The organism is Dehalococcoidales bacterium, assembly GCA_028716225.1.
Classification (GTDB): domain Bacteria; phylum Chloroflexota; class Dehalococcoidia; order Dehalococcoidales; family UBA5760; genus UBA5760.
On record JAQUQE010000002.1, the window covers coordinates 1 to 115343 of the forward strand.

General features: G+C 54.6%; 105 protein-coding genes, 1 tRNA gene and 1 other RNA gene (1 of these 107 running past the window's edge). 50 read left to right on the forward strand and 57 right to left on the reverse strand.

Annotated elements, in window-relative coordinates:
• Positions 1-208: 208 nt before the first annotated feature.
• The 10 genes from PHI12_01525 to PHI12_01570 form a co-directional block, all read right to left on the reverse strand.
• On the reverse strand, positions 209-349 hold the full coding sequence (locus PHI12_01525; protein ID MDD5509481.1) for a DUF5679 domain-containing protein: 141 nt from the start codon (positions 347-349) through the stop codon (positions 209-211).
• Between the two features lie 136 nt (positions 350-485).
• Positions 486-968, reverse strand: a complete 483-nt coding sequence (locus PHI12_01530; GenBank protein ID MDD5509482.1) for a hypothetical protein — start codon at positions 966-968, stop codon at positions 486-488.
• A 34-nt stretch (positions 969-1002) separates the two neighbouring features.
• The gene (locus tag PHI12_01535) at positions 1003-1299 is read right to left on the reverse strand and encodes a hypothetical protein (protein ID MDD5509483.1); all 297 of its coding nucleotides are present in this window, start codon (positions 1297-1299) and stop codon (positions 1003-1005) included.
• 172 nt (positions 1300-1471) lie between these two features.
• Positions 1472-2743 (reverse strand): DNA polymerase III subunit beta, encoded by a 1272-nt coding sequence (locus PHI12_01540; protein MDD5509484.1) that lies wholly within the window; start codon positions 2741-2743, stop codon positions 1472-1474.
• Positions 2744-2846: 103 nt separating this feature from the next.
• Positions 2847-3620, reverse strand: a complete 774-nt coding sequence (locus PHI12_01545) for a hypothetical protein (GenBank protein ID MDD5509485.1) — start codon at positions 3618-3620, stop codon at positions 2847-2849.
• 302 nt (positions 3621-3922) lie between these two features.
• The gene (locus tag PHI12_01550) at positions 3923-4477 is read right to left on the reverse strand and encodes a hypothetical protein (protein MDD5509486.1); all 555 of its coding nucleotides are present in this window, start codon (positions 4475-4477) and stop codon (positions 3923-3925) included.
• A 3-nt stretch (positions 4478-4480) separates the two neighbouring features.
• The gene (locus PHI12_01555) at positions 4481-5179 is read right to left on the reverse strand and encodes a hypothetical protein (protein ID MDD5509487.1); all 699 of its coding nucleotides are present in this window, start codon (positions 5177-5179) and stop codon (positions 4481-4483) included.
• Between the two features lie 237 nt (positions 5180-5416).
• Positions 5417-5854 carry a hypothetical protein gene (locus PHI12_01560; GenBank protein MDD5509488.1) on the reverse strand — a complete coding sequence of 146 codons (438 nt, stop codon included), beginning with the start codon at positions 5852-5854 and terminating at the stop codon, positions 5417-5419.
• On the reverse strand, positions 5847-8150 hold the full coding sequence (locus PHI12_01565) for a hypothetical protein (GenBank protein MDD5509489.1): 2304 nt from the start codon (positions 8148-8150) through the stop codon (positions 5847-5849). The genes PHI12_01560 and PHI12_01565 overlap by 8 nt, the downstream gene beginning before the upstream one ends.
• On the reverse strand, positions 8150-8377 hold the full coding sequence (locus PHI12_01570; protein MDD5509490.1) for a helix-turn-helix domain-containing protein: 228 nt from the start codon (positions 8375-8377) through the stop codon (positions 8150-8152). Before PHI12_01570 ends, PHI12_01565 begins: the two co-directional genes overlap by 1 nt.
• Before the next feature lie 302 nt (positions 8378-8679).
• Here PHI12_01570 and PHI12_01575 point away from each other — a divergent pair, with 302 nt between their 5' ends.
• Positions 8680-9129 carry a hypothetical protein gene (locus PHI12_01575; GenBank protein ID MDD5509491.1) on the forward strand — a complete coding sequence of 150 codons (450 nt, stop codon included), beginning with the start codon at positions 8680-8682 and terminating at the stop codon, positions 9127-9129.
• Positions 9130-10354: 1225 nt separating this feature from the next.
• Here the strand turns inward: PHI12_01575 and PHI12_01580 are convergent.
• Positions 10355-10427, reverse strand: a tRNA-Lys gene (locus tag PHI12_01580).
• A 159-nt stretch (positions 10428-10586) separates the two neighbouring features.
• On the opposite strand from PHI12_01580, the gene corA reads away from it, so the two are divergent.
• The 8 genes from corA to PHI12_01620 all read left to right on the forward strand — a co-directional run bounded on the left by corA (position 10587) and on the right by PHI12_01620 (position 20586).
• Complete coding sequence (gene corA / locus PHI12_01585) at positions 10587-11534, forward strand: magnesium/cobalt transporter CorA (GenBank protein MDD5509492.1); 948 nt, start codon at positions 10587-10589, stop codon at positions 11532-11534.
• A gap of 10 nt (positions 11535-11544) precedes the next feature.
• Positions 11545-12312, forward strand: coding sequence for an MBL fold metallo-hydrolase (locus tag PHI12_01590; protein MDD5509493.1), 768 nt, complete (start codon positions 11545-11547; stop codon positions 12310-12312).
• 46 nt (positions 12313-12358) lie between these two features.
• Entirely contained in the window at positions 12359-12832 is a 474-nt protein-coding gene (locus PHI12_01595) for a Mut7-C RNAse domain-containing protein (GenBank protein ID MDD5509494.1), read from the forward strand.
• Between the two features lie 208 nt (positions 12833-13040).
• On the forward strand, positions 13041-14033 hold the full coding sequence (locus PHI12_01600) for a D-glycerate dehydrogenase (protein ID MDD5509495.1): 993 nt from the start codon (positions 13041-13043) through the stop codon (positions 14031-14033).
• 234 nt (positions 14034-14267) lie between these two features.
• Positions 14268-15818: an NAD(P)H-hydrate dehydratase gene (locus tag PHI12_01605; protein ID MDD5509496.1), complete on the forward strand. Its 1551-nt coding sequence runs from the start codon at positions 14268-14270 to the stop codon at positions 15816-15818.
• Between the two features lie 40 nt (positions 15819-15858).
• Entirely contained in the window at positions 15859-16626 is a 768-nt protein-coding gene (locus PHI12_01610) for a type III pantothenate kinase (GenBank protein MDD5509497.1), read from the forward strand.
• A 20-nt stretch (positions 16627-16646) separates the two neighbouring features.
• Entirely contained in the window at positions 16647-17828 is a 1182-nt protein-coding gene (gene coaBC, locus PHI12_01615) for a bifunctional phosphopantothenoylcysteine decarboxylase/phosphopantothenate--cysteine ligase CoaBC (GenBank protein ID MDD5509498.1), read from the forward strand.
• A gap of 67 nt (positions 17829-17895) precedes the next feature.
• Positions 17896-20586, forward strand: a complete 2691-nt coding sequence (locus PHI12_01620; protein ID MDD5509499.1) for a valine--tRNA ligase — start codon at positions 17896-17898, stop codon at positions 20584-20586.
• Between the two features lie 27 nt (positions 20587-20613).
• Here the strand turns inward: PHI12_01620 and PHI12_01625 are convergent, their stop codons facing one another.
• Both PHI12_01625 and PHI12_01630 read right to left on the reverse strand, forming a co-directional pair.
• The gene (locus PHI12_01625; protein ID MDD5509500.1) at positions 20614-22083 is read right to left on the reverse strand and encodes a PAS domain S-box protein; all 1470 of its coding nucleotides are present in this window, start codon (positions 22081-22083) and stop codon (positions 20614-20616) included.
• A 108-nt stretch (positions 22084-22191) separates the two neighbouring features.
• Positions 22192-22863 (reverse strand): response regulator transcription factor, encoded by a 672-nt coding sequence (locus PHI12_01630; protein ID MDD5509501.1) that lies wholly within the window; start codon positions 22861-22863, stop codon positions 22192-22194.
• Between the two features lie 411 nt (positions 22864-23274).
• Here PHI12_01630 and acs point away from each other — a divergent pair, with 411 nt between their 5' ends.
• Both acs and PHI12_01640 read left to right on the forward strand, forming a co-directional pair.
• A complete protein-coding gene (gene acs / locus PHI12_01635) occupies positions 23275-25242 on the forward strand; it encodes an acetate--CoA ligase (GenBank protein ID MDD5509502.1) in 1968 nt (655 codons plus the stop codon).
• 259 nt (positions 25243-25501) lie between these two features.
• Positions 25502-26773 (forward strand): OFA family MFS transporter, encoded by a 1272-nt coding sequence (locus tag PHI12_01640; protein MDD5509503.1) that lies wholly within the window; start codon positions 25502-25504, stop codon positions 26771-26773.
• Between the two features lie 172 nt (positions 26774-26945).
• Here the strand turns inward: PHI12_01640 and PHI12_01645 are convergent, their stop codons facing one another.
• The 7 genes from PHI12_01645 to PHI12_01675 form a co-directional block, all read right to left on the reverse strand.
• A complete protein-coding gene (locus PHI12_01645; GenBank protein MDD5509504.1) occupies positions 26946-27506 on the reverse strand; it encodes a carbonic anhydrase in 561 nt (186 codons plus the stop codon).
• 30 nt (positions 27507-27536) lie between these two features.
• Positions 27537-28259, reverse strand: coding sequence for a hypothetical protein (locus PHI12_01650; GenBank protein ID MDD5509505.1), 723 nt, complete (start codon positions 28257-28259; stop codon positions 27537-27539).
• A 181-nt stretch (positions 28260-28440) separates the two neighbouring features.
• The gene (locus tag PHI12_01655; protein ID MDD5509506.1) at positions 28441-28890 is read right to left on the reverse strand and encodes a helix-hairpin-helix domain-containing protein; all 450 of its coding nucleotides are present in this window, start codon (positions 28888-28890) and stop codon (positions 28441-28443) included.
• Positions 28891-28936: 46 nt separating this feature from the next.
• Positions 28937-31834 (reverse strand): preprotein translocase subunit SecA, encoded by a 2898-nt coding sequence (secA, locus tag PHI12_01660; GenBank protein ID MDD5509507.1) that lies wholly within the window; start codon positions 31832-31834, stop codon positions 28937-28939.
• Complete coding sequence (locus PHI12_01665) at positions 31827-32057, reverse strand: DUF2007 domain-containing protein (protein MDD5509508.1); 231 nt, start codon at positions 32055-32057, stop codon at positions 31827-31829. Before PHI12_01665 ends, secA begins: the two co-directional genes overlap by 8 nt.
• Positions 32044-32994, reverse strand: a complete 951-nt coding sequence (locus tag PHI12_01670) for a ribose-phosphate pyrophosphokinase (GenBank protein MDD5509509.1) — start codon at positions 32992-32994, stop codon at positions 32044-32046. The genes PHI12_01665 and PHI12_01670 overlap by 14 nt, the downstream gene beginning before the upstream one ends.
• 72 nt (positions 32995-33066) lie before the next feature.
• Complete coding sequence (locus tag PHI12_01675) at positions 33067-34311, reverse strand: serine hydroxymethyltransferase (GenBank protein ID MDD5509510.1); 1245 nt, start codon at positions 34309-34311, stop codon at positions 33067-33069.
• A gap of 183 nt (positions 34312-34494) precedes the next feature.
• On the opposite strand from PHI12_01675, the gene PHI12_01680 reads away from it, so the two are divergent.
• From PHI12_01680 to PHI12_01690, 3 genes are read left to right on the forward strand one after another with little or no spacing between them, the layout of a single operon-like run.
• On the forward strand, positions 34495-35112 hold the full coding sequence (locus PHI12_01680; protein ID MDD5509511.1) for a uracil-DNA glycosylase: 618 nt from the start codon (positions 34495-34497) through the stop codon (positions 35110-35112).
• Positions 35105-36763 carry a ribonuclease J gene (locus PHI12_01685; protein ID MDD5509512.1) on the forward strand — a complete coding sequence of 553 codons (1659 nt, stop codon included), beginning with the start codon at positions 35105-35107 and terminating at the stop codon, positions 36761-36763. The genes PHI12_01680 and PHI12_01685 overlap by 8 nt, the downstream gene beginning before the upstream one ends.
• 29 nt (positions 36764-36792) lie before the next feature.
• Positions 36793-39012 carry a DNA translocase FtsK gene (locus tag PHI12_01690; protein ID MDD5509513.1) on the forward strand — a complete coding sequence of 740 codons (2220 nt, stop codon included), beginning with the start codon at positions 36793-36795 and terminating at the stop codon, positions 39010-39012.
• Positions 39013-39043: 31 nt separating this feature from the next.
• Here the strand turns inward: PHI12_01690 and PHI12_01695 are convergent, their stop codons facing one another.
• Positions 39044-39196 (reverse strand): hypothetical protein, encoded by a 153-nt coding sequence (locus PHI12_01695; GenBank protein ID MDD5509514.1) that lies wholly within the window; start codon positions 39194-39196, stop codon positions 39044-39046.
• A 10-nt stretch (positions 39197-39206) separates the two neighbouring features.
• Complete coding sequence (gene uvrB, locus PHI12_01700; protein MDD5509515.1) at positions 39207-41168, reverse strand: excinuclease ABC subunit UvrB; 1962 nt, start codon at positions 41166-41168, stop codon at positions 39207-39209.
• A 252-nt stretch (positions 41169-41420) separates the two neighbouring features.
• Between uvrB and PHI12_01705 the strand changes: the two genes are divergently transcribed.
• The gene (locus PHI12_01705; GenBank protein ID MDD5509516.1) at positions 41421-42023 is read left to right on the forward strand and encodes a lysophospholipid acyltransferase family protein; all 603 of its coding nucleotides are present in this window, start codon (positions 41421-41423) and stop codon (positions 42021-42023) included.
• On the opposite strand, the gene PHI12_01710 is transcribed toward PHI12_01705, so the two are convergent.
• Positions 42020-42409 carry a hypothetical protein gene (locus PHI12_01710; GenBank protein MDD5509517.1) on the reverse strand — a complete coding sequence of 130 codons (390 nt, stop codon included), beginning with the start codon at positions 42407-42409 and terminating at the stop codon, positions 42020-42022. The two genes, PHI12_01705 and PHI12_01710, sit on opposite strands and share 4 nt — an antisense overlap.
• Before the next feature lie 86 nt (positions 42410-42495).
• Here PHI12_01710 and PHI12_01715 point away from each other — a divergent pair, with 86 nt between their 5' ends.
• A complete protein-coding gene (locus PHI12_01715) occupies positions 42496-42798 on the forward strand; it encodes a hypothetical protein (GenBank protein ID MDD5509518.1) in 303 nt (100 codons plus the stop codon).
• A gap of 55 nt (positions 42799-42853) precedes the next feature.
• Here PHI12_01715 and PHI12_01720 read toward each other — a convergent pair whose 3' ends face one another.
• The 6 genes from PHI12_01720 to acpS all read right to left on the reverse strand — a co-directional run bounded on the left by PHI12_01720 (position 42854) and on the right by acpS (position 46794).
• A complete protein-coding gene (locus PHI12_01720) occupies positions 42854-43303 on the reverse strand; it encodes a hypothetical protein (GenBank protein ID MDD5509519.1) in 450 nt (149 codons plus the stop codon).
• A 105-nt stretch (positions 43304-43408) separates the two neighbouring features.
• On the reverse strand, positions 43409-43993 hold the full coding sequence (gene ruvA, locus PHI12_01725; GenBank protein ID MDD5509520.1) for a Holliday junction branch migration protein RuvA: 585 nt from the start codon (positions 43991-43993) through the stop codon (positions 43409-43411).
• A 13-nt stretch (positions 43994-44006) separates the two neighbouring features.
• Positions 44007-44501, reverse strand: coding sequence for a crossover junction endodeoxyribonuclease RuvC (ruvC, locus tag PHI12_01730; protein ID MDD5509521.1), 495 nt, complete (start codon positions 44499-44501; stop codon positions 44007-44009).
• A gap of 41 nt (positions 44502-44542) precedes the next feature.
• Positions 44543-45292: a YebC/PmpR family DNA-binding transcriptional regulator gene (locus tag PHI12_01735; protein ID MDD5509522.1), complete on the reverse strand. Its 750-nt coding sequence runs from the start codon at positions 45290-45292 to the stop codon at positions 44543-44545.
• Positions 45293-45453: 161 nt separating this feature from the next.
• Positions 45454-46377 carry a hypothetical protein gene (locus tag PHI12_01740; GenBank protein MDD5509523.1) on the reverse strand — a complete coding sequence of 308 codons (924 nt, stop codon included), beginning with the start codon at positions 46375-46377 and terminating at the stop codon, positions 45454-45456.
• Between the two features lie 54 nt (positions 46378-46431).
• Positions 46432-46794 carry a holo-ACP synthase gene (gene acpS / locus PHI12_01745; protein MDD5509524.1) on the reverse strand — a complete coding sequence of 121 codons (363 nt, stop codon included), beginning with the start codon at positions 46792-46794 and terminating at the stop codon, positions 46432-46434.
• Between the two features lie 290 nt (positions 46795-47084).
• On the opposite strand from acpS, the gene PHI12_01750 reads away from it, so the two are divergent.
• Positions 47085-48023, forward strand: a complete 939-nt coding sequence (locus tag PHI12_01750) for an NEW3 domain-containing protein (GenBank protein MDD5509525.1) — start codon at positions 47085-47087, stop codon at positions 48021-48023.
• Between the two features lie 95 nt (positions 48024-48118).
• On the opposite strand, the gene PHI12_01755 is transcribed toward PHI12_01750, so the two are convergent.
• Together PHI12_01755 and PHI12_01760 are read right to left on the reverse strand one after the other, a co-directional pair.
• On the reverse strand, positions 48119-48985 hold the full coding sequence (locus PHI12_01755; protein MDD5509526.1) for a DegV family protein: 867 nt from the start codon (positions 48983-48985) through the stop codon (positions 48119-48121).
• A gap of 30 nt (positions 48986-49015) precedes the next feature.
• Positions 49016-49495, reverse strand: a complete 480-nt coding sequence (locus PHI12_01760; protein MDD5509527.1) for a flavodoxin family protein — start codon at positions 49493-49495, stop codon at positions 49016-49018.
• Between the two features lie 162 nt (positions 49496-49657).
• Between PHI12_01760 and PHI12_01765 the strand changes: the two genes are divergently transcribed.
• Together PHI12_01765 and PHI12_01770 are read left to right on the forward strand one after the other, a co-directional pair.
• On the forward strand, positions 49658-50494 hold the full coding sequence (locus PHI12_01765) for an MBL fold metallo-hydrolase (GenBank protein ID MDD5509528.1): 837 nt from the start codon (positions 49658-49660) through the stop codon (positions 50492-50494).
• Between the two features lie 4 nt (positions 50495-50498).
• Positions 50499-51425, forward strand: a complete 927-nt coding sequence (locus PHI12_01770) for a dihydroorotate dehydrogenase (protein ID MDD5509529.1) — start codon at positions 50499-50501, stop codon at positions 51423-51425.
• Positions 51426-51477: 52 nt separating this feature from the next.
• Here PHI12_01770 and PHI12_01775 read toward each other — a convergent pair whose 3' ends face one another.
• The 9 genes from PHI12_01775 to PHI12_01815 all read right to left on the reverse strand — a co-directional run bounded on the left by PHI12_01775 (position 51478) and on the right by PHI12_01815 (position 58638).
• On the reverse strand, positions 51478-53559 hold the full coding sequence (locus PHI12_01775) for a hypothetical protein (protein MDD5509530.1): 2082 nt from the start codon (positions 53557-53559) through the stop codon (positions 51478-51480).
• Entirely contained in the window at positions 53556-53780 is a 225-nt protein-coding gene (locus PHI12_01780) for a hypothetical protein (protein ID MDD5509531.1), read from the reverse strand. The genes PHI12_01775 and PHI12_01780 overlap by 4 nt, the downstream gene beginning before the upstream one ends.
• A gap of 14 nt (positions 53781-53794) precedes the next feature.
• Positions 53795-54421 carry a hypothetical protein gene (locus PHI12_01785; GenBank protein MDD5509532.1) on the reverse strand — a complete coding sequence of 209 codons (627 nt, stop codon included), beginning with the start codon at positions 54419-54421 and terminating at the stop codon, positions 53795-53797.
• Between the two features lie 13 nt (positions 54422-54434).
• Positions 54435-55040, reverse strand: a complete 606-nt coding sequence (locus tag PHI12_01790; GenBank protein ID MDD5509533.1) for a hypothetical protein — start codon at positions 55038-55040, stop codon at positions 54435-54437.
• A gap of 2 nt (positions 55041-55042) precedes the next feature.
• Positions 55043-55354: a hypothetical protein gene (locus PHI12_01795; protein MDD5509534.1), complete on the reverse strand. Its 312-nt coding sequence runs from the start codon at positions 55352-55354 to the stop codon at positions 55043-55045.
• 228 nt (positions 55355-55582) lie between these two features.
• Positions 55583-56503, reverse strand: coding sequence for a phage major capsid protein (locus PHI12_01800; GenBank protein MDD5509535.1), 921 nt, complete (start codon positions 56501-56503; stop codon positions 55583-55585).
• Complete coding sequence (locus PHI12_01805; protein ID MDD5509536.1) at positions 56500-56910, reverse strand: hypothetical protein; 411 nt, start codon at positions 56908-56910, stop codon at positions 56500-56502. Before PHI12_01805 ends, PHI12_01800 begins: the two co-directional genes overlap by 4 nt.
• 20 nt (positions 56911-56930) lie before the next feature.
• A complete protein-coding gene (locus tag PHI12_01810; GenBank protein ID MDD5509537.1) occupies positions 56931-58322 on the reverse strand; it encodes a phage portal protein in 1392 nt (463 codons plus the stop codon).
• Positions 58315-58638: a helix-turn-helix domain containing protein gene (locus tag PHI12_01815; GenBank protein MDD5509538.1), complete on the reverse strand. Its 324-nt coding sequence runs from the start codon at positions 58636-58638 to the stop codon at positions 58315-58317. Before PHI12_01815 ends, PHI12_01810 begins: the two co-directional genes overlap by 8 nt.
• Positions 58639-58795: 157 nt before the next feature.
• Here PHI12_01815 and PHI12_01820 point away from each other — a divergent pair, with 157 nt between their 5' ends.
• The 4 genes from PHI12_01820 to PHI12_01835 all read left to right on the forward strand — a co-directional run bounded on the left by PHI12_01820 (position 58796) and on the right by PHI12_01835 (position 64002).
• Positions 58796-58999, forward strand: coding sequence for a helix-turn-helix domain-containing protein (locus tag PHI12_01820; GenBank protein ID MDD5509539.1), 204 nt, complete (start codon positions 58796-58798; stop codon positions 58997-58999).
• Positions 59000-59035: 36 nt separating this feature from the next.
• Positions 59036-60577: an IPT/TIG domain-containing protein gene (locus tag PHI12_01825; protein ID MDD5509540.1), complete on the forward strand. Its 1542-nt coding sequence runs from the start codon at positions 59036-59038 to the stop codon at positions 60575-60577.
• A 157-nt stretch (positions 60578-60734) separates the two neighbouring features.
• Positions 60735-62411 (forward strand): hypothetical protein, encoded by a 1677-nt coding sequence (locus PHI12_01830; protein MDD5509541.1) that lies wholly within the window; start codon positions 60735-60737, stop codon positions 62409-62411.
• Positions 62412-62598: 187 nt separating this feature from the next.
• Positions 62599-64002 carry an IPT/TIG domain-containing protein gene (locus PHI12_01835; GenBank protein ID MDD5509542.1) on the forward strand — a complete coding sequence of 468 codons (1404 nt, stop codon included), beginning with the start codon at positions 62599-62601 and terminating at the stop codon, positions 64000-64002.
• Positions 64003-64175: 173 nt separating this feature from the next.
• Here PHI12_01835 and PHI12_01840 read toward each other — a convergent pair whose 3' ends face one another.
• From PHI12_01840 to PHI12_01855, 4 genes are all read right to left on the reverse strand, one after another.
• Positions 64176-64517 (reverse strand): toxin-antitoxin system HicB family antitoxin, encoded by a 342-nt coding sequence (locus PHI12_01840; GenBank protein MDD5509543.1) that lies wholly within the window; start codon positions 64515-64517, stop codon positions 64176-64178.
• A gap of 159 nt (positions 64518-64676) precedes the next feature.
• Positions 64677-65225, reverse strand: coding sequence for a response regulator (locus PHI12_01845; GenBank protein ID MDD5509544.1), 549 nt, complete (start codon positions 65223-65225; stop codon positions 64677-64679).
• 302 nt (positions 65226-65527) lie between these two features.
• Entirely contained in the window at positions 65528-66928 is a 1401-nt protein-coding gene (locus PHI12_01850) for a hypothetical protein (protein ID MDD5509545.1), read from the reverse strand.
• Between the two features lie 11 nt (positions 66929-66939).
• The gene (locus PHI12_01855) at positions 66940-67293 is read right to left on the reverse strand and encodes a hypothetical protein (GenBank protein MDD5509546.1); all 354 of its coding nucleotides are present in this window, start codon (positions 67291-67293) and stop codon (positions 66940-66942) included.
• Positions 67294-67553: 260 nt separating this feature from the next.
• Here PHI12_01855 and PHI12_01860 point away from each other — a divergent pair, with 260 nt between their 5' ends.
• The 11 genes from PHI12_01860 to PHI12_01910 all read left to right on the forward strand — a co-directional run bounded on the left by PHI12_01860 (position 67554) and on the right by PHI12_01910 (position 81565).
• Complete coding sequence (locus tag PHI12_01860; GenBank protein ID MDD5509547.1) at positions 67554-67835, forward strand: hypothetical protein; 282 nt, start codon at positions 67554-67556, stop codon at positions 67833-67835.
• Positions 67832-68164: a hypothetical protein gene (locus tag PHI12_01865; GenBank protein ID MDD5509548.1), complete on the forward strand. Its 333-nt coding sequence runs from the start codon at positions 67832-67834 to the stop codon at positions 68162-68164. Before PHI12_01860 ends, PHI12_01865 begins: the two co-directional genes overlap by 4 nt.
• A 170-nt stretch (positions 68165-68334) precedes the next feature.
• On the forward strand, positions 68335-68652 hold the full coding sequence (locus tag PHI12_01870) for an AbrB/MazE/SpoVT family DNA-binding domain-containing protein (GenBank protein MDD5509549.1): 318 nt from the start codon (positions 68335-68337) through the stop codon (positions 68650-68652).
• Positions 68652-68912 (forward strand): hypothetical protein, encoded by a 261-nt coding sequence (locus tag PHI12_01875; protein MDD5509550.1) that lies wholly within the window; start codon positions 68652-68654, stop codon positions 68910-68912. Before PHI12_01870 ends, PHI12_01875 begins: the two co-directional genes overlap by 1 nt.
• A gap of 103 nt (positions 68913-69015) precedes the next feature.
• Entirely contained in the window at positions 69016-69726 is a 711-nt protein-coding gene (locus PHI12_01880; protein ID MDD5509551.1) for a C4-type zinc ribbon domain-containing protein, read from the forward strand.
• Between the two features lie 392 nt (positions 69727-70118).
• The gene (locus tag PHI12_01885) at positions 70119-70514 is read left to right on the forward strand and encodes a ribonuclease HI family protein (protein MDD5509552.1); all 396 of its coding nucleotides are present in this window, start codon (positions 70119-70121) and stop codon (positions 70512-70514) included.
• 298 nt (positions 70515-70812) lie between these two features.
• On the forward strand, positions 70813-74706 hold the full coding sequence (locus tag PHI12_01890) for a hypothetical protein (protein MDD5509553.1): 3894 nt from the start codon (positions 70813-70815) through the stop codon (positions 74704-74706).
• Positions 74707-75470: 764 nt separating this feature from the next.
• Positions 75471-75965, forward strand: coding sequence for a hypothetical protein (locus PHI12_01895; protein ID MDD5509554.1), 495 nt, complete (start codon positions 75471-75473; stop codon positions 75963-75965).
• Positions 75966-76893: 928 nt separating this feature from the next.
• Positions 76894-80541 carry a hypothetical protein gene (locus PHI12_01900; GenBank protein MDD5509555.1) on the forward strand — a complete coding sequence of 1216 codons (3648 nt, stop codon included), beginning with the start codon at positions 76894-76896 and terminating at the stop codon, positions 80539-80541.
• A gap of 434 nt (positions 80542-80975) precedes the next feature.
• The gene (locus tag PHI12_01905) at positions 80976-81221 is read left to right on the forward strand and encodes a hypothetical protein (GenBank protein ID MDD5509556.1); all 246 of its coding nucleotides are present in this window, start codon (positions 80976-80978) and stop codon (positions 81219-81221) included.
• Positions 81222-81226: 5 nt separating this feature from the next.
• Positions 81227-81565, forward strand: coding sequence for a type II toxin-antitoxin system PemK/MazF family toxin (locus PHI12_01910; GenBank protein ID MDD5509557.1), 339 nt, complete (start codon positions 81227-81229; stop codon positions 81563-81565).
• Positions 81566-81689: 124 nt separating this feature from the next.
• Here the strand turns inward: PHI12_01910 and PHI12_01915 are convergent, their stop codons facing one another.
• On the reverse strand, positions 81690-82157 hold the full coding sequence (locus PHI12_01915; GenBank protein MDD5509558.1) for a hypothetical protein: 468 nt from the start codon (positions 82155-82157) through the stop codon (positions 81690-81692).
• Positions 82158-82380: 223 nt separating this feature from the next.
• On the opposite strand from PHI12_01915, the gene PHI12_01920 reads away from it, so the two are divergent.
• From PHI12_01920 to PHI12_01940, 5 genes are all read left to right on the forward strand, one after another.
• On the forward strand, positions 82381-84429 hold the full coding sequence (locus PHI12_01920; GenBank protein ID MDD5509559.1) for an Ig-like domain-containing protein: 2049 nt from the start codon (positions 82381-82383) through the stop codon (positions 84427-84429).
• A gap of 637 nt (positions 84430-85066) precedes the next feature.
• Entirely contained in the window at positions 85067-89044 is a 3978-nt protein-coding gene (locus PHI12_01925) for a hypothetical protein (GenBank protein ID MDD5509560.1), read from the forward strand.
• A 126-nt stretch (positions 89045-89170) separates the two neighbouring features.
• Positions 89171-89518: RNase P RNA component class A (gene rnpB / locus PHI12_01930), an RNA gene on the forward strand.
• Positions 89519-89580: 62 nt separating this feature from the next.
• Complete coding sequence (locus tag PHI12_01935; protein MDD5509561.1) at positions 89581-90711, forward strand: S41 family peptidase; 1131 nt, start codon at positions 89581-89583, stop codon at positions 90709-90711.
• Between the two features lie 30 nt (positions 90712-90741).
• Entirely contained in the window at positions 90742-91119 is a 378-nt protein-coding gene (locus PHI12_01940; protein MDD5509562.1) for a metallopeptidase family protein, read from the forward strand.
• Here PHI12_01940 and PHI12_01945 read toward each other — a convergent pair.
• A complete protein-coding gene (locus tag PHI12_01945) occupies positions 91019-92467 on the reverse strand; it encodes a tRNA uridine(34) 5-carboxymethylaminomethyl modification radical SAM/GNAT enzyme Elp3 (protein ID MDD5509563.1) in 1449 nt (482 codons plus the stop codon). The two genes, PHI12_01940 and PHI12_01945, sit on opposite strands and share 101 nt — an antisense overlap.
• 35 nt (positions 92468-92502) lie before the next feature.
• Between PHI12_01945 and PHI12_01950 the strand changes: the two genes are divergently transcribed.
• Both PHI12_01950 and PHI12_01955 read left to right on the forward strand, forming a co-directional pair.
• Positions 92503-93156, forward strand: coding sequence for a class I SAM-dependent methyltransferase (locus tag PHI12_01950; protein MDD5509564.1), 654 nt, complete (start codon positions 92503-92505; stop codon positions 93154-93156).
• A gap of 64 nt (positions 93157-93220) precedes the next feature.
• Positions 93221-93712 (forward strand): hypothetical protein, encoded by a 492-nt coding sequence (locus PHI12_01955; GenBank protein MDD5509565.1) that lies wholly within the window; start codon positions 93221-93223, stop codon positions 93710-93712.
• 72 nt (positions 93713-93784) lie between these two features.
• On the opposite strand, the gene fabG is transcribed toward PHI12_01955, so the two are convergent.
• From fabG to PHI12_01990, 7 genes are read right to left on the reverse strand one after another with little or no spacing between them, the layout of a single operon-like run.
• Positions 93785-94540 carry a 3-oxoacyl-[acyl-carrier-protein] reductase gene (gene fabG / locus PHI12_01960; GenBank protein MDD5509566.1) on the reverse strand — a complete coding sequence of 252 codons (756 nt, stop codon included), beginning with the start codon at positions 94538-94540 and terminating at the stop codon, positions 93785-93787.
• A gap of 2 nt (positions 94541-94542) precedes the next feature.
• Complete coding sequence (locus tag PHI12_01965) at positions 94543-95772, reverse strand: beta-ketoacyl-[acyl-carrier-protein] synthase family protein (protein MDD5509567.1); 1230 nt, start codon at positions 95770-95772, stop codon at positions 94543-94545.
• 2 nt (positions 95773-95774) lie between these two features.
• On the reverse strand, positions 95775-96560 hold the full coding sequence (locus tag PHI12_01970; GenBank protein ID MDD5509568.1) for an SDR family oxidoreductase: 786 nt from the start codon (positions 96558-96560) through the stop codon (positions 95775-95777).
• Positions 96561-96803 (reverse strand): acyl carrier protein, encoded by a 243-nt coding sequence (gene acpP / locus PHI12_01975; protein ID MDD5509569.1) that lies wholly within the window; start codon positions 96801-96803, stop codon positions 96561-96563.
• 26 nt (positions 96804-96829) lie between these two features.
• Positions 96830-97849 carry a phosphate acyltransferase PlsX gene (gene plsX / locus PHI12_01980; GenBank protein MDD5509570.1) on the reverse strand — a complete coding sequence of 340 codons (1020 nt, stop codon included), beginning with the start codon at positions 97847-97849 and terminating at the stop codon, positions 96830-96832.
• A 32-nt stretch (positions 97850-97881) separates the two neighbouring features.
• Positions 97882-98307: a MaoC family dehydratase gene (locus PHI12_01985; protein MDD5509571.1), complete on the reverse strand. Its 426-nt coding sequence runs from the start codon at positions 98305-98307 to the stop codon at positions 97882-97884.
• A 24-nt stretch (positions 98308-98331) separates the two neighbouring features.
• Entirely contained in the window at positions 98332-98748 is a 417-nt protein-coding gene (locus PHI12_01990) for a MaoC family dehydratase (protein MDD5509572.1), read from the reverse strand.
• A gap of 312 nt (positions 98749-99060) precedes the next feature.
• On the opposite strand from PHI12_01990, the gene PHI12_01995 reads away from it, so the two are divergent.
• The 3 genes from PHI12_01995 to ruvB all read left to right on the forward strand — a co-directional run bounded on the left by PHI12_01995 (position 99061) and on the right by ruvB (position 107916).
• A complete protein-coding gene (locus PHI12_01995) occupies positions 99061-102861 on the forward strand; it encodes a DNA-directed RNA polymerase subunit beta (protein ID MDD5509573.1) in 3801 nt (1266 codons plus the stop codon).
• A complete protein-coding gene (gene rpoC, locus PHI12_02000; GenBank protein MDD5509574.1) occupies positions 102854-106741 on the forward strand; it encodes a DNA-directed RNA polymerase subunit beta' in 3888 nt (1295 codons plus the stop codon). The genes PHI12_01995 and rpoC overlap by 8 nt, the downstream gene beginning before the upstream one ends.
• A gap of 152 nt (positions 106742-106893) precedes the next feature.
• A complete protein-coding gene (ruvB, locus tag PHI12_02005; protein ID MDD5509575.1) occupies positions 106894-107916 on the forward strand; it encodes a Holliday junction branch migration DNA helicase RuvB in 1023 nt (340 codons plus the stop codon).
• Between the two features lie 83 nt (positions 107917-107999).
• On the opposite strand, the gene PHI12_02010 is transcribed toward ruvB, so the two are convergent.
• The 3 genes from PHI12_02010 to PHI12_02020 all read right to left on the reverse strand — a co-directional run bounded on the left by PHI12_02010 (position 108000) and on the right by PHI12_02020 (position 110296).
• The gene (locus tag PHI12_02010) at positions 108000-108785 is read right to left on the reverse strand and encodes an SIMPL domain-containing protein (GenBank protein ID MDD5509576.1); all 786 of its coding nucleotides are present in this window, start codon (positions 108783-108785) and stop codon (positions 108000-108002) included.
• Between the two features lie 107 nt (positions 108786-108892).
• Positions 108893-109759, reverse strand: coding sequence for a DUF5667 domain-containing protein (locus PHI12_02015; GenBank protein MDD5509577.1), 867 nt, complete (start codon positions 109757-109759; stop codon positions 108893-108895).
• On the reverse strand, positions 109760-110296 hold the full coding sequence (locus PHI12_02020; protein MDD5509578.1) for a sigma-70 family RNA polymerase sigma factor: 537 nt from the start codon (positions 110294-110296) through the stop codon (positions 109760-109762).
• Positions 110297-110472: 176 nt separating this feature from the next.
• Between PHI12_02020 and rimI the strand changes: the two genes are divergently transcribed.
• Positions 110473-111027: a ribosomal protein S18-alanine N-acetyltransferase gene (gene rimI / locus PHI12_02025; GenBank protein ID MDD5509579.1), complete on the forward strand. Its 555-nt coding sequence runs from the start codon at positions 110473-110475 to the stop codon at positions 111025-111027.
• Between the two features lie 28 nt (positions 111028-111055).
• Here the strand turns inward: rimI and PHI12_02030 are convergent, their stop codons facing one another.
• On the reverse strand, positions 111056-112201 hold the full coding sequence (locus PHI12_02030) for a PD-(D/E)XK nuclease family protein (GenBank protein ID MDD5509580.1): 1146 nt from the start codon (positions 112199-112201) through the stop codon (positions 111056-111058).
• Between the two features lie 117 nt (positions 112202-112318).
• On the opposite strand from PHI12_02030, the gene PHI12_02035 reads away from it, so the two are divergent.
• The 5 genes from PHI12_02035 to nuoF form a co-directional block, all read left to right on the forward strand.
• On the forward strand, positions 112319-113011 hold the full coding sequence (locus PHI12_02035) for a cytochrome c biogenesis protein CcdA (protein ID MDD5509581.1): 693 nt from the start codon (positions 112319-112321) through the stop codon (positions 113009-113011).
• A 33-nt stretch (positions 113012-113044) separates the two neighbouring features.
• Entirely contained in the window at positions 113045-113575 is a 531-nt protein-coding gene (locus PHI12_02040) for a TlpA disulfide reductase family protein (GenBank protein ID MDD5509582.1), read from the forward strand.
• 55 nt (positions 113576-113630) lie between these two features.
• The gene (locus PHI12_02045) at positions 113631-113951 is read left to right on the forward strand and encodes a hypothetical protein (protein MDD5509583.1); all 321 of its coding nucleotides are present in this window, start codon (positions 113631-113633) and stop codon (positions 113949-113951) included.
• A gap of 337 nt (positions 113952-114288) precedes the next feature.
• Complete coding sequence (nuoE, locus tag PHI12_02050; GenBank protein ID MDD5509584.1) at positions 114289-114795, forward strand: NADH-quinone oxidoreductase subunit NuoE; 507 nt, start codon at positions 114289-114291, stop codon at positions 114793-114795.
• 42 nt (positions 114796-114837) lie between these two features.
• Positions 114838-115343, forward strand: partial view of an NADH-quinone oxidoreductase subunit NuoF gene (gene nuoF / locus PHI12_02055; protein MDD5509585.1) — the 5' portion only. The gene runs 1273 nt beyond the window's last position; 506 of the gene's 1779 nt are visible here — the first part of the coding sequence; the start codon lies at positions 114838-114840; its stop codon lies off the right edge, out of view.

The window sequence follows — 115343 nt, forward strand, 5'->3', positions numbered from 1 at the left end:
ATTCACATTATAAAATCTAAAAGGCTTTCATTGTGGTAACTATATCCTAACACCAAGACTTGCCATCTTGGCTTACAAGGAAACGGTTAGATTACTTACGGGCTCGCCATATACAATCAAAGCTTATATAGTGTAATGGACACAAATAGAGCTGGATATCCTACCCGATATCCAGCTCATATATTCTGATTATTGGATAACTTTATTATTAGCTCTTACCGATTCTAAACACCTTGGTGCCGCAAACAGGGCAGGTTCCTTGAGTAGCGGGTCTTCCATTCTTCATGGTTATCTGCCTGGGATCCTTGATTTCACGCTTGGTTTTGCATTTTACACAATAGGCCTGCACGGTTTCCCTCCTCTCCTAGTTTTCTCTGAGCTTAAACTAATCGTGAAACAAAGTCAATAGACACGGATGTAATGGCAAAGAAAAAGGCCTGGGGGAGAATCCTCCCCCCAGGCCCTACAGCTAATCAGATAACTTCCTAGAAGTCGAATAGCTCCGGCTGCTCGGATTTCCTTTGTTCCTCAGCTCCATCCCGTTCTATTCGTCTGTCCGCCCTCTCCCTTTCCTGTCTCACCTTGACCCGCTGACGGTATATCCAGTCCTTAAGCCTCTTAAGCTCAGCCATCTGGTAATCATCAAGGCTCTCTACCCGGATATCATCTGGCATCTGGCCACCCTTATGCCGGGTATAGGTTCTGGTAGAAACATAGAGATATATCCGGCTCCAGTCGTGGTCCATCGGTGCGCTTAGTCCGGCGGTATAGAGATAGGCGCAGGCCTCGGCATCGGTACCGGTTTCCTCCTCACCCTTTGAGGCCCTGATGCTCATCTCCAGCCTGTCCATCGTGATGGCTCCCTTAATCCAATCGGGTAAGGTACCCCCCCACCCCCCGGGGAACACCAGAATCGGGTCAGTGAATATCCCCACAATATCACTTACCATATCACCTGTTTTTGGCACAAAAACCCTCCTATATTATTTTGATTTTAATCTCCTAACCGACTAATACCGGCTGCCGGCCGTGGCTGGCTATCCGCCTCTCCGCTTCTACCGCTCCGTCTGGTAAATCATTCCTCACAGCCTTAATCGAGGACTTGATGTAGTCTATCCGCTCAATATCGCAAACAAGGTGCACCAGACGCTGGTCGAGATACTGGGGCAGGTTAGGTATGTTCCGGGCTTCGTTAGCCACAATCCTGGCCTGCGCAAGCGGTTCGGCGGCCTGGTTGACAAACTCCTCCACCATATCCATCGCCTCGCTTACCAGTAGCGCGCTCCATCTAATGGGCACAGTTTCACCTCCTCTCTTTAGATTTGCCCCTGGCCACGCATAAACAAAGAGGGGGCATTACTCCCACGCACTGGGGAGCAATACCCCCTTCTTCTTACAAAAAAAGAGCACAAAAAGGGTGCTTCACAACACCCTCTTTGTGCGTGTCCTTTTTGAGTTCAAGCGTTCAGTTTCAGGCTACAGCGACTGGCTCTCTTACCTTGCCCTTACGCTTCGCTTTCGGCTTTGTCTCAGCTTCAGTTTCTGGCTCGGCTATCTCTACCTCTACCTCTGGCTCTGGCTCTGGCTCGGCTTCCGTTGCCTCATCGGTTACCCCTTCGCTCTCGGCTTCGGCTTCTGGCTTGCCTTCGGCTTTCGGTGTGTGCTCACTGGTAAGCATCGGCATTACCACTAGCTTATAGCCGTTAGTGGTAAAGAGGACTGGCGACTTGCCGTCGGTGAGCTTTAGCTCTGGCATACCGCCACACGCTTTTAACGCCTCGGCAAGGTAACTGCCGTCTAGCCTTACCCTGTTAGCCTCACCCTCAATATCGGCTGGCATTGTGGCTTGTCCCTTATCATCGGGATTAGCCAGCACCATCACGCCGTTATCAAGGGTAATGTCTATCGGGTAAGACTTGTTGTCGGCAAGGGCTCTCAGTGTGCCGATTGCCTTGCCCGCCTCGACGGTGTCAAAGTGAGCGGTGGTCTTAGCCTCGGTCGGGATTAGCCTCTCCCAGTCGGGAAACTTGCCGTCGTCGCTAACCCACTGATAGCGGATTAGCTCGGTGTCAATGGTGAGCGTCTTGATGTCCTCACCCTCAAAGCTAACCCTTGCTCTCTTGGCGCTCCGCAAGGCGTTGGCTATTCCTGCCAAATCCTCACGGCTTATCAGGACTTCGCCCTCTCCGTCATAGTCAAGGCTTACTACCGCCAGTCTAAAGCCGTCGGCGCTTACCAGCGTGAGCTTACCCTCTTTAGCCGTAAAGAGGACACATTGTAATACTGGTCGAGTGTCCTCAGTAGCGGTAAAGGGTAGCACCCTCGATAGCGCTTCCGCTAGCTCCAGACTGCCGATGTTAGGCGTTACGGCGTTACGAGAGGTAACCCTCACCTCACAGAGCGTCATCGGCGTGTTATCACCAATCCACGCTCCGTCATCAAGCTGGCTGATATTAGCTCCACAAACCACCTTAAGCCGTTTACTAACAGCCTGCGTCTCGCTAGCACTGTCAGTAAACGGGGCAACTTTTACGATGTTGCTTCCGTTTAGCGACTTAAGGTAACCGAGTAAGCCCTTACGCCCAATGGTAAAGTCCATAAGCGTTACCCTGTCGGCGACCGCTCTGGATAAGGCGTTTACCAGCGTCGCTTTATGCGCCACAAAGCCTGAGCCTGAACGCTTGCCCTCGATATTCAGTTTTTCCAGTTTATTCACCCCTTTGGCTATCTGGCAGTCGGGCAAGTCCGCCAGCTTCGCCTCTTTAGTAAGCTACCGCATATCTGCGTCTCGCTAGCCTATGCGGTGCTTCCACTATATAAGTCGTCAAAATGACCTCAAAACGTTATCATTGTAGTAGTGTTTTTTGTTCTTGTTTACGATATCGGGTAAGGTAAACTCTATCATAGTTATTGAGAGCCTCACCCTTGTGTAGCTTATGGGCTATGGCTACCAGTCTTGGCTTATAACCTAACTCCCATATACTCTCACTAACCCACGCCCCAAGCTCAAGAGCCTTATCATCGGCTATCAGCTCCCCAAGCTCGGTGGTATTGCCTTCGCTGTCTATGACTGGCTTACTGAGGCTTTCCAGCTTGATAGCCTTCGGACACTCTCGGTATAAGTCATTCTCTTTACACTTTGCCCTTTGCGCCTTGCTACAGCTATGGCAATCTAGACCGCTGTTAGTCCTGTAATAAGCTCTCCAATAGTCGGCTACGCTATGACTGGCAATCCGATACATCACGGCTTCGGTAAACGGCTTGTGTCCGTTATTGCGCTCCACGTCGGCAAGGGTAAGCATTATATCGTGTAGCAAGTCCTCTCTATCCTCTGGCTTTGACTTACCGCTAAACCGAGAGGCTACCTTGTAATAGGTTAGCCAATTGCCCTCTAGCTGGTCATAGCCGTTACCGCTAGACCGAGCTTGCTTTTGCCGTCGCCGTCGGCTAGACTTGATACTGCGCAAGGCTTGTGTCCTGCTGTGCTGTTGGCTCGCTGGCTTTCCGCACCACGGACATACGCCTTGCCTTTTGTTTAGCACCCATACCTTACCGCACTGGCTACAGTGTCCGCCTTGCGATGCTGGCGGTGGTGCTGGTGCTGGTGTCGCTGTTATCATCGCTTGACCTCTCTTTTGTGCTTATTTGCCCTGTTTGAGGCAAGCGCTCAAGGCTTTAAGGCTTTGTTGCTATTCGGTTGTTAAGGTGCTTTTACATTTACAGCTTCATTATTGAACAAAAGAACTTTTGGTTTAACCAGAGGAAGCAATTACATCCTCATCCCCCCGGGGGGAGAGAAAAGGTCATCACAAACGCAAAAAACATATCGTAACAGAGGGAAAGGATCGGTTACCTGACATCAGCAGACGGCCTGTAGCCCAAAAATAGAGGCCGTGGTAGTAGGTTAGGGGGGAATTTTACCCTAGATGCGGATATAGCGCCTTGTCTTGGCGCTTCGCTGTTCGCGGGGATAGTGGTACAGGGCCTGGACGGGGTCTGATACCTGGTCGGGGGGAGCTTCCCGGCCCTTAGCGGTGAGCCGGTAATAAACCCGGGGCGGAGCCGGCGGGTAGTCATCCTGAATTGCCGAGCCTTCGGTATAGCCCGTTTCCTCAACCCAACCCAGTCTCTTGAGGTGGTCGAAGTACCGGGTGAAGCTGGAATAGCGTGCCCGGGTGAGCTTATAGGGGATCCGGCTTAAGTAGTGTTCCAGGAGAAGCTGGTATTCCTCCGCGGTAAAGGCCGGCTTACCGCGGGCGATGTGCTTTTCCTCCGCCCTTTCGGTGGCGTCCCTGGCGATGGCGCGGTGCAGAGCCAGCTTATACTCGCTGTGGACATCGGTCATCGGGGCTCCAGACGAAGGGTCTATCTTCTTTGAGTCCTCGGGGCCGCTGCCCTTGAGAAACTCGATGATGAACCAAGCGCAGCCGAATGGCCTCAGAAAACCACCGTTGGTGGGTCTAATCGGTATTGTCATGGTCTAACAACCTTCCTTCGGTAACAAGCTGCTGCTGGCTTTAGCCATCCTTTTCTCCACCGCAGACATGACTGCAGACGAGTACTCTGCCAGCAGAAATTCCCTGGTTTGTTTCCTGATTTTGGACGGGGAAGCTAGCAGGCGCTGGCAATCGGCAATCTGCCTTTCCAGTTCCTCGGCTCTACCTTCTGGCGTACTGGGCAGAATACGAACCCAGCTAAGACTGTTCTTTAGCTTGTCGATATACCTTTTGAGGCATGCTTTCAGCAGCTCACTCTTGATGATAGGTCTATCCTTTTGATCCTGCTCCCACTCCTGTAGATATTGAAGAAGCGCATCTTCGGGTAAACCCAGCTTGAAACTTACCTCCTCCACATTCCAGCCGCAGTCAAATAACCTCAAGGCTTGTATTTGCGTATCAAGCTCATCAATTCTACGCTTCCTCTCCTCGTTGAGGAACTCTTCCAGTCTCCATTGCTCTTCCTTAACTGAGACCCTGAGCTCAGTAAGCCTGGCTTCGAGGCCGTTAACTTCAGCAAGCTTAGCTTTCACCTGCTCGTCGGCTACCTGGGCACCCAGCTTCATAAGGTCCGCGTTAGAAAGATGAATCCTATCCTTAACCAGCTCAAGCTGCTCATAAACCTCCTGCGGCACTCGAAAAGTAACCACCTTGCTTCCGCATCTTTCCCTATTTCCTGTCATGTTATCCTCCTTAAACAGCTAGCATACCTGTTGCGTATACTGAAGCGTATACCATGGCTGTATACCAGCCCCGTATACCATACTCGGTCTTGCCCTCAGCATATACTTGGTAGAGGGGGTAACCCCCTCTGGGGAGATCCCAAAACTCCGGTATACAGTTCAACTTAATCAGGCACTAATCCTATTGCTTTAGTGGTATACATTAAGTAGTATGCCGCTCGACTTACTGGTCATTAGCTAGTCTGGGGAAATGGTACCCCATAACCCTTTAGACAGCTTATCTCCCAATACCCTCCTGGCGCCTTCGACACCTATTACGCGAGCTCCGGCCAGTTTCTTTGCCTCATGTATCAGGCGCAGGGAGTCATGGTTAGCTTTATCCCGGCCTAACATATCAAGCTCATACTCTATGTAGACCGGGTATCCCTTGGGGTAACCAGCGCTTACTTCATCCCGGCAGACCACGATGATATCGTCATCCAGGGCACTGCATTTCCACAAGCACCACCCCTGTTTATCCCAGAGCTCACCGGTACGCCGGGCAGCATCCTCAGCCTGAGCCAGTACCTCGAGCTGTGCCAACTCCTTCTCCCAGTAAGAGGTATCCATGCCCTTTTCTCCGGCAATCTTGATGGCTTTCCTGCCTCTTTCTATCCTGGATCTGATATCATCCACTTTGCTTGCTCTCCTCTTCATCCAAGAATTCATCCCAGGGATCTTTGTCTTTGACTGATTGGTTGGAATCAACAGAAATAAGGGCAGTATCACCAGCGGTAGATGGTGTTACTGCGTTACCGAGCCTGTTTTTCAAGCTAGAATCGGTAACATAGGGGATGTTACCGTCTGTTACCGTGTTACAGGCCAGGTCACTCAACACCGGCAGCCCCTCAACATCAGGCATCGGCTCGCCAATAGTAAAGTCCGCCGGGTATCCTTTCCTCAATTCCCTATTTATAAGCCAGCCTTCTTTGAGGGCCTTCTTTGCCCTGCGGTGGGCTGCCATCTTGCTGATGTTTAGGTAATCGGCAAGCATTGTGCCTGTTACTCGACTGCCCTCGGTTCTCGCAACTTCGAGTACCCGTACCGCTTCCACCAACTGCCGAATCGTGGTGGCAGTTCCGGAGACGGAATAAACATACATCTCGCTCACCAGTTCCCGAACCGTCTCGTAGTCCTCGGGTAAAGCTATCAGGTAACCTCCACCATCAACACTCCGCTTATTATGGCGGATAATGGTAACTGCCTTTATCATGGAAAGAAGTCGGGCAAAGTCCCTGAGGACCCTTGGCGCTGAGGCCGATTTCCCCAGCGCTGCCGCCAATTCCCGGGCAAAAGGTACCCTTACCCGCCAGGGCACCTTCAACTGTAGATATGCCTGAAACGCTATCAGTCCGCTGTTCAGGGAGCGCGGCCCTTCCGTCTCAAGCTCTGCCTGTACGTTAAGGGCAGCGCAAATCTGCTCTTTAGAATCACCCAGTTCCAGGGTGAAGAGCCGGGTCATCAATTGATGGCCCAATGGATTGGTGCTGGTGGTAATGAGGACGGTGGGTCCGGGTTTGCTTACCTTCTTAACCTTATAGTCACCGGTAACCTTATCACGCACGGTGACTTCATAGTGGAGGTGTTGGTCCTGCAGTAGATTACGGATGGCGCTGGCGGCGGGATTATCCTCACCAGCGGGAAGGCTGTCAGCCTCCCAGAATACCAGTAGTTTGTGCTCTAAATCGGCATCGTCGTAGATGATGGTTCTGGGTGAGCCAGCGTCAATAATATGTTGCGCTTCATAGGGAAGTAATTTCTTCGCCATGGACAGGGTGTGGTTTTTACCGCTTGAGCTGGGCCCGCTCAGTAACAGATGTACCGGCATGGCGCCGTCTCTCATCGCCAGCAGCCGTGATGTCGCTGCCAAATAAGTGATGATAGCCGGCTTCAAATCCCCTCCATAGCCTAGCCCCAAGATAGCACCCTTAATGACCTCGAGCGGATCCTCGGCCTCAATTACCGCTTTCGCCCCTTTGTATGCCTTATCTAACTGCTCGCTGTCTTTATACTCCTTTAGTATCCGACCTGGCTTCGCTTTTTCCTTTAGCTCATTTAGGAGAGCGAGGATATTACAACTCTGGATATGGGCTTCGCTGATATCTTTCATTCCCTCGGGAGCCTTTATGAACATGAGATCAGGGACACTTTTCAATACCCTCAATACGAAGTCCTCGGCCTCAGGCTCCTGCCAGAGGTATACCGCTAATCCATCCAGATACCCTCCCCATTCTGTTCGCCATACCCCTTTCCCGGGTATTCCTAAAGTCGGGATCCCATGAAACCAACCAGTCCAACAGTCTGATTCACCCTCTACTATCAACACCCAACCGGCTTTCCTAATCTGCTCTAACCGGTTTAACCCATAGGGTATGGGGTGGTCTCCCTTGCGCCACCTGAAGCGGCTATCACCGGTTAGGGCCAGGCGGAAGCGGATAGCGGCTTCATCGCCGTCTTCGGTGGAATAAGGTATTCTTAGGGCGGGCTGACCGCGGTATTTAAAATCACTGATACCTAAAAATCTCAAGAACTCTACTGGCAACTTTTTGGCTTCTGAGAGGCTGTTAATGGTAACACCGGTAACATCCGGTAACGTAGGGGGTGTTACCGGATGTTGGGTGGTATCCAAAGCTAAATCACCCCTTTGTAACGGGTCGGTAACGCGGTAACACCCCCTACCGAATGTAATATCTCCCCTCCCATTATCGGCATAACCAAGAGAGTCATAACCCAACGCACCGCAGATATCCCGATAGCTGTGCCGGCCCCCCTGGCAGGTTACCAGGGCCTTATCTCCAGCGTCCTTTAGAGTCAAATGCTCCTCTGGTGTCCTATGGCCCGGAGCTGGACAATTCGCTACCCAGATATCACCACGCTTACAGGCACCGGTAAGCCTGGAAAGGATATCATCGATACTACGTGGTTGGTTCATTACCTAACTCCATTGTTATCATCCGGGTTATACTGCCCTGCTTCCTCGAGCATTCGTTTCAGAGCCGCTAGAGGCACTACCATTCGGCGTGTACCACAGCGGATCACGGGCAATTGTCCCAACCGGGCCATTTCGTATGCCGTGGCTCGAGATATCCCTAACATACTACCGACGGCAGGGATATCGATACATAAAGGCTCGACTGGGTTATTGTCGTTTGTTCGCATCGCTAGCTTCCTTGTTCGTCATTACCGGAATTATTATCAGCCGGTCCCGCTTCACCCTTACCTCAACCTTGGAAGGTTTATTATGCCTCATAAGCCACTCCTTGGGCACAATAACTACATAGCTGTACTCCCCAACTTTATAAAGTCTCTTGATCAATCCCATATTTCCCCTTGACAATAACGACGTTATATGATAATCTATATTCGTATCTTACGATAACACGATATACGCTATTGTCATATATATCCGTTATCATACTTAGATTAGTTTGTCAAGTACTTTATAACGAAGGAGACGAAGAATGAGAAGATTTCCTATAGAAGTTAAGGTGTTTGTTATCGAAAAAAGGCGTGACGGTAAGGAGTGGAGCGAGATTAAACAGGCTATCCGGGAAACGTTTAACATGGAGCCTCCAACAGTACGTGCCATGCAGCGCTGGGATAAGGAACTGGACCGCGCCGCCCTCAGTAAGGCCCTCAAAGAAAGGGCTAAAAAGGATGCTCAGGTTGCCAAAGAGCAGACGGTGACCATGCTAGCACAGGATCTGCTCCCTACCCTCTGGAAGGCCGTTGATGCCGGCGAAGAGCTCGAATACACCGGCTGGAACTGGTTTTTCCGACTTGTAGAGACCAGCTTGGGAACTCAAAAGTTCAAGAGCTTCATGGGCCGCTACCTGAAAGAGCGCGAGGGGCAGCCTGAACTCATGCCTGCTCAAATAGATTGGGCTTCAGAAACCCGGACTCAAGAATAATCACAACAAGGAATAAAACGATGAGAGGGCATATTAGACAGCGAAGCAAAGGTGGATGGGAGATTACAATCGACATCGGCAGAGATCCGGCGACCGGCAAGCGCTTGAGACATTTTGAGAATGTGAGGGGTACTAAAAAAGATGCCCAAAGACGTTTGGCAGAGCTTACCATCACTGTTGAGCAAGGCACTTATATCAAGCCACAAAAACATATGACCCTGGCATTTTGGCTACGCCAGTGGATCGACGGATATGTATTAAGTAACCTTGCAGAAAAGACGAGAGAAAGCTATACCCATGAATTGATCAATTATGTAGTTCCTTCACTAGGAAACATCAAACTCAGCGAACTAAGGCCCAGCCACATTAATGGTTACATATCTAAAGCATTGACTCAAGGCCGTAAGTTAAGAAACGGCGGCCTAAGCAAGCGCACCGTTCAATATCATTACCGCATCCTGAGTAAATCACTCGATGATGCTGTCAGGGCAGGTTTATTATCGGTTAACCCTTGTAAAAGCATCAGCCCTCCACGTCATCAACAAACATCCATACCCTCCTTCGGACCTGATGAACTGGACAGATTGATTACTGCTCTTAAGCAAAGCAATTTCTACCTCTATTACTACACGCTCTTACTCACCGGTCTTCGTAGAAGCGAATTACTAGCCTTGAAATGGAATGAGGTGGATCTTGAATTAGCTTCTATATATGTGTCGCACAGCCTACACAGATTAGATGATGGTACCATCGTTATTAAGGAACCAAAAACCGCCCGCAGCCGGAGACCTGTCGATCTACCAATTTCCTTGGTAACCTTGTTAAGACAATACAAGAACTCCCAGGAAATGGAACGCCTAGTGCTTGGCGGAAAACTCTCTGAAAATGATTTTGTCTTTGCTCATGCCGACGGTAAACCGTTGAACCCAAGTACGGTAACGCATACCTTCGCTAAGATAATCAAACGTGCCGGATTATCTTCTATGCGCCTGCATGATCTTCGTCATATCCATGCGACTATGCTTCTAAAGGCAGGAGTGCATCCGAAAGTCGTCCAAGAACGCCTCGGCCACAGCAGTATCACCACAACCCTAGATATATATTCCCACACGGTACCAGGGCTGCAAAGAGCTGCCGCCGAACGCATTGACACCCTACTACCAAAACATATTGATGATGAAGAAAATGTCGGCAAAATGTCGGCAGATGGTAGTAAGATTACGAGTAGGCCGTACAGGGATCGAACCTGTGACACCCTGATTAAAAGTCAGGTGCTCTACCAACTGAGCTAACGGCCCACAGCTTCAAATGAAGTTTAGCAAATCTCAAGCTATAGCGCAAACTCGATAAGGCTGCGGCAATACCGGAAAGCACCTCGCTAATTCCGTCTTTTCAAGTGCTACCCAACAACAATTATGTATGATAGAATATACCCAGCATTTAAGGGGTGAACTACAATGACTGTTTCTCATCTCGAAAAAGAGGAGAACCTGAACCTACAGTCGCTCACCTGGGGGGAACTAACCTGGATCAACATCGAGAACCCCACAGAACAGGATATCGAGTACCTGGCGCAGCACTATCCCTTTCATCCCCTGGACCTGGACGACTGCCTCAGCCGGATACAGCGGCCCAAGATCGACAAGTACAACGACTACCTGTTCCTGGTCTTCCACTTTCCGGTATTCTACAAGGAGGCAAGGGTCACCAAGGCCGGGCAGCTATCGGTGTTTATCGGCCCCGACTACCTGATTACCATTCACAAGGGCGATCTCAAGCCTCTGGTCAAGCTCTTCAAAGAATGCGAAATCGACGAAGAATCGCGGCAGGAGAACTTCGGCGAGGGCTCCGGATACCTGCTCTACCGGATCGTCGACCGCCTGGTCGACTACTGTATCCCGATATCCAACAAGATGCTGGAGAATATCGAGGACGTGGAAGACGGGATTTTTGCCAGCACGCGGCACAGCCAGATCAAGGAAATCTCCGTTATCCGGCGCGATATCATCGCCTTCCGCCGCATCATCTGGCCGATGAGGGCGGTTATCGGCAGCCTAGAGCCCAACATCCGCCGCTTTACCCAAATGGACCTCTCGGTATACTTCGGCGATACGGTCGACCACCTGGACAGAATATGGGACGCCCTGGACGAATATAAGGAGCTGATCGAAGGTCTTAACGATACCCACGACTCGCTGATGACAAACCGCACCAATAAGGTCATACAGCTGCTGACCATCATTTCCACCATCCTGCTGCCGACTACTCTGATTGCCAGTATCTGGGGAATGAATATCAACCTGCCTTTCCAGAACTCCGGCCACCCGTTCCTGTATATTATCTTAATCATGGGCAGCATTATCGGCGGCATGCTCTTTTTCTTCCGCCGCAAGAAGTGGATTTAGTAATCCGACCATGAATATCAAAATCCTCGGCGCCCACAACTGCGAATCACAAAGCACGCGGCTCACCAGTCTGCTGGTAGACGACACCCTGGCGCTGGACGCCGGCGGGTTGACCTCCAGCCTGTCGCTTGCACAGCAGATGAAAATCAAGGCAGTGCTGCTCACCCACCAGCACTATGACCACATCAGGGACATTCCCGCTCTGGCAATGAATTTCTACCTCCATAAAACCGGCTTTGACATCTACTCTTCAGCGGCGGTATATCAGGCCCTGGCCGACTGCCTGATGAACGGCAGGCTCTACCCCAACTTCCTGAAAGAGCCCGAGCCGAATCCCACCATCAATTTCACTGCGGTGGAACCGCGGCAGAACTATCGAATCGAAAACTACAACGTCGTGACCACCGAATCGAATCACTCGGTAGTAACAATCGGCTACCAGGTCACCGCAGCGGACGGCAAGGCAATGTTCTATACCGGAGACACCGGACCGGGACTGGGATGCTGGCAGCAGGTATCTCCCGACCTGCTGGTTATCGAGGTTATCGCTCCCAACCGATACGAGGACTTTGCCCGGGAAAAAGGACACCTCACCCCCTCCCTCCTGAAGCAGGAGCTCGCCACCTTTCAGAAGCTTAAGGACTACCTGCCGCAGGTAGTCCTGGTACACCTTTATCCCGACCTGGAGGCAGAAATCAAGACCGAAATAGACGCGGTCGCCAGGTCCCTGGACCACCCCATCACCATCTCCTACGAAGGAATGGAAATCGACCTGTAAGGCTATCCGAAAGATAAGAGGGAGAATAATAGACATCCCGAAATTTATCGTCGATGCCAATACGGGCAAACTGGCCAGGTGGCTGCGGATGTCAGGATACGATACCCTGTTCTTTCAGGGCGAAGATGACGCCCAGATGATATCCATTGCCGGAGACGAGGGCAGGGTGATACTGACCAGGGACACCCAGATTATGAGAAGACGGGTGGTGACCGGCGGAAAAATTAAGGCCATCCTTATTCGTAGTGACGATTCCGAGCGCCAGATGCTTCAGGTAATAGATGAGCTGCACCTGAGCCCGTTCTTCAATCCGTTCACCATCTGCCTGGAATGCAACCAGCCCCTGACGGGACAAAGCAAATCCCAGGTCGAAGGACGGGTACCCCCCTATGTCTTTCAAACCCGGGACCAGTATATGGAGTGCCCCCACTGTCATCGACTCTACTGGAGAGGGACCCACTGGCAGGCAATGACAGAGAGGCTAAACAAATTCAGCCGACACTCCCGAGAAAGACTGTGATTCTTGACCCGCAGAATCAAAATATATTACACTTTTACTGGATGTTAGTCACCGTAAGTAACCTTCCCCGCAACCGGTAGAACGGCAAAATAGGGGGGTGCGCTCGTTAGCCTCTCGGCATGCCAAGGACAATACTCCTGTCCATCCCGTCGCAAGAGCGCCCCTTGTGAGATAAGACACAAAAATATTTATAGAACAAGGAGGAGCAATGAAACCCAAGGTTTTCGTGACCAGACGTGCGATCAATAAAATCGCCCCGGATGACTACAAGCAGATGGAGCAGGCATGCGAGCTTGAGGTATTTCCCCTCGACCGGATTATGGAAAAGAAAGAGCTGATGGCAGGGGTGAAAGATAAGGACGGCGTTCTCATCTCCGTCGGCGACCCCTACTTCGATAAAGACATCATCGCGGCAGGAAGCAAACTGAAGATAATCTCCACCATCGGCGTCGCCTTCAGCCATATCGACATCGAAGCGGCGGCGGCTAAGAAAATATCCGTGACCAACTCCCCCTCCCAGGACATAGCCAGCGCCGTAGCGGAAGCAACCTGGGCGCTGCTGCTGGCAGTGACCAAACGAATCGTCGAGGGCGACCGGGACGTCAGGGCAGGCAGATTCCTCGGCTGGGGACCGGCCGACTACATCGGGGCCGACATTCCGGAAGGAACCCTGGGCATCGTCGGCTTCGGCAGAATCGGCAGGAAGGTGGCCAAGATGGCGCAGGGATGGGACATGAGGATTCTATATGCCGATGAAATTCCAGCCGACCCGGCTACCGAGAAGGAACTGAATGTAACCAGAGTTCCCCTGGAGAAACTGCTTAAGGAGTCCGATTTCATTACCCTGCACTGTCCTCTCATCCCGGGGAAGACCTTCCACCTTATCGGTGAGAAGGAATTCGCCATGATGAAACCGAACTCCTATCTGGTCAATGTCGCCCGTGGTCCGGTCATCGACGAAAAGGCACTGGTGAAAGTACTCAAGGAAAAACGGATAGCCGGAGCCGCTCTCGACGTTTTCGAGAACGAACCCGATCTAACCGAGGGCATGGCCGAGCTGGACAACCTGGTGGTCACACCGCACCTGGCCAGCGCCACCTGGAGGGCCAGAAGGTCTTACGTCTCCCTGGCTATTCAGAACCTGTTAGCCGGACTGCGGGGAGAGGTCCCGCCCAACCTGATAAACGAACCTGCCAAGTAAGACGCTAAAGAAGCAGCGGACTTAAGAAGGGCCGGGGCCGAAAACAAGAGCCTGCTCCAGTCTGCCGTCCCCATGGCAAACCGCTACCTCCAGAGAGCAATATTACTAATACTATGTTCATCAGCCCACGGAGCGAATTGCCCGACACAGGAATTTGACCGCCGACCGGAATATTGCTACACTCAGATTGCTAGTAATACCTGAGGCGGGCTACTTTTTACGAGAGGAAGCACCGTGAAGATTCTCACTGCTAATCAGACACGCCAGGCAGACCTGGACTGTGCCAATATCGGCTTGCCGGCCGACAAGCTTATGGAAAACGCCGGAGCGGCAGTCGCCGAGGAAGCCGGGGAAATACTGGGCGGCGTTAGCGGGAAGACCATCCTGATCCTGGTCGGCCCGGGAAACAACGGCGGGGACGGGCTGGTTGCGGCCCGCCACCTTCACGACCGGGGAGCCGAGGTCAACATCTTCCTCTTCAGCGAAAGACCGCCGGATGATCCGAACCTGATACTGGTCCGGGAACGCAGCATAAACTGCGTCGACGCCACTAAGGAGACCGCCCTGGACCAACTGGCAGACCTGCTGCCAACAACCGGTGCCGTTATCGATGCCGTATTCGGAATCGGTAGAATTCGCCCGTTTCACGGCACCCTGAAGAAAGCCCTGGATATGATCAACCAGGCAAAGAGGCCCGGTATGCGCATCATTGCCGTAGACCTACCCTCGGGTCTGAACGCCGATACCGGAGCAGTCGACCCGTCCTGCCTCTATGCCGACAATACGATTACCCTTGCTTTTCCCAAAATCGGCCTGTTCAAATACCCCGGCGCAGAGAGAACCGGCCGGATAACCACGGCCGATATCGGCATCCCCGCCTACCTGGCCGAGCAGGCCACCGACGAGCTGATCACCGCCGACTGGGTCAGTTCGGCACTACCCAGGCGTCCGCTTAATGCCAATAAGGGGACCTTCGGCAAGGTCATCATCGTTGCCGGCTCGAGCAACTATATCGGCGCAGCCTACCTGGCCTGCAGCAGTGCCATGCGCGTCGGCACCGGACTGGTAACACTGGCAACAGCAGCCAGAATACAATCGATTATCGCCGGCAAGCTTACCGAGGCAACCTACCTGCCGCTACCCGAAGCGCACCCCGGTATCATCTCCCCGGGTGCCGCCAAGTTGATACGCCAGAATCTTAACGGCTATGATGCATTGCTTCTGGGCTGCGGGCTGGGACAAAGCCAGCCGGTAGCCAAATTCATCGAGGAACTGCTGCTAAGAGTAAAAACAACGCTGCCGCCACTCATTCTGGACGCCGACGCTCTCAACATCCTGGCCAGATTCCCTAACTGGTGGCAGCGGTTGACCGTTGACGCTATCCTTACTCCGCATCCCGGCGAAATGGCCAGACTGGCTGAGGTCACGGTAGATGAAGTGCAGTCAGCCCGAATCGAAATCACCAAAGAGATGGCCAGAAAGACGAATAAAACAATCGTCCTGAAAGGGGCCTGTACCGTTATCGCCACACCGGACGGCCGTACTCGAATCAGCGCAGCAGCCAATCCGGGACTGGCGTCGGCCGGAACCGGCGACGTCCTGAGCGGGATTATCTCCGGGCTGGCAGCGCAGGGGCTGTCACTCTTTGACGCCGCCGCCGCAGGTGTATTTCTCCACGGGGAAGCCGGTGAAATGGTCAGATCCCGGCTGGGTGATGCCGGTATGATTGCCAGCGACCTGCTTCCGGTACTGCCACTGGCGATCAAGCAACTAAAAGAGGAATAATCGCTAAGATTTACTTTAGGGACAGGACTGAACAGATAAGATGCTATTAGCTATCGATATCGGAAATACCGATACAAAACTGGGGGCCTTTGAAGACACCAAGCTCCGGGCCACCTGGCATATGGCGACCAATATTCACCGTACGGCGGATGAATATGCCGCCATTCTGCTCAACCTGATGCACCACCAGAAACTGGATACGACCGATATCACGGCGGCAGCCATATGCAGCGTCGTACCCCCGCTGATCACTACCTACGAGGACCTCTTTCAGCACTATTTCAAGCTTACGCCACTGGTGATAGGAGCCGGTGTCAAGACCGGGGTTTCGATACATATGGACAACCCCAGAGAGGTCGGCGCCGACCGTGTCGTCAATGCCGCCGCCGCCCACCACCTCTACGGAGGCCCGGTCATAGTTACCGACATGGGGACGGCAACCACTTTCGACGTCGTTTCAAAGGAAGGCTGCTATCAGGGAGGATCGATTGCCCCGGGGATAAACACCGCAGCCGAGACCCTGTTTATCAAGGCAGCCATGCTGCCGCGGGTAGAATTAATCCATCCCAAACATGCTATCGGCACCAGCACCGTCACCGCGATGCAGTCGGGGATTGTTCTTGGCTACGTATCGCTGATCGAAGGTATGATCACCCGCATCCAGCAAGAGCTGGGAGAAAAAGCCCGGGTGGTGGCTACCGGAGGCTGGTCCACTATCATCGCTAAAGAAACAAAGGTATTCGACGTGGTAAACCCCGATCTGACGCTGATCGGACTAAGGCTCATCTACCTGATGAACCGATCCTGAAGTAGCGGGCAAGGAGAAAAATGCTAACCGGGAAGACAGTAGTACTGGGAATAACAGGCAGTATCGCCGCCTACAAGGCCGCCGAGCTTGCCAGCAGGCTGACCCAGGCAGGAGCCATGGTCGAGGTAGTAATGAGCGAAGCGGCGACAAAATTCATAGCTCCGCTGACTTTTCGTAATATTACCGGCCGGCCGGTAGTAACCAGCATGTGGAATACCGGGTCCGAGTTCAGCATCGAGCACATCGCTCTAGCCGAGGCGGCCGACGTCGTGGTCATCGCCCCGGCTACCGCCGATATCATTGCCAGAATTGCGGTCGGTATCGCCGACGATATGATCAGCTGCACCGTGCTGGCGACTAAAGCACCGGTGATACTGGCACCGGCAATGAACGTCAACATGCTCCAGAGTCCGATTACCAAACACAATCTGGCCGCACTGAAAGCGAGGGGGTTTGCCATCATCGAACCCGACTGCGGCCGCCTGGCCTGCGGCAAAACAGGCAAAGGACGACTGGCCGAAACGGAGAGGATTATAGCCGCCATCAGCCAGATACTGAATAAAGTAAACGACCTGGCGGGAAAACATATCGTGATTACCGCCGGTGGCACTCAGGAACCGATCGACCCTGCCCGTCACATCGGCAATCGTGCCTCGGGTAAAATGGGGTATGCTTTAGCCGAAGCGGCCAGGGATAGGGGCGCCGTTGTCTCGCTGATTACCGCTCCCACCATGCTGCCCGCACCGGCCGGTATAGACGTCGCCCGGATTAGAACCGCCGCCGAGATGAAAAAGGCGGTAGCCAGGGCGGTAGTTCGAGCGGATGCCCTGATTATGGCAGCCGCCGTCTCCGACTATCGGCCCAGGAGAACCGCCAGGACCAAGATTAAGAAAGAACGTCCCGTCCTGAACCTGGAGCTAATCAGGACGCCGGATATTCTGAGCCAGGTGAAGGGGGACTTCCTTAAGGTCGGCTTCGCCGCCGAGACTGACAGCGTCATCGCCAACGCCAGGCAAAAGCTGGCGGATAAGCAACTCGATCTGATAGTCGCCAATGACATCACCGATACCGGCAGCGGTTTCGGCGTCGATACCAACCGGGTAACAATCATAGACAAACAGGGCAATGAGGAAACCCTGCCCCTGCTCAGTAAGAGAGAAGTGGCAGACAGGATACTGGACAGGGTAGTCAGGCTTTTTTAGCACTCCGGAGCTTTAGATGACGAAGCACCCTTTTTGAGACTTGAACTAAACGCGGGAAAAGGCAACTATGACGGAACAGACAAAGATGGAAGAAGAAATGGCCAAGGCGTATCAACCGGGCAAGGTCGAGCCCAGGTGGTATCGGTTCTGGATGGAGAAGGGCTATTTCACAGCCAGGATAGACCCGGGAAAGAAGCCTTTCGTCATTATCATGCCCCCGCCCAATGTTACCGGCGAGCTTCATATCGGGCATGCGCTGACCGCCACCCTGGAGGATATCATGACCCGCTGGCACCGGATGAAGGGTGAGGTGGCGCTATGGCTCCCCGGATTCGACCACGCCGGAATCGCCGCCCAGGTTGTGGTAGAACAAATGCTGGCCAAAAAAGGGCTGGACCGGCACCAACTGGGACGGCGGGAGTTCCTGAACAGGATGGACCACTGGGCAGAGAAGTGCCGTACAACTATCACCGGGCAACACCAGAGGCTGGGGGTTTCCTGCGATTGGAGCCGGGAACATTTTACACTAGACGAGGGACCGAGTCGGGCCGTGCGCACCGTCTTCGTCCGTCTCTATGAGAAAGGCCTGATCTACCGCGGGGAGAGGATTATCAACTGGTGCCCCCGCTGCGCCACCGCCGTCTCCGACCTCGAGGTCGACCACAAAGACGTCAACGGGCACCTGTATTATGTCAAATATCCTCTGGCGGAAGACAACCATGAGTTCATTACCGTCGCCACCACCCGCCCGGAAACAATCCTCGGCGATACCGCGGTAGCGGTCAATCCCGATGACAGGCGGTTCAGCAACGTCATAGGCAAGAAGGTCATACTACCCGTCGTGAACCGGGCAATACCTATCCTGGCTGACGAAGCGGTCGACTCCGGCTTCGGAACCGGCGCCGTCAAGATTACACCATCGCACGACCCGGTCGACTTCGAGGTATCACAGCGCCAGGGGCTGCCTCTGATCAACATTATGAACCCGGATGCCACCATGAACGACAACGCCGGACCCTACGCCGGCCTCGACCGGTTCTCCTGCCGCAAGGCAATACTGGCCGACCTGGAGAAAGAAGGCCTGCTGGTTAAAGTAGAACCTTATTCCCATTCGATCGGCCACTGTCAGCGCTGTCAGACAATAATCGAGCCGGTGGTCAGCAAGCAATGGTTCGTCAAGATGGCACCTTTAGCCCAACCGGCTATCTCAGCCGTAACCAGCGGGGATATTCGAATCGTCCCCGAGCATTTCACCAAGGTCTACCTCAACTGGATGGAAAACATCCGCGACTGGTGTATCAGCCGACAGCTATGGTGGGGGCACCGCATACCGGTATGGTACTGCCGGGACTGCAGCAGCCTCACGGTAGCCGTCGAGGATGTCAAAGAATGCTCCTCTTGCGGCTCGGTTAATATAGAGCAGGACCCGGACGTCCTCGATACCTGGTTCAGCTCGGCGCTTTGGACTCACTCAACACTGGGCTGGCCCGATGATACCGAAGACCTGCGCTATTTCTATCCGACCACCGTCATGGAAACCGGCTACGATATCCTCTTCTTCTGGGTAGCCAGGATGATCATGATGGGCATCGAAGACACCGGTAGGATTCCTTTTAGCACCATATATCTTCACGGTCTGGTACGGGACGAGAAGGGCGCAAAGATGAGCAAGGTCCGGGGCAATGTAATCAACCCGCTCGATACCCTGGACCAGTACGGTACCGACGCCCTGCGCTTCGCTCTATCCACAGGCACATCGCCGGGAAACGACATCAAACTGACTACGGAACGCCTGGAAGCAGGCCGCAACTTCGCCAACAAGCTGTGGAATGCCACCCGGTTCATAATAAGGAGCACTACACCCGGCAGCACGGAAACCGGAATACAGGAGGGGTTGCTCCCGATAGAAGACCGCTGGATTCTGTCCCGGCTCAATCACACCATAAGAAATGCCACCAATCTGATGGAAGAGTTCCAGTTTGGTGAAGCACAGAGGCAAATACATGATTTTCTCTGGGGAGAGTTCTGCGACTGGTACATTGAAATCGCCAAGATCCGCCTCCAATCCGCCGTGGGCACCGTTTCACCCGTCCCGATCCTGGTCCATGTCATGGAGACATCGCTCCGTCTCCTGCATCCCTTTATGCCCTTTTTAACCGAGGAATTATGGCAAAACCTGAAATACAGTGCGCCGGCACATCAGGACACGGAATCGATAATGACAGCCCCCTATCCCGAAGCCAGGGAAGCAGCTATGGACCCGGAGGCGGAACGCGTTATGTCATCGATAATCGAAATCATACGCTCTATCCGCAACATCCGGGCCGAATACAAGGTAGAGAGCAACCGGTGGATTACAGCACACGTTTACGCCGGCAGTCTTTCGCAAGCAATCAGCCCCTACTGTGAAATCATCCAGAATCTAGCCAGGGCAAAACCGGTCACCTTCCGCACTGACCGGCAAGAAAGAACGGCCGGGGGAAATGCTCTGGTAATGGTGCTCGGGGAGACCGAGCTAGCAATACCCATGGAGAGTATGCTCGACCTGGCTGCGGAGAGAAAGCGTCTACAAAAAGAGATGGCAGAAATCCAGTTCACCATCGCACAACTGGAAGCCAGGCTAAAGGACAGCAACTTTCTTGCCAAGGCACCGAAAGCCGTTATCGACAAAGAACAGGACAAACTGACCTTAAGGAAATCAAAACTGGAAAGGCTCCGGCAACAGCTCGATTCCTTCAAAAACGGAGAAACAGAGTAGACTTCCCCGAAACCAGTAACAACAGGACTATTCCGAGATAGAAACCGAGACGGGCACCCTGACCGTAATAGTCGTTCCCTCGCCTATTTCCGACTCTATCTTAAGGCTGCCGCCGATCAGTTTGGCCCGCTCCTGCATCCCGGCCAACCCCAGCTTACCGGTACCGGCCAGATTCCCGATTATCCTGGGGACCTCAAAGCCCCTGCCGTTATCACTCACCGTCAGAGTCAGGCTATCGTCGCCAAACTCCAGTCTGAGGACAACGCTGGATGCCCGGGCATGCTTTCTGGCATTGTTCAACGCCTCCTGAGCGATGCGGAACAGCAGCAACTGAACCTCGGCAGGCAGAGCCAGTTCCTGCCCTGTGATCTCAGCAGAGGCATCAATTCCCTGATTCTTCGCCAGTTCATCGGTCAACCACTCCAGGGCAGCCACCAGACCGAGGTCATCTATTATTCTGGGCCTCAGATTATGCGCACAACGCCGTACAGCCTCCAGAGCATCTACAGCCTGGTCGCGCAGCTTTTCCAGGTGCTGTTTCAACTGATCATTCGACAGCTTCGGCCGCTCGTCCGAGCTGAGCATATCCAATCCCTGTGTTACCAGAAGCAGGGACTGGGTAATATCATCATGCAAATCACGGGCAATACGCTTACGTTCGTGCTCCTGTGCCATGGTAACCTGCTGCATATAATAGCGCAGGTTTTCCTGCATTAACTCCTGCTCAGAAATGTCCCAGGCAATGTTCTGAAAAGCAATAAGCCGGCCATCGCTGAAGATAGGCCTGGTGGTGCACATCACGGTTGTCTCACGTCCATCCTGACGAATAATGCGCTGCCGGTAGGGCTTCCCCAGACCTTTGCCATTTTCAATCATTCTATGACGTCGCTCCCTGGCCACCTGCAGACTATGCCGGGACAGAAAGTCCTTTATATTGCTCCTCGCCAGTGCTTCGCCGCTAAGCCCGGTGAGATTTTCGGAGGCATGATTTGCTTTCAGTATATTGCCCACCAAATCATGGACCCAAATAGCATCGAGAGCGCCGTCAAACAACTCCCGGTAGCTCTTTTCCGACTCCTGCAGAGCCTCCTCAACCCGCATGCGCTCGGTGATATCCTGCAAGGTCTCTACCGCCCCAATCACCCTGCCGTTCTCATCCCTAATGGGGCTGGCCGTAAAATAGAGCCACTTGCCAGCTTCTCCCAGAGAGGGATAGTAATCCTCAGCTTCATAGGCCCCTTCAATCAAAGGGGATCCCCAGCACCTGCCCGGGTAGTAACCCTCAATCTGATCTACCGGAGCCCCGTCAAGTACTAAATCGGCCATTACCGGTCTCTCCTCGGAATAAAAGGCACGCCACTGCTCGCTGGTGCCGACCATCTTTTCCCTTGGAATACCGGAAAGGGATTCAACCGCCGTGTTCCAGAAGGTCACCCGATGCTGCCGGTCAATTACTAATAAAGGAATGGGTGTACCGTCAATAATCCTGGCAAACAAATCAATGATAACCTTTCGTCGAATAATACTAAGCTAACATGTCCTGAACGTGTATTCCCGTAAATACCCCCGGGGAATCCGGCGAGGCTAACCTGCCACCGATGGCACTCAATCCCCCATGGGTACATCATCAAGAGTGATATAACCCTTGGTAAATCCCTTCATGATCGCCTCGGTACGGCTGCCAACCTCCATCTTGGCAAAGATATTGGTCAGGTGTGCCTTTACCGTCCGTAAGCTCAGGGAAAGTTTTCCGGCAATATCCTTGTTGCTCATTCCTCTGGCCGCCAGCCGCAACACCTCTATTTCCCGGGCAGTCAGATGACCACCGGACATTCCACCACCGGCATCGCCGGATAGTCCGATAGCACGTTGGAGAAGCTTGTGTGTTACCGCTGAGTCAAGCACGGACTCACCGGAACGTACGGCACGAATAGCACCGGCGATTTCCCTGCTGCGCGCATTCTTCAGCAGGTAGCCACAAGCACCGGACTCCAGAAGCCCGAGTATGTAGCGAATATCGCTATAAGCGGTAAATATCAGTACCGCAATAGCCGGATTGGCTTGTTTGATCAGCTTGGTCGCCTCAATACCGCTGAGCTCGGGCATAACGATATCCATGATCACGATATCCGGCTTCAGCTCCCTGCTCAAGCTGACCGCTTCCTCGCCATTACTAGCCTCGCCAACAACATCGAAGTCACGTTCCATCTCCAGCAGCTGGCGCAGCCCCTTCCTCAGAACAGAATGATCATCGGCAATAAGAATTCTAGTCTTCACCGGATACGGTAATCCTTACCATATAATGCAATCAACACCAAACTAATTCTAATTTATACCGATAATAATCACAACCCCCCTATGCTGTGGCCAGGACGATCAGCCTTGTCACAGCAACAACACTGGTGTATAATTATCACCAGTAAGATACAATCATTAACTGTAAAAGGTACAAATATCAGGCATAAAAGGTATTAGCTGTTGACGGGCAGAACCTGAATCGATCCGATTAAAACCGGTTGCGCGGCCGGTCTTGGTGTATGCCGAAGCGGAGCGGAGTTGGTCGCAACAACACTACAGTCCGTTATTTTTGTAGTTATTATGCACGTCCATAAAAGACTAACTAATTAAAGTCGGACGACCTGGCAAACCCAGGCAGAAAATATTTTATGTTGAATAAGGAGCACGATTTTGAAAGAAGAGAAAACAATTACCTCAATGATGGCAGAGAAAAGAACCATTTATCCACCGGATGAACTTGCCAAAAATGCCTATGTCAAGAGCATGGCAGAATACAAGGAAATCTACCAGAAGTCCGTTGATGACCCCGAAGGCTTCTGGGCAGAGAAGGCCGAGCAACTGGACTGGTTCAAGAAATGGGACAAGGTATTGGTCGAGGACTTCAAGGAAGGCCAGCACCAGTGGTTCGTGGGCGGGAAACTCAATGTAAGCTACAACTGTCTGGACAGACACCTTAAGACCTGGCGGAAAAACAAGGCGGCCTTGATATGGGAGGGTGATATCGGCGACAGCCATTCCGTTACCTATCAGGAATTGTATTACCATGTCTGCAAATTCGCCAATGTGCTGAAGAAGTTAGGGGTTAAGAAGGGCGACCGCGTCACTATCTATCTACCTATGATTCTGGAGCTGCCGATTGCGATGCTGGCCTGTGCCCGTATCGGTGCCATCCACAGCGTTGTTTTCGGCGGCTTTAGTGCCGATTCTCTGCGCGACAGAATATTGGACTGCGGGTCAACACTGCTCATCTGTGCCGACGGCTACTACCGCGCCGGTAAGGTCATCCGCAGCAAAAGTAATGCCGATGAAGCTATGTCCGCCTGCCCCAAGGTTAAGCATGCCATCGTGGTAAAAAGGGCCGGCAACGAAGTAAATATGGTAGAAGGGCGTGACCACTGGTGGCACGATGAAATGAATGCCGGGGATATCAAGCCATACTGTGAGCCAGAGGTAATGGATGCCGAGGATCCTCTCTTCATCCTGTACACCAGCGGCAGCACCGGCAAACCCAAGGGCGTCCTGCACACTCAAGCCGGCTATCTTCTCTACACCTACCAGACAACAAAGTGGGTCTTCGATATTAAGGATGATGACACCTACTGGTGCACCGCCGATATCGGCTGGGTTACCGGGCACAGCTACATACTCTACGGTCCTCTAGCCCTAGGCACTACTAGCCTGGTCTTTGAGGGTGTACCCAGCTATCCCCACCCGGACCGTTTCTGGGAGATCGTCGAAAAGTACCGCGTTAACATCTTCTACACTGCACCCACCGCTATCCGGGCCATTATGAGAGAGGGGAATGAATGGCCTAAGAAGCACGATTTATCCAGCCTGCGCATTCTGGGGACAGTCGGCGAACCGATTAACCCCGAGGTCTGGATCTGGTATTACACAATGATCGGCCAGTCAAGGTGCCCGGTCATCGACACCTGGTGGCAGACCGAGACCGGCGGCCATGTGATTACCCCACTACCCGGCACCGGCCCGATTAAGCCAGGCTCAGCTTCACTACCCTTCCCCGGCATCGTACCTGAGGTAGTAAGGGAGAATGGTACCAAAGCCGACGTCAATGAAGGCGGCTACCTGGTCATCAAGAGACCCTGGCCCGGCCTGATGCGAGGAGTATACGGCGACCCCAAGAGGTTTAAAGATACCTATTTCCTACGCTTCCCCGGTACATATACCTCTGGCGACGGGGCACGGGTAGATGAGGACGGTTTTTACTGGCTGATGGGACGTATTGACGATGTCATCAACGTCGCCGGGCATCGTATCGGCACTGCCGAGGTCGAGAGTGCTCTGGTCTCCCACAAGGATGTTGCCGAAGCAGCAGTAGTCGGCATGCCCCATGATATCAAGGGGCAAGGCATCTACGCCTTCGTCACACTAAAGGTCGGCATTGAGAAGAGCGACGAACTCAAGAAAGAATTGATAGCTCATGTCCGTAAGGAAATCGGCCCGATAGCCACCCCGGACGCCATTCAGTTTGCCGAGGGGCTGCCCAAGACCCGCAGCGGTAAGATTATGAGACGGATACTGAGCAAAATCGCCGCCGGCAATACCGAAAATCTGGGCGATACCAGTACCCTGGCCGATCCGTCAGTAGTTTCCACTCTGGTAAAGGGAAACAAATAACGGGATGGGGAGTTATTTCACCGAAGGAGCGATAGCCATTAGATCCGGATAAACTTCTTAACGTCAACGAACAAGGCTGTACGGGACAACCCGGGTGCTCGGTATTAACTGGCTGATGATGTTGCTATGCCTGTGACCCGCATGTGTGTCTTCAGGGAAATCCCTGAGAATATCATGTCTAAAAATCCAGGCTGCTCTTGATTTTTATTGCAGGATACGTGTATTAATATTGCCCAATTTTTTTACTTAGGAGGCATGAATGTCGGCAGATGGAAAAGACCCAGCCGTAATGAAAGTCTTCGGACAGTCCCCAGGGAGAGGACGAGTACTGTTTATTGTCTTCGGTTTTTTGATCCAATTATGCTTGGGAGCAGTTTATGCCTGGAGTACTTTCTCAGGGGCAGTTAGAGAACATTACACACTAAACAATACTGAAGCACTTCTCCCTTACATAATCTTTCTACTGTGTTTTGCCATTCTAATGCCTTTTGGCGGTAGATGGATACAAAAATACGGACCACGGAGAATAGGAATCATCGGGGGTACGCTTGTTGGTATAGGTTGGATCCTGTCCGGTTTTGCGCCGAACCTGCCTGTGCTCTGCGTCACCTACGGTGTAATCGCCGGTGTTGGGGTAGGCCTGTGCTACGGCGGTCCTATTGCAGTGGTAAATAGATGGTTTCCTGACAGAAAGGGGTTGGCCGTAGGGTTAACAGTGGGCGGTTTCGGTCTGTCAGCGGCGATTGTATCGCCCCTCGGATACTCTCTGATTAGTTCATACGGGATCCTGGACGCTTTTAAAATACTAGGCATAGCGTTTCTGATAATTACGGTAATACTCTCCTTGACCATGCGGTTTCCGGATTCTAACTGGATGCCGGCCGGATGGAGCGGCCCTAAGACAGGCGGTACCGCTATAGAGAGTTTCAGCCCCAGGCAGATGATCAAGACTCGCGGCTTCATTGCTCTGTTCATATGCTACGTGTTTGGTTGTACCGCCGGACTTATGGCAATCGGCATAGGGAAGACCGTGGGAACAGATGTAATTAGTATCGCTTCGGGAACTGCGGCGACGCTGGTAGCGGTATTTGCCGCCTTCAACTTCGCCGGCAGACCTCTTTTCGGCTGGCTAACTGATCGTATTACTCCACGGTTCTCAGGATTAATCTCATTCGTATTAATTGCCGCGGGATCCATCGGAATGCTCGTTGCTCAACAGGGTGACATTGCCCTGTACATCGGATCCATGTCAGTAATGTGGATGGCTCTGGGCGGATGGCTAGCTATAGCCCCGACAACCACGGCTTCCTTCTTTGGTCCCAGAGAAAATGCCAGCAACTATGGCATAGTGTTCCTCGCCTACGGTATAGGTGCAGTAATCGGTAACATAGTGGCGGGTCGAGCCAAAGATTTATTCGGCAGCTTTGATATCGCTTTCTGGGTGACACTAATACTAGCTATTGCCGGCATGGCAATAGCCATGGTAATGCTTAAGAAACCGAAAGAAAAGCCCGCCTCATCGGATAAATAACACGCCCCGCCATCAAAAGACAGGTTGCTGATACCGGGCTATAACGCCACAGGGTATCGCGTGCAAATAGGTTAAGCACACGATACAGTAAGCCATATTCAAACCGGGTAAATATACGGTTTATCTCAATCTGGGTGCTGACATTATTCACTGGCAGCGTCCCGGCGTAAAATCAAGGGCTAACCATATCATTCACCGGCAAACCATTCACGTTCACGCGTGTCAGAATACCTGTCTCCAGATCATAGAACATACCGTAGATCTCTATGGACTTGGACTCCAGAGCATCACGGACACATGCAATTCTCAAGGCTCTTTCAACCTGCAAGTGAATATTTTCTATAGCTGCCTGCTGCGGGTTCTTACTCTTAAGTTCCAGGTTGCGCAGTATTTCCACCAGTTCGCCTTGATTTGCCATACTAAGGTAAGCCTTGATAGCTCCGCATCCCGAATGACCGATAACGATGAGAAAGGGGGTTTTTAGATGCGTTACAGCATACTCTATACTTCCCTTCACAATAGGGTCCGCGATGATGTTTCCCGCTACCCGAATTACGAATAGCCTGCCGGGATCCAGCTGATTGAATATCACTTCTACAGGAACCCTGGAATCCGAGCAGGATATGACCGTCGCTACCGGGTTTTGGCCTCGTTCTGCCAGTTCTTTGAGCTCTTTCGGATCAGCGCTGGAAGCAAACCTGCTATTCCCTTCCATCAAATCTATAATATTCATTCATCACATCCATTACATTTATTTAAGGCACTAAGGCATTAGAACTCTTGAATAATTTTGATTATTAATACAGTTTCCGCTGAGTCCCCGGGGGAAACCATTGGCCGCCAACCTGTTTAGAGCCTTCCGGGTATCACTGGCAATGCGGACCTTGTCGCATTGTCTCAAGCGATACTTGAAAAGCCAGTAAGTAAACTCCTTTAGTTCACCGAGGCCGATCGATCTGAGGTGGGGATAACCCTTCTCGGTCCGGAAACGCTTCAACAAAACCCCTTTTGTCACCCCGTATACACGGCGATAGGCCTCATTGACAACGTCTCCCTCTTTACTGTAGCCCGAGGTCCGCTGCTCCTTACGCACCTCATCCTGCACGACCAGAAACAAGGCGTCCTCCACAATAATACCGTAAAAGAAGTTTAAGTAGTGACGATACTTACTACTTCCGATCAACGACTTAAATTCCCTGATAGTGAGTTCCAGCGGGGGCTGCCCGTGGAAAAGGAGGGCGGTTTTCTCATCATCCGGCAAGAGATGATCCACCACACTGCAGAGACGCTCGGCAAGCAAAAGCCAATCGAAGGCTTCGCCGGCAACAAGATAGCAATAACGATGCCCGTTATGAAATTCCTCAGCGGTATTCCACAAGCCGATTGCCCGAAGCAAGGCGATATACCAGTGCTCTCCGTCCCTGATCGCCTGTGCCAAAAACCTGATTACCTCAGCATCGCTGCTACCGCTACCGCTGAGAATCATTTGAGAAGATGATAAATGCTTAGAGGAAACTACCACTTCGCAACCAGCCTAACTACTCAAACAGGCAACCGCTTCTTCTAAAATGATGACGTTCGGTAATACCCTGCCGACGATACAGGCCCCCGCATCGTCCTCATTGGCAGACGCTACCAAACCATCCGGAAATACAGCGGCCTTTTCTTTATAACTCTTTAAGGTGACGATTAATATTCTCTACAGTCCTATCACCAATACGGGGCAGCGAAGCCAATCTCCCGTCAGCCACCGCTAGCTCAATCTCGTCTATAGACTTTATGTCAAGCTCGCGGAGGATACGCATGGCAGTTTTGGGTCCGACACCAGGCACACCGAGCAGCGCTATCATTCCTTCGGGAAACTCAGCCTTCAGCCGCTCATAATAACCAAGACGCCCGGTGGTTATCACCTCGGTAATCTTCCTGGTGATCGCATCCCCTACCCCGGGAACTTCCTTCAGTCTGTCCTCATTGACCAGTTGCTCCAGTTCTACCGGCAGGCGCTCGATAGAACGAGACACTCTCTGGTAAGCTCTTATCTTGAACTGATTCTCACCTTTCGCTTCGAGCAGGCTGGCAATATCCTGAAATACTCCGGCAATTTCACTATTCTTCATCGGCTACCACACTCATTGTAGCCAGTAGAAACCAGAGCGGCTTTTTTCACCTTCCGCAGCAGTGTTTATATTTCTTGCCGCTACCACAGGGACAGGGTTCGTTACGGCCTACCCTCTTACCTTTGACCATTACCGGCTGCTTTCCCGAGCCGGTAGGAACGACCTTAGTCATGGGAGTCGACGGCTGAGGGACATCCTTCCTGTTTACAGTGACATGGAAAATAGAGTGGACTACATCGTGCCGGATGGTAGAAAGCAGGTCCTGGAACTGCTCATAACCGATGTTCTTATAGGCATCCAGCGAACGTACCTGCCGCAGACTCTGCCACCCCGCCTCCCGACGCTTGTCTTCCATCATGGTCAGGTGTTCTATCCACAACCGGTCCAGGAAATGCAGCATCATCCGCCTCTCCACCATCCTCATATTCTCCACCCCTATCTCTCCCTCGAGCTTCTGATAGGCAATCTCGGCCTGTTCAGAGAGTACATTCCCGATCAGACCCGGCCCGGTACGGGCAAGCACACCGGCATTAAGCGAGGGGGGAATAGGGAAGACGGCAGCAACTTCCCTGAGCAAAGCAGGCATGATAAACCGCTCCACCACCGCCAGGCTCTCGCCATCCACTTCGTCACCCCTCTCCATCTGTTTAGACCACCGCTCATAGCAGGATTCAACATACTCAATAAGCTCTTTTTCGATATCCTCCTGCCCCATTCGAGAAATAGCTTCAGCGGTGAACCAGGACGACAAGGGTAGCTGGCCGGAGACATCCCTGATAAGTTCGCTCGGTTCCGGCCCGGGTGTACCGGCAGCAAAATGGCGGGACACCAGCCTCCGGATTATGCTGTCAGTGTTATCCAGGATGCTGTTCTTGTTCGACATAGCCCGCAGCTCTTCTCCAACCATAGACATTATGTTGGCACGAAGATCGGCATCGCCGAGGATCTTGCGCCGCTCCTTATAAATAAGCTCGCGGTGCTGATTGACCACCTCGTCATACTCCACCAGATGCTTACGCATATCGAAATGATAGCCCTCGACACGACGCTGCGAGTCACCGATAGCCTTGTTGACCAACCTGTTCTCAATAGGAGTATCCTCATCCATACCGGCCCACTCCATTAGACCCTTAACGCGATCGCCGCCGAAACGACGGACAATATCATCCTCCAGAGAAACATAAAAGCGTGAGCTGCCCGGATCGCCCTGACGGCCGGCTCTGCCGCGGAGCTGATTATCGATACGCCGTGCCTCATGACGCTCCGTAGCGACAACATGGAGACCGCCAAGCTCGACAACCTGATCATGCTGCTTCTGCCACTCCTGCCACGCAGCCTCATCTTCTCTGGGCGGCTCCTTGCCACCCAGAACAATATCGACACCACGCCCGGCCATATTGGTAGCCACGGTTACCGCTCCCGGACGCCCCGCATCAGTAATGATACCCGCCTCTTTTTCATGAAGCTTGGCATTGAGAACCTGGGCAACGATACCCTTACGCTTCAGCATTTCACTCAACTCTTCCGACTTTTCGATAGATACGGTACCCGCCAGCACCGGACGCCCTTGCTTATGATGCTCCTCGATTTCACGCACCACTGCCTTGAACTTGGACTTTTCATCCTTATAGATGATATCCTCATAATCCTTCCTGATCATCGGCCGGTGGGTAGGAATCTCGATAACGTCGAGACTGTATATCTTGGAGAACTCCTCAGCCTCGGTAAGCGCGGTGCCGGTCATCCCGGCCAGCTTGCTATACATCTTGAAATAGTGCTGGATGGTAATAGTGGCAAAGGTCCGGCTCTCCTGCTGAACCTTGATATGTTCTTTAGCTTCGATGGCCTGGTGCAGACCTTCCGCGTAACGGCGGCCCCACATCAAACGGCCGGTGAATTCATCGACGATAATCACCTGACCGTCCTTGACCACATACTGCTGGTCCCTCTTATACAGCTCCTTAGCGCTGAGGGCGTTCCTCAAGTGGCGGTGCAGATCGGCGTTAGACGGATCATAGAAACTGGCCTCCCTCAACAGTCCCTCGCGCTGCAGCATCCTTTCCAGGTTATTATAGCCGGCATCAGTCAGATCAATGCGACGTTCCTTCTCATCCACTTCGTAGTCAGCATCACGCCTGAGACGGGGAGCGATGCCGGCGAAGATATGATACTTTTGCCCCGCCTCTTCATCCGGACCGCTGATAATAAGCGGCGTTCGTGCTTCATCAATGAGGAGGTTGTCCACCTCGTCAACGATGACATAATTAAAATGCCTCTGTACACACCGGGAAAGATCCAGGACCATATTATCCCGCAGGTAGTCGAAGCCGAACTCGCTGCTGGTACCGTAGGTGATATCAGCCCGGTAAGCCTCGGCACGCGGGACCGGCCTAAAGTGGGTCCAGTGCGGATCTCCGGAATCAAAATCCGGGTCATAAAGACGGGCCGGACTGTATTCATCAGGATTTTGCTGAGGATAGATGCTGGCTACGCTAACCCCCAGCGCAGAATAAACAGGCGCCATCCAGTAAGGGTCTCGCCTCGCCAGGTAATCGTTAACCGTAGCCAGGTGACAGCCCTGGCCGCCGAGTGAATTCAAATAGAGAGGAAGAGTAGCCACCAGTGTTTTACCTTCACCCGTTCTCATCTCGGCAATCTTACCCTGATGCAGAACAATGCCTCCAATGAGTTGCACATCATAGTGACGCTGGCCGATAGTCCTCTTAGCCGCCTCACGAACAGCGGCAAAGGCTTCGGGCAAAAGATCGTCGAGCGAAACGCCGTCTTTGAGCCGGGCCTTAAACTCCGCGGTCTTAGCACGAAGCTCGGGATCACTGAGACCCTCAAACCCGGGTTCCAGCTCATTTATCCTATCCACTACCGGCTGCAAACGTTTTAACTGTTTCTCGTTGGAATCGGTAAATCGAGTAAAGAATTTAACCATTATCCTTCCCCTGAATCAATTTCTCCGCTTCGTCGAGCATCGATTCCCAGACCATAACTCTGACTTCACCCATCCCGTCAACGGTAAAGGCATGCACGGAACTAGCCGCATCCGACTTCAGCAGGCAGGGTATCCCATAGCTTTCCAGCAAACCCTGGATAACCCTGGCCTGCATCTCTCCACTAGCCCGGTAAACCTCTACCATTTTTTCACTGCTGCTCAAACATGGCTCCTATCGACATCCCGGTATGAATACGTTGTATCGCTTCACCGAGTAGAGGCGCTATCGGCAAAACGGTAATCTTAGCCAGCTTTTTCTCATCGGCAACCGGGATAGTATCAGTAACCACTACCTCCTTCACGTAACAGGAGGCTATCCTCTCTATCGCCGAACCGGAAAGTACCGGATGAGTGCAGCAGGAATACACCTCCCTGGCACCACGGTCCATAAGTGCGCCAACGACACCCACCAGAGAACCGGCAGTGTCTATTTCATCGTCTACGGTAAGCGCTATCCTCGACTCCACCTCACCGATAACATTCAGCGTCTCAGCCTTATCATCATTACCGACACGCCTCTTTTCCACAATTGCCAGAGGCGCCTTGAGCTTTGCCGCCAGGTCCCGGGCACGCTTGGAAATCCCGATATCGGTAGCCACCACCACCAGGTCACGACCGTTAATGTCCTTCTCTTCGAAGTAACGGGCCAGCAGGTAAAGTGCGGTCAGTTCATCAACCGGAATATTAAAAAAACCCTGAATCTGGGGCGCATGTAAATCCACGGTCAGCAAACGATTAGCACCGGCTACGGTAAGCAGGTCAGCCACCAACCGGGCTGTTATCGGCACCCTCGGTTGATCCTTCTTATCGGTACGACCATAGCCGTAATAGGGAACCACCGCCGTAATACGCTCGGCAGAGGCCCGCTTCAGGGCATCAATCATAATCAGCAACTCAACCAGACTCTTGTTGACCGGAGACGACAATGGCTGGATAACAAAGACATCCCGCTGGCGTACATTTTCCAGAATACGGACAAACGTATTCTCGTTACTAAACTCAAAAACCTCGCACTGACCGAGAGGTATATTGAGATAACCAGCAACCGACTGAGCCAGTGCAGGATGAGCATTACCGGTAAACACCTTTATTTCATCCATTGAGTACTACCTCCTAAGACCATCCGTGAAACTATAGCGTTGTTACTCGCTGAACTCTTCAGTTTTCAGATATCAATCATCAATACCCGGCACCGGAAAACGCTCGCATATCTGGCTGACCTCCCGGCCTACCTGATCCGGGATATCACTATTCCCGATATTAGTGATTACCTTAAATATCAATGAGGCGATCTTTCTTATTTCCTCCCTACCAAAGCCACGGGATGTTACCGCCGGCGTACCCAACCTGATACCGCTGGTGATACTAGGGGGATAAGGATCAAAGGGGACCCCGTTGCGGTTAACCACAATACCGACCATCCCCAGTGCCTCTTGAGCCGCTCTACCGGTGACACCAATCCCGCCGAGATTAACCAACACCATATGGTTATCCGTGCCACCGGATACCAAATGCAGCTTCCGCTTTTGCAGCTCATCGGCCAGAGTGAGCGCATTATCCAGCAGGGCACGTTGATAATCGGCAAAGGCAGGTTGCATCGCTTCCCAAAACCCTACCGCCTTGGCAGCAATAACATGCATCAGCGGACCGCCCTGCATTTCAGGGAAAACTGCCGCATCTATCGCCGGGGCCAGTTCACTACGGCACAAAATGAACCCCCCTCGAGGTCCGCGCAGTGTCTTGTGAGTGGTTGAGGTTATCACATCAGCGTAGGGCACCGGGCTTGGATGCAGCCCCACCGCCACCATACCGGCGATATGAGCCATATCAACCATCAGCCTGGCACCCACCCGGTCGGCAATGTAGCGGAAACGCTCGAAATCAATGACTCGAGTATAAGCACTGGCACCGGCCACGATCAATTTGGGACGGTGCTCCAGGGCAAGACTCTCCAGCTCCTGATAATCTATCCTTTCCGTCTCGCGGTTAACCCCGTAAGGGACAAACCGGTACAGCCGCCCGGAAAAGCTCGCCTTAGAGCCATGGGTAAGATGCCCGCCATGCGCCAGGCTCATACCCATGACAGTATCACCATAGTCAAGCAGGGCGTAGTAGACTGCCATATTCGCCTGAGCCCCGCTGTGCGGCTGGACATTGGCGTGGTCAGCATGAAAGAGCGCTTTGGCCCGCTCAATAGCCAGGCCCTCCACAGCATCCATATTCTCGCAGCCACCGTAATAGCGTTTGTGGCAGTAGCCCTCAGCATACTTATTGGTTAAAAATGAACCCTGGGCTTCGAGCACGGCCCGGCTGGCATAGTTCTCGGAGGCGATCAGGTTGATCGTCTCCTTCTGCCGCTTTGCTTCCATACCGATAACACGACTAATTTCCGGATCAGTCCGAACTAAGAAACTCATCTTCCCTCCCTGTTTTTACCCTACAGCCCCCTCCCCAGCACTATATTTTAACGGTTAATCAGCAAAAGGTAAAATGCCTGGTTTAGCAGGCGGTATAATTGACTTGCCCTATTACCCATGCTATCATCATAACTAAAAAGGTTACAGGGAAATTCCCTGTCTGGTAACTTAAAAGAAAAAAGGATGTCAGCACTAAGCGAGCTCTGCCAAGAAATCAGTACCTGCCAGAGGTGTCAGGTATTAGCAAAAAACCGAACCAAAGTAGTCCCCGGCAGCGGTATGGAGCAAGCGGATATTATGTTTATCGGCGAGGCGCCGGGCTGGCATGAAGATCAGCAAGGACTCCCCTTTGTCGGACCGGCCGGGCTATTTCTCGATGAGCTAATCTCCTCTATCAACCTGCGTCGTGACCAGGTCTATATCACCAACGTGGTCAAGTGCCGCCCCCCGGGTAATCGCGACCCGCTGCCCCTTGAAATACAGGCCTGCCGTAGCTGGCTGGACCGCCAGATCGAGCTAATCCGCCCCAAGATGATCGTAACCCTGGGGCGCTATTCAATGGCGATGTATTTCCCCGGCAAGAGCATCGGAAAAATTCACGGCACTGCTCTCAAGAAAGACAGCGTCATCTACTACGCAATGTATCACCCCGCCGCCGCCCTTCATCAGCAGAGCCTGCGTCAGACGATACAAGCCGACATGCTCAAGATACCATCATTACTGACCAGGGTCGAAAATGTCAGCGAATCAGTCAGACACCCGGAACAGCTGAGTATGTTTGAGGTCCACAACATTGACTAAGCCAATACTAAAGATAATCCCCCTCGGCGGACTGAGTGAGATCGGCAAGAACATGATGATGATAGAACACGGTAATGACATCATCGTCATTGACGCCGGTTTTATGTTCCCCGCAGAGGAAATGTTGGGCATCGACCTGGTAATCCCCGATATAAGCTACCTGCTGGAGAAAAAGGACAAGGTTAGAGGTATCATCATCACCCATGGGCACGACGACCATACCGGCGCTTTACCCTATATCCTTCCCCAGTTGAACGTACCCGTTTATGCCACCAAACTTACCCAGGGGCTTATCTCGGTCAAGCTCAAAGAACGCAAGGCACTGGACGGGGCCAAGCTGGAGACAATTGCTACGGGAAAAAGTTTCAGCCTGGGTAAATTCAGGATAGAATTCTTCCCGGTTTGCCACAGTATACCCGACGCGGTAGGCCTAATCATAAACACGCCGATCGGAACCATAGTACATAGCGGAGATTTTAAGGTTGATTATACTCCGGTCAGCGGCAAGCCAACCGACCTCTCCCGGCTGGCCCAGCTGGGAGCACAGGGAGTCCTCCTCCTTCTCGCCGACTCTACCTATGCCGAACTGCCCGGCTACACTCCATCAGAAAGGGTAGTCGGTGAAACCCTGGACCACGTTATGGCCAACGCACCGGGAAGAGTGGTCATAACCACCTTTTCCTCGCTGGTCTCCCGTATCCAGCAGGTTATTGATGCCGCAGCCAAGCACAAGCGCCGTGTCTTTATTGTCGGACGCAGTATGAGCAATACCGTACAGATGGCTCTGAAGCTAGGCTATCTCAGCGATAGCGAGGGAGTGCTGGCCCGGATAGATGAACTTAAGGGTATGCCCCGCAACAAAATCGTCTTTGTCACCACCGGAAGCCAGGGAGAACCTACTTCCGCCCTGGTCCGCATGGCTAACCGCGCCCATCGCCAGGTTCACATCCTCCGTGGCGATACGGTAGTCATCTCAGCAACACCAATCCCCGGCAATGAGTCATTAATCAACAGAACCGTAGACAATCTCTTCAAGCAAGGCGCCCAGGTAATCTACAGCAAATTAGAGCAGGTGCATGTTCACGGACATGCCAGTCAAGAGGAGCTGAAGCTGATCCTGAATCTGGTCAAGCCAAAGTTCTTTATGCCCATCCACGGCGAATACCGCCACCTGAGCCTTCACTCTAAGCTGGCTCAATCAATAGGTATTCCCAAGGACAACATCTTTGTCCTTGAAGATGGAGATATCCTTGAGCTTAGCCAGCAATCAGGCAAGAAAACAGGCAGGGTTACTTCGGGTAATGTCTATGTCGACGGCCTAAGTGTCGGTGATATCGGCAGCATTGTCCTGCGCAACAGAAGAATGCTATCCAGAGATGGCATAGTGGTAGTAATTATTGCCATTAACAAGCAGACCGGGAAACTGGTAGGTCGTCCTGACATCGTATCACGTGGTTTTGTCGACACCAGAGAGTCAAAGGACATGCTGGAAGAAAGTCGTGATCTGGTGGCCCAAACCCTGGATCACAGCGGTAAGCAGCCGACCGAGTGGAGCCTGGTCAACGACAAGATCAGGGACACACTGAATAGATTCTATTATGAGCGGACCAAGCGCCGGCCAATGATACTCCCCTTTATGGTGAAGGTCTAACGCTAAGTACCATTCCCACATGAGACTACATGGCAAAGAGAAAGTCAAAAACCATAGGTAAACAGAGGGCAAAAACCGGGGGAAGGCAGCCAGCCAAGGGAAACACCCGCTTTACCACCTGGGGTGTGGCCTGGCGAGTCATCCTGATCGCCTCGATCGTAGGGGTACTGTACTGGCAGTGGTCCAACCTGACCGCGTGGGCGATTGATATCAGGGACAGTACCTGGAACCTCTTCGGCTGGGGGCTGCTCCTGCTCATCATCGCCCTGATAATCCTGGGGATAGTGCTATGGCTGCGGAGAAGCTCACCTATCCTGGTGCGGTTCCGCCAATGGCTGGGCGGTATTGCCTTCACTATGGCCATCTGGGGATTACTAGCTTTTTCCGCACTGGGCGGCAGTATCGGGCAACACCTCATCGGATACCCCTCGAACTTCATCGGAATTCCCCGCATCATCGGTCTGGTCCTTGCCGGGATTGTTTTGGTAGCTCCGAAAGCCTTCGCAGACGCATTCAGAAGAGCCGCTTCATGGGCCCACAGGCAGTTCCAGAGACAACCGAAGCCGCTGCCAGCGGTCCCACCGCCAACACCACCGGTGATAACGACAACACCACAGATAACAACTGAAGAGCAGCCCGCGGTAAGCCAGGCTGCCCCAATATCAGCGGCAACTCCACCTCCGGTACAGAATCCGGCCCCGGTATCAAGCACTACCCCCGGTCAGGCCCATGAGGATCTGCGACAGGTAGCCCAGGAAGTATGGAAAAGGTACGGGGAATCACCGTCACTGGCTACTGACAACGGCTGGCGACTGCCGCCAATTGATATCCTGGACCGGGCTACGGAAATCGAATTCGGGCAGTCCGATAATACTCAGAGGGCGGGACTTATCGAAGAGGCCCTTGCCAGCTACGGGGTGGAGGCTAAGGTGGTCCAGATAAACACCGGACCAACGGTTACCCAGTTCGGTCTGGAACCGGGGTGGGATAGGAAAATGAAGGAAATCAAGGAACGGGATAAAGACGGCAATATCACCGTCAGACTGGAGGAGGTATCCCGGACCAGGATCAAGGTTGATAGAATCACAGCCCTGGCTAATGACCTGGCCCTGGCACTAGCGGCACCAAGTATCAGGATTGAAGCACCGGTACCGGGTAAGCCGGTAGTCGGCATCGAAGTACCTAATACCACGATGGGTATGGTCAACCTGAGAGGAGTAATCGAGACCAGCGGCTTTCAAAAGCTTATCGCCAAGTCCAGACTTACTCTAGCGCTGGGTAAAGGCGCCGGAGGCGAAGCAGTGGTCGCCGACCTGACCAAAATGCCGCACCTTCTTATTGCCGGAGCCACCGGAAGCGGTAAGACCGTCTGCTTGAATGCTACCATTTGCTGTTTGTTACTCCATAACTCACCGAACAATGTCCGCTTCATCATGATTGACCCCAAACGTGTAGAGCTAACACCGTTTAACAGCATCCCTCATTTGGCGACTCCGGTCATAGTTGACACCAATAAAGCCGTCGGCGCACTACGCTGGCTCAATCAGGAGATGGACAAGCGCTACCAGAAAATGGCAACCTCCAGCGCCCGTAACATCGAGGCTTACAATAAAAACAAAGAGGGAGATGAAAAGCTCCCCTATATCGTACTGGTGATCGATGAGTTGGCCGACCTGATGATGGCCGGCTTTGATGAGGTCGAGCACATCATCTGCCGGCTGGCCCAACTAGCTCGAGCTACCGGCATCCACCTTGTCGTGGCTACCCAGCGCCCATCGGTGGATGTGGTCACCGGCCTGATTAAGGCTAATTTCCCCACCCGCATCAGTTTTGCCGTAACGTCACAGGTGGACTCGCGAACCATCCTCGATATCACCGGTGCCGAGAAGCTGCTGGGTAGAGGCGATATGCTCTATATGCCTACCGAGGCAGCTAAGCCCAAACGGCTGCAGGGGTGCTATGTCTCCGACGCCGAGACAGAGAGGCTGGTCTATTTCTGGGGCAGTCAGCATAAAGAAGAGACCCCCTCATCGCTGCAGATCACCGACCTTACCGCACCATCCACTACCGCGGGCAAGGGGGACTTTCCCCAGGACGTTCTACTGGATACCGCCAGACAACTGCTGGAGGAACACAAACACATCTCCACCTCTTTTCTACAGCGCAAGCTGCACATCGGCTACCCACGGGCAGCCCGCATCATGGAGCAACTTGGAGAGAGTGATACCTATTCCGAAGGACAAGTCTGACAACATGGATAGAGAAATACCTCAGCCCTTTTCAACCTTTTCGCTTCACCTTTAACCGCTTGAGGATAGCATCCCGGTATACTCTAACCAGGCTCCGCCCGTGCAGGAGCATCCGTGACCGCTTCTTCTTCAAGCGTTTCTCGCGGCGCTCCTGCCTGGTACCACCATCCGTAATTTCCGCCATCTAGCCGGTCCTATTCCTTCCTCAGATCAATAATACGATCACGCAGCAGAGCCGCTTTTTCGAACTCCAGATTTCGGGCAGCCGTCTTCATCTGTGCTTCCAGTTCTTTAATCAAACGGGTGACATCCTCTTTAGCAACAGGAGCAGCCAGATACGGGGTGTGGTTTTCCGCTACCTTCCGCACCCGTTCCGTAATATCCTTGATAGCCTTCCTTATCCCCTGCGGGGTAATACCATGCTCCCGGTTATAGTCCTCCTGAATCCGGCGGCGGCGTTGTGTCTCATTGATTGCCCTCGCCATAGATCCGGTGATAACATCAGCATACATTATGACATGACCATCGATATGACGTGAGGCACGACCCATCGTCTGAATTAACGACCCTTCAGAACGCAGGTAACCCTCCTTATCGGCATCCAGAATAGCCACCAGACTCACCTCGGGCAGATCAAGCCCCTCCCGGAGCAGGTTGATGCCGACTATCACATCATAGACTCCGAGGCGAAGATCACGCAGTATGTTAACCCTCTCCAGGGTATCAATCTCGGAATGAAGATAGTGGGTCTTGATCCCCGTCTCCACAAGATAATCCGCCAGTTCTTCCGCCATTCGTTTGGTCAGGGTAGTCACCAGACAGCGCTCGCCCCTGTCAACCCGATCCTTAATCCGATCGAGAAGGTCATCAATCTGCCCACGGGTCGGCTTGACCTCAACCGTAGGTTCAAGAAGACCGGTCGGCCTGATTATCTGCTCTACTATTTGCTGACTGCACCGGTACTCGTAATCCGAAGGCGTCGCCGAGGTATAAATAACCTGGTTAATACGCTCCCCGAACTCGTCGAAGTTAAGCGGGCGGTTATCCAGAGCAGAAGGCAGACGGAAACCATACTCGACCAGCGTCTCCTTGCGAGAGCGGTCACCGCTGTACATACCGCGGATTTGAGGCAGTGTCATATGGGACTCGTCGATAAACATCAGGAAGTCAGCGGGAAAATAGTCCAGTAGAGTCCAGGGAGGGCTCCCGGCAGGACGTCCGGACAGGTGACGGGAGTAGTTCTCCGCTCCGGTACAATATCCGGCCTCCCTGAGCATCTCCAAATCATAGTTGGTCCGTGCCTGCAGTCGGGCGGCTTCCAGCATCTTCCCCTGACGCTTTAACTCATCCAGCCTTTCCGACAGTTCCCGCTGGATATCTTCGATAGCCCTGGTCAGCTTATCGCGTGAGGTAACAAAGTGCTTGGCAGGGTAGATATTTACCGAATTTAATTCGGCCAGCACCTCACCGGTCAGCGGCTCTATCTCCACAATACGTTCCACCTCGTCGCCAAAGAACTCCACCCGCAGCGCCAGTTCCTCATAAGCCGGTTGAATCTCCAGGGTATCGCCGCGAATACGAAACTTGCCCCGGGTGAAATCGATATCATTACGTTGGTACTGCATGTCCACCAGCTGCCGGAGTAGTCTTTCCCTACGGTAACTACCGCCTCGCTCCAGACTGCAGACAAAGCTGTGGTATTCTTCCGGTTCACCTAAGCCATAGATACAGGACACCGAAGCCACTATGATCACATCGCGGTGCTCGAAGAGGGCACGGGTCGCCGCATGGCGCAGCTTATCAATCTCTTCGTTTACATCAGCATCTTTCTCAATATAGGTATCGGTACGGGGGAGATAGGCTTCCGGCTGATAATAATCATAATAGCTGACGAAATACTCCACCGCATTATTCGGAAAGAACTCCTTGAACTCAGTATAGAGTTGAGCCGCCAGTGTCTTGTTGTGACTAATAACCAGGGCCGGTCTGTTTACCCGCTGAATAACATTAGCCATGGTGAAGGTCTTCCCGCTGCCGGTAACCCCCAGTAATGTCTGATGCTGAAAACCCTTATTCAGCCCTGCCACCAGCCGGTCTATGGCCTGCAGCTGGTCACCCATAGGCCCAAAATCAGAGACTATTTCAAACTGAGACATAATCAGCCATTCCCTAAAATACTCCCGGAATAGTATATCTTTTTGTTATGGCCGCTTCAATCAAGGACTACCCTTCCGGCGATGCCATTTGTTTTTACTCCACACAGCAGGGTATAATTTGCCAGCGATCACACGCATCTTAATAATCGGGTACCGGGGCAAACATTGCGTCAAGACATTATTCATCGCATAGTAAGAAGCGCTTCCGTTTTTTTATTCAATTTTTTATTCTTTCTTTTTTCACGCCACAAGGTGCAGGGAAGAGAAAATGTTCCCCAGCACGGCCCATTAATAGTTGTCGCCAACCACCTCAGCTATGCCGACCAGTACCTGTTAACCATCGCCATCAAACGCGAGATGATATTCATGGCCAAGGAGGAGCTGTTCCGCAACAGGGTAAAAAGATTCTTGATGGAGGCATTCGGTGCTATCCCGGTAAGGCGGGGAGCCGCAAACCGGACGGCCCTGAAACAGATTCACCAGGCCCTCGACAACGGGCTGGCCATATTCATGTTTCCCGAGGGCAGCCGCAGCAAAAATGCACAACTGCAGCCTGCCTTTTCGGGACCGGCATTAATAGCCCTGTACAATAATGTTCCTATTCTCCCCACCGGCATTATCGGCATGCAGGTTGCCGAGAAGGGTTTCCCATGGGTAATGTTTCACCGGCCGCGAGTGGCAGTTCATATCGGGCGCCCTTTCCGCTTATCCGCACCGGAAGGAATATCAGATAAAGAACATCTCAAAGAACTATCCGATGAAATTATGGAGCACATCGCCGAGCTGCTGCCGGCTGAATACCATGGATACTACGCGAAAAGACAAGGAGACCGGACAGCACCCGGAACAATCTAACCCCTCCAGTCTCCGATCAGGTCCCAGGCCATACCCAGGTCCCTGCTGGCGGGACCGGGGCTAAGGGCAAACCTGACCCTCCACCAGGCTATTTTCATCAACCTCAATCCACCTATCTCATTGAGCCGCTGGCCAATCTGCCTGACTCTTATACTGCAACCGTTACGGTCGAACCCGTCGCCAGGTTCAGAGGCCAGAAAGCCTGCTTTACAGCCAATCTTGATCAGCTCATCCACCAGTCTGTCAGCTTCTCGACCCAGACTAGATCCGTTAGCTGCTTCTTTTTCGATATCCAGATCTTCATCCGAACACAGGACGACAGCCTTATCCCCATCAGACAAAACCGGGGAACACATTCTATCGAACAATCCGCGAAGAGAAATCATATCAGCCCGCTCTCCTTACTCGCGCTCAACAACAATAGCACCAACACACCCTCAGGCAATACTTATAGGCACCGGACTGCCAGCATATGACCGAGGACGGCCTTCCTCAAGACAATCCCTTGGTCTACGCATTAAGTCTAACCCTCTTTCGAGTGACTTTCAATCACACAAAAGAACCAGTTGAATCTCGATACGAACCTGAGGTGCCTACTACTTTCGTTCTGGTTGACCTTGATGCTTGTGATGCGCCGGGTGTCGGTGACATCTCGGGGAGAAACCTGGAAAAGATAGGAGGAGCAGGCAACCTGATTTCCGTGACCGGTTTAGGGTGGAGAGAGCGACACAGCGGAACGTTGCTACAAGATGACTACCGCCCGCTCCGGAACTAGAATCACACCACGGAACGGGCGGTATAAATCAGAAAATACTTATGCGGATGTCCGGCTACTGCACGGTAAATGTAGCTGTTTCGGCTGCCTTACCATCGATATAGAGTTTGACCGCATACTGTCCACGCGGCCAGCCTTCTGAAGGCATAGGCATAGAGAAGTAGAGGTAATCAGTCCCGGAAACCTCAACCGATACGGTATCGATCAGAAAATCCGTCATGCCCTCAACCTCACCTTCCACGTAAATCCATTCCGCAGTAATCTCAGTCTCCGACGGGGCATTGGAGAACTTGGCCGACAAGAATATCTCCGGCGTATCAATGCTGAAGGTATCCGTAGCCTGGACCGGTTTAAAGGTAGATGAATCGATACTCCGGGCCATGGTTACCTCGGAAAGCTTGGCAGTGGTAAAACTTACCTCACTGCTGCACGACATGAGGGGCAGACTCAAAATACCTGCCGATATAACCGCCAGGGTTACTACCATAAAACGACTCTTTCTCATTGATACTCCTCACTGATTAATTATTATCCGGATTTATACGCAATTATAGCACTTCCGCAAGCGTAAAATCAAGGATATATCTCCTGAAACAATCACCCCAACCAACTACTTACCGGCGAAATATCCCAGCGCCTGCTTGATCTTCTCCTCAAGGCTTAGCCCGGAAGACATCGGCAGGCTGGCTACGGCACGGCTGGCTTCGGAGGCGGAATAGCCCAAAGATACTAATACGGAGAGGACATCGGTATTATCATCGGCCGACTGCACCATAGGAGCAGTCACCAGGCCAGCAGCCACTTTATCCTTAAGTTCCAGGATAAGGCGGTCAGCCACCTTCCTGCCAATACCGGGAATTGACGTCAGCAATTCGGTACTGCCGGTAGCCACAGCCATCGTCAACTGTTCCAAGCGCATCGCGGAAAGCATCGCCAGCGCCAGCCGGGGACCCAACCCCTTGACGCCGAGCAGGGTTTGAAAGAACCTCAACTCATCAGCCGAAGCGAATCCATAGAGGGTGACATTATCCTCCCTGAGATGGAGATGGGTATTCAGACTGACCTCGTCACCGATATTACCCAGTACGCTTAAGGTTGAAGACGGCAGGTATACCCGAAAACCTATCCCGCCGACATTCAGCACCACACTATCGCCACTGATCGACTCTAATATGCCGTGAAGACTGGCTATCATCACCCCTCCCTCATTACTGGTCTCCCAACAGGTTCGTCAGATGCACCTCACCGAGGTGACAGAGGGCTACCGCCAGGGCATCGGCAGCATCGGATGGCCAGGGTATCTCCGGTAGACCGAGTTGAAGACGAACCATTTCCTGAATCTGCTCCTTGGAACTGGCCCCGTAATTAGCCACCCTCTGTTTGACCTGAGCCGGAGTATATTCGCAGGCTGCGATGCCACGGTTGGCCGCAACCAGAATAGCCACTGCCTGAGCCCTGCCGATAGCAAACGCTGATTTTACGTTCTTGGCGACGAAGGGCTGCTCAACAGCAACAGCCTCAGGATGGTAGCGCGAAATAATCTGCTCCAGGCCGTGATAGAGAAGGCTCAGGCGCTCCCCGATCGAAGAATGAGCCGGACAGTTCAGAACACCATAGTCAACCAGAGCTACTTCCTCGTTTCTGCTCTCAACAATTCCGTAACCCATCGCCACCGTACCCGGATCAATACCTAAAACTATCACCACAAACCCGAAATCAACAGGCAGGATACCGACTACCGATGTTAGGGCTGGTAACTCTCCAAAACAGCATCGGGAAAATCGGCGTTACTGTAGACCTGCTGCACCTCATCTAACTCCTCGAGCTTATCCAGCATCTTCAGCGTCTGAAGAGCCGACTTCTCATCCAGCTCAACGGTAGTGCTGGGTACCAGACTCTGTTCCGCTGAAGCAACCGTTATATTCTTCGCCTCCAGTGCCGCCCTGATCGCTTCTAGCTGCTCGGGGCTGGTATAGATCTCAACGCTGCCATTCTCTGTCTTAACGTCATCGGCACCGGCATCAATAGCCTCAAGAGCCAGCGCATCAGCATCCACATTATCCGCATTCACAATGATAAGCCCCTTCAGAGAAAATATCCAGGCAACACAACCATTCTCACCGAGATTGCCCCCGCCACGCGTGAAAATATTGCGCACAGCCTGCAGGGTTCGGTTACGGTTATCCGTCAGCGCCTGCACCATAATAGCGGTGCCCCCCGGACCGTAGCCTTCCAGGACCATCTCCACCAGGGCCGCTCCCTCTAAAGTGCCGCTGCCCCGCTTAATCGCCCGCTCAATATTATCCAGGGGCATACTGCTATCGCGAGCCCTCTGTACCGCCAGACGCAGCCGGAAATTCGTCTCCTGATTACTACCCCCCTCCCGCACGGCAACGATAATCTCACGTGCCAATTTGGTGAAAAGCTTACCCCGTCTGGCATCAGTTACCCCCTTCTGATGCTTGATGGAAGACCACTTAGAATGGCCGGACATCTTAGCAACCTCCTAGCAGCTCTGCAAAACCGATATAATTCTATCACTGACCCCGTACAGAATCAACGAATGCTACCTAAATAACGGGGCCGGTGCCAAAACAGTAATCATCCGCAACGCCGAACTTAAACCATTCCCCTGTATCCACCCCGTGTCTCACTCTAGTCATAATATCCGGAAGACTGGCGCCTCCGGTAAACAACAAAGACAATAAGCAGGGCCGCTCCCACCGCCATCATAACAACGCCATACACTTTAAGCGGGGCTAAAGAGTCATTGAAAAGGCGCGGCAACCAGTTATGAACCTGAACCGGCAGGCTAAGCTGTGCCGCCAATAAGCCGGCAACACGATTAAAGAGAAAAGTGCTCACATAGGCAAAGATTCCACAGATCAAGAACGGTATCCCCAGCCAAAGGGTAGCCCCCTTCACCCGCCGAGTGAGCAGGATAATCCCCGCTACCAGGGCAGCGGTAGCACCGATCAGGACGCCAAAGGCTATCTGCAGATAACCGGCATATCGCCTCGCCTGTTCAAGAAGCGGCAGTATATCCGGACCTATCTTACTTATCGTACCTTCATTAATCTCAAGAGCCGCCGGCATCTGCCGGGATATATCATCATAGAATTCATTAAAAAGGCTCTCCAGATCGGCGGGTGACAGTATATCAAGACCCAGCGGCGGTGATCCGGCAAAGTACTGCCACAGGCTATCCCTCAAAATAGTCTTCGCCGTCTCCAACTCAATCACTACCACCAGGTTCTCACTCCTCCCCAGAAGATAATCATAGCCGGCATAGACCGCCAGACCAGCCTGCTCTCTTAGCCATGGTTCAAGGTCCGTCGTAACATCGTCAAGAAGCCCTTCGATAGACTGAGGGGAAACTATGGATGTGATCTCGGGAGGGACCTGCTCCAGAAGCAGGTCCCGGGACAGTGATGTCACATCCAGTCGATCCAGATGCGAGACAACGAAAGCGGGATTGAGAACGGTACGATTTGCCGTGAAAACCAGGCCGAAACCGGACAAAGACAGGAAGAGCAAGAAGCTCAAGAATCCTATCAGTACCCTTTTGGCCGTACTCATTATTCCCTATCTCCTCACAACCGGCGGGATATACTGTTTTTCAACTCAGAACCGCTATTCCACCTGAGCAACGGCAAAGGCAACCGCATACTCCCGGCAGTGAGAGAGGCTAAGGGCAAAACCGCTCAGATTCAGACTATCGGCCCGTTTCTGTATTTGCCCGTGAAGCCGGACTACCGGTTTACCCAGCGGGTCGGATAGTACTTCAATCTCCCTGAAGGCACCGCCATTAAGTCCGCCCAGCGCTTTTATTATCGCTTCCTTGGCAGCAAAACGAGCCGCCAGAGATGGGGAACGCTTGCGGTAACACTCAAGCTCGGCATCGGTATAGATACGGTGGAGAAACAACTCACCCCAGCGGGCTATGGCACCTTCGATACGAGCTATTTCAACGATGTCAACGCCAATATACTGCATCAGCTTTCCCTAATTAGAAGACTCAGCCCCGGCAATTATTCCGATTATAGCCCCTTTTACACCACCGCTCAACCTCCGTCTTTCCCCGTTAATACGTTCATAGGAATAGACAGCGAGACTTGATTTATTCCACGCTACGGGATATACTACTTACTACTGAGTTTTCGGGCCGGAGTTTATCAAGAACCGTCAGGCATCCTGACATCGGCCTGTTTTCCCTGCCGCTCTTATTAGCCGGGGAATTCCTGAACTCAGAAAGGAAACTCGGTCAACGAAGGAGAAGAAAATCAATGAAGTGGTTCAGAGGATTTTGCTTTCTTTCCTGTATCGCTCTACTTGGGATGTTTGGCGGCCCGGGCGGGGTGCCGACAGCCCTCGCCGCCCAGGAAAGCGACAATAGCTCTATTACACTGCCCCCCGGTGTAGACGAACCCCTGCCAGCCCAAAGACTTAATCTTATTTCGGAGTACCCGGTAATACGCGGTGAGTCCGGTGACAGCTTTGATTTTATTGTCATTTTCGATTACGAGACCGATGACGAGGCAGAAGAGGAAAAGATTTTCAACATCACCAATATCGACCCCGAGGGATGGCAGACCAAAATAACCAGACAATACGGCGGCAAGGGTGAGGGGGTAAGAGCAATACAGTTAAAACCTAACATGTCTTACCCGGACAGATTAAAGGTTAGCCTCAGCCCCCTGCCGAATACTGAACCGGAACCGGGAGAGCACATCCTCACCATCGGAGCATCCTCGGGGGACATAGAGGACACCATCGAGCTCACGGCATTAGTGACCGAGATACCATCCACCCATGAACTGAACCTGGTTACCACTACCGGAAGACTTGATACCGTAGCCAAGGCCGGCGAGAATAATACCTTCACCGTCAAGCTGACCAACTCCGGGACAGGAACCATCGAAGACATCAGCTTCACCTCGGATAAGGCACAGGGGTGGGGTATCAACTTCAGCCCCACCAGCATAGCGTCTCTGGAACCCGGGGAGTCGGAAGATGTTGAGGTAAACATCATTCCACCCAACAGGACGATTGCCGGCGACTACAGTGTTACGCTAACCGCTTCAGGCAGCGACAGCGCCTACGACAGGGTGCTGCTCAGAGTCAGCGTGCACACACCTACCACCTGGGGAGGGGCCGGTATCGCGATTATCGCCGCGGTCGTCACCGGGCTGGTCTTCCTGTTCCGGCGGTTAGGGCGACGCTGATCCGGCCAAGATAATTCCGTATAGCCGCAAAATAAGGCAAGCATCTGCAGCGCTCTTTCCTCATTGTGTTGCCAGCTACAGGGTACCCGTCTTTCCTAATCCCCGGGATAGAAAGCCAGCGATAATGTACCTGGCCCGGCCACGACACAGGCTGCCGTCGAGTGCGGCGTAATATGGACTTGCCCGCTGACCTCGAAGCAGGAGAGCAGCTTCTTCTTCAGTTCTTCTGCCTCACCGGGATTATTGGTGTAGCTGATAGCGGCATTTAACTTCTTATTGCCGATCTTCTCGTTCACCATCTCCAGCATTCTCTCCAGCGCCCTTGCCTTGGTCCTGTTTTTGGTTATGAACCGGGGTGCCCCTCCGGAGGTGCTGTCTATCTCCACAACAGGATATATTGTCAATGGAGCCTTAGTTATAGGGGCTTCCGCACCCGCTCTTCCTGCCCTCTCAAAGAAGAACATAGTCTCGGGTACCGTCAAGTAGGTGACTAGCCCGATCACCTGATGGGCGATATCAATAATCTCAGACAGGCTTTTCTCCTCACGAGCTGCTCTGGCTGCGGCCAGGACAATCAGCAACTGACCGCAAATGGCAGTTTGACAATCGACAACCTCAATATTAACGCCGTGCAACTCTTCTTTAGCTATCTCTCTGGCCCGAAGCGCCGCATTATAGCTTGCCGAAATCGCTGAAGAGATGGCAATGAACAAGACGTTCTTTGACCTCTGACTTGCCCCCTTATAGGCCTGTAATATGTCGCCGGTAGTGCTTGCCGATGTGGTGGGCAGATTATGGTAAGACTCAAGACGAGTAAAAAGGAGGTCTCTATCATAGGTATTATCCAGGTAGTCCTCACCATCCATGATAAGATGGTAAGGCACCACAAGGACATCATATTCTCCTGCTAATTCCGGAGTAATTGATGACAGCGTGTCGGTAACAATCATAGTACTCTTCATCGTTACCACCTTTCCAATTCCTGAATATTCTCATTTCGCGGCTGCGATAATTGACTTCAACCAGTCAGCAGCCCGCTCCAGCTCCCCCTGCTTTAGGGGACCATCCCTATCCTCTACTATGAAACCGCCCGGTTCCACCACCAGACGACCACCCTTAGCTTTTAAACCGTCCGCGATGCGCCCGGCGGCATAGCCGAAAACCTTGGTCAGCATACGTATACCAACGCCCTTATCTTGCCCGGACATCCTGGTATCGAATGAGGTCACCGCGACATTCTCCAGTGCACCTGCGGGTATCCGGTTCAGGAATTCTTTGACGGCCTGCACCGGCCTGCCACCATGGGTCGGCGAACCGACGATGAGAATATTAGCGGATTCCAACGACAGCAGACCGGCCTCACCTGCCCGCAACACCTCGATTTGGTCGGGCGGCGTAACAGCGCCGGCGATAGCTCTGGCGATTTTCTCCGTATTACCGTAGACCGAATCATACACTACCAAAATCTTCATCAGAGGCACCTCCGCTCAATATCCGATTACCCAGTCTACACCAGAATCAACCGGGGCTCAACCACCGTCAGTGCCGATTAAATACTACTGCACACCGGAAAGCAGTTGCCACACCGGCATACATGACATATAATCTAGGGACTACGTCCAACGAGGTGCGGCATGGAAATCCGGATTATGACCCTCAGTGAGAATACCGCCGGTGCGGGTAATTTCCTCGGTGAATGGGGTTTAAGTATCCTGATAGAGTCCGCAGGATTAAAACTGCTCCTCGACTGCGGTCAAAGCATCTCAGCCGTCCACAATGCCGATGTCCTCGGCGTTGACCTCGGCAAAATCGATAAGGTCATTCTGAGCCACGGTCATTACGACCATACCGGTGGCCTGCGCCCGGTCTTAGCCAGGATGAAAAAAAGGATAGAAATAATCGCCCACCCCGATGTATGGGCGGCAAAATACGCCCGCCGCCCGGGCCGTGCCGACCGCTACATCGGTATCCCCTACCAGCGGGATGAGCTGGAAAGCCTGGGAGCCTGCTTTAAGGAAGAGAAGGGACCAACCAGAATAACCGACGCCATAATGACCAGCGGCGAAATCCCCATGGTAACCGATTTTGAGGACATCCCTCCCGACCTGCAGGTAAAGGGGACGGACGGTTTTCAGGCGGACCAGCTTCTCGACGACCAGGCCCTGATTCTGCAGACCGGGGCAGGCCTGGTTGTCATCCTGGGCTGCGCCCACCGCGGCATCATCAATACCATCTACCATGCTCAACAGCTCACCGGAGTGAAGAAACTACACGCGGTACTGGGCGGCTGCCACCTGAGCAACGCCCCCCGGGAACGGGTGCGGCTGACCGTAAACGCCCTGCAGGAAATGGGTGTTGAGAGGCTGGGCGTATGTCACTGCACCGGCCTGCCCGCCGCCGCTACTATGGCACAGGAGTTCGGCAAGCGGTTCTTCTTCAATACGGCCGGTACCGTTATTAAGCTGCCTTAAGGAGGTGCCTACGAATCTTTCCGTTGAATTAGCACCCCGGCACCCGACCGGCCTGTTGCTGGCCAACCCGGTCATGACGGCCTCGGGTACCTTCGGCTACGGCACAGAATACAGCTCCCTGTTCGATATACAGAGTCTGGGCGCCATTGTCAGCAAGGGAACTACTTTAGAACCCAGGGATGGTAATCCACAACCCAGAATAGCCGAGACCGCCTGCGGGGTACTCAACGCCATCGGGCTGCAGAATATCGGCGCCGAGGCCCTGATCAGAGATAAAGCACCGGTCTGGGCAGGCTGGCAGGTGCCGGTCATCGTCAACATCGCCGGAGAGACCGTCGACGAATATGCCCGTCTGGCCGGCCTGATGAGTGGGATAGCCGGCATCAGCGCCCTGGAAGTAAACATCAGCTGCCCCAACGTTAAGGCGGGTGGCGCCGAGTTCGGCGGCACTCCCGAATCAGCCGCCAGGATAACCGCCGCAGTCAAAGCAGCCACCTCTCTGCCGGTGCTGGTCAAGCTGACCCCGAATACCGGAGATATTATCGGAGTAGCAACGGCGGTGGCCCGGGCCGGGGCCGACGCCATATCCCTGATCAATACCATCAAGGGGATGGCAATCGACATTCCCCGGCGCAAGCCCCTGCTGGGCAATATCAGCGGCGGCCTGTCCGGGCCGGCGGTGAAACCGGTGGCGCTATACATGGTCTACGAGGTAGCCGGCGCCGTAGAGATACCGGTGGTCGGTTGCGGCGGCATCACTACTGCTAACGACGCCCTCGAGTTCCTGATAGCAGGAGCCAGCGCCGTCCAGGTAGGCACAGCCAGCCTGAGCGACCCGCAAGCCCCCTTCAGCGTTCTGGAAGGAATAGAGGGATTTATGGCCAGGGAAGGACTGTCAGACATCACCGACCTGATCGGTGCCGCCCGGTAGAAGCCCTGCTGAACTCAACCTAACTGAAACACACCGCATAAGTTCCGGGCGGCTACGGCAGCCTGGCCTCTAATGCCTCTACCCTTGCCGTCAACTCTCTTAACGCCGAGATAATCCACCCGATGGTAGCATTCATGCTGATGCCCGGCTGGGGCTGAATCACCGGGGCGGTCCTCTCCTCCACCCTGAGGATAGAGTCGTTAATCTCCTTAAGCTTTATGTCAAGCTTATGCCTGTCCCCGGCAAAGGAAGGGTCGGCCAGCTTGGCCTGACACCTGTGCCCGGCACTACGAAGGTCCTGGAGGCGCGTCAGCCGGGTACTGTGTATGGCGGCCGCCCGGTCCCGGTCATACTGCGTGACCGGCACAATCACCTCGGAGGGCAGGCTATCCCGCTCAAAGGTCTCGATGATTCTATCCGGGTGCCCCTTGCGCTTCTTTACCGCGGTATGGGTGGTAAGTGCTTTCAGCTTGGCCAGGGCGTCGGCAACAAAATAGGTGGACGGCGTCCGGTCGACCAGATCGGAGTACTCGATATCATCCCAGTAGTATGAGGCGTTGCCCAGGTCGCAGGAGGCTGCCGCCGGAATAACGTCAAGGCCGTCCGGATCAAGCTCGAGGTCCCCGACCGCCTCGATAGCACAGCCGCTGTTCATTCGCATACTCTGATTGACCCTGACCGTGCTGCCGGCGGCGGGATCGAGGTTGACATCGTCGGAAGAGTCCAGGGTAACATCGCCGCCGTCCACGGAGCGCAGAGCAACGCCGCCGACAACACCCTCGAGGTAGCCCCGCAAGGTCACCCCGTCCGACTTATAGACCTCAAGCCTGTCGCCGTAGACACGGAAGGTGACTCCCTCAATCAAGCCCGCGGTAACGGTGCCGATGTCGGCCGAGATGGCGGAAAGCTCAGCGACGTCGATATCCCCGGCCTGGATACGCTCGGCATAAAGGTTCTTGACCCCAAGGCGATAGAAATCGAGGCCGATATCGCTCAAGACCTCGAGGCGCGAGAGCAGCGCCCGTACGCTGAGCCAGCCGCCGAAGGAGAAGTCCATCGTATACTTACCCGGCGAGTACCACCTGGTCAGCGAGCCGATATTGCCGGCCCGGCAGTCGCTCCCCCGCTCGTCGATAACCCGGACGTAGTCGAACAGCTCGGCGCCGCAATTCAGTGGTACTTCCGCCTCTCCCTTTTGCGCCTCGAGGCGGAACCGGGCGAGGAGTGCCGCGGCAACAGCCTCCGCCTGGTCGTTGCTGTCAAGACAGGCATATTTCTGATAGCGCATCTCCCGGAAGGCGTTGATGCTCTCGCTGTCGCCGGCACAGCCGGAGTACTGCGGGCTGTCGCCGGGATGGGACCTGGCGACGACATAGTTGGGAATAACCAGGCTGCTGCGATGCGCCGCGGAGAAGAAGGCATGCCCGCCGCTCAGAGAGTACTCGTAGTCATAGGTCTCACCGCCGGTGACCGGCTCGAGGATATGGACTTTACCGTCCCCGCCATAGCGCATCACACAGCGGGTGTAGTCGAGCAGGCGCTTCAAGGCCGATAGGCGGGAGCCGTTCATGTAGACCCGGAAGCCGTCCCGGGGACAGTAGCTGCCGATAAGGCTGTCCTCGCTATCGAAGACGACGTCGTACCTGCGGCAGGAACTGAAGCAGGCGAGCATGGTCACCCCGCTATCGCCCAGAATTTCGCGGATGATATCCCTGACCGTCTTTACGTCGCTATCGGCGGGCAGGTACGCTGCCGAGGCCCGGTCCTCGGCAAGCATATCGGGGACGCCGGACATGGCGAGCCGGCAGACCAGCTCGCCACGGGCAGAGCATAGCTCCTGGCCGACCACCCATAACGGAGCGCAGTCAGAGTACTCATCTCCGGCGGGTGTAACGGCGCCGTAGGCGATAACGGCCTGCCAGCCTTTATAATCGTTGCCGGTAAAGACGCCGCTGCTGTTGTCCAGAACGGCCTCCGCTTTATGGGTATAGGGATCCTCGGTGTGCTTAATAGAGAGGATGAGGGCCGTCCCCAGGACGACCTCGGCAACGCCGCGGGTGAGGGTAATTCTGACCAGAGGGCCAACGCTGGCTGACTGCTGTGCTGCCAGAAGGGTCGCCGACAGTGTTCTCACCGTGATTCACCCGCCGGCATAGAGTTTTTCTCCCGCGATCGGATATAGCTATAGAAGCTGATATAGGAGAGCGCCGAGACGGTGAGCTCCCTGGGTATGGTCTCCATGGCATTCCCGCCGTCCAGGGTGACCGTCACCACCAGAACGCCCCAGATGACAATCAGGAAGACGGCGATGAAGGGACGGACGATACTGCGAATAAGTTCTTCTTTTCCTTCCATATTATCCTCTCTTTCTACGGGCCGTAGTCAGTGGTATTCGATAGCGGCGGGCAGCCGCCTGTGTAGAGCGAGCGGGTACGCACCCGGTTCCTTCTGCCCAGGCGCCTTAGTTCACGGGAGAAGAAGCTCAGCCGCTCCCTACCCCAGACACGGTACTCCCGGGGCGTGGCCTGCCCGCCGACATTAACCCGGTTCACGGCGTAGACACCCCAGGCAGTGGCAGCATAGCCGGCCGCCCCGGCGGAGACCAGGTTTTCGTACCGGGCCGGGATGGTCGAGGTTGCCGCATCCAGGGTATGAAGCTGGCCGTAATAGACACAGCAGTCGGAGCCGTTCGGGACGACACCGCCCAGCAGCGTGATGGTATCCATCCAGACGACGAAGCAGGGGAAACTCCGGGGGAACGCATCGACCGGATACTCGACAACCTCGACCGCTACCCGGTCGCTCAAGCCGGAGATATCAACCTCACGGGAACCGGCGCTGGTGGCAATAACGGCCTTCTGCTCCCTGGGGATGGCCTCGGAAAGTTCGGCGACGGCGCGGCCGATGTGACGGGTCAGTTCGTCATCGCTCCACAGGACACCCGACTCGTCCCGAAGCTCCCGCCTGACCACGGTTATCATTTCAGACAGGTTCATTAAGCTACCTCACTTAATCCAGACTGGCCAGCCGGGCAAACACCGCCGGCGAAGCGTCCGCTGCATCTATGCCGCCGGCCGGAAACGGATCGGGCAGGACGCCGTATCCGAAACCGGTTTTGTATACCATATGGTATCGATACGACAAATCACTCTCCCTCACCCCCAGAGGACTGGGGGCGTTATAGGTGTGTATCATCTCGGGAGTGCCGTCGCAGACGAAGGCCATCCAGTAAAGCCCTCTGGCCAGCGCCAGGTCAACATCGACCGCCTTGACACCGGTGCTGTCTACGGAAACCTCGCCGGCGTCGAGCAGCAACGCCCCCGGGTAGCAGTTGTTTCCGTTGCGGTATACCCCCAGTCTGGCCCGTTCTCCGGCCGCTCCGGCCACCTTGACGTTACAGGCCAGGCGATCGATGGTCAGCGGCCGGGCCACAAGTAAAGGACAGGTAGCATAGAGCTTGCCGGCAGCTACTATCGTGGCCAGAGTGGAGGTGTACTGCCCCCAGTAGTTGAGGTAGTTTCCCGTCTTCAGCACCTCAAGCGTATTCATAGTATGAGCATCCAGGTCGGCGGCGTGCCCGGCAAGCCGGGTGCTTACATTCGATAGAAACCCCATCGCTAGTCCTCCACTCCGATGATATGCACCGTACCGTTCTGTCCGGCGGTCTTGTTCCTGAAATAGAGGGTGCTGACATCGACCTTAGTGAAGCCCATCCACTCGCCGGCAGCCAGCGTAAAGGCCTGACCGGCGGCATCGCCGAAGAGCTGGTCGTTATCCTCCACCCGAACAATGATGTCACGGAGCTTCTTGGTCTCCGCGGTAAAGCGGCGGGCGTCATCATTTACCGCGGTATCGCAGCCAAGGTAAACTCTGCCGCTGTAGCCCGACTTGGGTCTTCCCGATTCATCAAATGGCTGATGGCTCACCATAGTTTCTCCTTTCTACCTCACCCCCTTTATCCCCCTCTCCTTCAAAGGAGAGGGGGAGGAGGTTTTTTTAAGAAGGGGTTGCACCCCTTCCTGCTATCCTGATACTGCACAGGCAGTAATTTCACTATTAAACAGACTGTTCGAGAATAATCCCCCCATTAAGTCAAGCTTTTCTAACTACCTCCAAGCGGCACGGGCAGTAATTTCTTAAACAGACCGTTCGCTTTTTTAGTTCTGCACCCCGATCAGGGCAGCCGCCTTGACCGAAGAAAACAGCGCCAGGGAACAGTACCACTTGATGCGGGTACGGGAGGCGTCCTTGGTCTCCAGGGCCCCGACCGGCTCCACGGTGAGGTGCCCCGGGGCGGTCAACCCGCAGAGAGCGCCCTCACCCAGGGCAACGGCATAGATGGTAGAGTTCACCCCGCCGGTGGTAGCGGTCTCCAGGCTCGCCGACACGGTATGGGTATCGAGCACCCAGTCGCTGACGCCGATAGGGATGCCGTTATACCAGTCCAGCATCATACCGAACTCGTTGCGGTCGCTCTCCAGGTTGAAGCCGGCGGCGCGGGTAAGCTGCTTGATTTTGCGCCGGGAGCGCCGGCTCATTAAGAGCAGGTCCGGCTTGCCGCCCTTGACGGCATCGATGAGCTCATCGATTTTGGTCAGGGTAAGAGTCGCCCCGGTCGCCCCCATGGCAATGACCTGCGCCGAAGCGCCGGCGGTATCGACCAGTTTCCGGATGCCGTCGAACTGCTTGGGACTGCTGCCGCTGTCGCCGTAGATAAAGGTCTCCTCGAACTTGTGCCGGAGCGCCTTCGCCTTGAGCTCAATGACGGCCGCCTCCAGGTCCTGAATGTTGCTGCGGGTCGCCTTCAGGAAGTTATCGACATCGGCGTCGCCGCCCATAATCTTGAGGGTAGCAGTAAGCTGGTTGAAAGTAGGCGTGCTCTCTGCCCAGGTATCGCCGACATCATAGAAGTCTATGGTGGGCAGGGCATTCTCCTGGTTGTAGGTCAGCCCGTTGCCGACGATTTCGATGAAGGGAAGCCGCTGCAGGACAGGCGAGTCCTTGACAATGGTCTCGACCACACCCTGGAGCAGGATATCGTTGGAAAGCTTGGCTGCTTCAGCTAAAGACAGGCTCATTTACCGTTACCTCCTATGGCGTGTTTGATTTTCTCAATGGGGGAAAGAGAGGACAGGTCGGGATGCGTCCGGGGCGGAGCTCCGGCCGGCACCCTGGCCCCGGCGTACTCCGTCTCCAGGGATTTCCGCACCGATGCGATAATTCCCCGCGCCCTCTCCAGCGAGGCATCGACCTCATCCACCGTCTCACCGCTGATAAGCTCGGGGGTCAAGCCCGGGTTGGCCCGGACCACCATTCCCTTGTAAGCGGTAACCGCCCGGGCCAGGCTGGCACCCAGCGCGGCAGCAGTCTCACCGAGAGTCTGAATCTCGCTATTCTTTGCGGCAAGCTCACCCTTAAGCTGCTCCGTCTCTCCGCTCACCGTCTCGTCCTCCTTCTCTATGGTATTAGTTCCGTTCTCATCCATCTGGTAGCTCCTTCGTCCTATTATTCCTTAAGCGCTTCTTCCGCCGGGAATTCCAGAGCCCTCTCTCTCGCTCCGCCCCGGTAAAAGCGTGCGTTAAGCTCCCGGTTCATCTTCAGTATCGTCTCCCGCTCGGCAAGCCAGCGGCCCAGCTCCGCCTCGGGGTCCCGGATGCCGAGGTTGTCCATGGCACAGCGGCGGGAGTGTATTCCGGTCTGTACCAGTATCTGCTCGCTGGCCACCTGGCGCTGGGTATCCTGGGGCAGCACCGGCCCCCAGACGATGCGTGGCGAGACATCACCGAAGCTCCTGCCGCCGAACCGCTCCAGCAGCCTGAGCGCCATGTCGCCACGCCGCTTGTAAACGGCGCTGCGGATAACCCGCTTGCGCTTCACCTTCTGCAGTAAGGGATGAAGCTCGATCTCCAGGGCAACTCCGGACAGGTCCCGCTCCACACCGCCGAAGGATGCCCGCGGCGACTCAGCGATATCGTGCAGGCTGCGGTAGAGGAGCTCGATATACTCCAGGTGCATCCGGACGCCGCCGCCCTGGAGCAGGTCCAGAAGGTATGCCTTGGCGTCCTCGGGGATATTCCAGACGGCGCCGGGCTTAACCGCAATATCTTCACTCTCCTCGACATTCTCCAGAACGGCGATCGGGTTGCCGGAGAGTTCCAGTATCCGGGAGAGCTGGCTCATCGCCCGGTTCAGCTCCCGCTGGCTCTCCCGGACATTGGGGATATCGGAGACGCCCCAGAACCGCTTCGGCTCCCTCAAGTTGGGGTAGAGAATAAAGGGGATGAAGCCGTAGGGATTGGGCTTCCGTTCCACGATTTCGTTATCCAGCCACAGCTCGAAACCGGGCACGGTCCAGACCTCGCAGATAACCACCGTCTTACCCCTGGGAGTAACGCTATGGAGCAGCGCCGCCTCCTCAGCGGTAAGGGTATACTTCGAGGCGACCCGCCACAGCCTTGAGACGTCGTCGCCGGGCCACCAGGCGTAGATACCCTGGACATCCGGTGAGGTAATACGCACCCGCCTGTCGGCGGCGTCCCAGATAACCTTATAGCAGGCATCACCCAGGACGGCGCAGTCGATCTCGGTATCGAAGTCGAGCTGCTCCAGGTTATTATCCTCATAGACCCGGTAGAGGGCATCTTCGGCGGCACGGGCATTCGCCGCCGCATCATCGCCATCCCCCAGCGGGTCGACGGCGAAGCTGATGCCGCTCATCAGGTAGCTGGTCACCTTATCGATCAGGGTCTTAACGTAGTTGAAGGTGAGCCGCTTCTCACCCCTCACCGCCCGGCCCTCCCAGTGCTTGCCGTGATAGAAATCGAGCAGCTCCGCATAGCCCTTGAGACGGTCCCGATCCATGCGGGTAATACGGGCGGGCAGCGTCGCTTCATTCATTCCGTCCCGCCCTCCTTAGCACTCTCTGTACCGTCCTCCGGCTTACGGCAAAGGTAGCCGCCAGTTCCGCCACTCCGTGATTCCCGGCAGCAAACAGCCGCAGGATTTCCCTGTCCCGCAGCTTCCGGGTAAAACACTGCCTTCCCCCCGGTTCGTCATAGAGGCAACGGTCGAACGGGCAGCTCAGACAGGAAGGAGCCAGATCGCAGCCGTCGTCGTGATAGCGGCAGTACTCCGGGGGCAAGTCCGGCTCAGCGGCAACAGCCTGAGGGGCGCCGCTGTTATCAGTAACGCAGTCTTTCTCTTCCGGCGGCATCACCAATCGTTTCCTCCCTATCAAATATTCAGGGTGACGCCAGAATAGCACATTTGTTCTATTACCGTCAATATCCTGCTGTCGCCGGAAATTTTCTACTTGACAAACACAACCTTACTGATTATTATTGCGTTAATAAAGTAATATCAGGAGGACAATGACACTCCTGGAAAACTATTTTAACGTGATAGAGGCAGGCCGTCGCCTCAGCATTCACCCGGAGACGGTAAAGCGGCTCTGCCGTCAGGGAGACCTGCCGGCGGCCAAGCTGCACAACACCTGGCTGATCAAGCGGGATATCCTGGACAACTTCGCCGCCACCTACAGCCCCAGGCGCGGCGCCAGGAAAAGGCTGCTATAATATTCAAGGAACAGTAACAGAGGGAGGGCTTTGCCGATGAGTAAGATGAAAATAATAGGTAACATAGCTATCACTGCTATCATGCTGTCCGCGGCGGCGGCGCTGATACCGGCTGCACCGGCTCTGGCCCTGCCCGACATCACCCTTTCTCCGTCATCCGGCTCGATCGGCACCGAGGTTACCATCACCGGGACGGACTTTGCCTCCTTCAAGAATAACGAGCTGACCATACTGTTCGATAACAGTGAAATCGACGCCAGCCCCCTGACCGTTCCGGAAAGCGGCAACTTCACCGCCACCTTCACCGTTCCCGATGACGCCGAAGCGGGCACCGCCTACGTCAAGGTACAGATGCCTCTCGGCGGCGAGATAGTAAAATCATTTCTGGTCAAGGGGGCGGAAATCGGTCTGGACAGTGAAGAGGGTGCCGTGGGCACGGTGGTCACTGTGGAGGGACAGGGATTTTACGCCGGTGGCGAGTTGGACATCTACTACTACAGTAAGAGCAGCAAGGTCAACATTGCCACCGGGACGGCGAACGGTGACGGGGAGTTCAGTCTCGCCATCACCATTCCGGAGAGTACCGCCGGCGAGCATAAGATTACCGCCGAGGATACCCTGGGCAAATCGGCGGAAGCCCCCTTCGAGGTACTCCCCTCGATTACCCTGAGCGCATACTTGGGGGCGGCCAACGACAGCATCACCGTCGCCGGCAGCGGCTTCGCCGGCGAGAGCGATATCACCATCCAGTTCGGAGGAGCTCAGGCGGCCGAGGACATCACCGACAAATACGGGAGGTTCCAGACCGCCATCACCATACCGGCCATTGGATCGGGAAGCTACGTGATACAGGTCAAGGACAGCAAGGAAAACTGGAGCAAGGCTGCCTTTACCATAGCCGCCGGAGTCAAGCTGAACCAGTCCAGCGGCGCGGTCGGTACGCCGCTCATCGTCAGTGGCGCCGGATTCAACGCCGCGGTACTGATTACCATCACCTATGATAATACCGAGGTAGCCACCGCGGTCTCCGACAGCGGCGGCACCTTCTCGGCCACCTTTAACGCTCCGCCCAGCAGCGGCGGCAACCACCTGATCACCGCTAGCGACGGCAGCAACACGGCGGAGTGCGTTTTCACCATGGAATCGACGGCACCGCCGGTACCGGTGCTGCTTTTGCCCGAAGAGGGCAGCAAGTCCGAGGCGATGACCGGCTTCGACTGGGAGGAGGTCACCGACCCCAGCGGCGTAATCTACAGCTTACAGGTCGCCACCAGCGAGGGCTTCACGCCATCATCAATCGTGCTGGAGAAGGACGGGCTTGCCGAATCCAGGTACACCCTCAGCGAACAGGAAGAGCTTTCGCCGAGCACTAAAGAAGCGCCCCACTACTGGCGGGTGAAGGCCACCGACGGTGCCGCTAACAGCAGCGAGTGGTCGGAGGCGGGGTCGTTCTACGTCAGCTCTTCCTTCACGATGCCGGCCGGTGCGAAGAACGCCCTGATCGGAATCGGCATCGCGGCGGCCGTCTTTTTCGGCTTCTGGCTGGGCAGGAGGACCGCCTACAAGCGCCGGGCGTGATTTTCAATACTTGATACATATGGAGTATAATGATAATTTAAGTAGGGAAAATGAGGGCGATTTTTGGCGAAATAAGCTAACTTTCTTGATGTTTCGACGTTAACAATAGTAACTGCTTGAAATAACGGACAGGGAAAATGGAGGAGGTATTTCTTAAGTGAAGCGCAGTAAATTTTTTCGGATTCTGACGACAGCAGGCATAATGGCGCTGCTGGCCGTAGTCATACCGGCCAGCCCGGCCCTGGCGGCGACGAGAACAATCGAACTGGACCCCGAGGAGGGACAAATCGGCGACGATATCGATGTCGATGGCACCGGCTGGCCGGTATCTATACCAGCCACTTCCACTGAACCAAAGATTGAAAACTGGGTGGACGTATACTTTACCTCCGAGGAGGTTTCCACTAATGACTACCTCGACGACGATATCACAAACTATGAGCTGGTCAAACCAGATGTCCTAACCGACTCCGACGGTGAGTTCAGCAGTAGTTTCGAGGTGCCCAGCGAGCTCACCGACGGTGACGATGACGAAGCTGTCGTCGGCGGCACCTACTATGTCTTCGCTACCTATGCCAATGCTGACCAAGCCAAGGCAGTCGTCGAGTTCACTGTAATCGCAGGGACGATTGTCCTCGACCCTGATGACGGGGTGGTCGGCACCGAGGTAGATATCGAAGGCGAGGACTTCGCCGAAAATGAAGAGATTACGATATACTACGACGGCAACGAGCTGGCCAGCGACTACATCGTGGAGATCGATGATGAGACCGACAACCGAGGCAGGTTAAGCGCCACCATCATCATCCCGCCCAGCACGGCCGGCGAGCACACCATTACGGTTACCGACGAATCGATCTCCGAAGCCGAGGCCGAGTTCACCGTCGACCCGTCGCTGGAGGTCAGCCCGCTTCACGCCCCTCCCGGTGGTACCACCGAGGTGATCGGTACCGGATTTGCCGGCAATAAAGACGTCGACATCTTCATCGGCGACGACGAGGTGGCCACCAAGAAAACGGACAAGTACGGCAGCTTCAGCACTACGGTCAACGTCCCCGAGCTGGATGAAGGGGACTATAATATCGAGGCGGACGACGGCAGCAACGCCGTCGAGATGGACTTCACCATCGACATCGGTACCGAGGTCACCATCAACCCGGTAACCAGCCAGGCGGCACCGGGCTACGTCGGTCAGAGCATCACCATGACCGGCAGCGGCTTTGACGCCAACATGGCGATAACCATCAGCTTGGCCAGTACGCCGCAGGTAGTTGCCACCACCACCAGCGATGCCAGCGGCAACTTTACCGCCGTTTTCAACATCCCGCCCAGCCAGTTCGGAGCGCACACGCTGACCGCCAGCGACGGCAGCAACACTATGTCGCTACCCTTCTACATCGAGCAGACCAAACCATCGATACCGGCCCCCATGCTGCCCGAGGACGGCGGCAAGGCAGCGGCACGCGCCTCTTTTGACTGGGGCGATGTTACCGACCAGAGTTCGCCGGTGACCTACTCCCTTCAGGTCGCCAGCGACGAAGCCTTCAGCGCAATTGTAATCGAGGTGAGCGGGCTTACCGCTTCCGAGTACACCCTGCCGGAAGGGACCGAGCTGCCCAAGACCAACGAGGGCTCCCCCTACTACTGGCGGGTCAGGGCCACCGACGCCGCCTCCAACGTCGGCGACTGGTCGGCACCGGACTCCTTCCACGTCGGCGGATTTTCCTTCCCCGGCGGAGGCAGCTGGCTGATACACCTGTGGTGGGGGCTAGGTGCCACCGGCGCCGGTTTCCTGGGCTACTACCTGGGTAAGCGGAGGGCCTACTACTACTAATTTGGGGGGGGAACCTCTCCCCCTTAGTCCCCCTCTCCTTATCCAAGGAGAGGGGGAAATAGTCTCTTAATGAAGGGGCTGACGCCCCTTCAAACTACCCTTACTTATGTTACAGAATTACGCCGGCTCAAATCAAAGCCGGAAAAAGATACGACAAACAGGAAACTAGAGGGAGTTATGTGCTAAGGTGAAGATTACTAAAATCTTTCCAGTGCTGGCGGCGGCAGGTGTCCTGGCATTGCTGATAGCAGCCGTACCGGCCGGCCCAGCCCTGGCGGCTAACTCAATCAGCCTTGACCCGGAGCAGGGTCAGATCGGTGACCGCATCGATATCGATAGTACAGGATGGCCGCCATCCTACCCTTGGGTGGACGTGTATTTTACCTCTGAGGAAGCCTCCCCGAATGACCGCCTCGACGACGATATTCGGGTATACCATAAGGTCGGAGACAGTATTGAAACCGATTCTGATGGTAGTCTCAGCAGCAGCTTCGAGGTGCCCGCCAGGCTCGCCGACGGTGACGACGATGAAGATGTCGTCGGCGGTACCTACTACGTCTGCGTTACTCTGCAAAATTCAAAACAGATCAAGGCGGTCGCCGAGTTCACCATAACCGCAGGGCAGATTACCATCAGTCCTAAGAGCGGCAAGGTAGGCACCGAGGTGGATATCGACGGCGAGGACTTCGCCGCAGAGGAAGGTATTACGATATACTACGACGGCGACGAGCTGGACGGCGATTATATCGCCGGGGGCGATGATGAAACCGACAACAGCGGCGAATTCACCGCCACCATTATCATCCCTCCCGGTACCGCCGGTAAGCACACCATTCTGGTCACCGACGAGTCGATCTCCAACGCCGAAGCCGAGTTCACCGTCGACCCGTCCCTTGAGGTCAGCCCGACCCACGCGCTACCCGGCGACGCGGCCGAGGTGAGCGGGACCGGATTCGACAGCGATGAAAATGTCACCATCACCATTGACGGCGAGGAGATAGCCACCGAGGAGACGGACAGTGAGGGCAGCTTTACCACCACCTTCACGGTGCCCGAGCTGGACGAGGGAGTCTATGATATCGAGGCGGACGACGGCAGCAACACCGTCGAGCTGGAGTTCACCGTTGATAGCGGTACGGCGCCGCTCTCTATCGATTCGATAAAACCGGCCGTACCGGCGCCACTACTGCCCGCAGACGGCGGCAAGGCAGCGGCGAGAGCTAAATTCGACTGGGGCGATGTTACCGACCAGAGTCTGCCGGTGACCTACTCCCTTCAGGTCGCCAGCGACGCAGCCTTCAACACAATCGTAATCGAGGTCAGCGGGCTTACCGCCTCCGAGTACACCCTCCCGGAAGGATCCTCGCTCCCTAAAACCAGCGAGGGATCCCCCTACTACTGGCGGGTCAGGGCCACCGATGCCGCCGCCAACGTCGGCGACTGGTCGGCGGCGAAATCATTCCACGTAGGCGGATTTTCCCTGCCCGGCGCGGGCGGCAGCTGGCTGATACACCTGTGGTGGGGACTGGGTACTACCGGCGTTGCATTCCTCGGCTTCCGCCTGGGTAAACGGCGGGGTTACTACTACTAATAAAATAGGGGAACCTCTCCCCCTTAGCCCCCCTCCTTGAGTAAGGAGAGGGGGATATTTTTTATAGCAAAGAAGAGGGGCTGGCGCCCCTCTTAAACACCCCTCTTTTAGATCTTCGAGGGGTATCAGCCCGTCTTAGACATCCCTTACTTATGCTGTAGAACCACACTTAATCAGCGGGACAGCTTGGTACTGATAAGGCGATTGAAGCTGACTCTAGCTTCCGCAGCCTGTATATGAAGACTCCTGTGCACATCCGGCGGTATACGAACGGTGAATTTACCCGAATAATCCCTCAGCGCCAGCGGTTGGGGAATAGCTTCGCCGCTGGACCGCATATCAGAGATAACCTCTCTCACCACCGTCCTTATTCCCCGCAGAGCTGCTTCTTGACCATCGGCCAACCAGCTCAAACTGGGGAACTCCGCGCACAAACCCACATATTCCCCGTCTTCTTCAGACCAGGTAACACGATAGGTGTAATGGTCTTTCTCGGTCATTGCTTCCATTGCCATTCTATTCTCCCAGCTTTTCTATGGCCCTCAGGACCTGCCTGACCTGGTACGCTTTTCCCATGCCATCATCGTCCTGGATGTTTATTCTCGGGTCGCCCGGCCAGGGTGTTTTGGGATAGCATCATTAATGATACCATTAGTCAAGCCCACCGCACTGTCTTAGCCCCGGACCGCGCCGTTGCGGCTGAAGCTGCGTACCGCCTCGATGACCTCCATGATGGCGAACGGCTTGCGGATGACCAGGAAGGGCCCGTAGTCCATCGCCTTCTTCATCAGCTCGCCGTCGGCATAGGCGGTGATGATCGCCACCCCGGTATTGGGGTCCATCTCCCGAATACGCCGGAAGACCTCGCTGCCGTCAATCTCCGGCATCACCAGGTCCAGGAAAATCAAATCGAAGTGTTTGGCTGTTGCCAGCGCCAGTCCCTGACTGCTGCTGGCAACAGCCGTCACCCGGTAGCCGCACATCTCCAGGCTCTCCCTGAGCAGATCCCCGATCACCGGCTCGTCATCGATAACCAGGACCTCGACCGGCCGGCCTACCGAACGCTCCGACAGCCAGCGGTCGATCTGCTTTTTATTGAAGCGGAACCGCCGGCCCACCCGGATAGCGGGCAGGTCGCCGCTCCTCGCCTTGCGCAAAACCGTCTGGGGCTTTACCTTAAGATACTGTGCCAGTTCACCGGTGGTAAGCAGTTCTTCTTCCATTATTACCTCACCTTAACCCGCTTTTGGACGCTTTTATCATCTTATCAGTCCCGTCAGAAGCTTTGTCAATGATTTCGGCCTAAACGTTTGTTTAGATTATTGAAAAGAGGGGCTGCGCCCCTCTTACACACCCCGTCTACTTACTATGTAATGTAATATAAACTCCCCACTCTATATATTAGAGTAGGAGCGGTAACCGACATACCTTTATATATTGTAATAGTGGGGAAGTTCATTACCTCTCCCAACCCGGTACAGCCACGCCAGCGGAGCACCTTCCTAATATAATAATGTAGCGAAAATTAATCGGCGGGCGGGCTGCCCTTCGCCCCCCGCGGGGAGTACTGCTCGGTTGCCTCGACCAGGAGCGCCAGGCTAATCAGAAAATCGTCGTGTCCCTCGGCCGGGTCGACATAGAAGTCCATGGTCCGGTTGGGGCGGTAGCGGCTCTTCGCCCTCTCCATCTCCAAGCAGAACTCCCGGTACTCGGCGGAGCCGTCGGCGGTATAGACCTTGAGCCGTCCGGAGTTGATCGCCGCCAGCAGGTTGAAGCCGAGCCCGGACTTGGACTGAGCGGTGAATACGAAGGGGGATACCCTCGAGCCCAGTGCCTGCCTCAGGAAGGAGCTCACCGGCTGGCCGATGCCGGTAGCATCGACGACGATGCGTCGGCAGTGCCAGACGTTCTTGAGGATATCGACCAGCGATGAATAGAGCTCACTGTGCCTGCGGCCCGTCCAGCGGTAGTGCTCGACAACCCGCACCAGGGGCTGACGGACAATCCCGTGGCACATCGAGAAGTCCAACTCACCGATGGTAAGTACGGTGGAGTCCCGCCGCAGCTGGAGCGCCCGCAAACGGGCGCCTTCCTCCTCCTCGGCCTCCCCGGCCAGGTCGATGCCGGCGACATAGATCCGGCCGGGAGCCGGCCGTCGCTGCCGGCTGTGGTTTCCGGCCAGTTGAGCCCGCTGCTGGGTGCTGAGATAACCACCGCCGCCGCGGATAGGCAGCAGGCGGTACTGGGTGAGAAAGTAGGGGTGGTCCTCGCCCAGTCGCCGCCGCTCGGCTTCGACATAGGCGAGGTAGTCGGGATTGTGGCGGGCGACCTCCTGCCAGTCGTAGCGGAAGTGGCGCCGGATGCCGTCCCGCTTCTCCAGCTCGAGGTTGGTCTGCTTCACCTCCTCGAGCAGCGTGCTGTCGTCCCAGGTGGTGCCGTAGTGGACGGTGGTCACGTTGGCGGTAGCACCCATGGGGCGGAACTCCTTGTTGTACTTTTCTTTACTTACGTCCTGGGACTCGTCTATCTCGAGCAGGATGTGGGCGGTATTGCCCACCACGTTGGCCGACTCGTCCGCGGAGAGGAATACCGCCCGGGCGCTGCCCAGCCGGATGATATAGCCCAGCTCGGCGGCCCAGATGCCGGCAAATCCGGCGTCGTTGAGGCGGTCCTTGAGGCGCATCATCGAGATAACCGTCTGCGGCTTGAAGGATGGCGAGCACTTGACCAGGTTGGCCGGCCGCGCCATATAGAGGGTTAACAGGAGCAGCTCGAGCTGAGCGGAGAACTCGTTCTTGCCGCCCTGCCGGGAAATCTCGACGGAGAAGGTCAGCCCCCGCCGGCCCAGGATGCTGCTCAGCACCGCCAGCGCCACTTCACGCTGGTAGCTTCTCAGCCTGTTGATACCGGAAGCCGGCTCGGTCACAACACCCTCCCCTAGTCCTTCAGGACAGTGCCGACGCCGATGCCGAGGGGCAGGGCGATGTCTTTCAGGACATTGGCGATGGCCGCCTTCAGCCCCTGGCCGTCCTTCTTACCGATGTTCTGCTTCGTCCTGAGCAGCCGGGCCAGGATGGTCACCGCCTGCATAATCAGCCGGATATTTTCCGGGTCGGCGGCGACGACGGATTTTATCTTGACCCGGAGCAGGGCAATCTCCTCATCGATGCCCTCCACGGCGGTGGCCTGCTCGAGATCCTGCCGCTCCGTTTCGCTGAGGACGCGGGAATAGAAGCCGTGCTTGCGGGCATTCTGGTTGCCCCGGGGGGCGCCCCTCTTTCGCTTTTCCATGCCGCTATCCGCTCCTTATTCCTGTTTAATGGGTTACCGACCATGATAGCACAAATGTTCTGTTACCGCCAGCGATCGATGTCATTAAAAATCTACCTCACCCCCTTTATCCCCCTCTCCTTGAAAGGAAAGGGGGAATATACTTTTTTGTGAAGGGGCTGACGCCCCTTCAAACTACCCTCTAAAACGAATATTGCATCATTGTAACGTTGGGGAAATACCCACTTGACACAATACCCCAGCGGTGTTATGCTGACAGCATGGCTACCATAATAAGAGACGAGAACTTCATCAAGAGGGCCGACGGGGTCAAGCCGGATTCCAGAAGGCGGGTGAACTTGCCCAAATCCCTGGTAGACGAAGGCATAACCTATCATATCTATAGCAACAGCATGGGGCAGATCATCCTTGACCCGCAGGTCACCATTCCAGCCGCGGAGCTCTGGCTATTTCAAGATGCCGAGGCACTAGCATCGGTCAAGCGGGGGCTGACCGATGCCGCCAGGGGCAAGGTTTCTAAGGTTAATCTTGAGAACCTGTGAGGCCGGCAACTTTGTTTGACCTGGAGTGGACGGACGAAGCCAGCCGGGTTTTTTCCTCGCTGAAGGGTGATCCGTCTCAAAAGACGCACTACAAAGCCGTCAGAAAAGCCATCAAGCTTCTCGCCCAAGACCCCCGCTACAAAAGCCTGCAAACCCACGAATTCAAAAGCCTCAGCGGGCCCAACGGAGAAAAGGTTTTTGAGGCCTATGCGGAACAAAACACGCCCAACGCCTACCGGTTGTTCTGGTACTACGGGCCGGACGAGTTAACTGCCGGGAGTAATCGTATCCCTAAAATCACTATCGTTGCGATAACCCCGCATCCTTGACGGTGAATTAGTCCGACAGAGCCAGCACCATCTGTCGCTTGTCCTACCTTACCTCACTTTATCCCCCTCTCCTTGAAAGGAAAGGGGAAATACCCACTTGACACAATACCGAAACGGCATTATGATGATCTGGTAAGATAGTCGGAATATCGGATTTTAGGAGTCGGGAGATGTCGGAACTGATCCAGATACGCAAGAAGGCGCAGCTAACGCTGCCGCACTCAATAAGAAGGGAACTCGGCATCGAAGAGGGCGATTTTCTCGACGTCAGCGTCCAGAACGGTACCGCGGTGCTCAAGGTAAAGAAGCTGGTGGACAAAGAACAGGCGTGGTTCTGGACCCGGCGCTGGCAGCAGGGAGAAAAGGAGGCTGAGGAAGACATCGGCGCCGGATGTCTGCACAAATTCGACAGCGCCGGCGAAGCAGTGGACTTCCTTCACCGCAGGACCGGCGAAACATCAAGCAAAGCCTCCGGGAATACCGAATAATGCCTATCCGACTTACCGAGCGCTTTGTCCGGCAATACGGGGCACTGCCGCCAGCGATACGAAAAAAGGTGGACAAGGCGCTTCTCCAGCTCGATACCGACTTCCGTCACCCCGGGCTGCGCAGTCATCCGGTGGAGAGCGCCCCGGGGATTTTCGAAGCCTATGTCGACGGCAGGTATCGCATGACCTTCCAGAGACAGGGCAATACTTTCATCATGCGTAACGTCGACAACCACGACCAGTGCCTGAGGAATCCCTAGCCCGCCGGCGCCAGCACCATCTGTCGTTTATCCTACCTCAACTACCTCACCTTCCTTTATCCCCCTCTACTTTCTTTGCACCCGCCCCCCTATCCGTTATAGAATGGGCGAAGCGGAAATGACTATCGCCAGAGAACTGTTCGAACTGCAGGAAATAGACCTCGAGATCGAGTCCAACGAGCAGGCCGTCCGGGAGATGACGGCCCGGCTCGGGGAGAGTGAGGCGTTGCTACAGGCCAGAAGTGAGCTTGCCGCGGCCAAGGAGCACCTCGAGGAACAGGGCCGCCGCCAGCGCGACCTGGAGGGTGAAATAGCCGATACCGGAGCCAAGCTGGCACGCACCGAGGACCAGATGTACAGTGGGCGGACCACCAACCCCAAGGAGCTGACCGGACTGCAGCAGGAAGCCGGCATCCTGAAAGCAAAGCGCAGCGACCTGGAGGACCGGGCAGTGGAGGTAATCGAGCAGACCGAGGCCGCCGCCGCTCGAACCGCCGACCTGACCGGCCGGCTGGCCAAACTGACCGCGGAGTGGCAGGCGGAGCAGCAGCAGCTTAAGAATGAGATAGCAGAGCGGGAACAGCGCCTGGCCGGTCTTACCGCGAAGCGGGCGTCGCTGGCCGCCGCTATCGAACCGGCCGCACTGGGGGTATACCACGATCTCAGGAAGCGCAGGGGGACGGCGGTGGCCGGAGTAGAGCAGGGCATCTGCCGCGGCTGCCGGATATCGCTCTCCAGCGCCCAGATGCAGCGGGTCAGGAGCGGCGGCCTCATCGAGTGTACCAGCTGCGGCCGCATCCTCTTCCTGCCCTGAGCAAGCGCAGCCCCTTCACAAAGAAACATCTCCCCACGGCAGGATGGGATAGATAGAAGAAAGGTACACCGCCTCGCCAGGGTGGTTCGCGAAATCACGGCAAGTTGAATAAAAACCTCCTTCCCCGCGACAACGGGGAACTTTGTAATAGCACAGCAGATTATAATAATGTAGCCTTCCCTCACCACGGTAGGGGTATTACATTAGCAAAGCAGAACATAGTAATGTAGCTCCCCCTCCACAGCAGGGGGACTGCACCAGCACAGCAGATAATAGTAATGTAGCCTTTCCCCCGCCAAAGCGGGGGATTTGAAGGGGCGCAGCCCCTTCACAAATAAAAACTTTCCCCTTCCCCTAACTAAGGGGAAGGGGACTAAGGGGATAGGGTCACCATGAAAGTAATTATCCACGCCGACGGAGCCTCGCGGGGCAACCCCGGCCAGTCTGCCATCGGCGCCACCATCAAGGACACCGAAGGGCGGCTGCTGGCCGCTGTCTCGCAAAGGATCGGCCTTGCCACCAACAACCAGGCCGAATACCGCGCCGTTATCGCCGCCCTCGAGCAAGCTCTCAAGCTGGGCGCCGCCTCCGCCGAGGTGTACCTCGACTCGGAGCTGGTGGTCAAGCAGCTCAAGGGCAGCTACCGGGTGAAGAACGCCGCCCTCAAACCGCTTCATGACCGGGCCGTCGGGCTAGCCGGTGCGCTGCAAGGCTTCCGGGTCAGCCACCTGCCCCGCTGCCGCAACGCTGAGGCGGACGCGCTGGCCAACCGGGCCTTTTCCGGCTGATCCAATATCATACTAAAGTATTATGCACAGGTAATTTCAGCGATAATGCCTTGACCTATTGACAAGCTGTGATATAATGATAAATGAGTTGCTAGGCCAAGGAGGTGGTGCCATAGAGAGAGCCCGGAGGGATACTCCAGCGATCCATATTCCGAAGGGGGATGCCCTTGATATCAGGAGCATATCCGAAAACCAGAAAACATAGCCTTTCTCCACAGAGAAAAAAAGAGGTATATGTTGTTATATCTTTATCTGGAGAAAAGGTAATACTTAAAATTTAAGGAGAAAATATAGGTCGATGAAAACTAAACTGATTTCTAAGATACTTGGCGTAGGACTGGCCATCGGTCTCGTCTTCTCGCTGGGCGCCGCCTTCGTGGCCGCTCCAGCCGCTTCTGCCGACGAGATGGAATGGGGCGCGGTCAACACGCCGAGTTGGGATGACCTGGTCATCCTGCCCAGCTCCGACATCCTCGACTACGCCGTCGGCGGCGACGAGGGCGACATCATCTACGCCGTCCTCGAACTGAACGCCGGCTGCACCGAGGTTGGCGTGGTAGTTGATGAAATAGACAATCCTAACTATCAACCGGAAGGAGAGCCTCCAGCAGACCCAGAAGGAGATCCGGAATTTCTTGATGTCTGGAGCACCTGGGCCGTGGTCAAATCCGATGACGGCGGTGTCACCTGGAGCGACATCACCGAGAATATCGTCGATGCCTCCAGCCTTCCCTTCGAGGCCGTTGACATCATGAGCCTGAACCTGGTGGCGGTGTCCCCAGATGACGACGACTGGGTGGCCGTGGCCGGATACTTCGATGAGGATACTGTTGAATCAGGACTGGTTCCACATACCTATCACTACGCCAGTGATGAGGTCGTTCCCTTCGTAGTCGCCTCCGAGGACGGCGGCTCTAACTTCACCTTTGCTCACTGGGTAGTTGACGGTGACGAGAACATGCTCACTATCGCCGACATGGCCATCTCCATCGAGCGGGACGGCATCCACAACATCGCCCTGGCCGGCACCGCCACCGTTAACGGCGTGAATGAGGATGGAACATTTAACTTTGCGCCTGTCAATCCCGGTGTCGGTGCTCCCGGCGCCATCTTCCGCCTCGAGGCGGGAACCTGGCTCACCGGCGGCTGGGAGGACACCCGCTGCTACGACGGCTGGGACGGGGCCACCGAGGACCCCTGCGACGAGCAGGACTGGTCGATCTACACCACCGGCATTGTCGCCGTTGACTTCTCGCCCAACTTCGACATGGACGACACCATCGTCGCCATGGGTGTGGGCGGACCGGACGGTGATCCGATGTGGTACCACTACCCCTATCTCATAGAAGGGACCTGGGATGGCGGCGGTGCCTGGAACGGCGAGGCCGGCTTCGGCAGCGCCCCGGTCCAGATAACCGACGAGGGGACTGACCTGATTACCTTCTACGCCCGCTACATGATGGGCTTCGCCCTGCCCGCTGACTTCGACGGACAGGACGGCAGCGCCAACAACATCTATCTCTACGTCAACGCCCTGCATATGACCAGCGAGGAGACCGGCGGCTTCGTCTTCATCTCCGAGGACTGCGACGACCTCTCCATGCGCTGCGGCCCCTCGGGAGACCCGCTGCTGGCCAGTATCGATGTCCACGGTGACGCCGACAGCTGCAAGGCAATGGTGGGCACCCTGGGCGTGGATGTTGAGATTGACGATTTTCCACCAGGGGAAGAGGAATTCGAGGTATCCTGTACTGAGGCCTGCGTCGGCGTGGCGGTCTACCACACCGTAGAGCTCGACGACTGCTGCCCGGAGTGGGAGTGCGCCTGCAAGGACCCCTCGGGCCCCGGCATGGCGGTAGTGGCCTACACCGAAGACGGTGAGAAGGCCTTCGCCACCACCACCGGCAGCCAGACCTTCCTCTACGGCAGCTTCGATGCCAACCTCAACCTGGCAGATCTGAGCACCGGTATGTGGGGCTATGATTCCGATATCGTAGATGGTAGCTGGGCAAATTGGGCACTGCTCGTACCGGGTAATGCCCTTGACGAGTCCGCCTTCTCGGTGAGCCTCGATGACGCCGTCTCCTTCAACCAGATCGGCTTGATCGACACCGATATCGACTTCCTCTCCGACCTGGCGGTCTGCCCCGACTGCAGCGTGCTCTACCTCTCCACGATCAACGTGGCAATTGACGAAACCACAGCAAATGGGGCTCCTGGGGAGCCTTGTATTCCTTACTATTCAGGGGTCTACCCCTGCGTAGACTACACCTGCTGCTATCACGAATCCGATAACCCCGGCTGGTTTGCCTGTGACTCCGTCTGGCGCAGCTACGACAACGGCGACACCTGGGAGAGGGTTAACCACGGCGACTGGACCGACGACGCCACCGGCTGGCTGAGCGGCTCTGACTACTTCGAGCTTGGTAGAGATGCCCAGCAGCTGCTGCTGCGGCTGCCCTGCGACGAGGACACGGAATGCTGCACCATCTATATGGGCATTCAGAACACCGAGGAGCTCTACTACAGCCGCGACTGCGGCCAGTGCTGGAACAAGGCGGTCAACCAGAAGCTGACCATCCAGGACTTCGCCGTTGAGAGCGAGAACGTGGTCTACATCCTCGATGACTCCGGTCAGGTTTCCAAGTCCACCCAGTACGGACGACGCCCGTCTGACGGCGTCGACACCGGAGTTGATACCGGCCACACCATAACCTCCTGCTGCAACCAGGGCTTCGTGGTTGTCGGCGGCGCCGGTGACGAGCCGGTAGCCTGGTCCGATGACGGCGGCGAGACCTGGAACACCACCGATGACCTGCCCGGTGACGGCGATGCTGAAGTTCACGTCGCCTGCGACCCGGTCTGTGAGAACATCGTATACGCCGCTGTTGACGGTACGGGCATCTTCCGCACCGACATCAACGAAGGCGCCTGGGATGACCTTAATCCTATGGCGTTTGACTACACCGGCATCGTGATCGCCCGCGAGGGCACCCTCTACGCCTCCAGCGACAATATCATGGCCGACAAGAGCGTCTTCTGCGAGCCTTATTCCAAGGCGACTGGTGGTCCAAACGATAAAATTGTTACCGTAGAACGCTACTGTGATGGCGACGACTGCAAGGACTACGACATGTACAGCGGTGTCGCCCGTAACCTGACCCCCTGCGAGACCGACTGCTGCGGCACCGAGGACTGGGACTACCTCATCGCCGGCATGAGCCCGAGGGATTGGGACGTTGACGGTTGTGATGAAGGCGAGGACTTCGATCAGCAACCCACTGCCCTCAAGATCTGCGGCTGCCTGAGCCCGGACACCAACTCCGTACTCTGGGCCATCGACACCTACTTCTACGATGTTGTCGGTGAAGGCTGCGGCCTGCTCTGGAGCTACGAGGACTGTGCCGCCAAGCACGGTCCGGAACTGACCTCCCCTGAGGACGGGGCCATCCTGGCCTGTGACGTCTGTGACAGCTGCGTAAGCGCTGCCATGACCCTCAAGTGGGAGAGAATGTGCCTGGCCTGCAGCTACGACATCGAGATTATGGACGAGGACGGCAACGTCATTGCCGATTGGATCGATGAGGAGATTACCGGCGACCCGCCTACCTTCTACGTTGATGCAGGGTTGGAGTGCGGCCGCACCTACACCTGGCACGTTCGAGAGGCCAACACCGAGACCGACGAGTGCGTCCACAGCCCATGGTCCGAAACCTGGAGCTTCACCATCGAGGCCTCTTCGGCTAACGCGGTTCAGCTGATCGCCCCCGAACAGGGTGCGGTAGTTGCCCAGCGCACCGGAGTCGGCTTCTCCTGGAGCAGCGTCTACGACGCCACCACCTACAGCTTCGTCCTCTCCGCCAGCCCCGACCTCTCCGGCGCCCTGGCCAGTGCTGATGTTAGCGGTACCGCCTACGCCTACTCGGGCACCCTGGACTACGAGACCACCTACTACTGGCAGGTAACCGCCTGGAAGGACGGCACCATGCTCTCCCAGAGCGATGTCGGCACCTTCGCCGTCGCTGCTGAGGAGTACATACCGCCCGAACCACAGCCCCAGGAACCTCCGGTTATCAACATCCCGCCCACCCAGCAGATAACCCCGACCTGGATCTACGCTGTGATCGGCATCGGCGCGGCGCTGATTGTAGTGGTAATCGTCCTGATTGTTCGGAGCAGGAGATCATCCTAACTCCTAACCCTTCTCGCTTCGACTCTTAGAGACTGAGAGAGCCCCCCGGTATTCTCGGGGGGCTCTTCTTTATTAGTTTTTCTTAGGTAACCTCTCCCCCTTGATCCCCATCTCCTTAATAAGGAGAGGGGGAATGGTTTTTCTTTAAGAGGGGCTGCGCCCCTCTTTGACACCCGCTTTTTACTTAAGGAAAGACAAAGCCCATCATCATAAAACCTGATCCAAGAACCACTCCTGCCCCTCTTATACACCCTCTTTTTTACTTAAGGAAAGGCGAAGTTCGTCATCATAAAACCGGCTCTTATGAACCGCTAAAGACCCTCTTATGAAACCTCCTTTTGCTCAAGGTTTACACCCACCCTTTACTCAGGGATTTAAGGGAAGGCAAAGCCTATCTTTACAACACAAGAGGAGGAAACTTGCTCAGAGGGAAATCAGGGGTAGTTTACTGAAGCATAGCAAATTGAAGAAAAAACCAGGCTACGCCCCTCTTACACACCATCATCAGGGCTATTTAAGAATACGCCTTAACGATAAAACTGCCTTTTAAGCGCCCCTCTTAGACACCCGCTTTTTACTTAAGGAAAACGAAGCCCCATCATTACAGAGTAGGGGGTAGTTTGAAGGGGCTGACGCCCCTTCACAAAAAAGAAATCTCCCCTTCCCCTTAGCAAGGGGAAGGGGATTAAGGGGATAGGGTCCCAAATATCCAGTAGTTTATCAGTTTGCCAAGTTCATTTGTGTTAATGCTATAATAACCTGCGATGGCTTTAAAGGATGCTCTAATCAGTCTCAATGAATTACAAGCAAGCGGTATCATATCGGATTATGCAATTTGCGGTGGGTATGCTTGTGTTTACTACGAAGTAGGCCAGCCCACCTATGATTTGGACGTCTTAACTGTTTCGGTTTCTAAAGATGATATTCACGATATATATGAGTATTACGGGAAGCAAGGGGCGAAGATAGAGAATATATACATCTATATAAAGGATATGCCCGTTCAATTTATTCCCAATATAAGCCCACTGCACGAGGAGGCAGTTGCAAGGGCTACCGAACTCCTTTTCGATGATATCAGAGGCAAAATTGTTACTGTAGAATATTTGATAGCTCTCCTATTGACAGCATATCGGGAAAAGGATAGAATCAGAATACAGAGGCTGTTAGATAAAGCTGACAGAAGTATATTATTAGACGTTGTTCAGAGATTTGACGATGGTCAACTATACGAAAGATACAAAGAGATTTTGGCATGAAAGAGGGCAAGCCAGGATTGCCCTGGATAAGAAGCGTGCCAGTGCGTCCACATCCGAAAAGAAGAGGACGCAATCTCACATGCAATCCGATATACGCTTCTTGAGGTCAGGAACGATCATCAAGAAGGTTTGAGCCGTATTTTACTTACAAACCTGACAATATCCTCTACAGACCAAATCCTATTCGCTAATCCGACTGCCGTAGTTGATGCTCGTGGGTAAGGATTTGCCAAAGAACTGTGTGTCTTAACAAAGTTATAGTGCCTAAAGCATAGCGCTATAGCGTACATATTATTCTCCAGCTTCTTTGAAAAGCCGTTTGTTAATCGAGTAAACCGCCTCATATTCATATGTATTCTTAGATTCTGCCTTTCAGCATAGCTTGTAGATATTTGTTTCGGGTCGGGATTCCCTTGAATTATTCTGTGTTCAGCACCTATGCAGTTAACGCAACTGCAGCGACTTTCGCTCTCCGTTTCTCCCCCATAGAGTCTAATGAGCATAGCATAGCATATTATGTAATGTATCCTTTTCCCACCAAGGCGGAAATTTTGAGGCGGTGAAGCAGATGTATCCTTACCCCGCTAAAGCGGGGTAGTTTGAAGGGGCGAATGCCCCTTCAAAAACAAATATTCTCCCCTTCCCCTTGCTAAGGGGAAGGGGACCAAGGGGATAGGGTCCCTATATTACCTATTGACAAGCCGTGGTATAACCATAATGAGTTATTCTGTGCCGGAGGTGATGCCGTAGAGAAAGCCCGGAGGAATGCTCCAGCTACTCTTATTCCGAAGGGGGACGCTCCTGAAGGCGGGAGCACAGCGGAAAACCGGAAAACATAACCTTTTCTCCAATGAGAAATAGAGGTGTGTTTCTTGACATCTTTATCTGGAGAGAGGTAATACAAAATTTAAGGAGAAAATTTAGGTCGATGAAAACCAAACTTATATCAAAGATTTTAGGCGTGGGACTGGCCCTCGGTATGGTCTTGTCGCTGGGCGCCGCCTTCGTGGCTGCTCCCGCGGCCCAGGCCGACGAGATGGAATGGGGCCCGGTCAACACGCCGAGCTGGGATGATATGTTCATCCTGCCCTCATCCGACATCCTCGACTACGCCGTCGGCGGCGACGAGGGCGAGATCATCTACGCCGTCCTCGAGCTTTCCAGCGGCTGCACCGAGGTCGGCTGGCAGGATGAGGCCGATGTCTGGTACACCTATGCCTTGGTCAAGTCCGATGATGGCGGCGTCACCTGGAGCGACATCACCGAGAACGTCGTCGAGGCCAGCAGCCTGCCCGATGTTGTTGTCCCGGGTCGCCATGATGACATCCTGTGTCTGAACTTTGTGGCACTGGCCCCCGATGACGAGGACTGGGTGGCCGTGGCCGGCTACCTCAATGACGGTAACATCAACAGGGGTCCCGGTACCCCATTCGTAGTCGCCTCAGAGGACGGCGGCGACAACTTCACCTACGCTCACCCGATTGAGGACGCCTCTGCTGGCACTGCCATGGACTTCATGATGGACATGGCCGTCTCACCGGCGGTGGGCAGCATCCACAACATCGCCCTGGCCGGTATCTCTCTTGAGGGTTATGCCATCCCACCGGGAAGGGGAGTAGTCTTCCGCCTCGAGGCGGGGACCTGGCTCACCGGAAGCTGGGTGGACACCCGGTTCTACCCGGGCTGGAACGACAGCACCTCTGACATTAACGACTGGGCTATCGAGATGTTCGGCGTAGTTGCCGTTGATTTCTCGCCCAACTTCGATATGGATGACACCATCGTCTGTATGTGTGTTCAGGATGCTGGTGTAGACATACCTACGTGCCCCTACATCCAGGAGGGCACCTGGAGTGATGACATCGCCTGGAACGCCGAGGCCGGCTTCCCCGATGCCGTCCAGATTACCGATGAAGGTACCACCCTGATCACACTGGCCGAGATTAGAAGCATGGGCTTCGCTCTGCCCGCCGATTTCGACGGCGCCGAACCGGCCGACAACAACATCTACCTCTACGTTGATGCCATAGACCCCATGGTAATGCCTCCTGTCATCAAGGGCTATGTCTTCATCTCTGAGGACGGCGCCCTGACCGGCCGCTGCGGCCCCTCGGGCGACCCGATACTGGCCAGCATCGACGTCCACGGTGACGCCGACACCTGCAAGGCGATGGTCGGCGTCTATGCGGAACAGTTGGCCGGGGAACTGGAAGTGGCAGAACCGATACCATGCGAAGGCGTGGCGGTATACCACACCGTCGAGCTCGATGACTGCTGCCCGGAGTGGGAGTGTGCCTGCAAGGACCCCTCGGGGCCATTCATGGCGGTGGTCTGCTACACTCCCGACGGTGAGAAGGCATTCGCCTCCACCAGCGGCAGCTTCCAGTACCATCGCCTTTTCTACTATCCTCCCTATCCTACTGATGCCTGGGGCAACCCGCTTGAAGAATCCGCCTTCTCGGTGAGCCTGGATGACGGTGTCTCCTTCAACCAGATAGGTCTAATCGATACCGATATCGATTTCCTCTCCGACCTGGCCGTCTGCCCGGACTGCAGCGTGATCTACCTCTCCACCATCAACTCGGCTGTATGTATAGACATAGGCTCAATTGACCCAGAAATTGTGTGTACGCCACGCTACCCCTGCATATCAGATGATCGCGACTGTTGTGATACCATTGATGAAAATCCAGGCTGGTTCGCCTGCGACTCCGTCTGGCGCAGCTACGACAACGGCGACACCTGGGAGCGCGTCTACCACGGCGACTGGGCCGATTACGACATTATGGCAGACCCCGAAATTGCCCCCAACATCCTGCTCCGGCTGCCCTGCGACGAGGATACGGAATGCTGCACCATCTACATGGGCATTCAGGGCACCGAGGATCTCTTCTACAGCCGCGACTGCGGCCAGTGCTGGAACAAGGCGGTCAACCAGAAACTGACCATCCAGGACTTCGCCGTTGAGAGCGAGAACATCGTCTACATCCTCGACGAGAACGGACAGGTCTCTACCTCCACCCAGTACGGACGTCGCCCTTCCGACGGCGTCGACACCGGACTTGATACCGGCCACTCCATCGTTTCCTGCTGCAAGCAGGGCTGGGTTGTCGTCGGCGGCGCCGGTGACGAGCCGGTAGCCTGGTCCGAGGACGGCGGCGAGACCTGGGACGTTACCGACGACCTGCCCGGCGACGGCGATGCTGAAGTCCATGTCGCCTGCGACCCGGTCTGCGAGAATATCGTCTACGCCGCTATTGATAGCGAATCTGAGGGTGTTGGAGGCATCTACCGCACCGACCTCAGCGAAGGCGCCTGGGATGACCTAAACGCCAATGATTATGACTACACCGGCGTCGTGGTCGCCCGCGAGGGCACCCTCTACGCCTCCAGCTACGACATTCTGGTCGAAGACTCGGATTGTCTCTGCGACCGTTTCGGAGAAGGTGATATTGGTAATGGGTACGACGAGTACAGCGGCGTGGCCCGCAACCTGACCCCCTGCGAGACCGACTGCTGCGGCACCGAAGACTGGGACTACCTGATTGCCGGGCTATCTCCTCAAATTTGGTGTGATTCCCCTAGCTGGCAATTAGAGGAGGGAGAATGGTTCGGTCCCCAGCCTTCATCACTGCGCATCTGCGGCTGCCTCAGTCCGGACACCAACTCCGTACTCTGGGCGATTGACTGGGATTTCTACGACGTCATCGGCGAGAACTGCGGCCTGCTCTGGAGTTACGAGGACTGCGCCGCCAAGCACGGCCCGGAACTGACCTCTCCTGAGGACGGGGCCATCCTGGCCTGCGACGTCTGCGGAGACTGTGTAAGCGCTGCCCTCACCTTCGAGTGGGAGCGGATGTGCCTCGCCTGCAGCTACGACATCGAGATTATGGACGAGGACGGCAACGTCATCGCCTCCATCGAGGAGCTCGAACTCAGCGGCGACCCGCCCACACTCTACTGGAACGGTACTGAGAAATATGGCGAATGTACCGACGGCTACCAGTCACCTCTGGAGTGCGGCCGCACCTACACCTGGCACGTTCGAGAGGCAAACACCGAGACCGACGAGTGCGTCCACAGCCCCTGGTCGGAGACCTGGAGCTTCACCATCGAGACCTCTTCGGCTAACGCGGTTCAGCTGATCGCCCCCGAACAGGGTGCGGTAGTTGCCCAACGCACCGGAGTCGGCTTCTCCTGGAGCAGCGTCTATGACGCCACCACCTACAGCTTCGTCCTCTCGGCAAGCCCCGACCTCTCCGGCGCCTTGGCTACTGCTGATGTTCCCGGTACCGCCTACTCCTACTCGGGCACCCTCGACTACGAGACCACCTACTACTGGCAGGTAACCGCCTGGAAGGACGGCACCATGCTCTCCCAGAGCGATATCGGCACCTTTGCCGTCGCTGCTGAAGAGTACATACCGCCCGAACCACAGCCAACACCGCCACCAGAAGTCAACATTCCTCCGGTCCAGAATGTAACCCCGACCTGGATGTATGTTGTGATTGCGATCGGCATTGCCCTGATCGTGGTGGTCATTGTCCTGATTGTTCGGACCAGGAGGCCATCCTAACTCCTGACCCTTCCTGACACCGACTCTTAGAGACTGAAAGAGCCCCCCGAGAATATCGGGGGGCTCTTCCTATTAGTTTCTTAGGGAACCTCTCCCCCTTTATCCCCCTCTCCTTATCCAAGGAGAGGGGGAAATGGTTTTTTCTTTAAGAGGGGCTGCGCCCCTCTTATACACCCTCACCAGGGCTATTTAAGAACACGCCTTAACGATAAAACTGCCTTTTAAGCGCCCCTCTTAGACACCCGCTTTTTGCTTAAGGTTTACATCCTTTTGCTCAAGTTTTACATTCTCCTTTCACTCAAGGAATACATAATCCCACCATTACATCATAGGGGGTAGTCTGAAGGGGCGCTAGCTCACGGTTGACAAATAATATACTGTGCTCATATAATAAGACAATATGAAATCGTGTGATAACATGAAGGAGTGCCATTATGGCGACAAAGACAACTTTGTCGGTTACTGTCGAGCCGGAGCTTAAGGCCATAGCACAGGAGATTGCCCGGGAGAACAACACTACTACCAGCGGACTGATATCCCGGTGCCTCGAAGAGCTGGCCAGCAGGCGCAAAGAAAAGCAAATGATCGACTACTATCAAACCATGGCCGCGGAGCATGAGGACTTCGCGCAAAAGTCTGCCGGTGTTATTCAAAGCATGGCATCTTCCTGGGGTGATTAGCCGTTATGACCAAATTGCTCGAGGTAAAGCGGGGTGATATCTACATGGTGGACTGGGGCGGAGAAATCGGCGAGCACCCCGCGCTAATCATACAGAATGACATCGGCAACCGGTACAGCAATTCTACTATCGTTGCTTACATCACGCACACAGTCGGCAAGGGGCTGCCGGTACTGGTGGAATTTAAGGACCATGAGGCCAGTTTGCCCCACGGCGGCTCAATCGATTTAGGCAGAATCATGACCATTCCCAAGACAATGCTGGGTAACAAAGTGGGGAGACTATCCTCGCCAAGAATGCTCGCAGTAAAAAAGGCAATCATGGATAGCCTGGGCATAGCCTGATCCGGCTGCGCCGCACACCCAATCCCGGAGTCCTTCCGGCTATTGATATAAATAGAAGGCAAAGCCCATCATTACGGCGTAAGGGGTAGTTTGAAGGGGCGCAGCCCCTTCACAAACAAAATTACTACTGCACCTTAAACGGTACACTCAAGGCTTTCTGCTCATCCAGATAGAAGACCACCTCATAATCTCCCTGGGGCCAGCCGCTCTCAGGGCGCATTATCGAGAGGGGAATGTAACCGGTACCCTCCATGGTGGTACTCCAGGAACTGATCAGCAGACCCGCTTCGTCATCAGCACCGACGGGCAGGTAAAGCCACTCGGCACTTATCTCAATATCAGGCGTGGCGTTGGAAACCTTAACCGAGCAGAAGATTACCCCGTCAGTGGCGGCAAAGGTATCGCCCGGCTCTACCGGCTGCCCTGTTTCCAGGTCTACCGACTTGCACATGGTAGCGTTGCTCAGCGAGGTTTTGCCGCCGCCAAAGCCGGGGAAGCTGATACCTTCGCTCTGACACCCAGCGATAGCAACCATCATTACGGACATGAGTGCGCCAACGAGCACTGCCTTGACAACACTTTTTCTCATCATTAGCAATACCCCCTCTCGGCATGAAAATCGATGTGTAACGTATTGAAGCACCATTTCTACCCGGCGTCAAGAGATTTTAGCTGTCTTTCGATACCGGAACAACCCCCTCCGGTATTAGCCATAAATAGGGAGAGTATGTCTTGACATACTGTGATATAATGATGGCATTCAAAAATAGGGAGCAAGGAACGATTCTCACTTCTTTCCCAAGGAGGTGATCGAAATGACCAGAAAGGTGTTCCTGATACCCGCCATGGCAATGATTGTCGCCCTCATCGCTACCATCATCCCGGCAGACACGGCAACCGCCGGACTATTCTCTCCGGCACCGTCACCAGAACCGGTACCGGCACAGACGGAAGATGAAGAGGCCCTGCGGGAAGACATCCTGCTTGAGCTAAACCAGGCAAAACAGTATACCGACGACCAGGAAATTCTGGATTTTCTGGATGCCATCATCAACCGGGTGAGAAACCTGGAATGGGTTGAGTTCAGCGGTTCGGCGGAGGATGCCCTCGAGACCAAGTACACGATAGCCAAACTGATCGAGGAGCTGATCAACGAGCTGCCCATCGCGTCGGCGGGGACAACGGCGGCAACCGCAGCCGCCCCGTCGGACAACCCCCTCTACGAAGAGCTGGTCAGGATCCGGGCCAAGATAGAGAAGCTGATCGCCATGGAAACACCGCCCGAAGCGGTGCCGCCCCGCCCGCCGGAAATCGAACGCCCGCCGCATATGGAACGGCAATTAGTATACTCGGCAAAATTCCTCTGCGGGCCGGCTTTCGGTGGAGAAGGAGTCCAGCGGGGTTCCTATTCCACGGCAATCAATGTCCATAACCCGCACAACGCAACCGTGATTCTACACAAGAAGGCGGTAATCGCCAACCGCGAGGACGACCCCAGGGGCACTATTTCCGCCTTCCGGAGAGTAGAGCTGGGCCCCGACGAAGCGATTGAGATAGACTGCGCGGATATCGTCGACCTGCTCGGCTCCCAGCAGCCTCCCACCCGGCGGTTTACGACACCGTCGCTGGCTACTACCGGCCAGGAGGAAGAGACCGGTTCGGACCTGCCCACCCTTGATTTGACCGCGATCCAGCCGGTAACCTCTCTAATCAGTTTTATCAAGGGCTTCGTGGTCATCTACGCGACGGCGCCGCTGGATGTGGTCGCCGTCTATACCGCCAGCACACCGGTCGGATTCAGCCTCGACGTCGAGTATCTAAAGCCAAGCACGGTGACCACACTTCAGATACCCCCACCGGAAACCGAGCCGGAATGCACACCCCCCTGTTTGTGCCTGACCAAGGAGGAGGCAGTCAAGCTGGGGTATACCGAGTGGTGTAACGGCGAGATAGAAGTCTGCGGCTATGACGAACAGCAGCGAGAGAAGTACTGCTTCACGAAGCCGACTGAAGAGCAATGTCCCGACGGGTGTGTTTGCTTAACCCAGGAAAAGGCTCGAGAGCTCGGTTATCCCATCTGCCCCGGGGAGACGGAGATCTGCGGCTACGACGCCCAGCAGAATGCGATGTACTGCTACCGGGCGACAACTGAAGAAGAGTGCCCCCAGGGATGCATCTGCATGACGCCGGCAGAGGCTGAGAAGCTCGGCCTGTCCCTGTGCCAGAACAGCAAGATAGAGTGCGGCGTCGACGCCGCCGGAAACGTCCTCTACTGCTACGAAAGACCGGCTGAGACCGTCGATTGCCCCGATGAATGCGCCTGTTACACCGACGCCGAAGCCAAGAGGCTACAGCTATCCCGCTGCCCGGAAGAGACCGGGGTGTGCGGCTTCCGGGACGGTGAAGAGATGCACTGCTACCAGCTGCCCGAGGAAGAAGAGGAGGAGGAGTGTCCAACAGGGTGTACCTGCCTTACGGAGATGGAGGCCAAGCGGGGCAGCTACACGCTCTGCGGCGGTAAACGCATACCCTGTGAGTACGTACCCGGAGCCGCTCAGAAGTGGTGCTACGAGAGAGCGGTAGCGGCCAGGATCACCATCACTCCCGGTCAGGCGGCCAATCCCATCGGCACCGTGCATACCCTGATCATCATGGTCTATGATGCCTACGGTAACCCGATGGCCAACGCGGAGGTAACCGTCACCATCAGCGGCGTGAACAGCTACGCCTCGGACACCGTGGAAACCAACTCCAGCGGTGAAGCCGAGTTCGAGTATTCGGGGAAGAACCCCGGCAGCGATATTATCAAGGCCAGTATCGGCGGTATTTCGGCAACAGCCTATAAGGAGTGGTACACCAGGTAGGGAACCTCTCCCCCTTTATCCCCCTCTCCTTAGTTAAGGAGAGGGGGAATAGCTTTTTCTTTAAGAGGGGCTGCGCCCTTCTTTGACACCTGCCTTTTTCTCAAAGAAAAACGAAACACCTGTCTACATCACCGGGGCTATTTAAGAATACAACCTACGCGATAAAAACTGCTCTTAAGCGCTCCTCTTATACAGCATCCTCTTAATCGAGGTTTACATCCCCGCTAAACTCAAGGACTTCAAGGATAGACAAAGCCCCATCACTACAGCGTAAGGGGTAGTTTGAAGGGGCGTTAGCCCCTTCATTACCTAATCATCTTCCCTTCCCCTTGGCAAGGGGATAGGGTTACAATATATCTTAAGACTGTTGACAGGCTGTGATATAATTATTAACAAAAAACCGCTAATACTAAAGAGCTAGTACGAAAGACTGAAGACATAAGGAGGTGGTGCCGCGATAAACAGCCCCGAGGGATGCCCGGTTCAGCTTCACCCCGGAGGGAAGCGTACCCGGTTAAGGGAAAAATAGTATAAACTCCAGAAATAAAATAGCCTTATCTCCACAGAAAAGGGGATATGTGGTTATATTCCCTTTTATATGGAGAAAGTAATCCTGAATATTAAGGAGTACGAATCAATGAAAACTAAGCTATTATCCAAGATTTTAGCCGTAGGGCTGGCCATCGGTCTCGTCTTTGCCCTGGGCGCTGCCGTAATACCGGCCGGCGAAGCCCAGGCCGACGAGATGGAGTGGGGCGAGGTCAACACGCCGAGCTGGGAGGACAACGTCATTGCCCCCGGCACCGACATCTTCGACTACGCCGTAGGTCCCGATGGCGAGACCATCTACGCCACCGGCGCCATAACCTCGGCCAACGTCGAAGATGAGAGCATCCACGGGCTGACCGGCGGATTCGAAATCGACACCGGCGAGGTAACCATAACGCGGATATCGGACTACGCTGCCGAGATCGAGGGCTGGCTGGAGGGCGACTCCTGCTACCTGATGGGCGATTTCACCATCTTTACCGCGATGGATATCTCCGGTGTCTCCGCCGCCGCCATCACCGGTGAAATCACCGTCGATCCCTACACCCTGTGCTACGATGAAGACGACCGGGCCGAGTTCAGCGGCATGCTCTACGACGACGGAGGCATGTTCACCGACAATTTCTACTTCGAGATTACCGACGGCGAGCTGGATGTCCAAGACTGGATACTGGATGGCTACGTAAACTGGGTACAGTATGACGAACCGGGCGGCGAAGAGATTGACAGTGGTACAGGCTTCGAATTAATGGGCATTTTCACCCAGCCCAGGGTCTGGAAGTCGACCGACGCCGGGGTGACCTGGGAAGACATCACCGCCACCGTTCAGGACGCCGTCAACCTGCCCGGCCCCTTCTTTATGCTCTCCTACGGCGGCATAGCAGTCGCTCCCGATGACGAGAACTGGCTGGCGCTGGGCGGGCTAATATTCGACCCCGAGTTCTTGATGGAATACGGCCCCCCGCATGTCTTCCGACCGGCTGTGGTCGCCTCTGAGGACGGCGGAGACGAATTCAGCTTTGCCGGCTATATGGAGGACGGCAGCGAGGACAGCTATCTGGCGTTCCTCTACGATATCGACGTCTCCCCCGAGGTGGATAATATCCACAACATCGCCGTTGCCGGCATCGCCACTAACGCCGGTCACGACGACATACTCTGGGGCTCGGTCTACCGGCTCGAGGCGGGCACCTGGCTTTCGGGGGCCTGGGAGGACACCGCCTTCTACGACGGCTGGGATGACTGGGACGAAAGTGGTGAGGACTGGGATGACCGCCCCATCTACAGCATCGCGGTAGTCGATGTCGAGTTCTCTCCAAACTTCGATATGGACGACACCATCGTCTGTATGACCTCCAACCTGGATTTTACTAACGGTGTGGAGCCGCTGCCCTACCTTCAAGAAGGCATCTGGGAGAGCGGCGGCGCCTGGAACGGCAAGGCCGGATTCTCCGACGCCGTCCAGATAACCGATGAAGGCAACGACCTGTACACCCTGCCCGGCATAAAGAGCATGGGCACAGCGCTGCCCGACGACTTCGACGGCACCGACCCGGGCGCCAACAACATCTACCTATACGTTGACGCCTTCGACACCGTCACCGAGGTGGTCGGCGGCTACGTCTTCATCTGCGAGGACGGCGCCCTGACCGGACGCTGCGGTCCGTCGGGAGACCCGCTGCTGGCCAGCATCGATGTTTACGGCGATGCCGATACCTGCAAGGCGATGGTCGGCGTCTACTGCGACTGGGATAACGGATTAGACGAGGACTGGGGACCGGAAAGGTTCGACTGCTGCCAGGGCGTGGCCGTCTACCACACCGTTGAGCTCGACGACTGCTGCCCGGAGTGGGAAGCCGCCTGCAAGGACCCCTCGGGGCCATATATGGCAGTAGTACAGTACAGTCCCGACGGTGAGAAGGCATTTGCCGCCACCACCGGCGCTATGGACATAGTGTGGAGTGCCATATGGTGGGCCGTCACCGAGGGACCGATTGACATATTCAACTACATCGATGATGAAAGCAGAATCTGGGGCGGCTACTGCGACGAGTCCGCCTTCTCGGTAAGCCTGGACGACGGCGTCTCCTTCAACCAGATCGGCTTAATCGACACCGATATCGACCACCTCTCCGATGTTGCCGTCTGCCCCGACTGCAGCGTGATCTACCTCTCCACCGTGAACGAGATGGAAGACTGGGGACCTTATTACGACGGATACTGCGACGTGGGGCAGGTTTGCGAGTGCGACTCCATCTGGAGGAGCTACGATAACGGCGACACCTGGGAGCGCATCTATCACGGTGACTGGTTATTTAAAGAATACATAGAGGATGACACCAATCTACTGCTCCGGTTACCCTGCGACGAACTCGAGGAGTGCTGCACCATCTACATGGGAATTCAGGGTACCCAGGAACTCTACTACAGCCGAGACTGCGGCCAGTGCTGGAACAAGGCAGTCAACCAGAAGCTGACCATCGAGGACTTCGCCGTGGAGAGCGAGAACATCGTCTACATCCTCGATGATGAAGGCTATGTCTCCACCTCGACACAGTACGGCCGGCGCCCGTCCGACGGGGTCGATACCGGAGTCGGCTCGGGCCACTCGATAACCTCCTGCTGCAAAGAGGGCTTCGTTATGGTCGGAGGTAATGGTGACGAGCCGGTGGCCTGGTCCGAGGACAGCGGCGAGACCTGGGAGCTTACCGATGACTTACCCGGAGATTCCGATGGCGGGGTTCACGTCGCCTGCGACCCCATTTGCGATAACATCATCTACGCTGCCGTAGCCGATAGTGATGCCGGGGTTGGCCTTATCTATCGCAGCGATATCACCGATGGCTCATGGACCGACATGAACGCCATGCCCGCCGACTACGACGGCATCGCCATCGGCAGGAGTGACGGCACCCTCTACGCCGTAACCGACAGTATTCGAGTAGACTCCGACGAGGAGTGCCTCTGCGAGCGTTTCGATGAAGATGGTGATGAAGAGTACAGCGGCGTGGCCCGCAACCTGACCCCCTGCGAGACCGACTGCTGCGGCACCGAGGACTGGGACTACCTGATCGCCGGGATTGAAGAAGATGAGGAAGACTTCGACATCGGGCCCAGCGCCCTCAAGATCTGCGGCTGTACTTCCATTGATACCAACTCCATACTCTGGGCAATCGACACCAATCATTATGAAGTATCCGACGCCTCCGAAGGCACCTTGTGGAGCTACGAGGACTGCGCCGCCAAGCGCGGCATTGTCCTGACCTCTCCTGAGGACGGGGCCATCGTATCCTGCGACGTCTGCGGAGACTGTGTAAGCGCTGCCCTCACCTTCGAGTGGGAGCGGATGTGCCTCGCCTGCAGCTACGACATCGAGATTATGGACGAGGACGGCAACGTCATCGCCGCTATAGAGGAACTGGAAATCAGCGGCGATCCGCCATCTCTCTACTGGGACGGTGAGGATTGCCCGAATGATTGTGCCATCGGCTGTCAGTCACCTCTGGAGTGCGGCCGCACCTACACCTGGCACGTTCGAGAGGCCAACACCGAGACCGACGAGTGCGTCCACAGCCCCTGGTCGGAGACCTGGAGCTTCACCATCGAGGCCTCTTCGGCTAACGCGGTCAAGCTGATCGCCCCCGAACAGGGTGCGGTAGTTGCCCAGCGCACCGGAGTCGGCTTCTCCTGGAGCAGCGTCTACGATGCCACCACCTACAGCTTCGTCCTCTCGGCAAGCCCCGACCTCTCCGGCGCCCTGGCCAGTGCTGATGTTCCCGGTACCGCCTACGCCTACTCGGGCACCCTGGACTACGAGACCACCTACTACTGGCAGGTAACCGCCTGGAAGGACGGCACCATGCTCTCCCAGAGCGATGTCGGCACCTTCGCCGTCGCTGCCGAGGAGATTATTCCCGAGCCGGCACAGCCAACACCGCCACCGGAAGTCAACATTCCTCCGGTCCAGAATGTAACCCCGACCTGGATGTATGTTGTATTCGCTATCGGCATTGCCCTGATCGTGGTGGTCATCGTCCTGATTGTCCGGAGCAGGAGGCCTTCCTAACTCCTAGCCTTTCCTGCCCCCGACTCTTAGAGACTAAAAGAGCCCCCCGAAATTCGGGGGGCTCTTCTTTTGCTTTATAATCGCTATTTGACTTCGGCATCACCCTGACATAGTATAGAAGCGGGTCAGGTAGACCGGGTGACCGCCGGCTCAGTGCGGGAGGAAAGTCCGAGCCCCGCCGGGCAGGATGCTGGGTAACACCCAGGAGGGGCAACCCTACGGCCAGTGCCACAGAAACATACCGCCCCCTTGCGGGGTAAGGGTGAAATGGCGAGGTAAGAGCTCACCAGCGGCCGGGTGACCGGCCGGCTGGGCAAACCCCATCCGGAGCAAGACCAAACAGAGGGACTTAAGGACGCCCGGCCTGTCCCCGGGTAGGTCGCTTGACCCTGATGGCAACATCAGGGCTAGATAGATGGTCACCGCTCCGATGATTTCGGAGTACAGAACTCGGCTTACAGGTCTGCCTGGCCTGCATTTTAAAAGCAGCACCCGCCCGATACTGCTCAAATACAATCTACCCGGAGATAAAAGCGATGAGAAAGATAAGAATGATTATTCCGGCACTGATCATGACCGTCCTGCTCCTTATGCCGGCGGCCGGCTGTGCCCTGATCACAGTCACGACCGGCCCTGAGCCGGACGCCATCAACGAGGCGTGGGATATCATCTTCGAGGACTATGTCGAAAAGGACAGCCTGGATGCCGATATACTGCGCCAGGGGGCAATCCGGGGAATGGTGGAGGCACTGGATGACCCCTATACCGCCTACCTGGATGCGGATGCCTACCAGTTGAGCTTAAGCGAACTCGAGGGCAAATTCGACGGCATCGGAGCTTCGGTAGCCAGGGAAAGCGACGGCAAAATTATCATCGTAGCGCCCTTCCCCGACTCACCGGCGGAAAAGGCAGGCATCCGGGCCAACGATGAAGTACTGGAGATCGACGGCAAGAGCGTCTCCGCAATGAGTCTGGTCGAGACGGTCCTCCTGGTACGCGGCCCGCAGGGGACGACGGTAACTCTGCTCATTCTCCACGAAGGCGAGACCGAACCGGTAGAGATAGAGGTAGTCCGGGATGAGATCGAAGTGACCAGCGTCCAATTCAGGATGATCGGGGATATCGCCTACATCAATATTACCGATTTTTCCGGTCGTACCGATGCCGAACTGCTGTCGGCGCTAACCAGCCTTATTCAAGGGAACGCCCGCGGCATCATACTGGACCTGCGCCGTAATCTGGGCGGCACGCTGACCGCGGTAGTCGATGTCGCCAGCCGCTTCATTCCCGATGGTGATGTCGTCAGCGTAGTAGACAGCCAGGGCAACCGGACCACCCGGCCGGTAGTAGAGCACGAAGTTACCACCGACCTGCCCATGGTCGTTCTGGTGGACAGCTACAGCGCCAGCGGCAGCGAGGTGCTGGCCGGAGCGCTGCAGGACTACGGCCGCGCCCCCATCGCCGGCAGCCAGACCTTCGGCAAAGGCAGCGTCAACATCCTGCGCCGCTTAAGCGACGGCTCGGGACTATATATCACCTTCGCCCGCTGGTATACCCCCAACGGACGCCTGATAGAGGGACAGGGAATAACCCCCGATTATCAAATCGAGACGGAAGGTGAAGAAATTATCGAGTGGGCGGTCGACTACCTTAAGAACGGCGGCTGAAGTCCGGGCCGGCCACGATGGAATAAGACTATGGACAGGTCGAGATTTGAGGAGCTGGTAGCGGAGGCGGTCTCCCGTCTGCCCGCCGATTTCTCCGACCGGTTGGAGAACATCGACGTGGTGGTCGAGGAGTGGCCGTCACGGAGGCAACTGGACAGCGTCAAGCTGAAGCGGGGGCACACGCTGCTGGGACTCTACCAGGGCATACCGCTGATCGGAAGGGGGCGGGGCTACGGGCTGGTGGCCCCGGATAAGATAACCATCTTCCAGAGTCCGATCGAGGCCGAGTGCCGGAACGAAGATGAAATCAGGGACACGATACAGAGGGTGGTGAGGCATGAGATAGCCCATCATTTCGGCACCGGGGAGGCGAGGCTGGCCCAGCTTGAGCACCGGGAAGAGCCCTGACCATATAGCTGCCCTGTGCCCGGTAGCCGAACTCGGCACGGTAGTACTCTCGAGCACCGACTCCACTTAAGACCGCCATCTGCTGCACTCCGAACTCGGCGGCGGCGATTCGCTCGGCCCCGGCAAGCAGGGCCCGGCCCAGACCGCGGTGCTGCGCCGCCTGCGGGCTGCGCTGTCCGAGCGGAATCTCCGGTCCGTAGACATGAAGCTCCCTGATTACGGCAGACCCCTGCCCTGATCTGTCCGCGAGTCCCACCCTCATCCGCAGCAGCCCGAAGAGGGTTTCATTATCATCCTCGAAGGACAGGAAGACCTCCCTGCCCCCGGAAGCAGAATAGTCCGTCCTTACCATGCGGGGCTCACCCGTCTCCCACCCGTCCCGGGCGCGGTGTCCGTACTCACGGCACCGGATGCAGCGGCACTCGATTCCCCACTCCTTCATACGCCGCCTGACTTCACTCCGCAGCGAGTCCTTCAAGCCGCCGACAATGAATTTAGCCGGAATATCACGGAGCACCCGGGAAATTCGAACGTATCCGGGCACGATCGACTTGATATCGACAATAAGGTTAATCATCGTCTCATCATCGTAGGGCAGATAGCGTCCCTGCCGGTACCACTGCTCCAGCTCGGTACCGGCTACCACCATGGTCGGATAGAGCTTCAAGCCGTCCGGTCTGAAGTCGGCATCGTTAAACAGCCTTCCCGCCATCTCCAGGTCGAGCTGCGGCGTCGAGCCGGGCAGTCCCGGCATCCAGTGGTAGTGCACCTTAAAACCGTAATCCTTGAGCAGTTTGGTGGCCCGGACGACATCGGAAACGGTGTGCCCCCTGTGGATAATACGGTAGATATCATCATCGAGGGCCTGGACACCGAGCTCCACCCTGGTGGTACCGAACTCCAGCATGCGGTCGGCCTCCTCGGGCCCGCACCAGTCGGGCCGGGTCTCGATACAGAGCCCGACACAGCGGCAGGCCGACTCTTCGTTAAGCCGCTGGGCTTCCTCAAGGGTGGCCGAGACCTCGCCGTTCAGGGCATCGAAGCAGTCCTTGACGAACCGGTACTGATACTCGACCGGAGCGGCCAGAAAGGTGCCCCCCATTACAATCAGCTCGATCTTATCGGTGGGATGTCCCATCGCGGAGAGCGTCCGCAGCCTCAGCCTGACCTGCTCCGCCGCATCATACCCGCAGTTTATCGCCCGCAGCACCGCCGGCGACTCGGGAGTATAGCTCTGGGGGACCTCCGGATAGGTAGGACAGCAGACGCACCGGCCGGGGCACTTCGCCGGCTGTGTCATCACCGCCAGCGGAGTAACTCCGGAGATTGTCCTGGTAGATTTTTTCATAGTATACTCATAACAAGTTTAGCAAATTACGGCTTATGGCAACAAACAGAGACGTTTTTGACCGGCTGGCGCCGGGCTGGTATAACTTCAGGCACTGGTCGATCTTTCCCGGCGAACTGGAAGCGCTGGCGAAGAGGTGGCAGCAGGGCAGTCTGCTTAATCTCGGCTGTGCCCACGGCCCCGACTTCCTCCCCTTCCGCAGCGGTTTCGATCTCTACGGCGTGGACTTTTCCCCCGGGATGATAAAGGGGGCGCAAAAATACTGCCGGAAATTCGACCTCACCGTAAACCTGTTGTTGGCCGACGTGGGCTGCCTCCCCTTCTCCGACCGGAGCTTCGACCGGGCCATCGCAATAGCCACCTACCACCATATCAAAGGGGAAAAAGAGCGGCAGAGGGCGTTCGACGAGCTGTGGCGGGTGCTTAAACCCGGCGCGGAAGCCTTTGTTACGGTATGGAACCGGTGGCAGCGCCGCTTCTGGTTCAAGCCGAAGGAGGTCGCCGTCCCCTGGCGGACCGGGGATAAGACACTACAGCGCTACTACTACCTGTTCTCCTACCCGGAGCTGGAGAAGCTAGCCCGCCGGGCCGGCTTCGAGGTGGTCGAGTCCTTTCCGGAAAGCTCATACCGGCACCGCTGCAAGTTCTTCTCCCGCAATATCTGCCTGCTGCTCAGGAAGGGCAACTAGACATATACCCGATAATCTGTTTTAATAAGACATTAAACATTGTTTTCAATCGAAGGAGTAGAATATGGATTTTTTCGGTGGCGAGGGAGGCAGCAGCCAGTGGACATTGATAATACCGCTGATCGCTCTGATCGTATTCAGTATTTTTATGCGGCGGCGTAAATCGGAGAACAGTCCGCAAGACATAGTCATGAGTCTTGTCAGCGACCTGCACAGCAACCAGAGAATCATAGAGCAGTTCAATTCCCAGATGCGGCCGACCAAGCTCAAGGTAGGCAGCTGGCAGAGGAACAGGGACAAGATCGGCTTTCTCGACGAAGCAACGCGCAGCAACGTGACCAACTTTTTCGGGATGGCGGAAGACTTTAACCTGCAGATGGATACCGCCAAAAGGTACAAGACGACCGGATATCTTTCCGGGATGAACACGGAAAGGATGAAAGAGCCGCTGGCCAAGAGCAGGGAGGGTCTCCAGGAATGGCTGAAGGTGAACATGCAGCAGATGGGACCCGGTGCCGGCCGTCAGGGATGTCTGCCCGGTATGGGCGGAGGGTAAAAGGAAAAAATTACGGACCGGTCTGACCCGGTCCGTATCATCTTGCTTTCCCCTGTAAAGAGATAACCCGTATTATGTAATGCCGCCGTCGATGGCAATGACCTGCCCGCTGATAAAAGCGGCCCGCTCGCTGGCCAGGAAAGCCACCAGTTCGGCCACCTCTTCCGGCTGACCGTATCGTTTCAGCGGCGTCATCTTAAGAATAGCCTCCCTTGCTTCTTGCGGCACTCTATCCGTCATCTCGGTAACAATAAAGCCCGGGGCAATGGCATTGGCAGTTATGTTAAGTGCACCCACCTCTTTAGCTACGGTCTTGGTAAAGGCGATAATACCCGCTTTTGAAGCCGCATAGTTCGCCTGCCCGACATTACCCATTATCCCGGCGATGGAAGCCATGCTGATAATACGCCCCCACCGCTGCCGCATCATAGCGCGCAGGGCAAACCGGGTACAGGTATAGGCCCCTCTGAGGTTGGTGTCGATAACGGCGTCCCACGCTTCATCGGACATCTTGAGCAACAGGGTATCACGGTTGATGCCGGCATTGTTGACCAGAATATCGATCCTCTCCCAGCGGCCGGTTACCTCATCCAACATGGCCTTGACAGCTTCGCTATCTCTAACATCGGCTTCAACGGCAAAGGCATCTCCACCCAGGTCCTTTATCTCCTTAACCACTGCCTCGGCAGCCTCTCTGGCTACGTCGTTAACGACCACCCTGGCACCCCGGCTGGCAAGCTTCAGGGCAATGGCTCTACCGATGCCTCGGGAAGCTCCGGTTACCAGCGCTACCTTACTTTCTAATTCCAGAGACGCATCGTTACACATTCTTAAGCCTCCTCAAACTTCTTAAAAACGAGACAGCAGTTCTGTCCGCCCAGCCCGAAGCTGTTTTTCAGGCAGGCATTTACCTGCACCCGGCGGGCCACATTAGGTACGTAGTCCAAATCGCACTCAGGGTCGGGAGTCTCGTAGTGTATTGTAGGTGGAATAATCCCGCGGCTGATGCTCATTACCACACCGATTGATTCAACCATACCACCGGCAGACAGCATATGACCGAACATGGACTTATTGGCAGTGACCGGTATCCGGTAGGCCCGTTCTCCGAAGACCATCTTGATGGCTTTTGTCTCGCTGGCATCGTTCAAACGGGTGCTGGTGCCGTGGGCATTGACACAGTCGATATCCTCCGGACCGAGCCCGGCATTCCGGATAGCGATTCTCATTGCCATCGCCTCGGTATCCGGCTGGGGAGCAGTGGTATCATAGGCATCAAAGGTCCAGCCGGCTCCGGCCAACTCGGCCAAAATCGGCGCACCCCTCTTCATAGCATGCGCGTAGCTCTCCAGTATCATTACTCCGGATCCTTCTCCATAAACAAAGCCGCTGCGGTTAAGATCAAAGGGACGGCAGGCCTTGTCCGGGTCCGGTTCCCGGCTCAGGGCACCTATCACACTGAGCGCGGCTATGGTCATCTCGTCAAGGGAAGCATCGGAGGTGGCGACAATCATTACGTCGGCATAGCCCAGACGGATGAAATTCAAGGCACACCCTATCGCATCGGCACCACTGGCACAGAGGCTGTTGACGCTGGTGCTGGGACCCTGTGCCCCGAACAGCATTCCCAGCTGCAGAGACACTATGCTGGGCGCTCCTTTGGTAAAGAACAACGGGTCGACCCGCCTCGGCCCCCGTTTGGCAAGGGTGTCGAAACCCTGGGCGACATACCGGTTTTCCTGCAAATTGGCACTGACAATACCCACCCGCTCCGGCTGCTCCTGCGCTATATCCAGTCCGGCCGAAGCCACCGCCTCTTTAGCCGCCGGGACAACGAGATGAATCGTCCTCGTCGTCCGCTCAACTGTTTTCGGCTCCATATATTTACCCGGGTCAAGGTCTTTTACCTCGGCAGCCACCTTGACCGGGTAGTCAGTAGCATCGAACTTTCGGATCAGGCCAACCCCTGATTTTCCCGCCGTCAGGTTTCCCCAGTACTCTTCGATATTCAGGCCGATGGGACAAACGGTGCCCACACCGGTAACTACTACTCGCTGCACTTTCAGTTCTCGCCTCCTTTACCCTTAAGATTAAGAGGGGTTAACGAAAAGCCTCCGTCAACGATAATCGTCTGACCCCTGATCATAAAAGACTCGCTGCCGCAGAGGAAAACCACTGCCCCGGCCATATCTTCAGGACTGACCATCCTGCCCGCCGGAGTTGTCTTCCAGAAAGCATCCTCGTCCTCTTTTCCCGCTCCCTCGGCGTAGGACAGCCCGACCTCGGTAGGCACAAATGAGGCTCCTACCGCATTAACACAGATATCCTTCGGAGCCAGCTCCACCGCCAGATAGCGCACCAGGGCCTCAAGGGTCGCCTTGGATACCCCTATGGCAGTGTAGCCGGGCCAGACCAGCTTCGAGCCCAGACTGGTGATGGCTACTATCTTACCACCCCTCCCCTCCATCAGCCCGGCCGCCCGCTGCGCACCGAGCAGAAACGCCCTGGCATTGATATCCATCGTCCAGCCCCAGACCTTGGCATCCAGGTCAAGGGCAGAACGGGGCAGACCGGAGGCAGCATTGCTGACGAATATGTCCAGCCGGCCAAAGCTGGCGGCAACGGTATCGAACATCTCATCGAGCTTCTCCGGCTCGCCGACATTGGCCCGGATGACACTGGCCTTTACGCCTAACTCTTCGATATCCCGGGCCGTTTGCTCGGCAGCCTCACGCCGGCGGAAGTAGTTGACAATAACATCGGCTCCCTCCCGGGCCAGCCTCAAGGCTATCGCCCTGCCAATGCCACGTGAGCTGCCGGTTACCAGGGCAACCTTACCTTTTAGCATCTATTTCTTCTCGGCTACGCGCGCCTCAACGAAGGAAACAAAATCGCCGAAATTCTTGAACTTCTGAGCCTCTTCATCAGGAATCTCGATGCCGAACTCATCTTCCAGGGCGACCAGCACCTGCACCATATCCAGAGAATCAGCCTTCATATCCTGGAAGGTAGACTCGGGGGTGAGAATTTTCCGGTCACAGTGCACGATCTTGACAATAATATCCTTGATGGTTTCTTCTGCAGCAGACATAATAACTCCTTCTCCTTATTAATATGTTAATTGGTATGTTCCAGCATCTTGCTCAACTCTGTTTTCAAGCAACTCACCACACCACGCTCTACCGCCAGCCTGGCCATTCCCAGCTTGGTGGTTACCTCAGCAGCCTGACTGTGACCATGGATCTTAACCACCACCCCGTCGATACCCCAGATGAGACCGCCGCCGACGCTGTCGGATGAGACCAGCGATTTCAGCAGGTTCTTGACCTTACCTTTAACCAGAAGCCCGACAAAGGGATGGCTCTTCATCTTGCTTTTGAAATAACCGCCCATAGCACCGACGGAGCTTTCGCAGAGCTTCATAAGAGCATTACCGACAAAGGCATCACAGACAATTACATTGGCGCCTCCGGTCAGAACGGCATTACCCTCGACATTGCCGATGAAATTCAAGCCGCTCCCTTGCAAGAGAGGATAGGCCTCCCTGACCACTGTATTACCCTTGCCCTCCTCTCTGCCAACATTCAACAGCCCTACCGTAGGATTGGGAATATCCAGAAATATTCTAGCATAAACAGTACCTATGATGGCAAAGGTAAGCAGGTGCTGCGGTTTACAGTCTATATTGACACCGAGGTCGAACAGCGCCGTCTTCGGAGCAAGGCCGCTTAAGACTCCACCGATGACCGGGCGAGCTATCCCCTCTATCATACCGAGATACTGTATAGCACTGGCAATCAGTGAACCGGTAGCGGTAGCACCGAGCAGACCGTCGGCCTCACCGTCTCTTACCAACCTGGCCGCCACCGCAATCGAGGAACGGGGATTACGGCGCACTGACAGGGCCGGATTCTCTTCCTCCTTGATGAAATTATCGGCATTAACACAGCTAATCGGTAGACCGGAAATACTATACTTAGCCAGCTCCGCTTCCAGGATATTGAGAGGGCCAACCAGTACCGGCTCGACATCCCCCCTCTGAGCAGCAGCCACGGCACCCTTCACTATCTCCTCAGGGGCATAATCACCACCCATTGCATCAACGGCTATCTTTACTCTACGTCCGGTATCAGTCATCAAGAGTTCCCTTCTCATCAACCCTGGCAATGCTACTGAAGCTTAACCACCGCCTCACCGGTAATTATCACCTCACCCTTCTGGTTGCAGCATTCCAGACTGCAATGGGCATACGGGACTCCATCTCTATCCTCGATGGCGTCAACCTTCCCGCTGGTGGTTATGGTAGCCTCAGGCCGGGCGGCCGCTTTGAAGCGAACGGAAAGCCGTCCCCCCTCAAGCCAGCTCCGTCCGAACGCCCTGGTCATCATCTCCGAAGCGTAAGCCAGAATGAGCATACCGTGAGCTATGGTCCCGCCGAGCGGGGTCGCTGCGGCAAAGGCTTCATCAATATGAATGGGGTTAAAATCACCGCTGGCCTCAGCATAAAGATTAATCTCACGCTGAGTGACACGCTTGACCACCACAGGAAGACTTGAACCTTGATGGAAGTCTGCTGGTCTTGGTATCTCGAACAAAGCAGGTACTCCTCCCCTATTTTCTTAGTTTGGTATGGCTATAGTAGCTTTTCCGGTCAGAACCTCTTGCTCATCTTGATTCAGAGCGCTTATTTCAATCGACATTAGATTTAACCTGCCACGCTCCAACCGATGGGCTATCTTTCCACCGCAGCTTATGGTAGACCCCACGGGTACTATTCCAAGAAACTCAAGCTCCTGAGAGGCGTGTATCGAGCCCGGAGGTACTGCAAAAGACTGCGACAGTGCCGTTATAGCACAAGCCGCTATAGCCAGGGGAGGGACTATCCCTGCCTTTAAGAAATCCTGCTGATCGCCGACTGCGCCCAGGTATTTGGCAATAATCGATTCCGTCAGTTCATAGCTAACCGATGGGAACTGGTAACCTATCGGTAGATCCTTCAAACTCGCCGGCGAACTGCTATTTTCTTTGTTTTCCATCTCAAAACATCCTGTCAATTCGGAAAGAGGCCGGTGCAGAACAGGCATAATGCCAATAGAAAATATCTCTGTAAATATAAACTACATCCATCCTGAATGTCAAGCAGCTGTAGCTGCTGAATACACCGGCAATATTTTAACGGAAAAGTTGACATATAAAAATAATAGTAGTAGTATTAGAATTTGTACTATGCCTCTTAAATCTTATCTTTTATATCATTCCTCAACATGCCTTTGGCCTTATTGTGTCTTGTTTTAGTGCGATAGTAATACAGAAAATCTATCGTGTCTGTTTAAGGAGTAGGACTAAATATGGTTTTTACGTCAACAAACACCGTGAAGAAAAGCTCTCCTGTACCCAGAAAATCCTATGCCAGATTACCACAGATACTGGAAGTCCCCAATCTAATCGAGGTCCAATTAAGGTCGTTCCGCTGGCTGCAAGAAGAGGGACTGAAGCAGTTGCTGGAGGAGATATCCCCCATCGAGGACTTTACCGGCAACAGACTGAGACTGGACTTTGTCAGCTACGAATTCCGCCCCCCCCGACACTCCGAACAGGAGTGCCGCAACCGCGACCTAACCTACTCAACCCCCATTTACGTCAAGGCAAAACTACTTATTAAAAGCACCGGTGAAATCAAGGAAGAATCGCTATTCTTCGGCAGCATTCCCTTAATGACAGAAAAAGGCACCTTCATTACCAGCGGGGCGGAACGGGTGGTGGTAAGCCAGCTGCTCCGCTCGCCCGGCGTCTCCTTTACGCTCCAGGAAGATGCCTCAAGCGGCCGCAGCCTGTGCCATGCCAAGCTGATTCCCACCCACGGCGCATGGCTGGAGCTTGATACCAGTAATCGGGATGTTATTTCCGTCAAGATAGACGGTAAACGCAAAATTCCGATCACGACACTGCTACGTGCTATCGGCTACAGCAGCGATGAAGAACTTTTCGAGCTTTTCGTTAAAGAGGACAACTCAACGCAACACCAGTACATCCGGTCAACCATCGAACGGGACCGTTTAATCAACAATACCACCGACGCTCTGCTTGACATCTATAAAAGACTGAGACCCGGCGATCCTCTTACTACCGAGAATGCGCAGAGACTGATAAAAAACCTCTTCTTTGACTCTCAGCGCTACGACCTGGGGGAAGTCGGACGCTATAAGCTCAATAAACGGCTGGAACTTGACGAGACTAAAGACCTGCGAGTCCTAGATAAAGAAGACATCGTCAACATCATAAGACGCATGATTATGATCAATAACGGTGATGATGTCGCCAGCGATATTGACCATCTGGGCAACCGGAGGGTATGCACCGTCGGCGAGCTTATTCGAAACCAGCTCCGCATCGGTATGCTGCGCCTGGAGCGGATAGTTAAGGAACGGATGAGTATTCTAACCTCAGAAGCAGTAACTCCCAGTACGCTGGTCAACGCCCGTCCCATAGCAGCAACCATCAGGGAGTTCTTCGGCAGTTCACAACTATCCCAATTCATGGATCAGACCAATCCGCTGGCTGAAATAACTCATAAACGCCGCCTGTCAGCCATGGGGCCGGGAGGCCTATCCCGGGAGCGGGCCGGCTTTGAGGTTCGTGACGTCCACTTTTCACACTATGGCAGAATCTGCCCTATTGAAACCCCCGAGGGACCGAATATCGGCCTTATCGGCTCTTTGTCTATCTACAGCCGTATTAACCAGCATGGCTTCATCGAAACTCCGTACCGGCGTGTCATCAACGAGATGAGCAATAAGGATAAAGGCCTTAAGGGTAAGACGGCACGTGAAGCCGTGGCTGACGACCAGGACAACACAATAATCAAAGCCGGCAGCGTAATCACCGATGCCGCCGCCCGTCAGTTGTCCAAGCTGTCGACCAGAAAGATAAAGGTAGTGCCGTTTGTATCTAACGAGATTGTTTATCTCACTGCGGATGAGGAGGACAAATATGCCATTGCGCAGGCAAACGCCAGACTTGACTCGCGTAACCAGTTCGTAGACGACCAGGTTGAGGCAAGGCTGGCTGAGCGCTACATAGTGACCGCACCCGAAGAGATCGGATTTGCGGATGTATCATCGAAGCAGGTATTCAGCGTCGCCACAGCACTGATCCCATTCCTTGAGCATAACGATGCTAACCGTGCCCTGATGGGCTCCAACATGCAGCGGCAGGCAGTACCCCTGCTCCGCCCCGAGGCCCCCCTGGTAGCTACCGGAATGGAGGTCGAAGCCGCCAGATACAGCGGCGAGGTCTTCCTGACCCAGAATCCCGGCGAGGTAACCTCGGCTACCGGATCACAGATAGTCGTTACTAAAGATGACGGGGAGCAGGATGTATACCCTCTTATGAAATTTGTGCGTACCAACCAGGGCACCTGCATTAACCAGCACCCGGTGGTCGATAGAGGCGACCGGGTAGAAACAGGACAGGTTATTACCGATAGCTCAGGCACCGACAGCGGCGAGCTGGCTCTCGGTCAGAATATCCTGTGCGCCTTCATGAGCTGGGAGGGCTATAACTATGAGGATGCCATTATTATCAGCAGTCGACTGGTTGAGGCGGATAAGTTTACCTCTATCCACATCTCCAAGCACGAGATTGAAGCCAGGACCACTAAATTAGGACCCGAAGAAATCACCCGGGATATTCCAAATGTCGGTGAAGAGAGCCTCCGCAATCTCGATGAAACAGGCATTATTCGAATCGGCGCCGACGTCGGTCCCGGCGATATAATGGTCGGTAAAATCACGCCAAAGGGTGAAACCGAGCTGTCTGCCGAAGAGAAGCTGCTACGGGCCATTTTTGGCGAGAAGGCCCGGGAGGTAAAGGACACCTCGCTAAGGATGCCTCACGGTGGGTGGGGTAAGATAATCAAAGTAAAGAAATTCGACAGTAGTAAAGGGGATGACCTGCCCGCCGGGGTCAACCAGTGGGTACAGATATGGGTTGCGCAAAAACGGAAGGTATCGGTAGGAGACAAGCTGGCCGGAAGGCACGGCAACAAAGGAGTCGTCTCCATCATAGCACCCGCTGAGGATATGCCTTTCCTACCCGACGGGACACCGGTAGATATGATTCTCAACCCGATCGGCGTGCCGTCGCGAATGAATTTAGGCCAGATCCTAGAAACTCACCTCGGTTGGGCCGCCCAAACACTGGGCATCAAGGTACTTACTCCGGTCTTCGACGGCGCCGACGATTCTGATATCGAGGATGAACTATCCAGAGCCTGGCTGGCCCGAAAGGCCAGAGCGGTAGATAATACCACCGGTAGTAAAAACCCGACTATACAAATAGAAAAAGCTAAGGAATGGGTTAGCAGTCAGGGCTATGATGGAGAGAAAGCCTTCAGCGATGATTATCCCGGTGAGGCAAAGGAAATCTGCCTACGCCTATGGCTCGAAGACCTGAAGATACCCAGTCGCGACCTTAACCGGGAAGAACTCGCACAGACTGTGGAAAGAGTGAGCGTCGAGCGGAACCTCGCTGCCCCTGTTCAAGGGAAGGTTGAGCTTCGCGACGGGCATACCGGAGAACCTTTCGACCAACCGATCACCGTGGGCAACATCTATATGATAAAGCTGAACCACCTGGTCGAAGATAAGGTCCACGCCCGTTCTACCGGCCCCTACTCCTTGATCAGCCAGCAACCCCTGGGTGGTAAGGCACAATTTGGTGGACAGCGGTTCGGCGAAATGGAGGTCTGGGCACTGGAAGCCTACGGCGCCGCGCATAACCTTCAGGAAATTCTAACCAACAAGTCAGACGATGTCAGTGGTCGAGCCAAGACCTACGAGGCTATTGTCAAGAACGAAGACTTTATCCAATCGGGGGTACCGGAATCCTTTAAGGTCCTGATTATGGAACTGCGCAGCCTCGGGCTTGCTGTCGAGGTAATCAGTGAGGAAGAGGAAAAGGCAAACATCCCCGAGGAAACCGGGGTAGCCTCAGCACCGGTCGCCGAGCTCAAAGCTGAAGCGCCCGTTGAAGCAGAAAAAGAAGCAGCCTTGCCCGAGGAAAATATAGAATCTCCCACCGGAGAAGCGGTTATATCCGATGAGACTACGGATCCCACCGAAAAAGAGGTGAAAGAAGATAATGCTTGAAGTTAATGATTTTGATGCCGTCCGTATTTCTCTCGCTTCACCAGAGCAGATCAGGAGCTGGTCATATGGTGAAGTGACCAAGCCGGAAACTATCAACTACCGTACTCTCAAGCCGGAAAGAGATGGACTTTTCTGCGAAAAGATATTCGGCCCGACTAAGGACTTCGAGTGCTTCTGCGGTAAATACAAGAAGATACGCTACAAAGGAGTAATTTGCGACAAGTGCGGCGTTGAGGTAGCACGGTCTAAAGTACGCCGGGAACGGATGGGGCATATCGAGCTGGCCAGTCCGGCCAGCCATATCTGGTTTGCCAAGGGAATCCCCAGTCGGATGGGACTTTTGCTCGGGCTGTCGCCACGAAGTCTGGAGCGTGTCCTGTATTTCTCGCACTATATAATAACTTCGATAGACGAAGAAGCACGTCAGAGAGCGATTGAAGAACTTAAAGAGAAAAACTCCCAGGAAATAGCGGAGCGTAAAAATGTCTTAGAGGCCAAAATCACCGAGACGGAGCAGTCAGGGGCAACGGTGGAGGAGATAAATCAGCTCCGGCGCGACTGGACCGACGAAAAGGTCCAGCTTGAAGAGCATTCCGCCAGCGATATTGAGCAACTGGAAGACCTGCGTAAGCACACACTGCTCAATGAGAACCGCTACCAGGAACTGAAACAGAAGTTCGGCGACATTTTTGAGGCCGGGATGGGAGCCGAGGCTATTCTCCATATTCTCAAAGAAATTGACCTTGAGGAAACACACAATGCTCTAATTCAGGAGACCCGCCTATCTTCAGGACAACGCCGCAGGAAGGCAAGCAAGCAGCTACAGGTAGTGGAAACCTTCCGCCGTAGCGGCAATAAACCCGAATGGATGATTCTCACGGTGCTGCCGGTACTGCCACCAGACCTCAGACCTATGGTCCAGCTCGACGGAGACAGGTTCGCTACCAGTGGCCTTAATGACCTGTACCGCCGGGTGATTAACCGCAATAACCGTCTGCGTCATCTGCTAGAGATAGGTGCCCCAGATATTATCATCCGCAACGAAAAACGAATGCTTCAGGAAGCGGTCGACTCTCTTATCGACAACGAGAAGGGAGGAGGACGAGCTGTCTCCTTCAGCGGTAACCATAAACTAAAGTCACTATCGGACATGCTTAGAGGCAAGCAGGGACGGTTTCGCCAAAATCTTCTGGGTAAACGGGTTGACTATAGCGGACGTTCGGTCATCGTTGTCGGCCCGGAGCTTAAGCTCCACCAATGCGGTCTGCCCAGAAGGATGGCCCTGGAGCTATTCAAACCGTTTATTGTGCATCGATTGATGGAACGTGGACTTGCCTTCAGTGACAAGAGCGCCCGCCGGCTGGTGGCAAGGGCCAATCCCGAGGTATACGATATCCTGGAAGAGGTTATTAAGGAACGTCCGGTGTTACTAAACCGGGCCCCTACCCTCCACCGGCTCGGCATTCAGGCTTTTGAGCCGGTACTTATCGACGGCAGCGCCATACAACTCCATCCCATGGTATGCTCAACCTTCAACGCCGACTTTGACGGCGATCAGATGGCGGTCCATCTACCTCTATCCAAAGCTGCGGTTAAAGAAGCCAGAGAGCTAATGCTCAGCATCCACAATATGCTGCTGCCAAGCTGCGGAGAGCCAATCGTAATCCCGACTCTGGATATGGTCCTCGGCTGCTACTACCTGACCACCATCAAACCAAGCGCCAAGGGGGAAGGTAAGATCTTCGGCAGTTTGGAAGAGGCCAGACTTGCCTATGATATCGATGCTATTGACCTCAGGGCTGAGGTCGAAGTCAGGATTACCGGGCAAGACCAGAGGATTAAGACCAGTGCCGGCCGTATCATATTCAACGAGGTGCTGCCCCAGCAACTACGTGATTACAACAAGGTAATCGATAAATCAACCTCGAAGCAAATAGTAGACAGTTGCTATAAGCTGCTGAGCAGCCAGGAAATGGCAATAGTACTGGACAATCTGAAGCAATTGGGCTTCCGGTATGCTACTAAGTCAGGAACTACTATCGGCATGAGCGACGTCAAAATTCCAGAGGCCAAAGCAAGATTGATAAAAGACGCCGAGGAAAAAACGGCCGCTATCAAAGAGCAATATAACCGTGGGGTAATCACCGAAGACGAAAGTTATAATGGTGTTATCGGTGTGTGGATGGAAACCACCGACCTGATTACAGAGGCTATCTCCAATTCTCTCGACCGCTACGGCAGCATCTATATGATGTCAACATCAGGGGCCAAGGGTAATATTTCTCAGATCAGGCAGATGGCAGGCATGCGGGGCTTGATGACCAATCCTTCGGGTAAGATCATCGATTTTCCCATTAAGGCCAGCCTGCGTGAAGGGCTTAATGTTCTGGAGTACTTTATCTCTACTCATGGCGCTCGTAAAGGACTGGCGGATACCGCACTAAGAACATCGGAGAGCGGTTACCTGACCAGACGTCTCGTTGACGTCGCTCAGGATACCATCATCCGCCAGGAAGACTGCGGCACCCTGGATGGAATATGGATATCCGAACCTCAAAAAGGTGAAATTCTACCGCCACTCGCTAAACGAATAACCGGCCGTCTGGCTGCCAGTAAAGTGGTTGACCCGCAGACAAATGAAACCATCGTTGACCGTAATGAAGAAATCGATGACGATAAGGCGAAGAAGATTATTGATGCCGGGCTGACCAAGGTTCACGTCAGGTCTCCGCTCTCCTGTCAGTCAAGGCAAGGCACCTGCCAGCGATGCTATGGCTGGGACCTTTCCTGCGGCAAGCTGATCAAGCTAAACACGGCGGTAGGCATAATTGCCGCCCAGAGCATCGGCGAACCGGGTACCCAGTTAACTCTACGCACCTTTCACACCGGCGGCGTCGTCGGACTGGACATCACCACCGGTCTGCCCAGGATCGAAGAACTATTCGAAGGCAGAACGCCCAAGGCCCAGGCCATCATCTCAGAGATAGACGGCACAGCTGAAATAGTGGATGATGAAGAGGGGAGAAGAATCAAGATCGTCAGCTCCGAGGTATTCTATGATGAATACACACCACCCGCCGGTTGGCTGCTCCTGACGCAGGATAAAGCTTGGGTGGACGTCGGTACGCCACTGGCTTGCCCACCTCAGTCTGATGAAAACTCGCCACAGGAGCAATCACTCGCCGCTGAAAATCAACAAATACTGGCCCGTGTCAGCGGTGAGGTCACCATTCAAGGGGAAAAGATACTGATAAGGTATGAGGATAATGAGGTACGGGAATACTCCATTCCCCCAGCCACCCATATCCGTGTCCAAAACGGTGACAGAGTACAGGCCGGAGACCGTTTGACCGACGGCTCTATTGACCCACAGGACATTCTTCATATTTCCGGGAAAGAGGCCGTCCAGCGTTACCTAGTGGACGAAGTACAAAAGGTATACCGATCACAAGGGGTAAACATAAACGACAAGCACATCGAGGTTATCGTCCGCCAGATGCTGACCAAGGTTTATATTGATTCATCAGGAGACACCGGATTGGTAATAGGAGAGCTGTTAGACAAGTTCGATTACGAGGATATTAACGCTAAGGTTCTTGCCGAGGGCGGGGAGCCAGCCACTGCCCACATTGTCTTAATGGGAATAACCCGCGCTTCACTGAATACTGACAGCTGGTTAGCCGCGGCCTCCTTCCAGGAGACTACCAAGGTGCTTACCGAAGCAGCCGTGGCCGGCAAGGTGGATAAACTTAACGGGCTCAAGGAGAATGTCATCATCGGGAAGTTAATACCGGCCTGCCATTCAATTACTGAGGGTAATCCAGAGCTAACAGCCGGTAGAGAGAACGAAGGCGAAGAGTTAAGGGAGCTGGCTATCTGAAGCCCGCGATACAAGCTAATCTCTACTACAAGTTGAAACCGCCCCGATCAGGTCGGGGCGGTTTTTTATCAACAGACACCGGCCAGCAAATGCACCGCTCGTGAAAAGTTGTGGTATAATGACCTAAACGAGGATCAAGGGAGGAGAATACTATCAGTCGGGTTATATCAGGCAAACTCAGTGCTGACGACACATCACTTGACAACAGCTTGAGACCACGGCAGCTAACTGGCTTCATCGGTCAAACTAAGGTCAAGGAAAACCTGAAGATAGCTATCACCGCCGCTAAGAACAGGGGTGAAGCGCTCGATCACATACTGCTCTACGGCCCCCCGGGGCTAGGTAAGACTACCATGGCCCACATCATAGCCAGTGAGGTAGGGGTCAACATAAAGATTACCTCCGGCCCGGCAGTAGAACGCACCGGGGACCTGGCAGCAATTCTGACCAACCTGCGCAGCCAGGATATACTCTTTATCGACGAGATTCACCGTCTCAACCGAACGGTTGAGGAAATACTGTACCCGGCTATGGAGGACTTCGCCCTGGATATCATCATCGGTAAGGGCCCCGGTGCTAAAAACCTGAGGATAAATCTACCTGACTTCACCCTGATCGGTGCTACGACCCGTTTTGCCCTGCTCAGCCCACCACTGAGAGACCGATTTGGTGCTGTCTATCGACTCGATTTTTATGACCGCACCTCTATTGAAGAAATCTTGAAACGCTCAGCACGGATTCTTCAAATAGAGGTTGAGGACAAAGGAATAACAGAGATAGCCCGCCGGGCCAGGGGCACCCCCCGCGTCGCTAACCGGTTGCTCAAACGAGTAAGAGACTACGCTCAGGTAATGGCCGACGGGCTGATTACCCAGCCAGTGGCAGTCGAGGCACTGGGTAAGCTGGAGGTAGACCCCATCGGCCTCGATGAAATCGACCATAAGGTCCTCAGCACTATCATCGACAAATTCAACGGTGGTCCGGTGGGACTGGACACTATTGCCGCCTCAGTCAGCGAGGAAGCCGACACCATTATGGATGTCTACGAGCCTTATCTGATGCAACTGGGCTTCCTGGACCGGACTCCCCGGGGCCGGCTGGCCACCAGACTAGCCTACGAACACCTCAAACGGCCCTACAACAAGGGGAAACCACCTCAACCAACCCTGCTCTAAATCAGGGCAGGGCCAAAGATGAGGGGAACCCTCCAAGCAGGATTCCCCCAGAATCTTCACCCTTCCCCGAGTCAATCATGCGGTCAGTCGAGAATAGCGTAGCAAACCTGAACGGTAAGGCTAACCTCCATCTCACCGGGGCTAATTGATGTTTCCGGTACTGCTTTAGCCATATCGTAGCTTATCATCCCTTCATTCTGGTAGATGGAAGACGACTGGGCACTCTCAGAGACATAGGTAGGCTTCCCCAGGCTGACGCCTGCCAGAGCGGCCAGTTGCTCCGCCTTGGCCCTGGCATCAGCGACCGCCTCCTGCCGTGCCTCTTCATAGTAGCCTTGAGGGTCGTCAATAGTGAACTCAATACCATCGATACGGGTTAAATCACCCCCGGCTACAACGACCGCATCAATGATAGCGCCCGCCTTATCGATATCCCTGATCTTAGCGCTCACGATATTAGTCACCCGGTAGCCGACGACAATACTCTCGCCCTTCACATCATCCCATCGGGTAACCTGACTGACATTAAAGTACTGGGTCTGAATATCCTTCTCTGCCACACCGCTATCGGTCATGGCTTTCATCACCCCATCCATCGCCTCTATTGCTTCTACCTGAGCCTCAGCCACAGTTGCTTCCTGGGCCTCAATACCCACCCTCAGAATAGCGACATCGGGAGCCGCCATTGTCTTACCCTGTCCGGTAACCCAGATTCCTGCCTGCTGACTATCCAGGCTAACCTCGAGGGTCGACGGGGAGTTACCCGAACCGACTCCATTGATACCCGGTAAACCAGCACCGCAACCGCTCAGGGCAACCACCGGTACTATCGGTACCAGTGCTATTGCCAGAAGCCACTTTCTGCTCATCTCCTGCCTCCTTCTTTAAGAGAACTCGCTTTCACTCACTTCTTAGAATTAAGACGGTAAAACCATCATTTGGTTAGCCTGCCCGAGGATAAGAAAAAGGCCACGGACTAATCTAATACGGTGAGAACTCTTCCGTAGCCAGCGGCCGAGACCGCGATTGCCCGATGCAGGGCAGGCTTGACCGACTCCGGTGCAACCATCAACTTACGGATTAGAGCAGACTGGTTACTGGCAGCATTGCTAACCACAGTCGTCTTCAGCTCCTCAAGATCGCCATCACCAGCCCACGCTCTCTGTTCAGTAGCATCATTCTCATACACCGATGCTTCTTGATCCGGCGTTATTTCCGGCACCGCCATCAGTGCTGCGGGAACAGCATCTTCTTCTACCGCTACCGCCTCCGCTTTCTCAGCAGAGGCTATCTCCAACAAAGTTCCCAGGCATTCATCCAGACGCTCCGCAATCACTTCAACCTGCTCGGCATCACCCTTATCAGCCAGATATACTATCTCGTCTACCCTCCTGCTGGCCTGCATAACGCATACCTCTGCCTTATCGGTATCAGATGGGGTTAGCGCCAGCTGCACTTCCTCACTGGCCAGCTTCACCGTATATAGGGGGGTGTCCGGCATACTGCCGCTGGCCATTACCACAGTGCCACCCCCAGACACCAGAATAACGCTGATTGCCACTACCGCCGTTACCAACCGCGTCCTCAAATTAAACAGGGACAGCTTCTTCTTCGCAGTCACTTCCTGAAGCACCGATTGGAATTCATACCTCGCCCTGGCCCTGAACTCGGGGCGGGGCAGAATCGCCAGCGTCTCACTGGCTACGCGAGCCGTCCGCAGCAGCGGTTCGAGCTGCTCTGCCTGCTCCGGATAACTCTCAAGACAATGCGTCAGGGTCTCGCCCCTAGCCAGCCGCTCCAAGCAATCGTCCAGGATGTTTTCGAACTCTCTATTATTCTTCATCTATCCCATTCCAGTTAGTTCTTTACGTAGAGCTACTACAGCGCTATGCTGCAATGCCTTTACTGCTCCTTCGCTCCTGCCCATAACCTTGGCTACCTGTGCAATCGGCAAATCACCGGCAAAACGGAGAGAAATTACCTCCTGCTGCGCCCGGGTCAACTTTTTTGTCGCCAGAGCCAGTTGCTCAATATCCAGCTTACGCTCTAACGCCAGTTGAGGGTCATCATCACTGGCCAGCAGGGTATCATCAAGGGCAACGGTCTCCCTCTTCGTCTTCTTCCTCAGGTAATCCACAACCTGATTGTGGGCAATACGAAACAGCCAGGATGAGAAAGGAAACCCCTTCCACCTAAAGGAAGAGATGGATTTAATAGCTTTGAGGAAGACCTGCTGGGTAATATCCTCGGCTTCCATTCTATCCCCTACCTTGAGCGATACATAGCGATATATCTTATCAAAGTACTTCTCGTACAACTGTGTAAAAGCCTCCTGGTCGTGCTGCTTCGCTCGTTGTACGAGGCTCTCCTCATCCTGCACCTGATAACTCCTCGCTCGTCAATGGTATTTATTTACGAGTATTATCCTGTGCATAGATTATAACGAATGAGATACCCAAAAAGATAGTCTTTACAGCGCCCCGGTTATATCAGACAGCATGGAATGTGCTACAATAATGCCCGAAAAGTCAGGCATGTCTTAAAGAGGAAAGTGAATTGTCTTACTACATACGCCGGATGTGCCGCGAGGATGTTGACCAGGTCACTGAGATTGACCGCGAAGCCTTCCCTACCATGTGGCCGCCGGCCAACTACGAGCGTGAGCTTAAGGTAAGCCTGGCCCATTATATTACTGCCTGTGTAGACGGGACGGCGACCGAAAGAACTGAGAAACAAAGAGTTGTCGGTTTCGCCGGCCTCTGGCTGATGGCTGATGAAGCTCATATAACCAACATCGCGGTAAGACACAGCCATCAGCGGCAGGGTATAGGCGAACACCTGCTGATAGCTATGATAAACCTGGCTATTGAACAGAATGCCCATATCCTCACCCTGGAAGTGAGGGCCTCCAACACCGCAGCTCAGAAGCTATACCATAAGTACGGTTTCACCCAGATGGATATCCGCCGCAGCTATTATACCGATAACAGAGAGGATGCTCTGGTAATGACCATCGAGAATATCGACGGAGCAGTATTCCAGAAACGACTGCGCCGGCTAGAGAAAGCCCACTTCCGAAAGTGGGGGGTAGCCCTCTATCACATCGTTTGACGGTCTACTGATAAAAACCGGCCCTGGATCACTCTTCATCGGTAAGCTTTTTAGGAAGAAGCCGGGGATAAGTGGATATGACCTGCCTCAAGGCTTTCAGCTTCTGTCTGATGTCCTCGGCCAGCTTATCTCCGGTAATGAGCTGCCTAAGTCTGGACTGGTCGAAGCTCAATACCTCCCCCCACAGTCCCTCGGGTTCAAGCAACGTCCTGACCATATCCTCACTAAAACCGGTCTTCTCAACCAGTTTATAGGTGACAGCATGCTCCCGACCAAAGACCCGGCTTAAACCCTCATTCTGACAGAAGTCAACAATCATCCGTCTTACCTCTTCAAGCTGGCACTCCAGTTCTTTTATCTCGGCCTGCAGAGAAACATACCTCTCAACAAGATCAGCTTCAGGTATACGGGACAGAGCCGCCTGCCGGTCTGAATCAAGACTGTTTCCCATATACTGATGGCGATAGTATGGACAGTGCTCCGGAAAATCACAGGGGCAATACTGGTTTTCGACAGCAGGAAACCGGTTACCGGCAATGTTCTCCGCCACCTCCACTACCAGCCGCCTGGCTTTCTCAAGCTGCGATCCCTGCCTCGGCTGACAACTACAGGGAGTATTCGACCTTAAGTGATACAGTGTTAGCTTCTCCACCGGAAGATGCCAGAGTTGCTCGGCCGCCAGTTGATACAACGTGAGCTGCAGGTTACTCCCCAGGTATTCGCTGGAAAACAACTCCTGGTTTGATTTGTAATCAACTATGGACAAGCCACCGCTATCCAGTTTGTCCACCCGGTCAATAAAGCCTCTCAGCTTGATACCATCGATATCGATATAAAACATCTTCTCGATAGCCAGCGGCATTCTAAAATCAGCGCTGTGAATCCTCCAGAAACCGATCAGTATCTCTCTACCATAGGACTGATAATTCTCTTCTTCCTCAGCGGATTGATACCCTTCAGAAAGCCAGCTTTGCTGATAATAGTCGAGTAGCTCATCCAGCGACGGCGGTGGCGGCACCTTGACCCTGAAGAAATACTCGGCGCACAGATGAAGGACTGAACCAAAGCTAAAATACCCCTTCTCCTTAGGCTTCAATCCATCGATATACTGCAGCCGGTAAAGCAGAGGGCAGCTCTGGTAGGTAGCAATCTGAGTATAGCTTAACGGTCTCATATCTTCCCCTTCTACATTCTAACAATGCCGGAGAGAATATTTCCAGCGCGGCATCACTAACCTGTCGGGCAACTCCCGTTTTGATAGACGGTATATCCATTATGCTATTATATATAAATGGACAATATATCAGTAATAGCCGCTTTTGTCGCCGGGCTAACCTCTTTCCTGTTGCCCTGTGTACTGCCCCTGGCCCCGATATATATGGCTATCCTGGCCGGTCCGGAAATTCTTGAGCCCGGAGCCGATAAAAAGAACGTCCGGATATTTCTTCACTCCCTTACTTTCGTCGCCGGTTTTAGCGTAGTATTCATCGGACTGGGTGCCGGGGCCGGCCTGGCCGGCCTGGCCATCAGTATCAACTTCTTCCTAATCAAACAGGTTGCCGGTATACTACTGATAGTCTTCGGGGCACTCTTTCTGCTATCCCAGAAGGTGCCGCAGCTAAATTTCCAGAAGCGGCTTACCCCGTCTCAAAGCACTAAGACCGGTTACATACGCTCCTTTGCCACCGGCGCCATATTCTCAATGTCTTCGATGACCTGCGCCACCTACATACTGGGAGGCATCTTAATGCTAGCCGCAGCTTCGGCCACCGCCTGGCGCGGTGCCTATCTGCTGGCGATATACTCCCTCGGCCTGGGCATACCATTTCTGATAATCGGAGCCGCCTTCGAACGGATAACACCGCTACTGAAGCGCATACAACATCACTCCAGAGCAGTATATATTACCAGCGGCGCCGTACTGATAGTCCTGGGAATATTGGTCACAACGGGCAGACTTACTTTGTTAACCGGAGCAATTTAGTAGTAGAATTAAATGATAAACAGGAGACTAAGATTGAGCAAACTACCAAGAATAATGCTGACAGTAATACTGGCCTCTCTCAGTCTGGGGCTAGTGATATCCGGATGTTCCGGCGGTTCCCCAACCGATGCGATGGCAGTAGGCAGGAAAGCACCCGAATTTGAACTGCCCAATGCGGATGGTGAGTTCGTATCTCTAAGCGCCTTCAACGGCAGCCCGATACTGATCAACTTCTGGTATACCGGCTGTCCTCCTTGCCGTAACGAGATACCCTACTTGCATCAGGTTTATAGTGAAATGCAGGGGAGGGGGCTGGTAATACTTGCGATTAATGTCGGCGATAGCTCCGGTGCGGTAAGACAGTTCCTCGAGAACAACGGGATTGCCCCTTTTCTTAATACCGTGCTGTTTGACAGCAAAGGTGATACCGTTAAGCAATACAGCGTTCAATGGTACCCGACCAGCTTCTTTATTGACCGGGATGGGATAATTCGAGAAAAAGTAATCGGTGGCTTCCAGAGTAAAGAAGCTATCGAAAAGAGGCTGGACAGTATTATTTCATAGTCGTCGGTGATGATTGCCGCAGGTCGCTTAGTTATCAGTCGAAAAGAGGTTAGCTATGAGTGATGTTTTAGATGAAGCCCACGGGATAATCCAGTGTAAGGAATGTCCCTGGTACAAGTCATGCATTATGCCGATGAGGTTTACTGCCGAGGATATCCGCCGGCAGCTTCAGCAGTCAGTATCCGGAATGGACTCCTCGCAACCCCCCGATATAAACATGCAGAACCTTATGTCAAGCATGGCGATTGCCGCCCAGAACTCACTGCTGGAAGGCTGCCCGATATTTATCGAGCGTCTGCGTAATAACCCTAACCTCGCCCAGCGTATCAAGGAGATAATGCAGAACTGGGGGAAAGAAGAGGAAAACAAGGGCTAAGACTAATCCGCCACAACAAATCCTTAACACCAGTACCGGCGCTGCCCTATCGCCGATGGTAGGCTTCCACAACTAGACAGACTCTGATGACATATATTATAATGAGTGTCGGTGAGCTTACTTCACCAAAATGACTTCAGTAAACTACCTCTACTCCGGTCAAACTGCTTTACGTTAACTAAGGTAAACAACGAATACCGCAGAGGTGTGATTCGAATAGGACTGAGAGCATGTCTGACAGTCAATACCTAGCCTTGATTACTACCAAATTACCGGTTATTCCTGATGAGACAAACGCACTTTAAACAAACTTGAGTAGCGAGAAAAGGAGACGACTATGGCCGATGGAAGCATGACCGAAGAAAAAATAGACTTTAGCGTAATCGATGCCATCGCCCGTAAACACAGCGTGGAACGGGGTGCCGTAATACCGATTCTACAAGAGGTTCAGGATACGCTCGGCTATGTACCCAAGGCAGCGATACAGCGGGTAGCCGACGACATCGATGTTCCCGCCAGTGAGATATACGGCATCGTCACATTCTATGCTCAATTCCGTCTCGAACCGCTCGGCAAATACTTGATTAAGGTCTGCCACGGTACCGCATGTCACCTGTGCGGTGCCGAGATGGTAGCTGATACCATCGCCCAGGTTACCGGTGCCAAGGAAGGAGCAACCAGCGAGGACAAGATGTTTACCGTCGAACGGGTCGCCTGTCTCGGCTGCTGCAGTCTGGCCCCCTGTATTATGATTAACGGCGATACCCACGGACGGCTTACTCCGGAATCTATCGACAAGACAATGCAAGAAATCCGGAAAAAAGAAGCGGCCTCTGCAGGTTAAGTCATCTTCAAATATACATCCCGGACATGATAGGAGGAACTGATGTCCTTAGCAAAAGAAGAAAAGTGGACAATAAAGATAGGGCTCGCCTCCTGCGGCATAGCCGCCGGGGCAAGAAAGGTATACGACGCTTTCAAAACTCAGCTTAAAGACAAGGGGCTCAATGTAGTGATTAAGCAGACCGGGTGCATGGGTATGTGCTATAATGAGGCCCTGATTGAGGTCATCTCACCTCAAAACGAAAGCACATTCTACAGTAAGGTTACCCCGGATAAGGTCGAACGCATCATCAATGATCATATCGCCCGGAGTACCCCGGTCACCGAATGGATTATCCCGCAGAAAGAGCTAAAAAGTCTAATGGCGAAGCAGAAAAGGGTTGTGCTGCGTAACTGCGGTATAATCGATCCTGAGTCGCTTGAAGATTATCTGGCTGCTGACGGCTACAAAGCACTGGAGAAGGTGCTAAACAGCATGGCCCCCCAGGAGGTAATCGATGAGATTACTACCTCCGGTCTCAGGGGTAGAGGTGGCGCCGGCTTTCCTAC

Excerpts from the sequence above, each read along its gene's own strand:
- PHI12_01545 (MDD5509485.1), bottom strand. The coding sequence starts at position 3,620 with ATGATAACAGCGACACCAGCACCAGCACCACCGCCAGCATCGCAAGGC.
- PHI12_01550 (MDD5509486.1), bottom strand. The coding sequence starts at position 4,477 with ATGACAATACCGATTAGACCCACCAACGGTGGTTTTCTGAGGCCATTC.
- PHI12_01555 (MDD5509487.1), bottom strand. The coding sequence starts at position 5,179 with ATGACAGGAAATAGGGAAAGATGCGGAAGCAAGGTGGTTACTTTTCGA.
- PHI12_01565 (MDD5509489.1), bottom strand. The coding sequence starts at position 8,150 with ATGAACCAACCACGTAGTATCGATGATATCCTTTCCAGGCTTACCGGT.
- PHI12_01570 (MDD5509490.1), bottom strand. The coding sequence starts at position 8,377 with ATGCGAACAAACGACAATAACCCAGTCGAGCCTTTATGTATCGATATC.
- PHI12_01575 (MDD5509491.1), top strand. The coding sequence starts at position 8,680 with ATGAGAAGATTTCCTATAGAAGTTAAGGTGTTTGTTATCGAAAAAAGG.
- corA (MDD5509492.1), top strand. The coding sequence starts at position 10,587 with ATGACTGTTTCTCATCTCGAAAAAGAGGAGAACCTGAACCTACAGTCG.
- PHI12_01590 (MDD5509493.1), top strand. The coding sequence starts at position 11,545 with ATGAATATCAAAATCCTCGGCGCCCACAACTGCGAATCACAAAGCACG.
- PHI12_01600 (MDD5509495.1), top strand. The coding sequence starts at position 13,041 with ATGAAACCCAAGGTTTTCGTGACCAGACGTGCGATCAATAAAATCGCC.
- PHI12_01610 (MDD5509497.1), top strand. The coding sequence starts at position 15,859 with ATGCTATTAGCTATCGATATCGGAAATACCGATACAAAACTGGGGGCC.
- coaBC (MDD5509498.1), top strand. The coding sequence starts at position 16,647 with ATGCTAACCGGGAAGACAGTAGTACTGGGAATAACAGGCAGTATCGCC.
- PHI12_01620 (MDD5509499.1), top strand. The coding sequence starts at position 17,896 with ATGACGGAACAGACAAAGATGGAAGAAGAAATGGCCAAGGCGTATCAA.
- PHI12_01640 (MDD5509503.1), top strand. The coding sequence starts at position 25,502 with ATGTCGGCAGATGGAAAAGACCCAGCCGTAATGAAAGTCTTCGGACAG.
- PHI12_01645 (MDD5509504.1), bottom strand. The coding sequence starts at position 27,506 with ATGAATATTATAGATTTGATGGAAGGGAATAGCAGGTTTGCTTCCAGC.
- PHI12_01650 (MDD5509505.1), bottom strand. The coding sequence starts at position 28,259 with ATGATTCTCAGCGGTAGCGGTAGCAGCGATGCTGAGGTAATCAGGTTT.
- PHI12_01655 (MDD5509506.1), bottom strand. The coding sequence starts at position 28,890 with ATGAAGAATAGTGAAATTGCCGGAGTATTTCAGGATATTGCCAGCCTG.
- secA (MDD5509507.1), bottom strand. The coding sequence starts at position 31,834 with ATGGTTAAATTCTTTACTCGATTTACCGATTCCAACGAGAAACAGTTA.
- PHI12_01670 (MDD5509509.1), bottom strand. The coding sequence starts at position 32,994 with ATGGATGAAATAAAGGTGTTTACCGGTAATGCTCATCCTGCACTGGCT.
- PHI12_01675 (MDD5509510.1), bottom strand. The coding sequence starts at position 34,311 with ATGAGTTTCTTAGTTCGGACTGATCCGGAAATTAGTCGTGTTATCGGT.
- PHI12_01680 (MDD5509511.1), top strand. The coding sequence starts at position 34,495 with ATGTCAGCACTAAGCGAGCTCTGCCAAGAAATCAGTACCTGCCAGAGG.
- PHI12_01690 (MDD5509513.1), top strand. The coding sequence starts at position 36,793 with ATGGCAAAGAGAAAGTCAAAAACCATAGGTAAACAGAGGGCAAAAACC.
- PHI12_01695 (MDD5509514.1), bottom strand. The coding sequence starts at position 39,196 with ATGGCGGAAATTACGGATGGTGGTACCAGGCAGGAGCGCCGCGAGAAA.
- uvrB (MDD5509515.1), bottom strand. The coding sequence starts at position 41,168 with ATGTCTCAGTTTGAAATAGTCTCTGATTTTGGGCCTATGGGTGACCAG.
- PHI12_01710 (MDD5509517.1), bottom strand. The coding sequence starts at position 42,409 with ATGATTTCTCTTCGCGGATTGTTCGATAGAATGTGTTCCCCGGTTTTG.
- PHI12_01715 (MDD5509518.1), top strand. The coding sequence starts at position 42,496 with ATGACCGAGGACGGCCTTCCTCAAGACAATCCCTTGGTCTACGCATTA.
- PHI12_01720 (MDD5509519.1), bottom strand. The coding sequence starts at position 43,303 with ATGAGAAAGAGTCGTTTTATGGTAGTAACCCTGGCGGTTATATCGGCA.
- ruvA (MDD5509520.1), bottom strand. The coding sequence starts at position 43,993 with ATGATAGCCAGTCTTCACGGCATATTAGAGTCGATCAGTGGCGATAGT.
- PHI12_01735 (MDD5509522.1), bottom strand. The coding sequence starts at position 45,292 with ATGTCCGGCCATTCTAAGTGGTCTTCCATCAAGCATCAGAAGGGGGTA.
- PHI12_01740 (MDD5509523.1), bottom strand. The coding sequence starts at position 46,377 with ATGAGTACGGCCAAAAGGGTACTGATAGGATTCTTGAGCTTCTTGCTC.
- acpS (MDD5509524.1), bottom strand. The coding sequence starts at position 46,794 with ATGCAGTATATTGGCGTTGACATCGTTGAAATAGCTCGTATCGAAGGT.
- PHI12_01750 (MDD5509525.1), top strand. The coding sequence starts at position 47,085 with ATGAAGTGGTTCAGAGGATTTTGCTTTCTTTCCTGTATCGCTCTACTT.
- PHI12_01755 (MDD5509526.1), bottom strand. The coding sequence starts at position 48,985 with ATGAAGAGTACTATGATTGTTACCGACACGCTGTCATCAATTACTCCG.
- PHI12_01760 (MDD5509527.1), bottom strand. The coding sequence starts at position 49,495 with ATGAAGATTTTGGTAGTGTATGATTCGGTCTACGGTAATACGGAGAAA.
- PHI12_01765 (MDD5509528.1), top strand. The coding sequence starts at position 49,658 with ATGGAAATCCGGATTATGACCCTCAGTGAGAATACCGCCGGTGCGGGT.
- PHI12_01780 (MDD5509531.1), bottom strand. The coding sequence starts at position 53,780 with ATGGAAGGAAAAGAAGAACTTATTCGCAGTATCGTCCGTCCCTTCATC.
- PHI12_01785 (MDD5509532.1), bottom strand. The coding sequence starts at position 54,421 with ATGAACCTGTCTGAAATGATAACCGTGGTCAGGCGGGAGCTTCGGGAC.
- PHI12_01790 (MDD5509533.1), bottom strand. The coding sequence starts at position 55,040 with ATGGGGTTTCTATCGAATGTAAGCACCCGGCTTGCCGGGCACGCCGCC.
- PHI12_01795 (MDD5509534.1), bottom strand. The coding sequence starts at position 55,354 with ATGGTGAGCCATCAGCCATTTGATGAATCGGGAAGACCCAAGTCGGGC.
- PHI12_01800 (MDD5509535.1), bottom strand. The coding sequence starts at position 56,503 with ATGAGCCTGTCTTTAGCTGAAGCAGCCAAGCTTTCCAACGATATCCTG.
- PHI12_01805 (MDD5509536.1), bottom strand. The coding sequence starts at position 56,910 with ATGGATGAGAACGGAACTAATACCATAGAGAAGGAGGACGAGACGGTG.
- PHI12_01810 (MDD5509537.1), bottom strand. The coding sequence starts at position 58,322 with ATGAATGAAGCGACGCTGCCCGCCCGTATTACCCGCATGGATCGGGAC.
- PHI12_01815 (MDD5509538.1), bottom strand. The coding sequence starts at position 58,638 with ATGCCGCCGGAAGAGAAAGACTGCGTTACTGATAACAGCGGCGCCCCT.
- PHI12_01820 (MDD5509539.1), top strand. The coding sequence starts at position 58,796 with ATGACACTCCTGGAAAACTATTTTAACGTGATAGAGGCAGGCCGTCGC.
- PHI12_01825 (MDD5509540.1), top strand. The coding sequence starts at position 59,036 with ATGAGTAAGATGAAAATAATAGGTAACATAGCTATCACTGCTATCATG.
- PHI12_01840 (MDD5509543.1), bottom strand. The coding sequence starts at position 64,517 with ATGGCAATGGAAGCAATGACCGAGAAAGACCATTACACCTATCGTGTT.
- PHI12_01845 (MDD5509544.1), bottom strand. The coding sequence starts at position 65,225 with ATGGAAGAAGAACTGCTTACCACCGGTGAACTGGCACAGTATCTTAAG.
- PHI12_01855 (MDD5509546.1), bottom strand. The coding sequence starts at position 67,293 with ATGGAAAAGCGAAAGAGGGGCGCCCCCCGGGGCAACCAGAATGCCCGC.
- PHI12_01860 (MDD5509547.1), top strand. The coding sequence starts at position 67,554 with ATGGCTACCATAATAAGAGACGAGAACTTCATCAAGAGGGCCGACGGG.
- PHI12_01870 (MDD5509549.1), top strand. The coding sequence starts at position 68,335 with ATGTCGGAACTGATCCAGATACGCAAGAAGGCGCAGCTAACGCTGCCG.
- PHI12_01875 (MDD5509550.1), top strand. The coding sequence starts at position 68,652 with ATGCCTATCCGACTTACCGAGCGCTTTGTCCGGCAATACGGGGCACTG.
- PHI12_01880 (MDD5509551.1), top strand. The coding sequence starts at position 69,016 with ATGGGCGAAGCGGAAATGACTATCGCCAGAGAACTGTTCGAACTGCAG.
- PHI12_01885 (MDD5509552.1), top strand. The coding sequence starts at position 70,119 with ATGAAAGTAATTATCCACGCCGACGGAGCCTCGCGGGGCAACCCCGGC.
- PHI12_01890 (MDD5509553.1), top strand. The coding sequence starts at position 70,813 with ATGAAAACTAAACTGATTTCTAAGATACTTGGCGTAGGACTGGCCATC.
- PHI12_01895 (MDD5509554.1), top strand. The coding sequence starts at position 75,471 with ATGGCTTTAAAGGATGCTCTAATCAGTCTCAATGAATTACAAGCAAGC.
- PHI12_01900 (MDD5509555.1), top strand. The coding sequence starts at position 76,894 with ATGAAAACCAAACTTATATCAAAGATTTTAGGCGTGGGACTGGCCCTC.
- PHI12_01905 (MDD5509556.1), top strand. The coding sequence starts at position 80,976 with ATGGCGACAAAGACAACTTTGTCGGTTACTGTCGAGCCGGAGCTTAAG.
- PHI12_01910 (MDD5509557.1), top strand. The coding sequence starts at position 81,227 with ATGACCAAATTGCTCGAGGTAAAGCGGGGTGATATCTACATGGTGGAC.
- PHI12_01915 (MDD5509558.1), bottom strand. The coding sequence starts at position 82,157 with ATGATGAGAAAAAGTGTTGTCAAGGCAGTGCTCGTTGGCGCACTCATG.
- PHI12_01920 (MDD5509559.1), top strand. The coding sequence starts at position 82,381 with ATGACCAGAAAGGTGTTCCTGATACCCGCCATGGCAATGATTGTCGCC.
- PHI12_01925 (MDD5509560.1), top strand. The coding sequence starts at position 85,067 with ATGAAAACTAAGCTATTATCCAAGATTTTAGCCGTAGGGCTGGCCATC.
- PHI12_01935 (MDD5509561.1), top strand. The coding sequence starts at position 89,581 with ATGAGAAAGATAAGAATGATTATTCCGGCACTGATCATGACCGTCCTG.
- PHI12_01940 (MDD5509562.1), top strand. The coding sequence starts at position 90,742 with ATGGACAGGTCGAGATTTGAGGAGCTGGTAGCGGAGGCGGTCTCCCGT.
- PHI12_01945 (MDD5509563.1), bottom strand. The coding sequence starts at position 92,467 with ATGAAAAAATCTACCAGGACAATCTCCGGAGTTACTCCGCTGGCGGTG.
- PHI12_01950 (MDD5509564.1), top strand. The coding sequence starts at position 92,503 with ATGGCAACAAACAGAGACGTTTTTGACCGGCTGGCGCCGGGCTGGTAT.
- PHI12_01955 (MDD5509565.1), top strand. The coding sequence starts at position 93,221 with ATGGATTTTTTCGGTGGCGAGGGAGGCAGCAGCCAGTGGACATTGATA.
- fabG (MDD5509566.1), bottom strand. The coding sequence starts at position 94,540 with ATGTGTAACGATGCGTCTCTGGAATTAGAAAGTAAGGTAGCGCTGGTA.
- PHI12_01970 (MDD5509568.1), bottom strand. The coding sequence starts at position 96,560 with ATGCTAAAAGGTAAGGTTGCCCTGGTAACCGGCAGCTCACGTGGCATT.
- acpP (MDD5509569.1), bottom strand. The coding sequence starts at position 96,803 with ATGTCTGCTGCAGAAGAAACCATCAAGGATATTATTGTCAAGATCGTG.
- plsX (MDD5509570.1), bottom strand. The coding sequence starts at position 97,849 with ATGACTGATACCGGACGTAGAGTAAAGATAGCCGTTGATGCAATGGGT.
- PHI12_01990 (MDD5509572.1), bottom strand. The coding sequence starts at position 98,748 with ATGGAAAACAAAGAAAATAGCAGTTCGCCGGCGAGTTTGAAGGATCTA.
- PHI12_01995 (MDD5509573.1), top strand. The coding sequence starts at position 99,061 with ATGGTTTTTACGTCAACAAACACCGTGAAGAAAAGCTCTCCTGTACCC.
- rpoC (MDD5509574.1), top strand. The coding sequence starts at position 102,854 with ATGCTTGAAGTTAATGATTTTGATGCCGTCCGTATTTCTCTCGCTTCA.
- PHI12_02010 (MDD5509576.1), bottom strand. The coding sequence starts at position 108,785 with ATGAGCAGAAAGTGGCTTCTGGCAATAGCACTGGTACCGATAGTACCG.
- PHI12_02015 (MDD5509577.1), bottom strand. The coding sequence starts at position 109,759 with ATGAAGAATAATAGAGAGTTCGAAAACATCCTGGACGATTGCTTGGAG.
- PHI12_02030 (MDD5509580.1), bottom strand. The coding sequence starts at position 112,201 with ATGAGACCGTTAAGCTATACTCAGATTGCTACCTACCAGAGCTGCCCT.
- PHI12_02035 (MDD5509581.1), top strand. The coding sequence starts at position 112,319 with ATGGACAATATATCAGTAATAGCCGCTTTTGTCGCCGGGCTAACCTCT.
- PHI12_02045 (MDD5509583.1), top strand. The coding sequence starts at position 113,631 with ATGAGTGATGTTTTAGATGAAGCCCACGGGATAATCCAGTGTAAGGAA.
- nuoE (MDD5509584.1), top strand. The coding sequence starts at position 114,289 with ATGGCCGATGGAAGCATGACCGAAGAAAAAATAGACTTTAGCGTAATC.